We start from the raw sequence: 108,544 nt of genomic DNA on the forward strand, positions 1-108,544 counted from the left end.
AGGCAACGCACTTCGATGTACTGGATGCCACGGGCCACCAGCGCCTGGATGGGGCGCTCGCCGGTGTAGGTCACGCGCTTGGGGCGAATGTTGGAGTAGTACTCGTTTTCGATCTGCAGGATGTTGGTGTTGAGCTGAACCCACTCACCGTCCTTATGGGTGCCGACTTCGACGTAGGGCGCGTAGGGCGTTGCCACCGCTTCGCGCAGGCTGTCGGTGTAGCTGGCCAGGTCGTTGTAGCACGGCGTGAGGCCGGCCTGGGCGTTGCTCTGGTAACCCAGGTCGCTCATGCGCAAGCTGGTGGCGTACGGCAGGTACAGCGTGTCGGCGTCCAGCACCTCCAACTGGTGCGAGCGACCGCGCAGGAACCCTGCGTCCAAGGCCGGCGAGGCACCGAACAGGTACATCAGCAGCCAGCTGTAGCGACGGAAATTACGGATCAATGCAATGTAGGCCGTGGACTGGTAGTCGCGGTCGGTGCCGACGAAACCTTCAGTCTCCTTGAGCAATGGCCACAACTGCTCCGGCAGGGAAAAGTTGTAGTGAATGCCGGCGATGCACTGCATGGTCTTGCCGTAACGCAGGGCCAGGCCCTTGCGGTAAACGTATTTGAGCTGGCCGATATTGGAGGTGCCGTAGTAGGCAATCGGAATATCTTCCTCGGCCGGCAACGGGCACGGCATCGACGGGCTCCACAGGTACTCGTTGCCGAGTTTGCTGTAGGCAAAGCGATGGATCTTGTCCAGGCTGCTCAGGGTATCGGCCGGGTTGGGCAGGGCTGGGGTGATGAACTCCAGCAGCGATTCCGAGTAGTCGGTGGTGATCAATTCGTTGGTCAACGCGGCGCCCAGGGCTTCGGGGTGCGGCGTTTGTGCCAGGCGACCCTCACCCGTGACGCGTAGGCATTCGCGCTCGATGCCGTGCAAGCATTGCTCTAGCAGGGAGAGGTGTTCGCGCTTGCCGAGCAGGGCCAGGCGGCGGTTGAGAAGTTCGCTCAAGTTGGATTCCTTCACGCGTCAGTCGCCCCAATATGGGGGTGGGCAGGACGGTCTACAAGGGTGAAGTTAAAACTGGCGTTATCGCCTGGTTTTGAGTCAATTTGACCCGCTTTGAAAAAGCCTACTTCACTCCATGAATTGGGCTATAGCGCAGCAAGAAAATTCCGACGCTGTTGTCGCAGCGCCGAAATTAACTCAAATCGAGGGCGGGGAGCTATAGGACAGCGAATGTGCCTTGTGCTTTTGCGACCAGTTTGTCGTCCTGATACACCTCTGCTTCAACCACCAACGTGCGCCGACCTGCGTGGATAACACGGCTGGTGCACAGCACGTCGCCGTCGGACACGGCACGGATATAGTTGATTTTGCACTCGATGGTCGCGCTCTGCTGGTCGAAGCCATGGGAGCTGGAACAGGCCAGCCCCATGGTGATGTCCACCAGGCTGAAAATCGCCCCGCCGTGGAGCTTGCCTGCACGGTTGCGCAGCTGCGGCTCCAGGGTCAGGGCCACCTCGGCAACGCCCTCGTCCAGGCGTTGCAGGCGACAGCCGATCAGCTCGCTGAACGCGCTCTGGGTCAAACCGGCCGGGATTTCCATCAGCGTTTCTTCAACTGTTTGGCATTGGCGAACAGCGACGCCATGGCGTTGTTGCTAGGCGCTGCGGTGGCGGTTTCTTTGCGCGGTGCGTTGTTCTGCGACTGGCGTGGCGCCGAACCTGGGCGGGCGCCACGGGCTCCGTCGATTTTCTCGCCGGGGGTGTCGCTCATGCGCATCGACAAGCCAACGCGTTTGCGTGGAATGTCGACTTCCATGACCTTGACCTTGACCACATCACCGGCTTTCACCGCTTCGCGAGGGTCTTTGATGAACTTCTCCGAAAGCGCGGAGATATGCACCAAACCGTCCTGATGCACGCCGATGTCCACAAACGCGCCGAAGTTGGTCACGTTGGTGACCACGCCTTCGAGGATCATGCCCAGTTGCAGGTCCTTGAGGTCTTCGACGCCGTCCTGGAACTCGGCGGTCTTGAACTCGGGACGCGGGTCACGGCCAGGTTTTTCCAGCTCTTGCAGGATGTCGGTGATGGTCGGCACGCCGAAGGTTTCGTCGGTGTACTTTTTTGGGTCCAGGCGCTTGAGGAACGCGGCGTCGCCGATCAGCGAGCGAATGTCGCGGTCGGTCTCGGCAGCAATGCGCTGTACCAGCGGGTAGGCTTCCGGGTGAACCGCCGAAGCGTCCAGCGGGTTGTCGCCGTTCATTACGCGTAGGAAGCCGGCGGCCTGTTCAAAGGTTTTTTCGCCCAGGCGTGCGACTTTTTTCAGCGCAGCGCGGGTTTTGAACGCGCCGTTTTCGTCGCGGTGGGTGACGATGTTCTGCGCCAGCGTGGAGTTGAGGCCGGAAATACGGGCCAGCAGCGCGACCGAAGCAGTGTTCACATCCACGCCGACCTTGTTCACGCAGTCTTCCACCACCGCATCCAGACCGCGTGCCAGTTTCAGCTGCGACACGTCGTGCTGGTACTGGCCCACACCGATGGATTTAGGGTCGATCTTCACCAGCTCGGCCAGCGGGTCTTGCAGGCGGCGAGCAATGGAGACGGCGCCACGGATCGATACGTCGAGGTCCGGGAATTCCTTGGAGGCCAGTTCCGACGCCGAGTACACCGACGCGCCGGCCTCGGAGACCATGACTTTGGTCATTTTCATGGCTGGGTATTTTTTGATCAGCTCGGCGGCCAGCTTGTCGGTTTCACGGCTGGCGGTGCCGTTGCCGATGGCGATCAGGTCCACGGCGTGCTTGGCGCACAGCGCGGCCAGGATGGCGAGGGTCTGGTCCCACTTGTTGTGCGGCACGTGCGGATACACGGTGGCGTGGTCCAGCAGCTTGCCTGTGGCGTCGACCACGGCCACTTTGCAGCCGGTGCGCAGGCCCGGGTCGAGGCCCAGGGTCGCACGCGGGCCGGCCGGCGCGGCCAGCAGCAGGTCGTGCAGGTTGTGGGCGAAAACATTGATCGCTTCGGTTTCGGCGCCGTCGCGCAGCTCGCCGAGCAGGTCGGTTTCCAGGTGGGTGTAAAGCTTGACCTTCCAGGTCCAGCGCACGACTTCACCGAGCCACTTGTCCGCCGGACGGCTCTGATTCTGGATGCCGAATTGTTGACCGATCATGCCTTCGCACGGGTGCATGGTGCCCGGCAGCTCGTCGCCGACCTTCAGCGCGGAGCTGAGAATACCTTCGTTGCGGCCGCGGAAAATGGCCAGTGCGCGGTGCGACGGCATGCTCTTGAGCGGTTCGTCGTGCTCGAAATAGTCGCGGAACTTGGCGCCTTCCTCCTCTTTGCCGGCGATGACGCGGGCGCTGAGGGTGGCTTCCTGTTTCAGGTAGTTACGCAGTTTTTCCAGCAAGTTGGCGTCTTCGGCAAAACGCTCCATGAGGATGTATTTGGCGCCTTCGAGGGCCGCCTTGACGTCGGCGACGCCTTTTTCGGCGTTGATGAAGCGCGCGGCTTCGGTTTCCGGGGTCAGCGACGGGTCGTTGAACAGGCCGTCCGCCAGGTCACCCAGGCCGGCTTCCAGGGCGATCTGGCCCTTGGTGCGGCGCTTCTGTTTGTACGGCAGGTAAAGGTCTTCGAGGCGGGTCTTGGTGTCGGCGAGTTTGATGTCGCGTTCCAGTTGCGGGGTCAGCTTGCCTTGTTCCTCGATGCTGGCGAGGATGCTGATGCGCCGTTCGTCGAGTTCTCGCAGGTAGCGCAAGCGCTCTTCCAGGTGCCGCAGCTGGATGTCGTCGAGGCTGCCGGTCACTTCTTTACGGTAACGGGCGATGAAGGGCACCGTGGAGCCTTCATCCAGTAGAGCGACGGCCGCTTCGACCTGTTGTGGGCGTACGCCGAGTTCCTCGGCGATGCGGCTGTTGATGCTGTCCATAAAACCACCTGAAATTCTGAAAGCAGCTCGCAGGCCCGGAAAACAAGGCGTTGCAAGGCTGGTTGAGCGGCCCGACTGGCGCCGCTACCTGGGTCAAAAGGCAGCCTGTTGACCCTCGAAATCGGAAAATTGCTGCCCGTCGCGGTAAAAAATAGCGAGGCAGCAAGCAGTAAAGTCTGACATTGCTCAGCGCAAAGGCGGCGCATTATAACCAGCGTTCTGCAGCTGGGGGGATTGCGCCAAAGGTTGCAGGGCGCGCGTTCGCTGGCGGTAGAGGAAAAATCTGCTAACAATGCACACGGTGCGTATAACGGCAGCTACGCCATAATGCGCGCCGAGATAAGAGGAGCATCTAATGAGCAGCACTGCACAAACTGCTGAAGGCGAAAAAATTCTCATCGTTGATGACGATCCGGGGCTGAGCAGCCTGCTGGAGCGTTTTTTCAACTCCAAGGGCTACCGTGCCCGCGCGGTGCCGAACACCGAGCAGATGGACCGCCTGTTGGGGCGCGAAGTGTTCAATCTGGTCGTACTCGACCTGATGCTGCCCGGCGAAGACGGCCTCACCGCCTGCAAACGCCTGCGCGGTGCGAACAACCAGATTCCCATCATCATGCTTACCGCCAAGGGCGATGAGCTGAGCCGCATCAAGGGCCTTGAGCTGGGCGCTGATGATTACCTGGCCAAGCCGTTCAACCCGGACGAGCTGATGGCCCGGGTCAAAGCCGTGTTGCGCCGTCAGGCAGCCCCGGTCCCCGGCGCGCCAGGCAGCGAAGACGAAAGCGTCACCTTTGGCGACTATGAACTGTCGCTGGCCACCCGTGAGCTCAAGCGTGGCGAAGAAGTGCACATGCTGACCACCGGTGAGTTCGCCGTGCTAAAGGCCCTGGTGATGAACGCTCGCCAGCCGCTGACGCGCGACAAACTGATGAACCTGGCCCGTGGCCGGGAGTGGGATGCTTTGGAGCGCTCCATCGACGTGCAGATTTCCCGTCTGCGCCGCATGATCGAGCCGGACCCGTCCAAGCCACGCTATATCCAGACGGTGTGGGGTGTGGGTTATGTGTTCGTGCCGGATGGCACCGCAACCAAGTGACCGATGATTTGCAGGCGCGGGCATCCGGCGTTTGACTCCATGAGAGTCAACGGGATGCCCGGCGTCTGCAATTCTGCGAGCGCCGCTCGTTTCTGCAAGGTGTCCAGCCGTTTCCTATGAAAACCCCGTTGTGGTTCCCGCAAAGTTTCTTTTCCCGCACCCTTTGGCTGGTGCTGATCGTCGTTCTGTTTTCCAAGGCACTGACGCTGGTTTATCTGTTGATGAACGAAGACGTGCTGGTGGATCGGCAGTACAGCCACGGCGTCGCACTGACGCTTCGTGCCTATTGGGCCGTCGATCCCGAAAACCGTGAAAAGGTGGCCAAGGCATCGACGCTGATTAGAGTCGACGGCGCCGGTGTACCTGAAGGCGAGCAGCATTGGCCCTACAGCGAGATTTATCAGCGCCAGATGCAGGCTGAGCTGGGGGACGACACCGAGGTGCGATTGCGCATGCATGTTTCGCCTGCGCTGTGGGTGAGGGCGCCGAGCCTGGGCGACGCGTGGATCAAAGTGCCGCTTTACCCGCACCCGTTGCGGGGACAGAAGATCTGGAACGTGCTGGGCTGGTTCCTGGCGATTGGCCTGCTTTCAACGGCATCCGCCTGGATTTTCGTGCGCCAGCTCAACCAGCCACTCAAACGCCTGGTCTTTGCCGCGCGCCAACTGGGGCAGGGGCGCAGTGTGCGCCTGCCGGTCAGCGATACGCCCAGTGAGATGACCGAAGTGTACGGCGCCTTCAACCAGATGGCGGAAGACGTTGAACAGGCCGGCCGCGAACGCGAGCTGATGCTGGCGGGCGTGTCCCACGACCTGCGTACACCGTTGACACGGTTGCGGTTGTCCCTGGAGTTGATGGGCAACCATAACGACCTCACGGATGACATGGTGCGTGACATCGAAGACATGGACGCGATTCTCGATCAGTTCCTGGCGTTTATCCGTGATGGCCGCGACGAAGTGGTCGAGGAAGTCGACCTGACGGACCTGGTGCGCGAGGTGGTGGCGCCCTACAACCAGAACGGCGAACAGGTGCGCATGCGCCTGGAGCCGATTCAGCCGTTTGCCTTGCGGCGGGTGTCGATGAAACGCCTGCTCAACAACCTCATCGGCAACGCCTTGCACCATGCCGGTTCCGATGTGGAAGTGGCGGCGTATGTGTCCGGCGACAGTACTGCGCCTTATGTGGTGTTGAGTGTGATGGACCGCGGTACGGGGATCGACCCGGCGGAACTGGAAGGCATCTTCAACCCGTTCACCCGTGGTGACCGTGCCCGGGGTGGCAAGGGCACGGGCTTGGGATTGGCGATTGTGCGGCGGATTGCTTCAATGCACGGCGGCAATGTTGAACTGCGCAACCGGCCGGACGGTGGCCTGGAAGCACGGGTGCGCTTGCCGTTGGGGCTGATGCTGCCCAGGGACGCTGTCTAACAAACAACAAAGATCAAAAATGTGGGAGCGGGCTTGCCCGCGAATGCGGTGGACCAGTCAATAGATACATCGACTGACACCCCGCCTTCGCGAGCAAGCCCGCTCCCACATTGGTGTTGCAGGGTGGCAACGCTTGCCGCGTATCAGCCCTTGCCCTTTGTGCGCGTCATATTTGGCCCACCATTCTTTTCCAGATGCTGGATGATGATTCCCGCCACATCCTTGCCGGTGGTGGTTTCAATCCCTTCCAAGCCCGGCGATGAATTCACTTCCATCACCAGTGGCCCGTGGTTGGAGCGCAGGATATCCACACCCGCTACCGCCAGCCCCATCACTTTGGCCGCCCGCAGCGCGGTCATGCGTTCTTCCGGTGTGATCTTGATCAGGCTGGCGCTGCCGCCACGGTGCAGGTTGGAGCGGAATTCCCCCGGCTTGGCCTGGCGTTTCATTGCCGCAATTACCTTGTCACCCACCACGAAGCAGCGGATGTCCGCACCGCCGGCTTCCTTGATGTATTCCTGCACCATGATGTTCTGCTTGAGGCCCATGAATGCCTCGATCACCGATTCGGCAGCAGTCGCGGTTTCGCACAGCACCACGCCGATGCCTTGGGTGCCTTCCAGCACCTTGATCACCAGCGGCGCGCCGTTGACCATGTCGATCAGGTCGGGAATGTCATCGGGGGAGTGGGCAAAGCCGGTCACCGGCAGGCCGATACCGCGCCGCGAGAGCAATTGCAATGAGCGCAGTTTGTCGCGCGAGCGGGCAATGGCTACCGATTCATTGAGGGGGAATACGCCCATCATTTCAAACTGGCGCAACACCGCGCAGCCATAAAACGTCACCGAGGCACCGATGCGCGGGATCACCGCATCAAAGCCTTCCAGCGGTTTGCCCCGGTAATGGATCTGCGGCTTGTGGCTGGCAATGTTCATATAGGCACGCAACGTGTCGATCACCACCATTTCGTGGCCACGTTCGGTGCCGGCCTCAACCAGGCGGCGGGTGGAATACAGACGCGGGTTTCGCGACAGCACAGCAATCTTCATGCAGCACCTGGGGCAGAAATAGTAGAGACCGGGAACACCGGCTTGTCTTGAACGTACTTGACGCCTGGACTGACCACCAAGTGGCCGTCAATCAGCGCCTTGGAACCCAGCAACAGGCGGTAACGCATGGCCTTGCGACAGGCGAGAGTGAACTCCACTCGCCACACCCGATCACCCAGCGCGAGCGTGGTGCTGATCACATAGCGCACCTGCGCATGGCCGTTAGAGCTCTTGATAGTTTTCATTGTCACCACCGGCGCCTCGCAGCGGCGGTGACGCAGTTGCACCACGCTGCCCAGGTGCGCGGTAAAGCGCACCCACTTCTCACCGTCGCGCTCAAATGGCTCGATATCGGTGGCGTGCAGGCTCGAGGTACTGGCACCGGTGTCGATCTTTGCGCGCAGGCCAGCCACTCCCAAGTCGGGAAGTGCCACCCACTCACGCAGACCCACAACGGTCAAATGGTCAAATGTCTTCAATATGGGTAACCGATCAGTTCGCCCAGGCCTGTGGTGAAACCTTGGCCAGGGCTTTGAATGCAGGCCTGGCGAACCAGTAACCCTGCATCAGAAATATTCCGCAGTCGGACAGGAAGTCGCGCTCGCCGGCACTTTCGATACCTTCGGCAATGACAGTAACGCCCAACTGCTCACAGATTGTGACAATCCCCTGGACGATTACCTGACGGACACGATCCTTGTCGACATCGCGAATCAGCGCCATGTCGAGTTTGATCAGGTCAGGTTGGAAATCGGCCAGCAGGTTCAGCCCCGAATAGCCCGCACCGAAATCGTCGATGGCGGTCTTGAAGCCGAATTCGCGGTATTCACGCAGAATATTGGTCAAATGGCGATAGTTATCTACGTGCTCGCTTTCCAGCGTTTCAAAAATCAGCTGGTTCAGCGGAAAGTTGTGCGCGCGGGCCGCCTCCAGGGTGCTGCGAATACACAACTCGGGCCGGTACACGGCATTGGGCATGAAATTGATCGAAAGATGGGTTTGCATACCCAAGGCAGCGGCCCCGGCAATCGCTTGGGTACGACACCGCTGGTCAAAGCGGTAACGGTTGCTTGCGTTGACCTGGCCCAGCACCGACAGCGCGCCTTCGCCTTGCGGGCCTCGCACCAACGCTTCGTGGGCGAAGATCGAATGGTCTCGAAGATCTACGATAGGCTGATAGGCGAACGCGAAATCGAAACCCAGGAGTTCGCTTTGCTGGCAACCCACGCAACGCTGGTTTGGCGAGGTGAGTGAAATGGGGAAGTCGGTCACGGCGTATCCTCGCAAAAACAGGGTGGTGCCTGGCGTATCTTAGGTGAGCGTTGGGGTTTATGCGTCGAAGGGCTTCAACGGTAAAGTTGCGACATTTTTCAGAGCGAGGAATTCAAGTGGCTCAAAAGCAGGAAGAGGAAGAAAAAGTCCGTTTGGACAAGTGGCTGTGGGCAGCGCGCTTCTTTAAAACCCGTGCCCTGGCCAAAGCCGCTATCGAAAGCGGCAAAGTGCACCATCGCGGCGAACGCTGCAAGCCGGGCAAGGAGCCGCGCGTCGGTGATGAGCTGCAGATTCGGGCAGGGTTTGATGAGAAGACCGTCGTGGTGCAAGCCTTGTCTGTTGTGCGCCGCGGCGCGCCCGAAGCGCAGGCGTTGTACACCGAAACCGAGGCCAGTATCGCCAAACGCGAAAATGCGGCCGCCATGCGCAAGGCCGGGGCTACCGGTATGACGACCGATGGCAAGCCGAGCAAGAAGCAGCGTCGCGATTTGTTCAAGTTTCGCGGCAGTGGTAATGATGATTGACAGCGCACATCTCCAGGTCAATGGAGATCAAATGTGGGAGCTGGCTTGCCTGCGATAGCGTCAGACCAGCCAGCCTTTCAGTCACTGACCCACCGCTATCGCAGGCAAGCCAGCTCTCACATGCATCTACTTCGTCAGGCGGCAGTGCGTATGACGCTCAATCGCCCGATCACCGGCAGCTTACCGAGCAAACCGAAGATTGGCGCCGTCAGTCGCAGCAACCCATTCGACACCTTCGCCGCAAACGGCGTGTAATACCCCCATCCCAAGGCCAACAGGGCCAGCAATACCCCGCCGATATAATCGTCTTGCCCCCAGTGCGCGCCGGCTACCAGCCGCGGCATCATGAACAACAGGGCCAAGCCCCAGATCACCAGCACCTGGCCGATGCGCTTGGCAAACACCGTCATGAACATGCCCCAGATCAGCAATACCGACGCGTGATCGCCGGGGAAGCTCTGGCTCGAACGGTCCTTCAACTCCCAGGCTTTTTCCAGACCAGGGAAGTAGTCACTCATATGAATCGCCCCGCTGATCACCATCGACGGGCTGCTGTGCTGCCAGCCCATCTGCGCCGCGAGTTTGGAAAACAGCATGCGGATGAACAGCAACAGCAGCAGAATCCCGAAAAAGCCGAAAAATGCCTGGCGCACTTCAATCGCCTTGAACACCCAATCTCCGCGAATCAGCAGCGTCAGCAAAATCACGCCGACCACCGCGTCAAATGGCCGCAGACTGGCCACGGCCCACACATGCAGCCAGGTCGAATGACTCGCCAGCGGGTCATTGAGCAGGTGAAACAGCCATTCGTCGAAAATCACACACAGCATCTGGCCCGTGGGCCACAGCCAAAAACACAGCAGTCCGATAGCGAGTAGATTGCACAGAGCCCATCGCCGGAGGTTCCACTTGGCTTGGAACAAACCCGGATTGTTCATAAACTGTTCCTCTTCGCTCTATTTAGCTCTCCGTTTCCAGGAGAAAGCCGCACCAAGATGGTGCTAAAGCGTTTAATTTTATAAACCTTGTAATCATTTTGTCATCAATTCAGATACCCAGACCTATGACTGATCTACCGGATACCGACTTCACCCAACGCTTCATCTTCGACGAGAACGACGCCCGCGGCGAACTGGTCTCGCTGGAGCGCAGCTATGCCGAAGTCCTCGCCAAGCATCCCTATCCGGAGCCGGTTGCGCAGTTGCTCGGTGAGCTGATGGCGGCGGCATCGCTGCTGGTGGGCACCATGAAGTTCGACGGTTTGCTGATTTTGCAGGCGCGTTCCGAAGGCCCGGTGCCGATGCTGATGATCGAGTGCTCCAGCGAGCGCGAAATTCGCGGCCTGGCCCGTTACGACGCCGACCTGATCGCGCCGGACGCCACGCTGTCTGACCTGATGGCCAACGGCGTACTGGCAATCACCGTCGACCCGACGGAAGGCCAGCGCTACCAGGGCATCGTCGATCTCGACGGCGAAACCCTGTCGGACTGCTTCACCAACTATTTCGTGATGTCTCAGCAGGTGGGTACCAAGTTCTGGCTGAATGCCGACGGCAAGCGCGCCCGTGGCCTGCTGCTGCAACAACTGCCGGCCGACCGCATCAAGGACGATGACGAGCGCACCGACAGCTGGCGCAAGCTGACCGCCCTGGCTGGCACTCTGACCGCTGAAGAGCTGCTGGGCCTGGACAACGAAACCATTCTGCATCGCCTGTACCACGAAGAGGCCGTGCGCCTGTTCGACCAACAGGGCCTGCGCTTCCGTTGCAGCTGCTCGCGCGAGCGTTCGGCGAATGCCCTGGTCAGCCTGGGCCTGGAAGATGCGCAGAATCTGGTGGTGGAACACGGTGGCAATATCGAGATCGACTGCCAGTTCTGCAATCAGCGTTACCTGTTCGATGCCGCCGATGTAGCCCAATTATTCGCCGGCGCAGGCATCGACACCCCTTCCGACACCCGCCACTAAAACGTTTAAGCACAGGTAAATCACCTGACAAATGCCGGATTAGCGCAGTTCTGACGGGAGGGCCCTACTCTTTTTGGGCTTTTCTGGCATAATCCGGCCCACTTTTTTCGCGGTAGTAGTGCGCAACTTTCTACTACAAAACGTTTGGAGCACTCGGCCATAGGCCGACGGGGAACCTCATGACGCAAGCCAATAACGCCGTATACACCGATCTGAGTGTTGACGATCTGGTCAAAGAAGCCCTGCAGCGCGGTGAAGGCGTGCTTGCCGATACCGGCGCGCTGGTCGTAGAAACCGGTCACCGTACCGGCCGTTCTCCGGTCGACCGCTTCATCGTTGAAGAGCCCACCACCCAGGACGCCATTGCCTGGGGCCCGATCAACCGCAAGTTCCCAGCCGACAAGTTCGATGCGCTGTGGGCTCGCGTCGAGGCGTTCAACAACGCGCAAGAGCATTTCGTTTCCCACGTTCACGTAGGGGCTGCAGAAGACCACTACCTGCCCGTGAAAATGACCACCCAGACTGCCTGGCAGAACCTGTTCGGTCGTTGCCTGTTCATCAACCCGGCTCAGTACAACCCGGCCGGCCGTGATGAGTGGCAAGTGCTTAACGTGGCCAATTTCGAATGTGTGCCAGAGCGTGACGGTACTAACTCCGACGGTTGCGTGATCCTCAACTTCGCCCAGAAAAAAGTCCTGATCGCCGGCATGCGTTACGCCGGTGAAATGAAAAAAGCCATGTTCTCGGTGCAGAACTTCCTGCTGCCGGCTGCTGACGTGCTGCCTATGCACTGCGCCGCCAACATCGGCGAAGAAGGCGACGTGACCCTGTTCTTCGGTCTGTCGGGCACCGGTAAAACCACCCTGTCCGCCGACGAAAGCCGTTACCTGATCGGTGACGACGAACACGGCTGGGGCGAAGGCGTGGTGTTCAACATCGAAGGCGGCTGCTATGCCAAGTGCATCGACCTCTCCGAGAAGAACGAGCCGGTTATCTGGAAAGCCATCAAGCACGGCACCGTGCTCGAAAACGTGGTGATCGACGATGCCAAGCACGCCGACTACACCAACGTCAGCCTGACCCAGAACAGCCGTGCCGCCTACCCGCTGGAGCACGTTGCCAAGCGTTCCGAGAAGAACCTGGGCGGTGAGCCAAACGCGGTGATCTTCCTGACCTGCGACCTGACCGGCGTACTGCCGCCCGTGTCCATCCTCAGCGAAGAACAAGCGGCTTACCACTTCCTGTCCGGCTACACCGCGCTGGTGGGCTCGACCGAAATGGGTTCGGGCAGCGGCATCAAGTCGACCTTCTCCACCTGCTTCGGCGCGCCGTTCTTCCCGCGCCCGGCCGGCGAGTACGCAGAGCTGCTGATCAAGCGCGTGCGCGGCTTCGGCTCCAAGGTCTACCTGGTCAACACCGGCTGGACCGGCGGCGGCTACGGCGTCGGCAAACGCTTCAACATCCCGACCACTCGCGGCGTGATCGCAGCGATCCAGAGCGGCGCGTTGATCGGCGCTGAGACCGAACACCTGGACACCATCAACCTCGACGTGCCATTGGCCGTACCGGGCGTTGAGACTGGCCTGTTGAACCCACGTAACACCTGGGCTGACAAGGCTGCCTACGACGAAGCGGCGAAAGCGCTGGCGGGTCTGTTCATCGAGAACTTCAAGAAGTTTGAAGTGAGCGATGCGATCAAGGCGGCCGGGCCTAAGTTGTAAGGTTCAAGCTGTTAAAAGCCGCCCCTAGTGGGCGGCTTTTTTATGCGCGAAAGGTTAGTCGGCGATGTGCAAAACCACTGCGCCGGCCAGCACTAATGCAACGCCCAACACTTGCACCGCCGACAACCGTTCCTTGAAAAACACAAATCCCAGCACCGCCGCAATCCCACCCGACAATGTACTGATCACCGTCACAACCGAAACCGACCCCGCCATCGCCCCCCACGAAAATGCCGAGAAACCCCCGAGGTTCATCAAGCTCGCACCGGTCAATGTCGCGCAGTTTTTCAGCGGTGGAATCTTCAGGCCATCTTTGATCTTCAGCACCATCACCACCAACACGCACAGGCCTACCAGGTAACCCAGCCACAACATGGTGATCGGTCCCAGTGCCGGCAGCGTGTAGCGACCTTGCAGCCAGAAGCTGCTGCCGTACAGCAAGGCGGCGAGCATGGCGTAGGCAATGGACAGGCGTGGGTGGTTGTGCGTGACGCCGTTGTCCTTGTGGATGCTGGACAGGATCACGCCCACCACGCACACGCCGATGCAGCCCAGTTGGACCAGGCTGATGTGTTCGCCGCTGGCCCAGGACAGCAGCGTCGTGACCACGCCGTACGACGTCACCAGCGGCGCGACGATGGCCGCTTTGCCCAAGGCGAAAGCCTTGGACAGCGCGAGGGCGCCCGAGACGGTGAGCAGCGCGGCCGCGATGCCCAGGAGCCAGACGCTCAACGGGGCATTCAGGGATTTGAACAGGTAGGCCGGGAAGATGACCAGCAGCAAGGTCATGATCAGGAAACCGAGGGCTTGGCCGAAGTACACCGCGCGTTTAACGCCGACAGCCCGGGCATTGAGACCCACAAGAAAGTCCGTGCCACCCCAGAGCAGGGCGGCCAGCAGGCCCATTAATACGTCCATGTACGGTCCTTGGTATGTAGGCAATTCGCCAGGTTAGCGCATCGCCAATGTGGGAGCGGGCTTGCTCGCGAATGCGGTGGATCAGTGAGAAATACTCTGCCTGACACACCGCCTTCGCGAGCAAGCCCGCTCCCACATGTGAGCCTCAGTGTTGTTCAGATCAACTGAGGTTTTCCAGAGTCTGGGTGTCCCAGCTATGGGTCTTGATGGCCAGGTAGAGCATGCCAATGGTCAGCGGCACTTTATCGCCTCGGCCTTTGGCGCGGCGTTTGAGGAACACATCGAACACCGGCGGTTGGAAGTAACGATAAGCGTCGTAGTCGCCCAGGTCGACGGCAAAGTCCTGCTCCAGCGCTTCCATGAATTGCTTGGCCTCGGCGCGGTCGCAGCCAAGGTCGAAGTTGAGCGAGGTTTCAAGGCGAAGGGTCTTGTGCTTCGGCAGGCCGATTTCTTCGTGCAGCAATTGCAGGAGCTGCTGCATGACGGGGTCTTCGGGGAAGTTGGGGGCCAGGTTCATGGTGGGGGCACGCAGAAGTGGGTGAGGGGGATGGTTGCGTTGTCGGCGGAATTTGTTTCGGGTGATGAAGAGTAGCAACCCTAACAAGAATATGAAGACCGGTAGGAATGGCATTCTAAGGATCACCGCTATGTAGGGTAGCAGGAGCGTCAAAGTGAGACCTGTGGTGAGACAGGTGATGGCGAAGCGCTTTCTAAGCTTGGGGTCGGTGATCTGGTAATGCACCACCATATAGATAAGGAGAAAAATCGCGGATTGAAGGTAAAGGTCCATGTGATCAAGACTCGTCTGAGTAGACATGCATTGAGAGTGTTGACCGCTGAGGCCCGATTCCTCCTCTCACATTTGCGTCCAATCCGATGATGATGTCACCTGCGTGATACCTGCGAAGCTTGCCGGAAATCGTATCGCCAACTAAGCCAGCCGTTACCGTTGATATAGCTATCCCCGGGGCTTTAATCGCACCGGAAATTATTTGTTTGATGAACACGTTTTGATCGTTTAACCGGTCGGCCTGGCTCCGTCTCAGCGGCTGGGAAATCGCGACTGCTATCTCGCAGGGTAAATCTCGGGCCAACATTTTCTCATACAAGCTGCGTATCTGATCGCGCACTTGTCGCGCAGCTGTTTTTGCTTCAAGCAGGCACAGGTTAGCCAAGGCATGCCGACTTTCAGGCACAACAGTGAAGCGAATCACTATGAAGGTGACGCCATAGTGGCCGATGTGTTGAGTCCTTTCGATGTTCACGGGTTTTCGCCTGGACAGTTGAGAAGGCGCTAGTTTCGGTCATGGGAAGGGGCGTTATGTAGAGGGGTTAGCAGGTGTTTTAAGTAGTTTGGGAATAGGGCTACGCGGTGTTTGCCTGTTTCTCACAGAGGTTTCCGGCATTTACGGTTTGACAGTGATTTTTTCAGCGACATCTATCAAATGTGGAAGCTGGGCTTGGCCGCTATGGGGGTGTTTCAGGCGCTGAGATATAGCCTGATTTACCGCTATCGCCGCGGTGCCACGATTCGACAAGCCAGCTCCTACAGGGTTTAGCTCAGTGGCTGGCTTGGGTGTGGTTGCTCATCGACCGTCGGTTGCAGTTGCACATGTTGCAATGCTTCCAGCAGATCACAGCCATCCTGCACCAGCAGGTAAAGAGCATTGATGATGTGGGAGATGTCTTTGAGGTCGGCGTGTTCGTAGGTAAGGCAGGTGAAGGTTTCCAGTAAGTCGGTGGCAGCGCGGATGCGCTGGTGTGCGGCGGACTGGATGTCTTCGGCGGTGGCTTCAGTGTCGATGACGAGAGGGTGGGTGTTGGTGAAATTGGTGCGCAGAAGGCGATAGCGATTTTCGGACGGATTTATAGCGTTCATTTATTTGAATCTCTGTGTAGTTAGAGGACCGCCATCATCGTGACCAAGCGATGGGTGGCGGACTGTGTCCAGGTTGGTCAACCGGCAGAGATTCACCCGGCACGCCCGAAGGCGTCCCAAACACAGCCGCCATGAAGCGTGTGGGCACAGGAGTGCCTACGACATCTGAAGGTGCGTATGTGAACTCTGTATCGGGTGACCAAACCCGATCGCTGATTGTGCAGCGAGGGGCGAACTATAGGTGGGTGGGGTGGGATGGTGCAATACAGGCAAGAGGCTGTTTAGCGAGGTACGCTGATACACCGCTCAAAAATCGCCTCAAGCCCCCGATAATCACACGCCACCGCATCAATGTTCGCCGGTATCCACGCCGCTTGTTTCACCAGCCACCAATTCACTGAAAAACCGGCATTCACAATGATCTGTTCGAACAAAATCCGCTGCGCGCGGCCATTGCCTTCACGAAAGGGGTGGATGACGTTGAGGTCGCCATAAGCCTCGGCAATCAGCGGCACCAGTTCAGCCTGGGTCGCGCCTACATACCAATTGCCTTGTTCCATATGCCGAATGATTTTCGCCGCTTCCGGCGGAATGCGTTCCGGCGTGCAGAACAGGGTATCGCCTTTCTGGATGTTGACGCTGCGCAGCTCCCCGGCCCAGTCGTAGATATCGCCGAACAGGGTGCGGTGGATGTGTTGCAGTCGTTCGAGGCCGTAAGGCGGAGGATAGAGTGGGAGGCTGCCTACAGCAATTTCGGATAGTTCGCGCTCGGCTTGATGCAGGAGTATTTCATCGCGCAAATCGAGGCGGTTGCGCAGGACACCGCTATCGGGGTAGCAGTACGGATCCTGGCCCACCCCGTATTTGTCGAGCATCAGTGCGGAGTTTTGCGGTACTTGGCGAGGACGGCTTCGCGGGTCGGCAGGGGTTTGTCGACATCGGCCGGTTGGGTGTCGAACCCTTCCAGGCGCAGGCTTGCCAAGTAATTGGAACGACGGATCTTGTGGTAATGATCCTGTTTTTGCTCAAACGTCGGTTCGCTCATTGCAGCGTACTCCTGGGTCGCAAGGGTTGATTGTAGCGCAATGCGTCAAAGGGTAGGCGGGATAAAACCACATCAAACTGGATCGTCCCTACGCGCAGCACGAGGAGCGAGCTGTTGGGTAAAACCTCGCACTTCGGCCCAAGGCCATCCTCCAGGCTGTGTATCATCCTGTCTCTTTTTTCCTTGTGACCTTTCTCGATTCGCTGAGCGCGCTGGTCTATGTTTTGGGCTCGTTTCAGCGGTCAATGGAGTGACAGCTTATGCACAACACCCTCCAACAGGTCTTTGGTTATCCACAGTTTCGTTCGGGCCAGGAAGAGGCGGTCAGCGCCGTACTGGCCGGTCGTTCGGCCGCTGCTATTTTCCCCACCGGCTCGGGCAAGTCGTTGTGTTATCAGCTGTCGGCGGTGCTGTTGCCGCACCTGACGCTGGTGGTGTCGCCGTTGTTGGCGTTGATGCAGGACCAGCTGGGTTTCCTGCAACGCCATGGCATTTGCGCCGGCAGTATTGATTCGGCGCAGAGCCGCGAGGACGCCAATGATGTGATGTCCCGCGCGCGTTCGGGCGAGCTGAAAATTCTGATGATCTCCGTGGAGCGCTTGAAGAACGAGCGCTTCCGTAACTTTCTGCAAAGCGTGCAGATTTCGTTGCTGGTGGTGGACGAAGCGCACTGTATTTCCGAGTGGGGCCACAACTTCCGTCCGGACTATTTGAAGCTGCCGGACTACCAGCGTCAGTTCAATATCCCACAAGCGCTGCTGCTGACGGCTACAGCCACGCCCAAGGTGATTGCCGACATGCAGGCGAAGTTCGCCATTGCGCCGGACGATGTCATCACCACAGGCTTCTACCGGCCCAATCTCAACCTGCTGGTGGAGCCGGTGAGCGGGCATGACAAACGTCGGCGCTTGGTCGAATGGATGAGCGAGCGAGCCAATCAGCCAAGTATCGTCTACGTCACCTTGCAGAAAACCGCTGAGCAGATCGCCGAACATCTGAACCGCAACGGCATTCAGGCCGAGGCTTATCACGCCGGTTTGCCCCACGATAAACGCGAGGGTATCCAGCAGCGTTTCATGGGTGGGCGCTCCAATTGCATCGTCGCTACCATCGCATTCGGCATGGGCATCGATAAAAGTGACATCCGCAATGTGGTGCACTTCGACCTGCCTAAATCCATTGAGAACTACAGCCAGGAAATCGGCCGTGCAGGGCGGGACGGGCAGCCGTCCGATTGCCTGGTGCTGGCCAACCGCGACAGCCTCAATGTGCTGGAAAACTTTGTGTACGGCGACACGCCGGAGCAGGCGGGCATTCTCCGTGTGCTGGAGGAGTTGCAGGCGGCGCGCGGCGAGGGGCAGTGGGAGTTTTTGTTGAGGTCGCTGTCGGACCACAGCAACATCCGCGAGCTGCCACTGAAAACGCTGCTGGTGCAGTTGGAGCTCAAGGGCGTGATTGCGCCGCGTTATGCTTTTTACGCCGAGTACCGCTTCAAATACCTGATCGAACCCGAGGCCTTGCTGGCGCGTTTCTCCGGCGAGCGACAGCAGTTTGTCGCGGCGATCATTGCGGTATGCAGTCGCGCCAGAACCTGGGCGACCGTGGATTTCGACGCGCTGTACCAGCAGCACAATGCCGAGCGCAGCCGGGTGGTGAAAGCGCTGGATTACTTCCAGGAGCAGGGTCTGATCGAACTGGAAAGCAAGCAGATGACGGAGGTTTACAGCTTGCTGCACACCGAGTTCGATCCACAGGCGTTGAGCGAAGAGTTATACACAGGCTTCAAGCAGCACGAGGTGAAGGAGGTGGCGCGGATCCATGCCATGCTCGATCTGTTTGCCACCGAAGAATGCCTGGGCCAGCGTTTGGCCCACTACTTTGGCGATGAAAATGCGCCGCTGCGCTGCGGGCATTGCTCGGTATGTCATGGCCACGTGGCGCATTTGCCGCCGCCGCCGAGTTTGCCAGCGCTCGTGGATAAAAACTTCATGGCGCTGTGCGGTGATTTTATCCACAGGCATCATGAGCACACCGGGCAACTGCCGGGCGCGGAGCGATTGACACGATTCCTCGGTGGTATCAGCGTGCCGCTGTTTACCAAGTTGAAGGCGCGGGGTATTCCGGGATTCGCTGCGCTGGAGGCGTATCCCTACGCCGAGGTGCGTGAATGGGCCCAAGCCCATCTGAACGACCTGTAAATCCACTCATGAGAGCTGCACATGTCTGATTCGATGCCGCAACGCGCTGACTACCGTCACTTCCAACCGATCATCACGCGTTGGCACGATAACGATGTGTATGGTCACGTGAACAATGTCACCTACTACAGCTTCTTCGACACGGCGGTGAATACTTACCTGATTGAAGAGGGGGGGTTGGATATTCACGACGGTGAAGTGGTGGGGTTTGTGGTGAGTTCGGCGTGCGATTACTTTGCGTCGATCGCGTTTCCCGATCGCATAGAGATTGGCCTGCGCGTGGGCAAGTTGGGTAACAGCTCGGTGCAGTATGAGTTGGCGGTGTTCAAGTCAGGCGAGGAGGATGCCTGTGCGGCGGGGCGCTTTGTGCACGTCTTTGTGGACCGGGCGTCGAACCAGCCGGTGACGATTCCGGGGCGATTGCGCGAGGCGTTGCAGCGACTGGTGGTGTGACGCAGCCATTGTGACCAATGAGGCTCAAATGTGGCAGCTGGCTTGCCTGCGATAGCGGTGGTTCAGGTTTAGTTGCGCTTCCTGACCCAACGCTATCGCGGGCAAGCCCGGCTCACACAGGGAGTTTCCGTGTGCCTTGGACCGTTGGCTTAACGGTGACGGTAGTGATGCTTGTTCTTGCGATGCCCGTACGCATGGCCGCGGCCACGATGGTCATCACGGTCATAACGACGGTTATCCCGCCCGCGATAGCGACGGTCGTCGTCATCGCTCTTGTTGCCCATGTAGTTGCCCAGCGCGCCACCCGCACCGCCGCCTGCGGCTGCACCGATCAGGCTGCCGGTGTTGCCGCCCATGCTGCGGCCCACCACGTTGCCGCCTGCCGCGCCGAGTGCGCCGCCAATGGCTGCTTCACCACGGCTGCGCTTGTCAGCGCCGACTGCACTGCCGCCCGCGCCGCCCAGCGCTGCGCCGATGGCCGAACCGGTGTTACCGCCGACCTGCTGGCCAACAACCGAACCTAGAACCCCGCCCAATGCGCCGCCCACACCGGCTTCGGTGGTGCCACCGGCCATGGCTGCGCCACTGACCAGGCCAAGGGACAACAAGAGAATCGAGGAAAACTTCATAGAGAGACCTCAAGAGGATGACGGCGCGATCCTGAGGTTGTATCGGGATGCTGACAATCGAAAACCGACCAGTGGTACAGGTTGTATACAATTCTCTAAGTTGCTGTTTTGTATGGGGAACTTAAGTTGTTTTTGCGAGTCTTTAACTACTTCGGAACGGCCGCTTTTATGCAAAAGCGGCCTTTTTTGTGCCTTGGGTTTTTAGTAGCCATGGCGAGCGGCTTGTTGTGGTGAGCGGGCTTGCCCCGCGTTGGGCTGCGAAGCGGCCCCTGATAATGTCACCGCATTCTTTCAGTCAGAACGCAGTGCCTGGATCAGGGGCTGCTACGCAGCCCAACGCGGGGCAAGCCCGCTCGCCACAATCGGTCCCGGTGTCGCAACAAGCCTGCTCGCCACAACGGGTCTCGGTCAGGCCGAGCGTGCCATGATCAAGCCGGTCGCACTCGCTGCTTCCAGACGGATCGCCACAAACTTTGACGTCGGCGTATGGCTGCCATCGCCGGTGCTCTCCAGCGGCACCAGCGGGTTCACTTCCGGGTAGTAAGCGGCTGCCTGCCCTGCGGGAATATCAAACGCCAGCAACGTAAAGCCCTTCACTCGGCGTTCACGGCCATCTTCCCACAGCGAAACGATGTCGGCTTTCTGCCCGGGCTTGAAGCCCAGGCGGATGATGTCGGCTTCATTGACGAACAACACGTCACGCTGACCTTTCACGCCACGGTAGCGGTCGTCCAGGCCGTAAATGGTGGTGTTGTACTGATCGTGAGAGCGCATCGACTGCATGATCAGGTCCGGCACCCGGCCCGTGGCGTGGGTGCGTTCGTGGATCAAGTCTTTGGGCAGCACGTTGGGGCGGAAATTGGCGCGGCCCGAGGGCGTATTCCAGCGGCGTGCGCCGGCGGAGTTGCCCAGGTAGAAACCGCCCGGGTGTTTGATGCGCTCGTTGAAGTCCTTGAAGCCTGGGATGGTGTCGGCGATCAGGTCGCGGATGCGCCCGTAGTCGGCGACCAGCCAGTTCCAGTCCACCGGTTTGCTGCCCAGGGTTGCGGCAGCAATGCCGGCAAGAATCGCAGGCTCGGATTTCATCAGCTTCGACAGTGGCTGCAGTTGGCCATTGGAGCCGTGAACCATGCTGAACGAGTCTTCCACCGTGACCGCTTGCGGGCCGTCGGCCTGGATATCGATGTCGGTACGGCCCAGGCACGGCAGGATCAGCGCGTCTTTACCGTGCATCAAATGGCTGCGGTTGAGCTTGGTGCTGATCTGCACGGTCAGGTCGCAGCTGCGCAGCGCTTCAAAGGTGCGCGGGCTATCGGGCGTGGCTTGGGCGAAGTTACCGCCCAGGCCGATAAACACTTTGGAGCGGCCTTCGAGCATCGCGTGGATGGCTTCCACGACGTTATGGCCATTGTGGCGCGGCACCTGGAACTGGAAGCGCCGTTCCAGGGAATCGAGGAATGCCACGGGTGGGCGTTCGTTGATGCCCATGGTGCGGTCGCCCTGCACGTTGCTGTGGCCGCGCACCGGGCACAGGCCGGCGCCTGGGCGGCCAATGTTGCCGCGCAGCAGCATCAGGTTGGCGATTTCCTGGATGGTCGGCACCGAGTGGCGATGCTGGGTGATGCCCATCGCCCAGCACATGATCACGTTCTTGCCTTTGGCGTACATGCGCGCCGCTTGCTCGATCTCCACCAGGGTCAGGCCGGACTGCTCGACGATCTCATCCCACGAGGTGTCATCGATCTGGCCGAGGTATTCCAGCACGTTGGTGGTGTGCTCGTTGAGGAAGTCGTGATCGAACACGGCTTCTTTGCCTTCGGCCTGGGCCTGGCGTTCCCACAGCAGCAGGAACTTGGCCATGCCGCGCAGGATGGCCATGTCGCCGCCCAGTGCCGGGCGGAAGTAGGCGGTGTTGGTCGGCTTGTCGCCGTTGGTGAGCATTTCCAGCGGGTGTTGCGGGTGCTGGAAGCGTTCCAGGCCGCGCTCTTTCAGCGGGTTGATGCACACCACCTGAGCGCCGCGTTTAACTGCCTCACGCAACGGTTCGAGCATGCGCGGGTGGTTGGTGCCGGGGTTCTGGCCCCATACGAAAATCGCATCGGCGTGCTCGAAATCGTCAAAGGTCACCGTGCCTTTGCCCACGCCCACGCTTTGCGCCAGGGCCACGCCGCTGGCTTCGTGGCACATGTTCGAGCAGTCCGGGAAGTTGTTGGTGCCATAGGCGCGCACAAACAGCTGATACAGGTACGCCGCTTCGTTGCTGGCGCGGCCCGAGGTGTAGAACTCGGCCATGTCCGGGCTCGGCAGTGCGTTGAGGTGCTTGCCGACCAAGTCGAACGCCGCTTCCCAGCTGATGGGTGTGTAGCGGTCAGTTTCGGCGTCATAGCGCATCGGCTCGGTCAGGCGGCCCTGGTATTCCAGCCAATAGTCGCTTTGCTCCAGCAGTGCGGTGACGCTGTGCTTGGCAAAAAATGCGGCATCCACGCGGCGTTTGGTGGCTTCCCAGTTGACCGCCTTGGCGCCGTTTTCGCAGAACTTGACCATGCCGCTTTCCGGCGAGTCGCCCCAGGCGCAGCCCGGGCAGTCGAAGCCGCCGTTCTGGTTGGTCTTGAGCATCATGCGCAGGTTTTTCAGCGCGTTGTCGCTGGTCAACCAGGCCTGCGCCACGCTGATCAGCGCGCCCCAGCCGCCAGCCGGGCCTTTGTAGGGCTTGTAGCGCGGAGTCGGGGTTTGGTCGGCTTGGTGGTGCTGGCTCATGACTGGTTCTCCATCGCAGGGCTGTAGACCCGCGGCGCACTTTTCTGCGGCAGGTGGATGAGATTGAGGTTGTGTCGGCGGGCCCATTGCAAGGCCAGGCCGGTAGGCGACGACAGGCTGACCAAGGTCTGGATGCCCGCACGCAGAACTTTCTGAATTAATTCGAGGCTGCAGCGACTGGTGACAATCGCCAGGCCGCCGTCGGTCGGAATCTTTTGGCGGATCAAGGCGCCGATCAGCTTATCCAAGGCGTTATGCCGGCCGATGTCTTCGCGGCCCATCAGCAATTCGCCCTGATTATTCATAAATACCGCCGCATGTACTGCGCCGCTGTACTGGCCCAACGGCTGGAACGCGCTGATGCGCTGGCGCAGGCCGTCGAGCCATTCGGCGGGTGGCAAGGGCGCGCCGGGCAGCACTTGAAGGTCTGGCAGGGCTTGCTCCACCGCCTCGACACCGCACAAACCGCAGCCACTGGTGCCTGCCAATTGGCGGCGCTGCTGTTTGAGGTTCCAGAAGGCACGACTGGAAATTTGCACCTGAGCGTACTGGGCGGAGCCCGAACCGCTGAGTTTCAAGTCATATATGTCGCTAACGTCGGCGATAATGCCGCTGCCGATGCTAAAGCCGACGATGAAATCTTCCAGGTCCGTTGGCGTCACCAACATGACCGCCTGACTGATGTCGTTATAGGCAATCGCCAACGCCACTTCTTCCGCCAACGCTGTGCTGGCGACTTCTGTGTGTTCGAGGTTGCAAAACTGGTAGCTCTGGCTGGAGGCGGGCGCGGGCGTTTCGAGGGCGGGGGCCGCGCAGACTGGGCGCTTGGCGTTCATGTGGCAGTACCACCGGCGGATTGATCAGTGTTTAGACTAGGCGCGACAAAGGGTCGCGTCTAATCGCCAGTACTGATCTATCGATAGATGGCGTCGATCAAGGCTCTTGCTGCGATTTTTGAAACAGCGCGAAACAGGCTTCCGCCAACGCCGAACGCGGTGCGCTGCGACGCATGATCAGCCCCAGGCGAGCCAATGTGTGAGCGTCTTCAATGGGTTGCAGGCGCAGGTGCTCAGTCAGTGCATCCAGGCCGCCGTCCAGTGGCATCACCGCGCAACACAGGCCGCCGTGCACGGCTTGTAACAATTGATGCACGGCATCGGTTTGCAGCAGCGGTTGCGGGTGGAGCCCGCGGCTGTGGAAGTTGTGGTCGATGGACTGACGGAAATGCATGCCGCTGGTGAGCATGCCCAGCGGCAGTTCGATCAGCGCTTCCCAGCTCAACGGCTTGTCGCCGAAGCTGAAAAAACGTTGGTCGTAGAGCAAGCCCATGCGGGTTTCGCCCAAGGCCAGCGAGTCGAAGCGCTCGTTATCCAGGCGCTCCAGGTAGGACACGCCGAGGTCCAGACGGTTGCTCGCCAGCTGTTCGAGGATTTGCTCGGAGCTCAATGCCGACAGTTCAAAGCGCAGGCTCGGATGCTCTTTGTGCAGTTGCTGCATCAAGGCCAAGGGATCGAAGCTCGACAACGGCACCACACCCAGGCGCAAGGTGCCGACCAAATTGCCGCGACAGGCCGCCGCTTCGGCCTGCAAGCCGTCATAGGCCGCCAGCACCGTACGCGCCCACGCCAGCACGCGTTCGCCCGGCGCGGTAAAGCCTTCAAAGCGCTGGCCGCGATTGACCAGCGGCAAGTCCAGCTCTTCTTCCAGGTTACGCAAGCGCATCGACAGGGTCGGCTGGGTGATATGGCAGCGCGCGGCCGCCTGGCCGAAGTGGCGCGTCTCGTCGAGGGCGATGAGGAATTTAAGCTGTTTGATGTCCATCTTCGCTCCGGGCTTATTCCAATGGCGGGGGATTCTAGCGCGTTTGGGTCTTTGGTCGGCCTGGAACCCAAGACAGCAGGACTGGTCTAGTCTTGGGCATCTGGAACTTAAAAACCCAAGGAGAGCGCACCATGAGTATTTTTAGCTTTGTTAAGGAAGCAGGCGAGAAGCTTATTGACCTGTTGACGCCGGGTAACGCCAACGCAAGTGATGAGTTGAAAAAGCACATCAGCGATGTCGGGCTCGGAAACCCGAATATCACCGCAACCGTTGATGGCGACAAGGTCACCGTGAAGGGTGAAGTTGCCACTCAGGAAGAGAAAGAAAAAATCATCCTGGCTGCAGGCAACATCGCAGGTGTTGGCAGTGTAGAAGACCAGATCACCGTGACCGGCCCGGCTGTGACAGCTGCCCGTTTCGTCGTCGTGAAAAAGGGCGACACGCTGAGCGCGATTTCCCTGGCGGTGTACGGCAACGCCAACCAGTACAACAAGATCTTTGAGGCCAACAAGCCATTGCTCAAAGATGTGAACAAAATTTACCCAGGGCAGACACTGCGCATTCCTGAGTAATACGCAGGCCCAACGGTGGGAGCGGGTATGTGTGGGAGCTGGCTTGCCTGCGATAGCATCACCTCGGTGTCATTGATAAACCGAGGTGCCGATATCGCGGGCAAGCCCGGCGCCCACACAAGCCCTCTCCCACTTTTGATTAGAGCCCGGCGATCAGATCCCGGTAATCCCCCACCGCCGCAAACTCTGCCGTGTCCTTTGGCCCCTTCTTGCTGTCCGGTTCTTTCACTGCCAGCAGATGCCCCACGCCAAAATCGCGCGCGCTGCGCAGGATCGGCAAGGTGTCATCGATAAACAGGCTGCGGGCCGGGTCGAAGTGGATGTCGGCGCGCAGGGCTGCCCAGAATTGTGGGTCTTCCTTGGGGAAACCATAGTCATGGGAGCTGATCAACCGCTCGAAATACGGCGCCAGTTCAATGCGTTCCAACTTCAAAGACAGCGAATCACGATGCGCGTTGGTGATCAGAATCACGCGCTTGCCGGCCTGTTTGATCGCCGCCAGAAAGGTATCCGCGTCCGGGCGCAGGGCAATCAGGTGGGCCGTTTCCAGCTTGAGTTCGCGCACCGGAATATTCAGCTCCGTGCTCCAGAAATCCAGGCAATACCATTGCAACTGTCCCGCGTTACGCTCGAACAGTGGCTGCAATTCCATATCGGCCATGGCGCGGCTCACGCCGTGCAGCTCGGCGTAGCGCTGGGGCAGGTGCTCCATCCAGAAATGGTTGTCGAAATGCAGATCGAGCAAGGTGCCGTCCATGTCCAGCAGGACGGTGTCGATGGCGTGCCAGGGCAAAGAGGGCATGGGGCGTTCTCATGTAAGTAAAGATATCCGACACAGACAATCGGAAAAGCCACGGTATAGTAACCCGATCACGCCAAGGAGCCGCTTATGCGCCAGAAACCCACCGTCCTCGCCCGCGAAATAGTCGCCAGTAGCCGTTTGTTCCGCGTGGAGGAAGTGCAATTGCGCTTTTCCAATGGCGTTGAACGGACCTACGAGCGCCTGGTAGGCCGCGGTGCCGGCTACGGCGCGGTGATGATCGTGGCGATGATTGACGACGATCATGCGTTGCTGGTGGAAGAGTACTGCGGCGGCACCGATGAATATGAGGTGTCGTTGCCCAAGGGGCTGATCGAACCCGGCGAAGACGTACTGGCGGCGGCCAACCGTGAACTCAAGGAAGAGGCCGGTTATGGCGCGCGTCAGTTGGAACACATCACCGAGCTGTCGTTGTCGCCCGGCTACATGAGCCAGAAAATCCAGGTCGTGTTGGCCACCGATCTGTACGAAGAGCGCCTGGAGGGCGATGAGCCTGAGCCGATGCGGGTTGATCGGGTTAACCTGCGCGAGCTGTCGCAGCTTGCGCAAAATGAGCAGTTCAGCGAGGGGCGCGCCTTGGCGGCACTGTATCTGGTACGAGACCTGTTGACCCAGCGTGGAGCGTTTATCGCATGAGCGAACTGTTTTTAGGCCACCCGTTTATTGCCCCTGTGATTGAGCTGGCCCGTCAGGCCGGTGAAGTGATCCTGCCGTATTGGCGCGCCGACGTGGCGGTCACCTCCAAGTCGGATGACTCGCCGGTGACGGCAGCGGACCTGGCCGCTCACCATCTGATTCTCGCCGGCCTTACCGCGCTCGACCCGAGCATTCCGGTGCTGTCCGAAGAAGACGCGGATATCGACCAGAGTGTGCGTGCGGGCTGGCAGCGCTGGTGGCTGGTTGACCCGCTGGATGGCACCAAGGAATTTATCTCTGGCAGCGAAGAGTTCACCGTCAATATCGCCCTGATCGAACAAGGCCGCGTGGTGTTTGGCGTGGTATCGATGCCCACCAGTGGCCGTTGCTACTTCGGTGGCGCGGGGCTGGGGGCGTGGCGTTCTGATGTGAACGAAGCACCCAAGCAGATACAGGTACGCCAGACGCCGGCAGCGGGTGAAGCCTTCACCGTAGTGGCCAGCCGTCGCCACAGCAGCCCTGAGCAGGAGCGCCTGCTGCACGGTTTGAGCGAAGGCCTGGGAGCGTTGAAGCTGGCGAATATCGGCAGCTCGCTGAAATTCTGCCTGTTGGCCGAAGGCAGTGCCGATTGCTACCCACGTTTGGCGCCGACGTCGCAGTGGGACACCGCAGCGGCCCAGGGCGTGTTGGAAGGCGCGGGCGGCGAGGTGTTGGAGTTGAGTGGTGAGCCGTTCAGCTATCCGGCGCGTGAATCGTTGTTGAACCCGTTCTTTTTGGCGCTGCCGGCCAAGGCCGCATGGCGGGAACGCCTGCTGACCCTGGCGAGATCTTGAGCCCGGCGTAGATTCAATGTGGGAGCTGGCTTGCCTGCGATTTCAATAGATCAGCCACCAACGCTGTGACTGTCAGACCGCTATCGCAGCGTATCTACATAACTTCCGATAACCGCAAAATAGGTAGCAGGCGACCTTCCGTGGCGAGCGGGCTTGCCCCGCGTTGGGCTGCGAAGCGGCCCCAATAAGAACACCGCGCTCTGCTGATAGACCGCAGTTTCAGGTTTTAGGGCTGCTTCGCAACCCAACGCGGGGCAAGCCCGCTCGCCACGGAGGGTGGTGTCGCCATTCGAGATTGTGTAGATACCGTGGTAATCCAGCTCCCATATTTTTTGGGGTGTGGCGGTTAACGGTGCAAGACGTACTGGCCAGTAAACGCCACCGCGCGCTCCTCACTCCCCTCATTCACAATCCACGTCTCCAGCGTCAGCCGCGCGCGACCATAACGGTTATACGTCGCCACAAAACGCTTCCACACCTTCTCCTCCGGCGCCCGGCACACCACCGTCGCATCCCGTGTGACGGGCAGCGGGTAGCTGATCTGCCCTTCCTGAATCACGATGTGCCCGTCTTCCACGCCTTCTTCACGCAATTGCAGGTGCAGCCAGCCCCAGCCCGCCAGCACGGCGCCGCAATACAGGCTGCCGCCAAACATGGTGCTCTTGTGGTTGATATTGGCTTGCAAGGGCAGGTGCAGCTGCAATTGGCCGTGTTGCCAGTCGAGCACCTTGAGGCCCATTTCTCGGGTAAGCGGGATGTCGTGGTGCAGGATGGATTCCAGGTAACGGCTGTCGCGGCTCATGGCGGCCTCTTGGCGAGTGGGCGGGGTCATTCGTCGTCGGCGCTGTGGCTGGCGCTGTCGGCGAAGTTCAGGCCGTGCTTGCGCAGTTTGTCGTGCAGGGTTTTGCGCGGTATGCCTAAGGCTTCGGCGAGGCTGCGCATCGAACTGTGAGGGCGGGTCAGTTCAGCGGCGATCAGGCTTTTTTCGAACTGCTCGACTTGTTCGCTCAGACCGCCCGGCGTGGAGGTCAGGACGCCAGCGGCAGGGTTGTCCGCCGTGGCGTCCAGTGCCAGCTCGAGCCCCAGGGCAAAGCGTTCTGCCGCATTTTGCAGTTCGCGCACATTGCCGGGCCAGCTATGGCGCAGCAGCAGCGCGCGCTGGCCCGGTTGCAGCTCGTTAAGCGGCAGGCCGTGACGGCTGCTGGCCTCGTCGGCAAAGTGTTGAAACAGCATCAAGGCATCCTCGCCGCGCTCGCGCAACGGTGGAATGCGCAGCGGTGCGACATTGAGGCGGTAATACAAATCGGCGCGAAAGCGACCCTGATCGGCAGCCTGACGCAGGTCTTCCTTGGTGGCAGCGATGATGCGGATATCCAGCGGGATCAGTTGATTGCCGCCCAGGCGTTCCACCACGCGCTCCTGCAACAGGCGCAACAGCTTGACCTGCACGTCCAGGCTCATGCTTTCGATTTCATCGAGAAACAGCGTGCCGCCGTTGGCGAATTCGAATTTGCCGATACGGCGTTTCTGCGCGCCGGTAAATGCCCCCGGCTCATGGCCGAACAGCTCGCTCTCGACCACCGATTCCGCCAGGGCGCCGGCGTTGATCGCCACAAATGGTCCGCTGCGTCGGCTGGACAGGTCGTGCAGCGCGCGCGCCACCACCTCTTTGCCGGCGCCGGTTTCGCCGAGGATCAGCACGTCGGCGCGGGTCGCGGCCAGGGCGCCGATCTGCTCGCGCAGGCGCAGCATTTGCGGCGAATGCCCCACCAGGCGCGTGCTCAATTGCTGGCGGTCACTGAGGGCCAGGCGCAGGCTACGGTTGTCCAGCACCAGGCGGCGCAGGGCCAGGGCGCGGCGCACGCTGTCGAGCAGGGCATCGCTGGCGAAGGGTTTTTCAAGAAAGTCATAGGCGCCGGCCCGCATGGCTTGCACCGCCAGCGGCACGTCGCCGTGGCCGGTGATCAACAGCACTGGCAGTTCCGGGTCTTGGCCGTGCAGTTCGGCGAGCAACTCCAGGCCGTCCATGCCGGGCATGCGGATGTCGCTGACCACCACGCCCGGCCAGTCCCGCGACAGGCGCGCAGTGAGGCCGGTGGCTTCGCCCAGGGTCAGGACGTTCAGCCCGGCCAGGTCCAGGGTCTGGCACAGGGCCTGACGCAGGTGTGGATCGTCGTCGATCAACACCACCTGAATCTGGTTATCAATACTCATACACTGCGGTCCTCGGACGGTTGCAGACTGACGCCCGGCGAGCCGGCACGCAATTTCAAGGTTAACAGCGCGCCGCCTTCCTTGTGGTTGGCAAACAGCAATTCGCCACCAAAGGCACGCATCAACGTGTCACAAATTGCCAGCCCCAACCCAAGGCCCTGGGTGCGCGTCTTGGTTGTGTAGAACGGCTCGCTGGCGCGGCCCAGGGCTTCCATGCAAAAGCCTGGACCGTTGTCGCGAATGTACAGGTTGACGCCCTGTTCGGTGGTTTGGGCACTCAACCAGAGTTTGCGCGGCGGGCCTTTTTCGGTAAGGGCGTCGAGGGCGTTAGCCAGCAAGTTGCCGAGTACCTGGCGCAGACGGGTTTCGCCGGCTTGTACCCACAGGGTTGCTTCTGGCAAATCACGGATCAGCTCGACTTCCATCGAGCGTCGCCGCTTGGCCAGCAACGCCAATGCATCGTCCAGCGCCGGTTGCAGGGCCACGCTTTCCGGTGCGTGGCGGTCGCGGCGGGCGAACGCGCGCAGATGCGCGATGATCGAGGCCATGCGCCCGGTCAGTTCGCTGATCAGTTTGAGATTGCCGCGAGCGTCATTGGTGCGCTCGTGGTCGAGCAGGATCTCGGCGTTTTCTGCATAGCTGCGAATCGCCGCGAGCGGCTGATTGAGTTCGTGGCTGATGCTCGCCGACATGGTCCCCAACGCTGACAGTTTGCCGGCTTGCACCAGGTCGTCCTGGGCGCGAACCAGCTCCTGCTGGGCGTGTTCGCGCTCAAGCACTTCCTGTTTCAGGCGCCGGTTGAGGCCTTCAAGGTCGCTGGTGCGCTCGATCACGCGGGCTTCCAGTTCGCGGCGCGCCTTGGCTTCAAACGCGATGCGTTCCAGATAATGGCGACGGCGCTGCATCATCAAGCCCAGCAGCAGCATCAGTACCAGCAACGTGGCGCCGCCGACCGCTACCACCGTGCGCACCGGGCGATTGATCAGCGAGCGCGGCGCCAGAATTTCCACCGTCCAGCCGGTTTCGGCAATGGCCGAGGATTGGCGCAGCCACGCCGTCGTACTCAAGGCCAGCGGCTGTGGGTCGCGCGTTGGGTAGGGCTGGATCGCGATGATGGCTTGGCGCTCTTCGGCAGTCAGCGGCCGTGTCGCACGGAATCGCCATTGCGGGCGCGACGTAAGGATCACCACGCCGTTGTGGTCCGTCACCAGCAGTTGTTCCGGGGTTTTGCCCCACAGGCTTTCGGTATGGTCCAGGTCGACCTTGACCACCAGCACGCCGATGATCTTGTCGCCATCGCGCACGGCGGCGGCGAAGAAGTAGCCGCGTTTGGCCGACGTGGTGCCCAGGCCGAAAAACCGGCCCAGACGCCCGGCCATGGCTTCGCTGAAATAGGGGCGAAACGAGAAATTGCGCCCGACAAAGCTGTCCTGCTTGTCCCAGTTGGAGGCGGCGAGCGTTTTGCCGGTGGTGTCCATCAGGTACATCACTTCCACCCCGGCCTGGGCGGCGACGTTCTTGAGCAGCAGGTTGGCGTTGACCAGGTTGGTGCTGACATCGGGCGCATCCAGCGCGGTGCGCAGGGCCGGCAAGTCACCCAGAATCTGGGGTAGCACTTCATAGCGGTGCAGGGTGCCGAGCAGGTTGGCGACGTAGAGGTCGAGGGTCTGGCGGTTTTGACTGGCCAGTTCGCTGCCGTAATAACGCTCGGCCAGGTGTTCCAGCGGCCACAGCAGCGGTGCCAGGCACAACGCCAACAGGGCGAGGCTGCGCCAGCGGGGTCTTCGCGGAAGGGGTGGAGTCATGGGAATCATGCGCCTGTGGGGACAGGCGCATTATGCCTAGCTGTGGTGCGTGATGCTGTTGTTATGCGATCAGGTCTTTTGGCTCGGTGTTACCCAGGCGCTCACCTTGATAGCTGCCGTCCTGGACGCGGCGGCACCAGTCGAGGTTGTCGAGGTACCACTGCACCGTTTTGCGCAGGCCGGTTTCGAAGGTTTCTTCGGGCACCCAACCCAGTTCGTGCTCGATCTTGCTGGCATCGATCGCGTAGCGCTGATCGTGGCCCGGGCGATCCTTGACGAAAGTGATCAGGTCGGTGAATTTTTCCACGCCCGCCGGGCGATTGGGTGCCAGTTCTTCGAGCAGGCCACAAATGCCGCGTACCACGTCGATATTCTTCTGCTCGTTGTGGCCGCCGATGTTGTAGGTCTCGCCGACGACACCTTCGGTAACCACTTTGAACAGCGCGCGAGCGTGATCTTCGACGAACAGCCAGTCGCGCACTTGCAAGCCATCACCGTAGACCGGCAGTGGCTTGCCGGCGAGGGCGTTGAGGATGACCAGCGGGATCAGCTTTTCGGGGAAGTGGAACGGCCCGTAGTTGTTCGAGCAGTTGGTCAGCAGCACCGGCAGGCCGTAAGTGCGCTGCCACGCGCGGACCAGGTGGTCGGACGCCGCCTTGCTGGCCGAGTACGGCGAGCTGGGCGCGTAAGGCGTGGTTTCAGTGAACAGGTCGTCCACGCCGTGCAGGTCGCCATAAACCTCATCGGTGGAGATATGGTGAAAGCGAAACGCGCTCTTGGCCGGCTCTTCCAGCGTTTGCCAGTAAGCGCGAGTGGCTTCCAGCAGGCTGTAGGTGCCGACAATGTTGGTCTGGATAAAATCCGACGGGCCATCAATGGAGCGGTCGACATGCGACTCGGCCGCCAGGTGCATGATTGCCTGAGGCTCAAAGCGCGCAATCACGGCGCTGACCGCGGCCTGGTCGATGATATCGGCCTGCACGAACTCATAGCGGCTATTGGACGCAATGCTGGTCAGCGATTCCAGGTTGCCAGCGTAGGTGAGTTTGTCCAGGTTGAGCACTTCGTGCTCGGTGTTTTGAATCAGGTGACGAACCAGGGCGGAACCGATAAAACCGGCACCGCCGGTGATGAGAATACGCATGTCGAGGGCCTTTTCCTTAGACGAAGACTTGGCGAAGTTGGCATAGCTTGAGTTGTGAATCGGGACGGCGCAAGCCCGGTATGCGTGAGGGGTTGATTAACAGCCCCGAACAATGGCGATATAGGCGCCTGAAAAAGCAGAGGTCACCACAATGTTGCTCGCCACATTGATCCATCGTGCCAGTTTGCCTTGCCCACAAATAAGCGCCGATCAAGCCGCGCAATTGCTCGAGCAACATTACGGTTTGACGGGCGCGTTGCAGTCGCTGGGCAGCCAACAAGACCTCAATTACCGAGTGGACAGCGAGCGTGGCCGCTTTGTTCTGAAGATCTGCCGGGGCGACTACGCCGCCGTTGAACTGCAGGCCCAGCACGCCGCCCTCAATGACCTGCAAGCGCACGTGCGCGTGCCCAAGGTGAACCGCGCACTGACCGGGGAAGACCTGCTGACCGTCACCGTGGGCGGGCAAACCGCGCACCTGCGGTTGCTTGACTATATTGACGGCCAGCCCCTGACGCAGCTGCCGCACCTGGGCCGTGACGTAATCGCAGGCTTCGGTGAGTTGTGTGGACAGGTCAGCCGCGCACTTGAGCATTTCGAGCATCCGGGCCTGGACCGCACGTTGCAATGGGACCCGCGCCACGCCCATGCACTGATCACGCACCTGCTGACCAACCTGGATAACCTGCCGCACCGCGACGCCATCGAGCGCGCGGCCAACCACGTACACGCGCGCCTTCAGCCTTTGGTCGATCACCTGCCGTGGCAAGCCGTACATCTGGACATCACCGATGACAACGTCGTCTGGCAGCGCGACGCCCAGCAGCATTGGCAGGTCCAGGGCGTAATTGATTTCGGCGACCTGGTGCACACCTGGCGCATTGCCGACCTGTCGGTGACCTGCGCGGCGCTGTTGCACCATGCCGATGGAGACCCGTTTGCCATCCTGCCGGCGATCCAGGCCTGCCACGCGGTGACGCCATTGCAGCGCGAGGAATTACAGGCGTTATGGCCGCTGATCGTGGCGCGCGCGGCGGTGCTGGTGCTCAGCAGCGAACAGCAGCAACGCCTTGATCCTGACAACACTTACCTGCTGAAAAATGCCGAGCACGAGTGGGAAATTTTTCATGTGGCGACCTCGGTGCCGTATGCGCTGATGGAGGCGGCGATCCTGAGCTGTGTCGCAGAAGCGTTGCCGCCGATGGCCGCCCAAGACTTCGCACCGTTGCTGCCGGGCCTTGTGGGACGTGAGTTTGCGCTGATCGACCTGGGTGTACTCAGCCCGCATTTTGAGGCCGGCAATTGGGAGTTGCCCGGCATAGACCGCCGGTTGCTGGATGAAGCGGCGACCGTGCATGGGCTGGCGGCCAGCCGGTATGGGCAATACCGGTTGTCGCGAACGCGCGCCGACAGTGCCGTCGAGCCGCAGACTTTCCCGCTTCACGTGGAATTGCATCTGCCTCACGGCACCGTATTGGAAGCGCCCTTTGGCGGTACGTTGCGCCCAGGCGACGACGGTCTGCTGTGCTTGCATGACGCTCAACTGAGCCTGCGTGTCGGCGGCGTGAAAACCGCGTTGAAAGCGGGCTCGGTGCTGGTGAAGGGGCAACTGCTCGGTGAGGTGCACGCCCCGCTCACCGTACAGTTATGCCGTGCCGAGCTCGAGCCGCCGTTGTTCTGCACGCCGTCCAGGGCGCCGGCGTGGCAAGCCCTCTGCCCGTCGCCGGCCACGTTGCTGGGGCTGGCCTGTGATGCCGAGCCTGAACTGGACCCCGACGCTCTGCTGGCGCGTCGGGACGCCAGTTTCGCTCGCTCGCAGAAGCACTATTACGTCGACCCGCCGCGCATCGAGCGCGGCTGGCGCAACCACCTGATCGACATGCAGGGCCGTTCGTACCTGGACATGCTCAACAACGTCGCCGTGCTGGGCCATGGCCACCCGCGCATGGCGGCGGTGGCGGCGCGGCAATGGTCGCTGCTCAACACCAATTCGCGCTTTCACTATGCGGCGATTGCCGAGTTTTCCGAGCGTTTGCTGGCATTGGCGCCAGAGGGCATGGACCGAGTGTTTCTGGTCAACAGCGGCACCGAGGCCAATGACCTGGCGATTCGCCTGGCCTGGGCCTACAGCGGCGGGCGCGACATGCTCAGCGTGCTGGAGGCGTACCACGGCTGGTCGGTGGCGGCGGATGCGGTGTCGACCTCGATTGCCGACAACCCGCAGGCGTTGAGCAGCCGCCCGGACTGGGTGCACCCGGTGACCGCGCCGAACACCTATCGCGGCGAGTTCCGTGGGCAGGACAGTACGCCGGATTACGTGCGAAGCGTGGAACACAACCTGGCGAAAATCGCCGCGAGTAAACGCCAGTTGGCAGGGTTCATATGCGAGCCGGTCTACGGCAATGCGGGGGGCATTTCCCTGCCGCCGGGTTATTTGCAGCAGGTGTACGCGCGGGTACGCGCCCAGGGCGGCGTGTGCATCGCCGATGAGGTGCAGGTGGGTTATGGGCGCATGGGCCATTTTTTCTGGGGTTTTGAAGAGCAGGGCGTGGTGCCGGACATCATCACCATGGCCAAGGGCATGGGGAATGGCCAACCATTGGGCGCGGTGATCACCCGGCGCGAAATTGCCGAGGCGCTGGAGGCCGAAGGGTATTTCTTCTCGTCGTCGGGGGGCAGCCCGGTCAGCTGTCAGATCGGCATGGCCGTACTGGACGTGATGCAGGAAGAAAAGCTGTGGGAAAACGCCCAGGTGGTGGGTGGGCATTTCAAGGCACGCTTGGAGCAGTTGATCGACCTTCACCCGCTGGTCGGCGCTGTTCATGGCTCCGGCTTCTATCTGGGGCTGGAGTTGGTGCGTGACCGCCTTACCCTGGAACCGGCCACCGACGAAACGGCGTTGCTGTGTGACCGGTTACGGGAGCTGGGGATTTTCATGCAGCCTACGGGTGACTACCTCAATATCCTCAAGATCAAGCCGCCGATGGTCACGTCCAAACGCAGCGTGGACTTCTTCGTCGACATGCTGTCGAAGGTGCTGGATGAACAATTGTAATAGTCGATTGTTATCGGTTATCTGTTGTATTGCTTTCTGTTTATCGTCTTTTTTCCCTTTTAAAGCCGATTTTTATCCGTTATAAAGTCGGTCTTCACCCCATTCGGAGCCCTGAACGCCATGACCACCCTGCACAGCACACCTCGCGCCGATGGCTTCTACATGCCCGCCGAATGGGCTCCACAGACTCAAACCTGGATGATCTGGCCTGAGCGCCCGGACAACTGGCGCCTGGGTGGTAAGCCCGCGCAGGCTGCGCACGTGGCGGTGGCCAAGGCCATCGCGCGCTTTGAGCCGGTGACGGTGGGTGTGTCGGCCGGGCAATACGAAAACGCGCGCGCACGGTTGGACGTGCCGAATATTCGCGTGGTGGAAATGTCCAGCGATGACGCTTGGGTGCGCGACACCGGCCCGACCTTCGTGATCAACAACAGCGGCGAAGTGCGCGGCGTGAACTGGGATTTCAATGCTTGGGGCGGTTTCGACGGCGGCCTCTATGCGCCGTGGAACCGTGACTCGCAGGTGGGCGGCAAGATTCTCGAGATCGAACGTGCGCCGCGCTACCGCACCGAAGGCTTCGTGCTGGAAGGTGGCTCGATCCATGTGGACGGCAAAGGCACGTTGATCACCACCGAAGAATGCCTGTTGAACCGCAATCGCAACCCGCACCTGGATCGCGCGGCCATCGAAGCGGTGCTCAGCGCCAATCTGGCTGTGGATAAGATCATCTGGTTGCCGGACGGTCTGTTCAATGACGAAACCGATGGCCATGTGGATAACTTCTGCTGCTATGTGCGCCCGGGCGAAGTGCTGCTGGCGTGGACCGACGACCCGCAAGACCCGAACTACGCGCGCTGCCACGCTGCCATGGATGTGCTGCAAAGCAGCACTGACGCCCAAGGGCGCGCATTCATAGTGCATAAAATGCCGATCCCGGGGCCGCTGTATGCCACTGAAGAAGAGTGCGCGGGCGTCGACCCGGTGGACGGTAGCCAGGAACGTAACCCGAGCGTGCGGTTGGCCGGTTCCTACGTGAACTTCCTGATCGTCAACGGCGGCATCATCGCGCCAAGCTTCGACGACCCGTTGGACAGTCAGGCCAAGCAGATTCTGCAGAACCTGTTCCCGCAGCACGAAGTGGTGATGGTGCCGGGGCGCGAACTGTTACTGGGTGGCGGCAATATTCATTGCCTGACCCAACAACAGCCGGCGCCGCACAAAAACTGAGTGCAGTTGTAACAGCGTCTGAGCAACAGCGCGGCGCTACCCGTTCATAGCGCTGATAGCAAGCCCGCGGCCCTGCACGGCCGCGGGCTTTTTTGTATCCGAATGCCTATAAATACGGGACATTGGCATAGCTCTTGTATCGGTGTGGTCACAGTGACTCGAGGCGATGACTGCGCAGTTCTGTCACAAACCTTGAGTAAGTTAGCCGCTCACGCAGTAGGAGAGAGCGCTGAAATGAATGCCGATATCAACCTGATCTACACGCGTCCGTTCCACCCCACGCGGGTCAACGGTGATGCGATCCATGCGTTGGCGCTCTGGTTGAAGGCAAACAGCTCGCGGCGGGTCAGGCACGCTGACTTGCGCCGTGTGATGAGTGAACGTTACCCGGCGGGGCTGTTCAGTGAGGATGAAGTGCGCGCGTTGTGTGAATTGTTGAAAAACTGAAGGGCACTGAGATCAGCGATTGCAGCGGGCTTGCCTGCGATGGCATCGCAGCCAAGCCCGCTCGTACATGAGGGTGTCAGGTTTTAGAAACTGTAGGTGCCCGTTACAACCAGGCTACGTGGCTCGCCCGGCTGGATCTGCGCCGTACTGGTGGCCGAAGCGTAATAGTGTTTGTCGGCAATATTGTTCAGCGCCGCGCGTAGGTCCCATTGCTTCTGGCGGAACCCGGCCAATGCGTCCCACCGCCCATAACCTGGCAGCGCCACGGTGTTGAGGTTGTCGGCGTAACGGTCACCTACCAGGGTCAGACCGGTTTCGGCATACCAGCCCATCTCGGGTTTCCAGGTGATAAACAGGCTGGCATTGCGCTTGGCCACATCGCTGATGCGCTTGCCTTCAAAGCCATTGTTGTCCTTCTCGACTTTGGCATCCTGCAGGCCGATGCCACCACGCACATACCAATTGCCGACGAGCTTGCCGGCGGCTGTCAGTTCCACGCCGCGCGAGCGTTGCATGCCGGTGAGCAGGGTGATGGTACGGTCGAGCGGGTCGCTGGTGCGGCGGTTATAAAGCTCAAGCTCGTACACGGCGAGGGTGGTGCTCAGGCGGTCGTCGAGCCAATCGCTCTTCACGCCGATTTCCTTCTGTTTGGTCAGTTCGGGGCTCAGGTCGTTGACGCTGCCAGCGGCATTGGGCGTGATACCGATCAGGCCACCGCCCGCGGGGGAGAAGGTTTTGCTCCACGAGGCATAAAACGAGTGATGTTCCAGCGGCGTCCATACCAGGCCGACGCGCGGGCTGGTGCTGCGGCTATCGACAGCTTGCCGGGTGTTGAGCACCTTGCTGGTGGTGTCCACTTCGAAATGGTCATACCGCAGGCCAGCCAGCAGTTGCCATTGATCGTTGAGGCGCAGTTGGTCCTGCACGTACACGGCGCGACTTTCGACTTCCGTGTGGTTGTAACTTGAAAGACTCATCGGCCCGTTGTGGCTCAGGTGGCGGTTGGGCTGGTTTAGATCCAGGCTCGGCACGGCTTGGCCGCCACGGTTGACGGCGGTGGCGGTATACAGCTTCGGGTCGCGGCGCTGGCTGCCCAGCTCCAGGCCGGTGAGCAGGCGGTGCTCCAGGCCGAAGGTATCGAAAGCGCCTTCCAGCTCGAGGTTGTTGAAAACGTTGCGGGTGGTCAAATCCTGCTGCCAGCGCTGGCGCGTGACCCTGTTGGTTTTCGGGTCGTAGCCGGTCTGGTAGGTGTTGTCGAAATCGCTGTCGAGCTTGAACACGCCCAAGGTGTGGCGCAGTTGCCAGTTGGCGTTGAGTTCATAGGCGAGCCTGGAGCGCAGGGACTGAGACTTGTCGTCGATGTAATCGCGGCTATCAAAATAGGTGGCGCTACGGCTCACGTCTGCCGGGCGCCCGTTGACCCCGGGAATACCGCGGTCCGGCGTGCGGTTGTAGCGGCTGTATTCGTATTGCACCAACCAATTGAGGTTGGGCGTCAGTTGCCAGCTCATCGACGGCGCAAACAATTGGCGATTGCCACTGACGCCGTCGCGGAAACTGTTGTTGTCCTGGTTGCCCATGTTCAGGCGCAGGCTGATGTCGTCTGTGGGGTCGGTGCTGAGGTCGGCATACAGGCTGCGCAAATCATCGCTGCCGCCCTGGGCTTCGATGCTGGAGGTGTGACCCGCGGTGGGCAATTTGCTCACGCGGTTGACGATCCCGCCCTGACCGCCGCGCCCGTACAGCACGGCTGCCGGGCCTTTGAGCACCTCAATGCGTTCGATGTTATGCAGGTCGCGCACGTACTGGCTGTCGTCGCGAATGCCGTCCAGGTAGAAGTCGTTGCTTGCGTCGAAACCACGAATGCGCAGGCTGTCAAAGCGCGTGTCGGCGCCGCTGCTCACGTTGGGAATGCCGCTTAACGCCTGGCCCAGATCGTTGGTGCCGTAGGCGCGCAGGGTTTCGGTTTTTACCGAATCGATGGCCTGCGGCACATAACGCACAGACATGGCAGTGCGGGTGGCGGTGTGGGTCTCTTTGACGCGTGGGTCGTCTTCGTCAACTTCGGTGCTGATCGAGGTTTCCGGCAAAATCGTTGCGGCGCAGGCAAAACCAGCAGACAGCAGAGCAGAAAGCCCAAGGGTGATGGGCGTCAGGCGAGAGACAGGCATGAAGGAATCTATCCAAAAAGTTCGGGAAGGAATGTGCGCGTTAATGGTAATGCTTTGCATTTGCGCGCGTTATGCATTCCCAAAAATGTAGGCTCTGGAAAGTGTTACTCGATGTGTTTTTTTTGCGGTTCTGAGTGATTTTCTGTCTTTCATGCAGGCGCTGTAGGCCGTTGCTTAGAATTATTTCGCCTAAATACAGACGATTCACGAAATTGACACATAGTTCAACGCGCGCATAGGATTGCGCCCAACGCCTGTGGCTAACCGCCATGACTTATCCAATAAAAAAAGGCCCGCGGCAGTTCAGTCGTCCGCGGGCTTTGTTTTTTCCGGAAAAAGTCGACACCAGAAAAGCGACACGGAGCCTGGTGTCACAGCGCGTACTCAACCAGTAATAAGGAATATAAGAAATGTTGAAGCAACGGATGGGTCTGATCGCTCTGGGGATTTTGAGCGCTACTCAGGCAATGGCAAACGACCAGGAGCAATCCAAGGGTTTTGTTGACGACAGCCACCTGAACATCGCAGCACGTAACGCCTACATCAGCCGTGACTACAAAAACGGCAAGCAAGACAAAGCCGAATGGGGCCAGGGCTTCATCGGTAAGTTCGAATCCGGCTTCACCCAAGGCACCGTCGGTGTGGGTGTGGACGTGATCGGCCAATACGCCATTCGCCTGGATGGTGGCCGAGGCCGCGCTGGTGCGGGCGGTATCGACTTCTTTAAAGAAGGCGCAGCCACCACGCGCGCGGATGGCACCACTCGCAACGGCGCACCGGCCGACGATTTGGCCAAGGGCGGCGCAGCCGTCAAATTCCGGGTTTCCAACACTGTGCTGAAGTACGGTGATCAGTTCCCGGCAGTCCCTGTTCTGCAGTACGACAACTCCCGCCTGTTGTCGGAAACCTACACGGGTACCTCGATCGTTTCCAAAGAGATCGCCGGCCTGCAACTGGACGCTGGTCACTTCACCAAGGAAGCGCGCAAGAGCGCCGAAGGCACCGACAGCGGTCGCCTGAAAAGCATTGATTACATCGGTGGTAGCTACAAATTCACCGAAAGCCTGTCGGCCGCGCTGTACGCCTCCGACATGCAAGACGTGCTGAAGAAGCAATACGTCAACGTCAACTACGTACTGGCCCTGCCAGAGAAGCAATCGTTGACCTTTGACTTCAACGGCTACAAAACCAAGCTGGACAAGAGCTTCGCCCTGGAAAACCAAGGTGACGCCGACGCTCGCGACAACAAAATCTGGAGCCTGGGCGCGACCTGGGCGGTTGGCCCGCACAGCTTCACCGTTGCTCACCAGCGCAGCACCGGCGACACCGGTTATCTGTACGGCGGCTACCGCAACGCTGGCGGCATCGGCGATGGCGGCAACACCATCTTGCTGGCCAACTCCTACTGGTCCGACTTCAACGGTAAGGACGAGCGCTCCTGGCAAGCAGGCTACGGCCTGGACTTCAGCGCCTTCGGCGTGCCTGGCCTGACCTACAACATTGCTTACGTGCGCGGCACCAACATTGACGACGGTTCCAACCGCGGCAGTGGCACCGAGCGTGAGATCTTCAACCAGTTCAAATACGTCGTTCAAAGCGGCCCAGCCAAAGACCTGAGCCTGCGCGCTCGTGCGTCCTGGTTGCGCGTCTCCAGCAACGCCAGCAACTACAACGTAGGCGGTAACGAAATCCGTCTGTTCGCCGACTACCCGATCAACGTTTTCTAATTGATTTGGTGTCGCGCCTGATTTCAGGCGATAAAAAACCCCGACTGGTTCGGGGTTTTTTTATGCCTGCACTTCAGTCTGGGCGGCTGTGCAAAATTTTGCGGGCGAGGGAGGCATTCAGGTAGTTGAGCATCATCGCCAACCCTTCGTAGGGCTCGATTTTCTGGTTATCGATGCACAGTTGCGCCATCTGCAACAGCACTTGGCGTTTCTTCTTGTTAACCCTTGCTCCGGGTACGCCGAACGCGGTTTTACGTCGCTCGGGTAATGGCGCTTCGGGCGTCAGTTCTACCGTGACCCACACGCCTTGGGCAAATTGCAGACTGACATCGGCGATGTGTTCGATGGGCAAGGGGTGCGTCAGGTTGGCGAACACAAAATGCTCCGGCGTCAGACGCAGCGCGGTTTGCGGTGCGCGCTTGAAGCGGCGGATGCCCATCCATAAAAAGATCAGCGCGATGCTGCCGATCGCCGTGCCGGCGCCCACGGCCGATAGCGGGGTGCCTTTCAATTTTTCCGGGGAAAGCCAGGGCCGACTCATGATGGCCAACCCCAGCAACACAAACGGCACTGCCAACACCGCCATCAGCGTGCCGCGCCACCGGCCGCCTTCATGCAGCGAGCATTCGCCTGTGGTGGACGTGACCATGCTTTCCAACAGCTCGGTTTGCTCAGTGTTTTCGGCCTCTGCCAGCGCATTCAGATCGCGGGAAAGTTGTACTCGCACGCTAAGCGGCGCGCTGAAACACGCATCGATCTGCGCATTCGCAGCGTCTACATCCAGTGCACGCGTGGCGCGGTGCACGGCGTCTTCCACGTGCACTTGTAAGGCTTGCAAGCGTTCGCCATTTGAGGGATGAGAGTCGGTCGGGTGCGGTTGGTGAATGTCCAGCGCTTCGGGCGGCAGCTGCAAGGGTGTGTCGCGCAATGCGGTCAGCACCGCGCTGGGCAAGTCATCCTCTGTGGCCGTGTCACAGAGCGTCAGCAAAGCCTGCTCGATGTGGGCATGCAGTACCGAGATTCGCAACAACGCCGAGGCCGCCGCCGCATTGCCCGCCAATCGCGCGCCGGCAGCGTCCGCCAGTAACTCGCGTTCTCGGCTCCAGTGATTCACTGCGTGATCGAACCGCTGCATGAAAAACAGGCCGAACATGAACGAAGGGCGCATGAGCCAACCCTGGATCAGGTCGCTGGCCTGCATGGTTTCCAGCAGTGCCCGCAGGCTGCGGTCGACGCCGTCGTAGATCGGCAGAAAATGCAGGCTGTACTCGGTGTCTTCGCCCACAAAGTGCGCCAGCTCGTGGCCGATCACCGCGCCGATTTCTTCGCGGCTCAGCAGGCCCAGGTGCAGCAACGGCACATGCAGGGTGCGCCCGCTCAATCGCGTTTCGGCGGGCATTACATTGGCTTCGCTGGAGGTCACGTAAAAGCCCTGGGCCAGGCTCACCACAATATGGTCCGGCGCCAATGCACCCAGTTGGCCGGCCAGTTCGCGTACGTGGCGCCATAACCCGGGTGCCTGCTGCGGTGTAACGACCTGCCCGAACATCTGCAGCGGTTCGGGCTTGAACATCCCCAGCATGTTGCGCAGTTGTTTAAGCAGCGACCAGATTGAATACACACTGAAGGCGGCCAACACACCCAGTGTTGCCATCAACTTGACTTCGCCGCTGCCCAGGCGCCCCACATGCCACATCGCCAGGCCTTCATAAATCAGCACCAACGCCAACGTCGCGGCCATTGCCACCACATGGCTCACCAGCCCGTAGGGCAACAGCTGGCTGCCCAGGGAGAACACCTGCAGCAATTTCTCCCGCGACTGCTGCGCGCGTTGCCCTGCCCACTGGGTGCCGGCCAGCGCGGCCAGGCCGATGCACGCCGCGAGCAACCCCAGGCCGATCACCCACGGTGCCAGTTCGCGCAGGGTGCGGTTTACGCGATGAGCAGTCGGCAGCTCGGCTTCAACGTTATCCAGGCGTGAGAGCGCCAGTTGCACGCTGATTTTCTCTTTGCCCAGGTCGACCAGCGCCGCTGGATTTCGCGCCGCCAGCGCCTGCAACTGCTGTTTGGCAGCGTTCACCTTGGCGCTGTAAACGATGATGTCCGTGGTCGCGTCGGCGGCACGCTGGCGCTCCCAGCCACCGAGGGCGGCGAGCAATAGGGGAAAGATGACGAGCAGGCAGATCAGTTTCAGGGCGTTCATGGAAGTCCGTTCACAACGCAGAGGTGTCGGTTATACCGAAAAAAGCGTCAGGCGAGATACATGAAGGTATTACCTCATGCATCTGTTACACCGCATCACTAATGAAGTGCTCCAGCCCACCTTTATCCCTATCAGGCGCACGCCTAAATTAGCCCCACTTGCCCGCCCATCACCTCGACGGCCGGCTACTGGAGCCACTGCCATGCCCTTTGTCAGCCTGCGCATCACCCGCGATAGCGCCCCGGCCACCACATCACACCCTATTGCCCAGCATGGCAGGGCGACTCCAACACCTTCACCGCCTATACCATCACCAAGGGGTGACGCCTGGGGAGGTTAATGCGGGCGGATTTGTTGCAGTTATTGGTGAGACTCCCCTATCGAGTGAGAGCCACCACGTTCGGTGGTTTAACGACTGCGTGGCGCTTTTCGCGCCTGTCTCAAAATCGGGCTCTCAGGCTCTGTCGCTGAGTTCGCGGCCGAGCGTCAGTCGTGTCGAGACCGCCAGGCAACACTCCGCGAGGTTCATCACGGCATGAAACTGCTCTACGCCATTGTTGCAGCGCTTTCCTGGTGTCGGGACTTTCGATGCACATAGTTCAGTGCAGGCTTCTCGATAAACAGCCACGACAAGGTGGCCAGCACGATCACAACTGCCGCAGTTGCCAGCATTGAAGCGTAGAAGCTCAGTGCCGTCGTATTGATCATGAGTTGCTGCACGGGGAAGGCGTAGAGATACATCCCATACGAAATATCGAATCGAGATTTAATGATTCGATCTTTGCACAACGTTCCAAGTGACAGCACCAGAAGACTTACCCCGATACTTGCAAACACCATAACCAACGGTGTGTTCAGGGAGACCAGAATAAGTGCTGCCGACAGAATGCCGATCAATAGTTTCGCTTTCGAGCTGCTGAACGCAGCTCGAAAGAAATACAGCGAAGACCCTATGAAAAATGCAATCCCGACGGTTGAGTACACCAGTAGCTTCGGCGCCATCGGGTGTGCTGACGTGCTGCATAGGTAGGTGGTTATGCAAAAGGCAAGTGCGATGATCAGCGGCACGGCTGCCCTGCGCAGTACCAGCAGCGTCAACGCGAGCAGCACGTAGCAGCCAAACTCAATTTTCAGCGACCACAAGCTTCCGTTGAACGAATCTTTAAATATGAAGGTGCTGGTAATGTCGCCTATGTCCGCGCGGCCAAACGCCGACACTTTCAAAAAGTCTGTCAACGACTCCAGGCTGAATGCATAGCCCAAACCGTCTTTGCTGAATGCAGGCCCGCAGAGGTAAACCATCACAAATGCACAGGCGATCAAGGCAGGAAAAATTCGCGCGATTCGCTTCTCCATGTAGTGGTAGAAGCTGCGAGTATTTAGAAAGCTTTGAGTGATGAGGAAGCCGGATATGGCGAAGAATGCCAATACGGCAATCGCCCCCAACGAGTTGTAGCCCTGCAACATGGGTTCTTGCTGGCCGGAAAGTACGTAGTGGTGGCTTACAAGAACTGCCAGCGCCGCTAGGTGCCTGATCAGGTCGAATGAATTGTCGCGATTAATCACGCACCGCTCCGTTGGTAATTGAATGATGAAATGTGTGCATGACGGGCCGCTCAAGTGCAGCGCTTTCCTTGCCGTGGCGCATTCTCCATCAATCATTCGGTAGGGCAAAGTCGTTTTTCAGCCGGACCAAAAGCTATTGATAGGGGTGAGGCCTCAGCCAAGGGCGAGGGCACGAATGAGCGCAGAGACGAACGACATCACAGTCGATGTGGCCAGCTGTGTGTGTAGCGAGCGCGCTGATGCTTACGCCAGAAACAACAAAGCCCTCACATTGCTGTGAGGGCTTCGTCTTATATGGTGCCGGCACCAGGAGTCGAACCCGGGACCTACTGATTACAAGTCAGTTGGCTTAGCACCATAAATTAATGGTTTTGAGCACTTTAATGTACGCGAGACATAAGCTTACAAGGCGCTAGTGTAAGGACAGTTCCGGCTAATGTACGTGGAGATTGAGCGGGATGAAGGGAGGCCGTACACTGACGATCCCTGTGGATAAGTGTCGTTAGAATGAGAGTTTGGCTTCACCTGATGCGCTGAAGTGTTATCAAAATTTCGAAAGGATTATAAATGCAAGGGAAATCTGAAGCAGATGTGCTGAATTTTGTGGGCCAGACGTTCGGTGAGGAATGGTTGAAGCGCCTCAAAAATATCGGCCGCGGTGGCGATAATAATAAGAAAGGCGCGGACTTTGAGAACTTTTACGCTGCTAGCAAGATCTGCATGATCGGCGGTTCCCACGGCTCAATAGCTAACGACTTCTATATTTCGTGCCAGGAAGCAGCGTTCGTTGACGATGTCTGCGTCCGCCACCTTCCTGACCTGGTGAAGATAAATTTTCAAGCCAAAAACTCGTCTGGCGCCGCAGCCGACTGGGATGCTGATATGCAGGAAAGGTTTGAGATGCAGCAGAAGATGGATATAGGAGTGCATCAGGCTGCGTCTGCTTTTCAAATTCTTCTTGTCAGTGACAGCCAGAAAGCGGCCGCCAACGATGCGAAAATCCCAGCGGAGATGAAGGCATATTCGAAATCTGAGCATTTCCCGCATCTGAAAGAGTCCAACAGCCTTATCAAAGAGCATCCGCCTTTGAGGGCCGCGCTCCGAACGCTTTGTAACTCAAACAATCTATCTACTCTTGACACGGCTTTTCGCGTAGTGTTAGGTGAATGGTGTGCTGATAACGTGTCTGGACGTAACGTAGGCGAGGTGCTTCTCAGCGCCAAGCGTTCGCTGAAGCCTAATTTTTTGCCTGGCGTGGTGGATATGGCAGAGGCTAAACCAGTACCAGATTGGCTACGGGGATTGCTTGAGGCTTTCCAGCTACCCCCAGCTACTGTAGAATGTGGCGCCTTCCAAATTGCGCGTAATGGCTTTGTTGCTATAGTGGAATTTGACGTACCGGAGCCACCGTCTGAAATTTTGGCCGAGCTGAGGTCCAGAGGTGACGTTTTCGAATTTCTGATGTCACTTGAAGCAGCACAACTCGTAAAACAGAAGCCCATAGGGGATAGCAGATGAGCATTGTGAGAAGGGAATACAGTGCCTTAGCCGAGGAAGGCGGGGCTGCTCGCAGCGCGCTGGCTGCGCTACTCGATGCTCGAGGAAACCCTGCACAGTATGCAAAAACTATGTACGAGCTGGGCTCTATCCTTGGCGAGCGAGTGGCAGGAGCTATCCCTAAGTCTGATTCTTGCTTGCTGGCTTCTACAGCAGAAGATGCTGATTATTTAACCCGTGGTATCTACGAGTCGTTGAAACTCGATCATGCCACGAAAGCTGCCGTGTTCTGGAACCATCACTACAGCGTTCCAGGTGGAAGCATAGCGCCGGTAGTTCACAAGTTTTTGGAGCCTGGATATGAGTCCTCCAATACGTTGGTGATTGCTAAAGCTGTGATATCAGGCAGCTGCGTTGTGCGAACTAATATTTTGGAACTGATCGAACAGGTAAATGTAGACAAAATCTACATTGTTTCTCCCGTCATGCATGCTAAATCTGAGCAGTCTTTGAGGAAGGAATTCTCGGAGGACGTTGCTAGCAAGTTCGTCTTTATCTACCTGGCTATCGACAGCGAGAAGACGTCTGACGGGGAGGTGGTTCCTGGTATTGGTGGCGAGATCTACGGACTCTTAGGGTTGCAAGATCAGCCTGCCAGAATGAGCTTTATGCCTAAGCTCGTTAAGCAGCTCGCCTCCTTCTGAATATCTAAGCCCTGATTGCCAGGGCTTTTTTCATTCTGCCGAAGGATTAACTACCGGTAGGCTGAGATCGTAGACGTCCATCATAGCCTCATCCTTGTGTCCTGAAGCCTGCTGCTTGTCCGCCCGAGTGCCCACCGTGTCAGTGATGCCCTTGCGCTTGAAGTCGTGCATCCCGAAGCGCTGCTCTTCAGTTAGTACGCCTTTTTCGATCGCCTGCACGATCAGCCGTTGGAAGGCTGTATCAAGACCCGACTTAGACAGCTGTCTGCCGGAGGCGGCGATGATCAGGAAGCGCTGGTCGGCGCGGATCGGCAACGGAACACGCTTTCTTTCCCACGTCTCCGACCTGACGGCCTTGGCCGCATCCCAGGCAGCGCGCAGCCGAGGCGTCCAGCGTACGATATTGTCCCGACTTCCTTTGCGGCGGTTGGTGAGCACGCCTTCGGGGAGCTCGTTCTCGTCGGTGAGGGTGATTGTCTCGATACCGCGCAGGCGGCAGAGGTAGCCTATCTCCATCACATACCAGAGGTAAGGCGAACATGCCCCGGCCTGGCCGCTCTTAAGCTGGCCTTGCTGCTGCGCGAACCTGATTAGGTTGACCATGACCGTGTCGTCAGGCAGCCGGCGCTGCTTGCGCTCTTTCGGCGACTCGATGCCCTTGGCCGGGTTTTCCTTCACGAATCCACGGTTGCGGCCCCACTGCATCACACGGCGCAGGTAGCGCAGGGCGTGTGCGGCCTTCGATGGTTTGCCTTCCTGGGCGATCTTGTCGATTACCCGCTGGATCAGCGCAGGGGTGAACTTGAGCACCGCCAGCTCGCCCAGCGGCTTGCCGAGCTTTGTTGGGAACGCCAGTAGCACATCGCGGGAATAGACGTAGTCGTCGTGGGTTTTCTCGCTGAGAGCCATGTACTGAACGCTTTTGTGGAACTCGTCGCAGAGATACTGCAGGCTGTCTCGGTCCACGCCGTTGCGCTCCTCGATCAGCCGGTGAAGCTCCGAAAGCGTCACGTTACCCGCGCATATATTCTGCCGCTGGCGACGACCGGCCTCGTTGAAGTACAGTATGTACCAGCACCCCGTCCCGCGGTGGTCAAAATACACCGAGCGTGGCAGGGCGGCCTGGTCAATATGGCCAGGAATGTTCGGGTTGTGCTGGCGCTTCCTTCCTCGCTTCATACAATGTCCGCGTCATACTTTTCTTGATCGATTGGCTTGAGACCGCCCGCCTGGTTGACCAGGTCGACTGTGGTCCAAGGCCCCTTTTTACCGAGGAATATCCGTATTCCTTCCCCGCGCAACGCCTTCTCCACGTCAGCACGCCGCCTATAGCCGGTGATCCGCTGCAACTCCTCAAACTCTATAACTCTAGCGGCGCTCATGTCTGCCCGCCTTCGTGTCTCGACACGTCTTCGGTATCCGTGGATGGTGGCGCGACCTTCAGGTACAGGCCGCCGCGCTCGATGCAAAACGCTTCCTCCAGACGCACGACCGCCTTCAGCCTGGGCTGGCAAGTCCCCGCTTCATATCGGCAAATCATGGTCGCAGTCGTCCCAACATTTTCAGCAAGGTCTCGCTGGGTGGTGCCGGCCCGCGCCCGAAGTAGTGCCAACTTTTCGCCGTCGAAAATCGGTTTGCTGCTCATGGTCAACTCCTGTTCACCGGCGGCAGGGCTGGTTTCGACTCAATAAAGCTGCTGGCGCTGTTCTCGCCGCCAATGTGGCGGAAATACTCGATCTCTACCTTGGCGCTTTCGATCAGCACGCGACTAATGTTGGAGACGGACTGGGCTCGCGATACTTCCTTGGCCAGGTTCTCGTCAGTGGCTTCGCGTACCGCTTCAAGCTGTGCAAAGAGGTGGTCGCGCAGGTCGCTCAGTTTGTTTTTCATGACTTTCTCCGCTTAATCTCTTTTTTGATTTCGTTCTGCAGGTGCAGGATGTCGACCACCTCTTCAGGGAGGTGTCGATAGTTCGGGCAGCATCGAACTACGTGTTCGCTGAAAGTTCGCAAACACAAATTCTTCAGGTCGGCGTTTTTTAGGTTTCCATCCTTGGCCACCACCATCATTCCTTCAGGTACTGGCCCGTTTGCTTGCTCCCATACATGGATGTGCAGAGCCACCCAAACATCAGGGCTTGCGACTTTTAAGAGGGTCCTGTCTCCACTGTTTCGAGTTGACCCGATTGGCTTTTCCCAAAGCTCCTTTCCGAAGCGCTCCACGCCGATCTTCATGCTCGCTTGACCGACCTCCCGCAAATACTTCTGGCTTTTGCTCACGCCAAGAGCGTGCGCTCGAGTGATGATCGAGCTGTAAGTCCGGCCAGGCAGTTGCTGCCCAAGGGTTGCTGGCGAGCTATCGGCGTAGAGTCTGCGGAGCGTGGCGTCTTCCGCGTCAGTCCAGCGCACGCGCTTCCTCCCGCCACGGTTCTTACGCACGACCATGAACCTGCTGAAAGTGGTCAGCCAGCACCCGGCGCGCGTCGATCCCGCACGATGCCGACATTGCGTAGATCTGGCCGAAGGTGGTCTCCCGGCGCTGCAGGGCGTTGAACAGCTCGATCAGGCGTTGGCCTTTGGTTCCGTTACGGCGGCTCATAGCTGGAGCCCCTTTTTCTGCGGGAGCTTGGCGGCGGGCAATTGCCCGCTTTGGCACATGGAAGTTGCCATAGAAGCCCGTGCCGCCTGGGTTTCGTCGGAAGCGGTACTTGCGGGCGTCTGTAGGAGCGAACTGTCCGGCAAGCAGCTGATGCCGGTATTGTTCAATATCCAGCAGGTGACGCCGCGCACGCTGTCGTGCTGGACGTCGATCAATTGCTCGCCGGCGGTGGCCTGGCTAACGATCAGCAGCAGGATCACGGCGATGATGGTTTTCATTAGCTCTCCTCCCAGTCCCAGCTCAGTTTCGGATTAACCGGCGGGTAGCATTGCAGCGTGGCCAGATTGATCAGCGTGAAGTGGCCACCCATCCAGGCGCCGGTGTCGATGTGGTAGACGTTGCCAAGGATTGCCGGTTGGCGCACGGGGGTATGCCCGACGATAACCGCGCGCACCCCGCTGATACCTTCGCAGTTCTCGTCCGTGATACGGCTGCGCGACCACTGGCAAACAGCATCGACTTTCAGCAGGCCGGGCATTTCGCTGTTGAGCGAATCGCGCAGCATCGACCAAACAGGGAAAGGGCAATCGGCGTGCACGATCCCGACCAAACCTTCAGCGGTCTCAACCTCAATCGCCACCGGTAGGTCAGCCAGCAAGGCGGCATAGCAGCCACGCTCAACAGATGGCAGGCCCAGCATCCAGGCACCACCGTTCGCAACGTGCAGGTTGCCTGCGCGACCATCAGGGTCGAAGTGATAGGCGTCATACACCATCGCTTCATGGTTGCCCTGGACGGCGAAGAACCACGGCTTACTAAGCCATGTATCCACATCGGCAGATTCAGGGCCACGGTCGACCAGATCGCCCACGCTGAACAGGCGATCAGCGGCAGGGTTGAAGCCAACGGCATCCAGCGCGGCCTGAAGTTTGGTGAAGTGTCCATGCACATCGCCCACGGCGAAGTCTCGACCGGTGGTGTTACGTTCGAACCGCCTGAACTTGCTCATGGGCGAGACTCCCCGGCGATCATCGCCAGTTGGGCCAGCAGGTCATCGGTGCGGCCATAGAAACGGCCGGTGTCCTCGTTGATGAACTGGCCTAGCACCTCGGCAACCGCAGGGCTGGCGGTCAAGCCTTGCAGGTCGACCTGGGCGGCGATCTTCTCCACGGTCCGCGCATCACTCACAGGATCATGCACAAAGGCATCGGCTTTGATCTGCAGCACCTTCACCGGACGGATGCCCTTGCACTGGCTAACCCAGTTGCTGTCCGGACAGCTCCAAGGAAGCATGTGCATGCACCAGGCCGTGGACGACCCTTCCTTCTGTGTACTGGACCAGTAGGTGTGCGTGCACGCGAATGCATTCGGTGCGTCTTTTAAAGGCCCGAAGCTATCGCGCCCCCAGTCCTCAAGCTGGAGCAGGTTGGAGCGCAACACATTCAGCTCCTCAATAGATGGGATGTGCCAGCCCCAGGAGCCGCGCACGTTCATCCCCAGCACCTTGCGGGCGATAGCGCTGCCTTCTTCGGCCATGGCCTTGGTGTTGACCATACCGTCGTACCGGCTTTGGGTGCCGCGGATTCGAGGCTTGGGGCCTTCCTGGTCCCACCAGTGAGCGGTGGTTTCGTACTCGCGGCCGGCGTCGATGAGTGCAAACTCGGCGCCATCGAAGTAGATCCGTCCGGCGTAGAAGCCGCCCGCGAATGGTTGGCCGATAGCGGGCAGGGCAGAGGGGGATATTTGGCGGCGCTTCATGGCTGTGCATCCGCGCCGACGGCAAATGCTCTCATTACGCGATCGAGCTCGTTGTCGAGGTCGTCTCTCACCAGCAAGTTGCCGTAGATATCTCGCACCTTGATCGGTAGCGCCAGATTGAATGCGACGTCGCGCAAGAACTCATAACGACGGGCATTCGCTGCGAGCTTTACGCGCTCATCGATGTGTAACGACTCGGAGACCGCAACAAAACCCTCGGCTGCTGAACTTTCCTTCGCGCTATCTGCAAGACCGAGCATCGCGAAGATGCCGTACATCCCCGCAGAAAGCGCAATCATCAAAAACGCAAACACAGCGTTTTCACCACATGAAGGGCTGACGATGTCAGGCGCGGTCTCAGTGAGCACTGCGCTTATAACGGCGGCAACAGTTGCTCCAATGATGATGTTTCGGAGCAACCTCCAGATGTTGAGTTTTTTACGTTCCATGTCCAGCTCCTGCAGTTGATTGAGGATTTAGGTTTGAGTTGAGAACCGGCAAAGCTGGCCTTTTTCAGGCCGAACGAATCCCTGCCGCGCTTTTGGCTTTCAAAAAAAATGTTTGATTAACGTCTAGGTTGTTGCCGAATCAGGCCAGGAACACGCCATCGTGTTCAGTGCCGGATTGCTTCGGATCTGGAGGGCAAGATCGAATCAAGCCACGCCGATAGGCCTCCATCACCAGTCCACGAATGCTGCGCACGCCCAACTTGAACTTCGCGTCGTCCAAACGCTTTGAGACGGTCCCTGGAGTGATTCCCATCAGCCGTGCGATCTCTTTAGCGGTCAAGTCTGCTGCCGCGTAAAGAGTGGCTTCCAGCTCTCGGGGAGCAAGGCCTTGGCCCAGTGTTCCTTCCCATTTGCCGGCGGTGATGGTGATCATGATGGTTACTCCATACGGGGTCTCGATGGGATTAACATTACTTGCGGTTTTATTTTGTGTCAACACCAGCGGTTTTATTTATTTGCGCGGTGTTCCCCGGTCCACGCACCTGCGGTGTTTTTTTAGGCGAAAAAAAAGCCGCTCAATGCGGCTTGGGTTTTGCGAAGACAACTACCTGGCGAACATTCCCCACCAGAATACGTGTCCTATGAGCGATATTTGATGATCCTGAATGTCCTGATAGGTGTAGTCCTCGTCGGGATACTCGTCGCGGTTGAAGCTGCGGAATCGCAAGCCGGTGGGTAGCCTGTAGAGCTGCTTCACGCGCAGCTGACCATTGTGGTTAATTGCATACAGATCGCCATCGACCACGTCACCGAGGGATGTCTTGCCTGTATTTACCCCGACTGTTGCTCCGTCCCGAAGCACCGGAAACATGCTGTTTCCACGCACAGTTACACAGCGTGCGTTGGAAAACTGCACGTTGTTATTGCGTAAATCACGTTTTGCGAATCGCAGAAGTGAGGAGTCATTATCCTCAATGGAGTATCGACCAGACCCAGCGTCCAGCTCTACTTCCCTGAGAAATGGGACATAAACCTCATCATCACTAAGGGGGGTGGCATCGTCCCAAACCTTGATAGGGCTTAGCGATACACCCTCATCAGTATTCTCTGGCGTTGCATCGGTCGATACGTTGATTTTCGCCAAGCGCTCGATGGTGCCAGCGATTCTCGGGCTAAAAGAAGATACCGGCTCTTTCAACAGGCTGGAGAACCGGGCAGCGCTCATTACATTCAAAGCGTTCAAGCCATTTAAGTACATGCTGATCGCCGTTTGGGACATACCAAACGCCTCTGCGACCTTCTCCTGGCTCAGGCCAAGCTCTTTCTTCTTCGCGTTATAGATCCGCTTGAGTGCGTTGCACTCCGCGAGTTCGGTGTCTGTGAGCAGTCTTTTCTTCATCCCGCAAGCCTATAACCTTCGGTGTTGAAAAACAAAAAACCTGCGGTGTTTACAATAAAAACACCGCAGGTTATCTTTCGCGGCATGTGCCAATTTTAGGTGAGCCCATGACGCCCATCCTCCTCAGTGACTTTGTGTCTGATCGCGGTCAGGACGAAGCAGCAAGAATCTTAGGTTCCAGTCAGACCACGATCAGCAAGGCTCTCAAGTCCGGTCGTTTAATTTTGGTTTCTGAGCGCGCTCCTGGTGTTTTTTCTGCCCTGGAGTTCAAAGGGTTCCCATCCGGTGGGAGCCGGGAAAAGGCTCGCCTCGACCTTGAAGACATTGTGGGTCAAGTCAGTGCTGTTGGGCAGACTGCTATCGCTGCTGTGAATTCATCCAGTACCCAGCATCGTGTTGCTTAGTGACGGCTGCTCCCTCCGATATCCCTCCGGAGGCGACTCCGAAGATGGCAGGTTTTCGCATGCGAAAACTTCACTTCCGCGCATGCGCGGGCGCCATATGCGCCAAAGTAAATGGCGTATCAGGCAGATTTCATATTTTCGATGAACAACTTAGCAGTTGCGGGGCAGTCGCCCAGCACTACTTAGATATGAGTTCCACTTTAGGAGGACGCGATATGCGCGCCCAGGCATCTATTCCCGCCGCCCGACCAGGGTAGGCAGCGAACCTCTCAGGGGAGGGGGCGCATATTTTTGTGTCGTGTAACGAGGGGTTGGACCTGAAGGACACGCACAAAAAAGCCCGCTGTTGGAGGCGGGCTTCTTTACCAGCGCTTGGTTGGACAAGCGTTTTGATACTTCTTCGTCTGTTGGAGGACGAGTTCATGCACCCGGAAAATAGCACTGCCCAACAAACTGCGCAAGAGACCCTGACAACTGAAGCCGGTTTTTGCGAAACCCCTATCGATAACAAGGGGGAGTACATGCTCCAGGTCGTTCCCGGTATCGGCTCCCGTGACGCAATTCAGCAGGCGCGCACCCTTGCTTCTGGCCTCGGCCAGATCTGCCAGCACATGCATGACAGCCTGAATTACGGCGAGATGGTCTATTGCGATGGGATGGCCACATTGAAGTTTGTGGCCGATAGCGTCAGCGCACTCCTTTGGTCTGTTCAGCGCGGTCTTCCCTCGGAAATTGAGAGTTCAGGGGGTGGCCAATGAAGCCTCCAATGTGGAATCAGTTATTGGTCGACGTTGAGCGCGAGTTTCCAGCTTGCTCAGCAAGGGGCGCGAAACTCACGCCTGATCAGGTTGAGCGGCTTCAAGCTGTGGAAAACGCCAACGACAACTTCCAGATCAGCACCCTGCACGGTGTTGCGGCTATCGGCGAGCTCATCGCGAACGCAGCGAGCCGCAACGAATTGAGCGAAGAAGTCGCGACGAGCGCCGGTTGGCTGATCAATTCGCTCGCCTTGCTCTCGATGTCCATGGCCGAGGCCGGCGCTGCGGCTGCTTACAAATTGCAAAACATCCCTCACCAGGGAGCTGCCAAATGAAAGCGCCATTACCAACCATGCAAGAGGCGGCTCAAGAGGCCGAGTTCCAGCTGTGCGCGGCCAAAGATGTGCTCGAATGGCAGCACGCATTGATCAAGGCTATCCACCTAGACCATCTGCACGACGGCGGAAAAGGAATTGGCGTTTTGTTTGAGGTGGCGAAGTACTTCAACGATACCGGCTTTGGCGGAGTTTATAGCGCTATCGACCAATTCAAGGAGCTTGGCGAATCCGCGCCACAAAACACGCAATCCGAAAACGTGGCGCGGGAAAGTGGGGGTGATCAATGAGTTTGATCCCCTTCGACTTTCGAGGTACTGCGATCCGTGTCATCACCGATGACAACGGGGAGCCTTGGTTTGTCGCCAAGGATGTCGCCGATCTGCTGGAGTATGTCGACACCGACAAGGCTATCCGCACTCACTGTAAAGCGGCGCAGACCTGCCCCGTCGAAATGGCGGGTCAGGTTCGCCATGTGAAAGTGATCCCAGAACGTGACCTTTACCGACTTGTCATGCGCTCGAAGATGCCAGCCGCTGAGGCATTCGAGGAATGGGTGGTAGGTGAAGTACTACCCAGCGTTCGAAAGACGGGAAGTTATCAGCGCCCTCTGTCGCTTGCCGAGCAGTTGCTGGCAAACGCCCAGGTGCTGGTGGACATGGAGCGCCGCCAGGATCGCACCGATCAAGCTGTCGCCGGCATTGAAACCCGAGTGGCCAGTGTCGAGCAGGTCCGATACCTCGACTCCAGGCCGGCCGGCTTCGAATCGATGACCACAATCCGCGAGCGTATCAACCTGCGCCACGGGATGCCGCCCTGGGTGATCAACGCAGTGATGCGCGATATCCCCGGCGCGCCACTGCCGTTTGCCATGGTGCGCAGCAAGCACGCTGACGAGGGCGCCCAGCCTTACCCGATCTGGCCCACCGCCGATATCACCCGTCGCTTCGATCGGTTCGTCGTCGAATGCACCTTCGTCACCGCCGAGCGCGCCACGCACCCCGATATTCAGCAAGGCCGCTTCAAGCTGCGCCAGAGGAATTCCGCATGAAAAAGTACACCCAGAAAGAACTCAAGGCGCAGATCGTCGACCTGTCGATCGCTCACCACCAGGCCAACCTGGTTGTTGCTAAACGTAGAAAGGAGCTGAACGAAGAGTACTGGCGTTACTTCCGCGCACACGGGCAGCCAGAGCCGAATTACCGCGGCATCCGCTTTGATGACCCCCGCTACGAGGGGGTTATCGCGCACACCAACGACGCGTGTGAGGCTCTCCGGAAGGCGAAGCGTGATCGCTACACCGCCAAGTGCCGGGTTGATAAGGCCGTGTTTCAGTTGATGCTGTTGACCAACGCTTCTTTTGCGGTACCAGCTTCGCCGGCGGCGCCGCGCAAGATCAAGGCGCCCGTGAAGCGTTTTTCCGCTGGCGGGGAGACGTTGCAATGACTCGTAAGGAAGAGCGGAAATTCCGCAATACCGCGGCCTTGTTGTTTTTGGCCGGGTTCACCAGCGCTGAAATTATTCAACTGATCAGGGAGGGGAAGCTATGACCACTACCCACCCTCTTGCCCCCACCCAGGACGCTCATACAGCGCCGGTAGTCGTCGGTCCCTGGCCGAGCTATGCCTCGTTCGCCGATCTGCCCAAGCGCGAGCGCTGGAAGATGTACGGCGGCGCCAAGGCCCACCGCGAGATGCTGGAGCAGGCGGGCATCGTAATGAGTGAGAGCTATGACGATTTTGTGCGCCGTGTGACGCGGGAGTTGAACGTATGAGCATCATTCGCGCCCCTCGGCCCGAGATAAATTTCTATCTGCTCAACAAGTCGATCAGCGAGGACCAGCGTTTGAGCTGGGCTGCCAGAGGACTGCTGGTGTTCCTGCTGGGCAAGCCTGACCACTGGGAGGTGTCCACGCACCACCTGATCGGCCAGACCAAGGATTGCCTGGGCAAGGCGTCAGGCCGTGACGCAGTGCGAGGCCTAATCCGCGAGCTGGAGCAGGCTGGATACCTGCGAATCGTGCTTGAACGAGCAGATGGTGGAGAGTTCGGTGGACGCTCCTACACCGTGTCGGAATCACCGGCGACGGATTATCCGGGCCCGGTGGAACCGTCGCCGGTAAATCCCCCCCTAGTAAGTATTGAAGGTAAGCAAGGATTGAATAAAGCAGCAAGGATTGAAAAACCTATGGCTGACAAGGACATGGCCGAAGCCTTCGAAGTGTTCTGGAAGCTGTACCCGAACAAGAGATCGAAGAAGGACGCACGCAAGGCCTGGGACAAGCTCAAGCCTGACGCTGATCTACGCCTCACACTGATGACCGCTCTTGGCAATCACCGCCTTTCTCGCGACTGGACCAAGGATGACGGCCAGTACGTGCCTATGGCGTCGACCTGGCTCAACGGCGAGCGCTGGACGGACGTTCTTAAGCCAGCAACAGCCGCCGCAGGCCAGGCGTTCAACAACCTGCCCAACCACACCCCGGATATGTACCAAGGAGGCGGCAATGGCCCAGCGTTCTAATTTCCGTCGCCAACCTGATATGCGCACGTTCGAGGGTGGCTGTCCGCAGCACCCTGAAGTGGAAACCCGAAGTGAAGTGGAGCAGTTCGATGGATCAATGCAAACCCGGCCATGCAAGCAGTGCCAGTACCACGGGTTGCGGGTGTCCGAGGCGGGCAGTGAGGCACATACGCAAGCGCTGGCCAACCTCGCCGCCGAGCGCCTGAACAGCGCGCTGGTTGGCTCTGGAATCACACCACGGTTTGCCGGATGCACGTTTGAGACCTACCGCGCCAAAACGCCAGAGATGGCGACGGCTCTGGAAAAGTGCCGGGCCTACGCCGATGACTTCGCCGAGCAGCACTACCCGGCCGGCCGCAACCTGCTGATGACCGGCAATATCGGCACCGGCAAGACGCACCTGGCCTGCAGCATCGTTCGGAGGGTCATCGAGATGAAGGCCATTGCGGTGATCACCACCGCCGCCGAGATAATCCGGGTATTCAAGCGCTCTATGGCGCGCGACTCTGGTTACACCGAAGGCGACGTGATCGACGAACTGTCGGGTTTCGACCTGCTGGTGATCGATGAGGTAGGCGCCCAGGCCGGCACCGCGTATGAGCTTGGGGTACTGCATGAGGTGATCGACAAGCGATACCAGCTCTTAAAACCCACGGTGCTGGTATCGAATCTACCGGCAAAACCTACCACCGACGTGGACGGCAAACCCCTGCCGAGCCTGGAGCATTACATCGGCGCCCGCGCATTGGATCGACTCCGCGAAAACGGCGCGTTGCTAGCCGGGTTCACCTGGGCATCAGCAAGGGGGCGCGCATGAACTTCTATCGCGAGTTGTACAGCGACGAAGCCGAACATGCGCTACTCGGCGCCCTGATGCTGGATGGCGAACTGTTCGACTCGATCACGGCCAGCGTTACCACAGCTGACTTCCACGATCCGGAAAATGCGGCGCTGTTCCAAGTGATGCTCGACCTGCACGCCACCGGCGCCCCGGTAGACCCTGTCACCCTTCATGACTTCAAGCCGGTGTTGCCGAGTGGCGGTACAACCATCGCTTATGCTGCGGAACTGGCGAAGAACACGCCCAGCACCGCCAACTGGAAGGCGTACGCCCGAACAGTTACCGAGCGGGCAGTACTCCGGCGCTTAGTGGATGCCGCCGACGCCGTGCGCGAGTCGGCCAGCGAGAACCGGCCGGTGGCAGAGATCATTGCCAGCGCCCAGCAAGCCATGGCCGACCTTCGCGACCTCGACACCGGCGAGCCCGATTACAAGCGCATGGATGAAGTGGTAACCAGAAATATCGACATCATTGACTCGAAATACAACGGAAACCTTGCGTCTGGGCTGTCCACCGGACTTACAAAACTGGACGAGATGATCCGAGGTCTGCGCAAGAAGACGGTAACCATCGTCGCCGGTCTGCCGGGCAGCGGTAAAACCACGCTCGGTTTGCAAATTGCCCAGCACATCGCATGTGGGGGGCTTGGCGTCGGCATGGTGTTCTCGCTTGAAATGCCCGAGGAAGAACTGGCAAACAGGGCCTTGGCGTCATTGGGTGCCGTCGACCTGCGGGTACTGGACAGTGGGAAGCTTGAGGACGACGACTGGCCGCGCCTGACCTCAGCCGTCAACAAGATCAACGGCAAGCCGCTGTATGTCAGTGATAAGTCTGGGCTTACCGTGGCGCGCATCCGCAGCATCTGCCGACAGGTTCAGCGGAAGCACGGCCTAGACGTGGTGGTCATTGATTACATCGGCTTGATTGGTTCCGACGGCAAGGCGTTCAACCGCACCTCCGAACTCGGAAAGATATCGACCGGCATTGTGAACATCGCCAAGGAGTTAGACGTGCCGGTGATTCTGCTCGCCCAACTCAACCGCGACTCAACAAAACGGCCTGGCAAGAAGCCGATCGCCTCCGACCTGCGCGACTCCGGACAGATCGAGGCTGACGCCCACTGTATCATCCTGGTTCACCGAGATATGGACGACGAGCAGGGCCAGAACGGCGCGACCGAGCTGATCATGCCCAAGTGCAGGCACGCGCCCGTTGGTTCATGCGTAGTTCAACAGCAGGGCAGATTCGCCCGGTTCGTCGACTTTGCGGGCCGTGAGCCCACCCAGGAAGAGGTGGAGATCAATCGCCCCTTCTCTGAGCAGTACAGGGGGAGGAAGAAATGATGATCGCCAACGGAGTGTTAGACCACATCGCAGAAAGCGCTAATGCCGAGGAGACAGGCGTTAGATTCCAATTTTCGCGAATTCAGCTACAGCCCACGGCTTGCGAGGCCCGCGCCCCGCATCCACAAATTGTGATTATGGAGGTTTATAAAAGCCTCGGGAGTGCCGCAAATGAGTAACGTAACGGCGGCATTGCCGCGCAAAAGTCTGCTGGATCATGAGCGCAAGTTCTTGAAGATTGCCGGGGAAGGCCTTGCCCAAGAGAAGGTTGGCGGTGCTGCGGCATTGGCCTGCCTTCTGGATATGGTCGCCAGCTGGCACGCCACCAGGGTAAACATCGAGTTCTGCGAGTACTGCAAGCGCTGGGTGGCCGAGGGCAACGCCAAGAGCAAGTCAGCAGACAAGCTGTTGCGCAACATCCTCGGCCTGGATGACAACCCACCACCGCGCCGCATTCGGAGGGCAGCATGAGCATTTACAAGGACGCAGGACACTGCATCAGCCGAGTGATGTCAATCGAGATCCACGACGGCACTTCCAAGCCGGCATGGCAGAATCGATTCAAGGCCTCCGCCGATGATGAGTTGCTGACCAGTCGGATTGATGACGGGTTATCGCCGGAGGAGCGCACCACCCAGGATGCGATGACGCGGGCAATGCTCAAGCGCACCTTGGCAGACGCACAGTGGCACGCGCTGGCCGGCAAGTACTCGGTGAACGAGGGGGAGGTCCAGGAGGCCGCCCGCTACCTGATCCCCCGAGTGGTCAGCCCGGCGCACCATCTGTTTAAGACCAAGTGCGTTATGGCATGGATGGTGCCGGAGCGCCGCCGGGGGCTGCCGGCCAGTTTCTACGAGATCCACACTTGGGACGCGGACGGAACGCCTGACCGTACGCTACGTCGATGGAGGGCAACGACCATGCGCTGGCTCGATGATCAAGTGAACGCAGCGCACATCGTCGTTGAGTCATTGCTCGAGGAGAATGGCCTGCTGCTGCAAAGCGCAGCTTGACAGTGACCGAGTGACCGTTTAGATTCGTAACCTGCGGTTCGGTGCGTGCATAGGTAAGCGCCCCGAACAGAAAGCCCGGCCAATGTGTCGGGTTTTTTGTTTGTGGCGTATTGCTATTAGTTATGCCGTCAAATTATTGTTCCCGTGTGTGAACGATAATTTGACGAGGGATTTCGATGCTAGCTGACATTTCAGATGGAGTTGTTCTATTTAAGCAATTTGCATCTACCGGCTTTTGGGCCTTTCTGTTTATCGGAGGTCTTCTCTGTGCGAAGAAGTACTTTGATTTGGACGGTAACTGGCCTTATTTCACAGCAGGTGTAATCTTTTTGATCCTGCTCGTAGTGCCCAATGGCTGGCGTGCAGTTTTTGGCACTGATCCGCGAGATTTCGCAAATTTAATGGAAGCGCGCCGGATGTTGCCCTCAGTGTCTTTGTTCAAGGCAGACTTCTGGGGAGTATTGATTGGCTCGGTATTAGGCTTCTTGGCTTCGCTGTTCGTGCCATCAAGCAGATGGTGAGTTGATTTGGTAAAAGCCCCGGTATTCGGGGTTTTTTTATGCCCAAAATTTGTTGCGAGAGCCACAGCCAGGGTGGACCTTCGGGCAGGGCCTAGACGCGGTATGGCCGGAAGTCACGCGTTACGAAAGAACACTAGCAGCCAATGCACCTATGACCTCCAGTTGATGCTTGGTGGTATTGGCGGGCAGCGTGGGAAGACACGCATCTTTTGCAGATGAGTGCGCAGGCTGAGGCGCTAACGATGCGTGACGATGCCAGGTCGTGGCACGCAAAGCACGGCGGGTTCGGTGACCTGATCACCGAGGTTCAACCCATCTGGCAGATTGGGGACCACGTCGAAAGCCGGGGATCAGTGCCGGCCATCTGCGCCTATTCAGAGCATTAGCATTCGCTGACGCTTGTTCGACCCCGTGCAAATCATGCATAGGCGCCGTCTACATCGGAGGTTGATCTACGGGGTTCGGTCCCCCGGGGTCGGGAAACGGTTAACAGTCCGTCCTGGCCCGTAATGGTGACGATCAACCCCCGATGCAGATGCACAAAGCCCGGCCGACAGCATTGACGGCGCAGGGGGAACAGTCAGCGTGGGGACTGGAGGGAAGCGCCACGACAGTGATCTGACAGGGTCACCATCTGTATCAACCCACATTGAGCCAGGGTGCGCAGTTTTGCGCAGTTGGTGCGCACCTGCGCAGTTTGCGCAAAAGCAGACGCTGCGCGGGTTGTGTGTAGTTTGCAGGGGATTGGAATTGCGCATATTGCGCAGCTGATGCCCGATTGTTTTATGCAGGTTATCGCCCAGGCAGCTGGGCTAAGTCGGTAGAGGCGTCGTCTAATCCCGTGCGGACAATGGGCGGCTACGCGATGAGAGGGCAGGGTACGTGACCCGGCGATCTGCCCCACCAGAGCTGGAGAGTTGCGCCAGCCACCTGCACCCATTCAAGAGCCCCGCCATCGTGCGGGGTTTTGCGTTCCTGGAAGGCGGCGCCAAGTGGTAGGCAAGCCGGTTTGAACCCGGTGCTGCTGGAAACGGTAGGGGTTCGACTCCTCCGCCTTCCGCCAATCAACGAGTTTTATGTGGGTGAATGCTCAAGGATGAGCAAAGGCCGGATCAGCAGCATGGATCGCGTCCGGTTGCCCGCGCCTATTACGACGTGGAGATCCACAATGCAGAGCCATGACTATGTGCCGGGCCTGTCTGGCCTGCGGCTGGATGAGGCGACCGGCGCCATGGAGCTGAATTCGGGAGGCACGGGCCAGTTGAACGTCCCGCGCCTGATCACAGTGGAAGTGGGGGACTGGGCCGAGAGCGAACTGCCAACCAATGCGATCGAGCGTTACCGATTCATTGGTGACCAGGTTATGGCTATTCCCGCCGAGTACCGCGACGGTGCGGAGTTCTCGACCACGGACGAGTCATACGACCGCGATTGCACCGACATTCGCACCAGGCTGATTTACAAACGGCCAGAGACGGCCGCTGAGATGGCAGAGCGCTTGGCCGCACGCCCGTCAGCCAGCACGCTGGTGGTGTCCGCTGAACGAGTAGAGATCCGCGCCGGCGGCCACGTCATGATCGTGATGGCTGCTGAGCCGCCATTCGTGCTGCACGCTGATACATGCCACATCAATGGCCGGATGATCGCCGACCGCTAACCAGATAGGTGAACCCATGCCTTTTGTAGTGATCCCTCAGCCTTTTCCCAATTCGCCGCTGCAGACGCAGTTCGCGACCGAGGATGAGGCGAACGCCCGTGCTGAACAAATGGTCCAGCAGGCGCCCAAGCAGCCCGTGTACGTCGCGGAGCTGAAAACGATGTACCAAGGCTCAGTGACCGTCACCACCGCGGCGGCAGTTGCTCAGCCACTGAATCCCGAACAGGGGTGATTGCACCGCCACGCCGTGAGGCGTTGCAGCGACGTGCCGTATCGTCGAGATGACGACACACAAGCACAAACCGCCAGGGTTCGCCCTGGCACCTATTCAGGCTGCCTCGACAGACACCGACAGGCGTTTACCGAGCGCGGCCAGGGCGTTTTCCACCTGTTCCATCTTCGATGTGTGCAGGAAGTCGACCAGGCGATCCCCCTGGGCCTGGTGAACGCCCAGCAACCGGCATAAGTCGGCCTTGCGCATATCTCGATCCATCATCGAGTTCCACAGGGCGATCTTTGCCACGGTCACCGCTGGTAAGTGGATGACGTGTTCGCCGGCCTGGGGTGCAGATGCCGCTGGAATCGCTCGGCGCTCGTCGACGTAGATGGATAGCGCACTCTCAATCGCGTCCTGCGCTTCACGGATCGCGTGTTCTTTGTCGTCGCCGTAGCTGTTCAGCTCTGGCAGGTCACGGCAGAACACGGCTAGGCCGGGAGCGCTGTCGTCCTGCTCAAAGCGGATTGCGTAGTTGTACATGGTCACTCCTTTGGAGGTGATCGCTCAGCGTGCAGATGTGGTGAAGGGGCTCATCAGAGCCCCAGTTGTTTAATGATCGCCTTGCGGGTCGGTTCGGGCATTTCCTTGCTTCCGTGATCCGCGAAGGTGGTCCTGTTGCCGTTTGGGGCGATTACTTTGAAGTGGCTTCCCTTGCCAGCTTCGAAGGTCACCCCTTGGGCCTTCAACCATCGTCTGAACTCGCTGAACTTCATCACCTCGCCTCGTTGTTGGGGTGAGTTCATTCTACAACATTTTTGTTGTAACACAACACTTATGTTGTATTTTTCATTTGGAGAGACGGATGGACCCAAACGACCTCGGCCCAGGGACGCTCGCGTGGCTGAGTGGCACGGGCACCGTAGTGCTTGGTGGCTTGCTCTGGCTGAGGAAGTTCCTCTCCAAAGACGCGACCGACCGGGCAATGGATAACGCCGACATCGGCACCGTGCGCCGGCTGAATGAGCTGCTCGACACCGAGCGCGCCCGGGCCAACGCCGCCGAGGCCAGAGCAGACCAGTTCGCGAAAGAGCGCAACGAGCTCGCCGCAGCAGTAGGGCGCATGGAAGGCAAAATCGAGGCGCTCACCAGCCAAGTCGGCCAACTTACCGAGCGCGTCACGCTGCAGAGCGAAGAGATCCACCGCCTGCGCACGAAGCTGGGAGATGACAACTAATGGACAGATGCGCAATGGAGTTCATCGCCCGTCACTGGTGGCGTCGGGTTGAAGGTTGGCTGATTGCCCTCGTGCTGGTAGCCGGAGGCGCGACCCTGGGCTGGCAAGCCGGCGTGTGGTCATCCACTGCCGAACACACCAAGCAACTCACCGAGGTGCGCGAGGCCTACGTGGCGGCCCTCGGCAAGCGTGACCTCCGGCTGACCAACCTTGCCGAGAAGACCCAAGACGCAGCAGTGAAGGTGCAAGAGGCATCCCACACCGCCGTTCAGGCAGCTGACACGGCCAGCAAAGCAGCCGACAAAGCAGGTGAGGCGCTGACGCGGGCACAGACTGAGGAGCGACCATGATCGAGCTGACTGACCACAACGGGTACAGCCACTACTTTGCCCCCAGCGCCATCGCTCATGTGCAAGAGACCTCAACCAGCACGCAATACCGGGGCATCCACGCAATTGTCCGCACCTTTGACGGTCGCGAGACAGAGGTGCGGGAATCTGCCCAATCCATCGTCAGCAAGATCAGGCAGCCAAGCTGAAATCCGCGCCACGTTTTCGTATGCGCCAAATCGTGGCGCGGATATTTATTCAAATGGCGGTACTGATTCCCAGTGGATGACGATCTCCGAATAACCGTTCTTCAAGAGAGCCGCACGCTTTTCTTCTGTAGTGGTGAGGCCTCTGTCCGACGTTGGAAGTTTGTCTTCCTCGAAGAAGTAGATGACATCTTCGTTCTCGGCAAAGTGAGCAGGAGCCTCGCTCTTGTGCGATGTGCCATTCAGCTTGTAGTTGATGTCCGCCAACAGCGCACGACCATTTTCCAAGTCATCGAGAACAGCTATAGCGGTGGGCTCGTAATCCCACCGTAGATGACGAATGGGGCCGGTTTCATCGTGGATTTGGTAGAGAGGCCCTAAGCCCTTGTACCAGTCGGGGCGCGATTCTTCGATTCTGTATTTCGACACGCTGCGTGCTCCTTGCTTTGAATGATCCTCATGAATACCGGCACCGAGCCAGCATTACAACCCCGGAGCGTTACTGACTATGACGACCATTGCCTACAAAGACGGCGTAATCGCCTATGACGGCCGCCAGGTCCGTAACGATCGAATCGTCTCCGACAGCGCATCGAAGTGCCTGGTTGTGGATGGCGTCAGCTTCTTTCTGTCGGGAGCCGTACGTGACGAGAAGGCTTTGATCGCCGCCTACTTCGGCACCCCGTCGAAGGTGCCCGTGGAGTGCTCAGGTTATGCCGTTGAAAGCGGCAAGTTGATGATGATCGGTCACGACGACACGACCGGGATCTGGAAACAGGATCTCGATCCAGAGAACCCGGACGCCATGGGCAGTGGCGCGCCATACGCCTTGGCTGCCATGGATATGGGGGCAAGCGCGGAGGAGGCGGTGCGTGCCGCGATGAAGCGGGATATCTACACGGGCGGCATGGTCCGCACCGTCACCATTGCTCCAGTGGAGCCGAGGGCTACGCCATGACCACGATCACAACGCCTCGCGGCGTACGCAACAACAACCCCGGTAACATCGACTACAACCCGCGCAATGCTTGGCAAGGGCAGCTTGGTCTGGAAGTCGGCGTGCCATCCCCACGGTTTGCACGCTTTGACACACCAGAGAACGGCATCCGCGCCCTGGGCAGGCTGCTGATCAACTACCGCGGCAAAGACGGTATGCCTGGCGTGGGCGGCCCAGGCATCGACACCGTGCGAGAAACCATCACCAGGTGGGCACCAGGCAATGAGAACAACACCGAGGCCTATATTGCGGCCGTGGCTCGACGTCTGGGCGTGAGTGCCAATGACGTGATCGACGTCCGGAAGCCGGCAACGCTAGGCGTAATGGTGTCCAGCATCATCGCCCATGAATGCGCAGGGTTCGCTTATCCAGAGGCCGTTTTAGCGGAAGGACTCCGCCGAGCGTTGTCATGATCCGCTATCTGATCGCAGCCCTGATCGGCTGCCTGATCATCATTTACGGCGGCTATCAGCGCATCCAATCTCAGTCTGAGGACTTGGCCACCGCCCAATCCCTGGTCACGACCCTGAACAAAGCAGCCGATTCTCGCCGGAATACTCAGCGACTGCTGGCCCAGCTCGACACCGACCACACAAAGGAGTTGGAGAATGCCCAAGCCGATAATCAGCGTCTTCGCACTGCTGTTGGTACTGGCGCTCGCCGGTTGTCAGTCGAAGCCACCTGTCCCGCAGTGGGAGCCACCACCGCCACCTCCGGCCTGGGTCATGAAAAAGCGCGAGCCGAACTTGACCCAGCGGCTGGAGAAAGAATTGTCGCCATCGCCAACGACGGTGACGAAGGACTGATAGCGCTGCGCGCTGCCCAGGACTACATCAACACCTTCTGCCAGGCACCAAGGCAGTAAGCACAGCACACCCCGATACTCACGCTAAGGAAGCGCTCATGGCTGCTAAATGTGATTGGGCAGCCGTCGAGAGGGATTATCGGACGGGCTGCTATACGAACCGCGAGCTGGGCCGGCGGCACAATGTGTCGGAAAGCTCAATCCGCAACCGTGCCGACAAGTATGAGTGGCAGAAAGATCTGTCTGAGATGATCCGTCAGCGCGTCAGGGAGAAGACCGGGCGCGCCGCCGCTGCTGCTGTGGCAGAGGCAACCAACGACGCCGAGATCGTCGAGCAGGCCGCCGAGGCCGGTGCCCAGCTGGTACGTGGCCACCAGGTGGTGATTGCCAGAACGCGCGATATCACTCAGCAGTATGTCGAGCGCATTCATGAGCAGGTCGCCGCCGGCAAGATCACTGTCATGACCCAGAAGGGTGAGCCGGTCGAGATCGATATCCCGCTGGACTACGTCGGCAAGAGCATCGGTCACGCGACGCAGTCCCTGGAGCGGCTGATCAAGCTCGAACGCCAGGCCCACGGTCTGGATACCGACAAAGAACGGGAAAGCACAGGCAAATCCCTTGAGGATCTGCTGGCTGAGGCAGCTGGTGATGAGGAATGAAACCGACCGCCAGCGCCTGGTGCGTGAGGGTGACGAGTTAATCGCCCTACACCTCGCCAAGCAGCTCAAGGGAAAGGCTTTACTACTGAAAGCCCTGAGCAACAAGTGGTACAGGCTCAACGCCCTGTACAAAATCAAGGACAAAAACGGCAAGGTTCAGCGCTTCAAGCCCAACCAGCAGCAGCGCGAGCGATTCCTCGACGAGCATAACCGCGACATCATCCTCAAGGCCCGGCAGTTGGGCTTCACCACCTTCGAGATGATCGACGCGCTCGACGATTGCCTGTTCACCAGGAACTACAGCGCCGGCTGCATCTGCCACACGCTGCCGGATGCCAAGGAGATCTACCGCAACAAGATCAGGTTTGCCTACGAAAAGCTGTCAGGCGACCCGGCCTGGTCGGCGATCTTCAAGCTGATCGGCATGCGCCTGCCAGTACCGCGCAGCGACAAGGACCAGGGCTACATCTTTGACAACGGCTCAAGCATTCAGGTGTCGACCTCGTTCCGGGGCGGCACGCTCCAGCGCCTGCATGTGTCGGAGTTCGGCAAGATATGTAAGCTGAGCCCGGACAAGGCGCAGGAAATCGTCACCGGTGCGTTTGAGGCCGTGGGCCTGGGCAACCGGGTCACCATTGAAAGCACCGCCGAGGGCCGTGAAGGCTACTTCTTCACCTACTGCGAGTTGGCCAGGGCCATTAAAGACGCCGGCCGCACGCCGACGGTGATGGATTGGCAGTTCCACTTCTTCCCCTGGTTCAAAGACCCCACGTATCGCCTGGAGGCATTCGACCAAGTGGTGGTGCCACAGTGGTTGCAAGAGTACTTCGCCGAGCTGGCAGCCAAACACGGAATCCGCCTCGACCGCGCCCAGCAAGCCTGGTACGCCAAAAAAGCCGAAGCACTCCACGACGACATGAAACGCGAATACCCGGCCACGCCGGACGAGGCGTTCGATCAGGGAATCAAAGGCGCTTACTACCTCACGCAGATGCGATTCCTGCGGCAACAGGGCCGGATCACCAAGGCGGTGACCCGAAACCCTACGTTGCCGGTTTTCACTGCCTGGGACTTGGGCATGGGGGACGCTATGTCCATCGTGCTGTTCCAGGTGGTGGGCCGTCAGGTGCACATCATCGATTACATCGAGCATTCCGGTGAGGGCATGGAGTACTACGGCGATCTGCTCAAAAAGCTGGGTTATTCCTACGGTGCACACTACGCCCCGCACGACATCGTTGTGCGCGAGATCGGTACAGGAAAGTCCCGGATCGACGTGGCAAAGCAATACGGGATTACGTTTCAGATCGTCCCGCGCGTCTCCCGCAACAGCGAGGGCGTGCAGGCGGTGCGTAACTTCCTGCCGCTGTGCTGGTTCGCCGAGGACGAGCAAGACACCCGCGCGTCGACTGGCGATGCCGATACAGGCAAGCCAAGGACCGCAGGCGTATCAAGGCTGATCGACTGCATCGACAACTACCGGAAAGAGTGGGATCTGAGGTTGGGCGTGTACAAGGATCAGCCGCGTCACGACTGGGCGAGCCACGGGGCCAAGGCATTCGAAACCCTGGCACGCTGCGGAGTCTTCGAGGCAACGGCAGGGGCAATCCCCGCAGCGCCAACAACATCAAACACGGATCGAGCCCGACGCAACTGGAGCGCGCACACATGACCACTATGTTTATTGAATGGAAGCAGGTCGCCGACGTCATAGCCCGCCTGGTTGCCCCGCTCACCGTCCAGAGCTTTCAGCTACGTCGAGACATTGGCTTGGTCCAAGTCGACGCGGTAGAGATCAAGGAGCCAGATGGGGGGCACCCTGCAGTTCGGGTGCAGTTCGAGATGGCTCACGACCTGGGCGTGACACTCAACGTCAAGTTGGCCGAGTTTGCGGTCGACCCCGTGAACTACATGCAGGATCTGCTGGCCAACCTGCGGAAACTGGAGCACGGCGCGAAACTGCGCCGCTCCGGCCGGCAGGCTGAAATCAACAACGTTCATGAGGCAATGATCCATGGCTGAATTAGGTTTGCTGCAATTCAGGAGCGCCGCAGACCTGCATGCTGATGACGTCGCCGCTGAGGAACAGGCGCTGCAGAACCGGCGCGCTCTACAGGTGCAGTCGTCTTTGGCGGCGCACATCCGTCGGTGCTTCGATTCTGCCAAAAATGCCAAGCGTGAAATCGATGATCGGCTGCTGGACTGCGCGCGTCGCCAGAAAGGAAAGCATGAGGAGACGAAGCTCCAGGCAATCCGGGAGGCTGGCGGCAGCGAGATTTACCCCAAGCTGACCACCACCAAGTGTCGCGCCGGCGCTTCATGGATTCGTGACATCCTGATTCCTGTCAACGGTCACCCATGGGGGCTAGATCCAACGCCGGTGGCGGATATCCCGCCCGAGTTTCTTGCTGCATTTCAGCAGAAGCTCGCCCAGCAGATGATGCAGGCCCAGCAGGGGGAGCAGGGGCAAGATGCGCCGCCAAAGACAATGCCTGACCCTGCGGAGCTGGAAGCGAAGCTGCGCGAGCTCATCCAGGAGAAGGCCAAGGAGGCGAGCGAGGCGCATGAAACGCTTATCGCCGACCAGTTGGCAGAGGGTGGTTGGGAAACCGCGCTCGAGGAGTTCATCGACGACTTCACCATCTACCCGGCGGCATTTGTTAAGGGGCCATTGCTTCAACGTGTGCCGCAGATTGCCTGGGGCCAAAACTGGCAGATGATCGAAACGGAGGAGATTCAACCCCTGTTTCACCGGGTTTCGCCCTTCGACATCTATCCGTCGCCAGATTCGACGAACACCGATGACGGTGCATTCATCATTGAGCGCGAACGCTATACACGGTCGCGTCTCAACGCGCTCACCGGTGTTCCTGGCTACAGCGACAACGCGGTTCGCGCCGTGCTTGCCGAGCATGGCCAAGGCGGCCTGCGTGAGTGGCTCGCAACTGATTCGCAGCGCGCGCGGCTTGAGGACAAGGCCGGCGACTGGATGATCAATAACGGCGAAACCATCGAAGGGTTGCACTATTGGGGAGGCGCCCAAGGGCTGATGCTCCTGCAATGGGGCATTGATCCATCCCAGGTGCCGGACGTGCTTGATGAGTACCAGGTTGATGCGATCCTGATCGGCAATCACGTTATCCGGTGCGTGTTCAACCGCAACCCTTTGGGCGGCCGGCCATATCACAAAGCGTCGTTCCAGATCGTGCCTGGCTCGTTCTGGGGTATGTCGATTCCTGAGTTGATGAGTGACGTGCAGGACTTCTGCGGCTCAACAGCCCGCGCGCAGGCCAACAACATGGCATTTGCCAGCGGCCCGCAGGTGGAAGTTGATGAAGACCGCTTGCAGCCGGGTGAAAACCCAAACGAGATGTATCCGCTGAAACGCTGGCGGGTGAAAAGCGGCCAGACGGCAGGACTGCAGGGAGGGGCGACGTCACCGGTGATTCGCTTTTACCAGCCGGTCAGCATGGCTGGTGAGCTTCAAGCGGTCTATGACTCATGGGAGAAGCGCGCGGACGACGCGACGAATATCCCGCGATACATCTACGGCGCCGAAAAAGTCGGTGGCGCAGGCAACACAGCCAGCGGTCTGTCGATGCTGATGGAGTCGGCCAACAAGGGTATCAAGGACGCGATCCGCCACATCGACCGTGGAGTGGTTCGCCGTGTCATCGAAGCGCTGTGGTTGTTCAACATGCGGTACTCCGATAACAACGCCATCAAGGGCGACTGCAAAGTCGTGGCCCGGGGCGCAAACGCGATGCTACAGCGCGAGCAAACGCTGAACGCGCGCACTCAGTTCCTGAGCTTCACCAACAACCCGACCGACATGCAGATCCTCGGCCTTGAAGGTAGGGCCGCAATCTTGCGCAAGGTCGCCGAAAGCTTGGATATGCCAGGGCTGATCCCGACGAAAGCCGAGATGAAGGCCCGGGAGGAGCAGCAGCAGGCGCAGCAGGCCCAACAGCAGCAACAGCAAGCCGCTGCGGTGGGGCAGCAGGTCGAAGCGGAAACCGAGAAAACCGCTGCCCAAACAGCTGAACTGACCGCGAAGGCCGAGAAAACCCGTGCTGAGGCCCAGCGCCTCGCTATGGGCAACGGTGCCGTGGTCGCCCAACTTCAACATGCAGGTGGCGGAGCCAATGAAACCCAGCAACCAGCAGTGGCAAGCCCTGGTCAACCTGACCAACAGCCCGGAATGGAAGCACCTCAAGGAGATACTGAGCAGCCATTTGATGGAGGCGCAGCAGAGCCTGGAGGGGGTGAACAACCTGGAGGGTTTATTCAGGGCCCAGGGCAGGGCGAGCCTGGCCAGGGAGCTGATCAAGACGTTTGAAGAATCCCGCGAGATGCTTGAGCGAATCCAGGCAAGCACCTCGCGACCTATCCAGTAGCTACAGAAAAAGCCGCCCAACTTGAGGCGGTTTTTTTGTGGCCACTCTCCGGTCATTCGGCCAAGTGCCCGGAACCAGTAGCACACCAGAAGCCCGGACCTGCCGGCTCTACCCAAGGAGAATACGATCAATGAGCACGCTACCCCGCAACGTACAGGCGCAAATCGATGAAGCAACGGCTATTCAGGAAGCGCTGAATAAGCCTGCCGAGAACCCCGCACCAGATGCGGCTCCGGCAGCAGATCCAAATGCGCCGGTGATCTCAGACCACCAAGCACCCGCCAAAACGGACCCGGCCCCCGCCGCCCGTAACGATGGTGCTGATTACTGGGAGCAACGCTTCAAGGTCATGCAAGGGAAATACAACGCTGAAGTACCCGCGTTGCAACAGGAAGTGTCCCGACTGACCGCAGAACTGGCGAAAGCGCAGCAGCCCGCAGGCAATGCGGTACAGCGTGCAGTGTCGGATCTGACCCCCGAGGAAATTGAGAGCTACGGGCCGGACCTCATAGCACTTATCCAGCGAGTGGCTGGTGGCCAGGCTTCTGGCGCCAATCCTGCAGAGCTGGAATCGATTAAAACCGAACTCGAAGGGCTGAAGCATAAAAACCAGCAAAGCGAGCAGGAAAAAGCCGAGCAAGCGCAGGAAGAGTTCTTCCGGCAACTGATTCAGCGCATTCCTGACGCTGTTGAGATCAACGGATTGCCCGCGTTCCATGAATGGCTCAGCCACATGGACACGTTCACCGGCAAAGAGCGGCAGCAGCTTTTGATCGAGGCCCAGACAGCCAACGACGCATACCGCGTCGCCGCGCTGTTCCAGGCCTTCAAAGACGCGCAGCCCGCACCGGCAGCACCGAACCCAGATCGCACCATCCCACCGGAAAACGTTCAGCCACGCTCCACTCGCACCGATCCTACGCCGCCGGCGGAGGGTAAGTGGTGGAGCAATGCTGAAATCAACGAGTTCTACAAGGATGTGGCGCTGGGCAAGCGGTACACGAAAGCCGAGGCGACTGCGATTGAACAGGACATCTCAGACGCGGTAGCAAACGGTCGCATTTCGCGATAGCACGCGCTCTGTAACGCCGCGAGGCGTCAGGAAATAGGAGCTACAACATGGCAGGTCCAGCACGCGCCCCAGGGCATCCAAACTACAGCTCCACCAGTGCATCGGGTTTCATCCCGGCGCTCTGGTCCGGTAAGTTGGTTCAGAAGCTGTATGCCGCAACCGTATTCGGTGAGATCGCAAACACCGACTATGAGGGCGAAATCAAGAATCAAGGCGACACCATCAACATCCGCACCGTACCTTCGATTGTCATCAAGGACTACGTGATCGGCGGCGGCGTTACTTACGAAAAGCCGGTAAGTGACAAGGTGCAGCTGCAGATTGACCAGGGCAAGTACTTCGCGTTCGAGGTGAACGACGTCGATGCTTACCAGGCCGATATCAAACTCATGGATGAGTTCAGCACCGACGGCGGTGAGCAGATGAAGGTGGCTATCGACACCCAGCTGCTGAACCGCCACTACGCCGACGCTGCCGCGGCCAACCGCGGCGACAACGCCGGCGCCAAGTCTGGCGGCATCAACCTCGGCAAAGCTGGCGCGCCTGTGCAGATCACCAAGGACAACATCCTGGATGTGTTGGTGGACTGCGGCACCGTTCTCGACGAGCAAAACGTTCCCGAGCAAGGCCGCTGGGTGGTTCTGCCTGCCTGGATGAACGGCATGCTGAAAAAGTCCGACTTGCGTGACGCCAGCATCATGGGCGATGCCACTTCGGTCTTCCGCAACGGCAAGGTCGGCATGCTCGATCGTTTCACCGTGTTCATCAGCAACAACACCACAGCAGTGGATGATGTCGCGGCCACCAAGAAGGCCAGCAACGTGATGTTCGGTCACAAGAAAGGCCTCACCTTTGCCAGCCAGATGACCCAAATGGAAACCCTGCCTAACCCGAACGACTTCGGCAAGCTCGTTCGTGGTTTGAACGTGTTCGGTTCCGGCGTCATCGACCCGAAAGCGATCGGCAACCTGTACTGCAGCCGCTGATCACCCTCATCTCCACACCATAAGCGGCCGCCTGGCCGCTTTTTGCTTTTCTCGGAGAAAACCATGATTCGCGAATTGATTGAAAAGGCAAAAACAGCCGGCAAAGACGGCTTGCTTGAAATGCTCAAAGACCTGGGCTTGAAGGCTGACCAACGCAAAAGCGAGGACACACTTCGCTCCGAATTGCTCGCAGGGCTCGAGAAGGCCCTGGCTGATGAAGCTGACGACGAAAGCGCGCCGAACCCTGATCTGGCGCCTGGCAATGCCGGCACTGCTGGGCTCGCTGATCCCAAGACCACCGGCGATCCTGACGTCGACACTGACTCCGCTGCGCGCGGGGTATCGGGCGATGGTGCTGATCAAGCGTCGGAGGGCGACCAACCAGCCGGCGACGACGCAGCTGCCCAAAGTACCGCTGTTGAAACTGTGCAGGTCGCTGCCGACCCTGGCCCCGGGCGTCACATCGGGCCGGTCACCTTGAATGGCGAAGATGGCCAGCTGTACATCCCGCAGGCGCTCGTCGATGAGATGAGCATCCCTGGTATCAACATGAAGTTGGTAGCGGGCGACCCGCCAACAGCCACTGCTTTGGCCGAGGCCCAGGCGCCTGATCTCGACGACGTCGACGATGAGGAGCGTTCGGTGCCGGTCACCGGCAATCGTCTGCTGCGCAACACCAGGACCGGCTGCGAGTTCGTATGGACTACCGAGCTGGCGAAACTCTCCTACATGCAAGAGGTGTAAAACGTGGCCGTGACGACTGTAGGCAACATCCTGACCCGCGCCAAAAAGATCCTGCAGGAAGTCACTTCCAACGGCACCCGGTGGGCAAACACCGAGCTGCTGGATTGGCTGAATGAAGGGTATGCGGCAATTTGCAACATCAAGCCCAATGCCAGTTCTGTCACGGCCGAAATTACTTGCGCCCCGGGCACCAGGCAATCCATCCCCGAGGGCGGCCTGCGCCTGCTGGAGGTGGTGCGCAACATCACCCCCGCGGGCGGTGGGCTGAGTGTGATTCTCACGACCCGAGGCGCTATCGACTCAACCAGGCGCCGGTGGCACGCCGAGCAGCAGGTCGAGGAAATTGAGCAGTACATCTTCGACGAGGCGGCACCGCGCCAGTTTTATGTCTACCCGCCGGCAATGGCCACCAGCAAACTGGAGATCATCTACTCGTCGGTGCCAGACCCGCACGTCCAGGCGATGGCCACCGACTCCGCTGCTGAAAAGATCCGCCTGGATGACTCGTTTGCGCCGGTGCTGGTGGATTACATCCTCTCCAGGGCCTACGCGAAAGACGCCGAACACGCGGCCAACCTCAACCGCGCAACGATGCACTTCCAGATGTTCCAGGCTGCCCTAGGCATGAAAGTGCAGACAGATCGCATGCTTGGGCCTCTGCCGGTCGCCGCCACGTCCCAACAACAGGTACCGCAGCAATGAACGTGAGCCAGCTGGTCGACCAGATCCTGCCAAACGTGCCGGGGGTGGTAATCGCCTCTATCCGTGACGGTGTGGCTTGGGCGCTGCGCGAGCTGTGCACAGAGGTGCCGGCTTGGAAAGTCAGAATCCAGCTGTCCGATGGTGAGCAGCAGATCACCGCCGGGCCTGGCCTGGAGCCAATCCGCATCCAGGCGCTGTATCAGGATGGCCGGCCTGCCTATTGCCAGGTGTTCCAGCCTTCGCCGGACACGGTTATTGTCACCGGTGGCCCTTCGGGACTGACCGCTGATGTGGTCGTGCGGCCCACGTTTGGCTCCACTGTGGCGGTGCCCCCGGACTGGCTGCTGGACCGTTACTGTGAGGCGTTGATGCTCGGCGCCCAGTACTGGCTGCGCAAGATGCCCGAGAAACCCTGGTCCGACATGCAGCGCGCCCTGATGGATCAGGCAGCGTTCTATGCCCTCTGCACAAATGCCCGATCTGAGGCGCTCGCCGGCCACCAGTCCGGCAGCATAAGGATGAAAACACCGAGGTTTCCATGACATCGATTGCGATCACGTCTTTCAAGGGTGAGCTGCCGGCACTGACTCCGCGTCTTTTGCAGCCGACCAACGCCCAGGCGGCCCGCAACGTAAACCTGCGCAAGGGGTCGCTGCGGGCTGAAAACGCGCCGCTGCCCGTGCTTGGGATTGGCGGCGTGATCAATCCGTCATCTATCTACCGGTACCCATTCGGTAACAACGGCGCCGGGTTCTGGTTTGCCTGGGGCGATGGTCAGCAGGTCAATGCAGCAAAAAGCCCGCTGGCGAAGGATGCTTGGTCGCGGGTGTACTGGACCGGCGACTCGTTTCCCAAGATGGCCCCCATCGGTATCGCCACTCAGGGCGCTGGGCCATACCCATCCGGGTTTTATCGGCTGGGCATCCCTGCTCCGGTCAGCGCGCCATTGGTGACAGAGCCAGCCGGCGGTGAAGCACCGCCCACCACCACCGTGGGCGCGACGTATGTGGTGACCTATGTCTCAGCCTATGGCGAAGAGGGGCCGCCCAGCCCTGCGTCGAACATCATCAACCGCTGGGACGGCGCGGGCGACCAGTTGCCTGGGAAAGTCAACGTTCAACTGCCGCCGTCGCCCAACGGTCCGTACAACATCGTCACCAAGCGGCTCTACCGGTCGGAAAGCGGCGGTGAATTTCTGTATTTGGCTGACTTCCCTGTGGCCCAGGGCAGTTGGGTGGACGACGTGAACAGTGATGAGCTGGGTATTGCCTGCCCGTCGCTCACCTGGGATATGCCAGATCCGGCGATGGTCGGCCTGGTCGAGATGCCAAACGGCATATTTGCCGGGTTCTTCGACAACACGCTGTGCTTTTGCGAGCCGTATCACCCGCACGCCTGGCCGGTTGATTACCAAATTTCCTTTCCTGACAAAATAGTCGGGATCGGCGTCACCACTGCCGGGTTGGTGGTTGCCACCACCGGACGTCCGCGACTGGTCACCGGCACAACGCCTGCGGCGATGAGCGCTGCTGACCCGGATGCAGACCGTGTGTGCGTGTCCAGGGGGTCGGTGGTCGATATGGGCGAGTACGTCGTCTATGCGTCGACCGAGGGGCTGGTGGCGGTGTCTGGCGGTGAGCCTCAACTGATCACCGACGGTGTGCTGACACCGGAGCAATGGCAAGCGCTAAATCCCACATCGATTCATGCGTGTCGATACGAAGGGCGGTACCTGGCGTTTTACGATGGCGGGTGCTTTGCCCTGGCCCCGGGCGAGGGTATTGAGTTCATTGACGCCCAGGCGGCCAACTCCTACTACGACATTGCGGCCTCCACGCTGTATCTGATCCAGGGCAGCACGATTGCCAAGTGGCGAGGCGGGCCGCCGATGACCTACCGATGGCGCTCGAAGGTATTCGAGTTTCCACCTGGTGCGGCGAATTTCAGCTGCGGAAAGGTGGTGGCGGCGGCGTTTCCGGTCCAGTTTCGGGTGTTCGCCGATGGCATCACTGCGCTCGACGCCGAAATTGGCAGTAACCAGATGTTCAGGCTGCCGCCGGGTTTCGCGGATGCGCGCGAATGGCAGTTGGAAGCGTCCGGCTCGACCGAAGTTTTCTCCATCCAAATTGCGAACACACCCTCTGAGTTGACCTAATGACGACAAAACGCTCAAGCCTTCCTGCACCCAGCAGCAAGGTTTCGGCGGAGTTGCGCCCGTTTTTCAGTGCTCTGACTGAGATCATTGAGACGGGCGAGGGGAATCGCGGGAATGGCCTCGACAAGAAGCTGACCTACCGGGATTTGCTGGAAAGCGGTGCGTTCACGCTCCGGCCAGGCTGGAAGCCAGGTGGTAACGGCGGATTGGTTCCAAGCCCTGGCGTGCCGGACCGGGCAATACCGCCTGCCCCTGTGGGGTTCCAAGGTGCTGGTGTGTTCGGCATGAACACCCTGACCTGGGATAACCCTTACAAGCTCTATCGAAACCACTCGCTGACCAACATTTACCGCAGTGAAACTGATAACTTCGGTCAGGCGACGCAGATCAGTCGCGCCACGGGCATGATGTACAGCGACCCAATTCGAGGCGATGCGGTAGACCCCAACGATCCCAAGAAAGGGAAAGTGTATTTCTACTGGATCACCTGGGTTTCCACCTCGGGCATTGAGGGACCTCCTAACAGCCCGGCCGGCACCGCCATCGAGGCGCAGCTCGATATCGAGTATCTGCTCAAGCTGATCACCAGCCAGACCAGTCAGAGCGAGCTTGCGAAAGCGCTGGCGAAAGCCATCGATTTGGAAGGGCTGAATCAGACGATAGCAATGCTGGATGCGGCAGCGCAGTCGGCGAGGCTTCTGACGTCCGCTGAGCGATTCCTGCGCGATGACGACAACGTCCAGATCCGCCGGCAAATCACCGATATCCGGGTGCAGACTGGCGAAGACGTGAAGGCGGCTATCACGCAGTTGCAGGAAGTCATTACCTCCGATCAGCAGGCAATCGCCCATCAAATCGACCTGATGCAGGTCAGCGTCGGTAAGGCCCAGGCCGATATCGTCGGCGAGCGCTCGGCACGTATCACCCTGCAGGACGCCGCAACCCAGGCACTGAACGGCATGTCATCCCGCCTTGAGACAGCTGAGGCGGTGCTGACCGGTTACAGTGAGACCTTTGCAAGTGCTTTGGAAACCCAGGTCCGCAACATGATGAGCCTGGTCGCGCGGATGGATAACACCGATGCGATATACGTTCAGGATCAGCAGGCCATCGTCAACGAGTTCGAGGCGACCACCCGGGCTATCACCACATTACAAAGCAACTTGAACGACCAGTCAGCAGCTATCGAGCAAACCCTCAGCACGCACTCCTCGGCGCTTGAGGGGCTGTCTGCTCAATACACGCTCCGGCTCGACGTAAACGGGCTTATCAGTGGCTTCGGCGCTTATAACAATGGTCAGGTGGCTGACTTTTCCATCTTGGCCAACCGCTTCTGGCTCGCCACACCAGGTGCTCACGGCCCGAACTACGTGAACCCATTTATGGTGGATAACGAGCGGGTCTACATCAACACACTGCTGGTGAAAGAGGCATCCATCCAGCAAGCGCAGATCGGCCCGATTAGCATTGGCAAGCTGACTGCCAATGACGGATTCACGCCGATTACCACGATTGGCGGCCAGCTGCGCGCCGATGCCATCGACGTGGCGAGCATCACTATCGGTTTCGGCCAGATTTACGGGCAGTTGGTGAGCTCGCAGATAGGTGCCGGCGGGCTGCCACGGTTCGTGATCGACCCGCAGGCTGGGATATTCATGAACGGGCTCGTGGGTGGGACGCGCATGGTCATGACGGACCAATACCAACACTGGTACGACGCCGCCGGCGGCCTGCGCATTGAAATCGGGGAGATGATGGTATGACGTCGATCATTCGATGCCGTGATGCGAACCAGCAGGTCACGTTCGATAGCACGGTTCGAACAATCCGAAAAATGGAGTCGATCCGAACTCAGAGCAACGCCGGTGGCAGCTTGGATTTGACGCAGTATGCGGGTTTCAAGCTGGATATCAGCCTGATGCCTGCTGAAAACGTGGGGTTCTCTCCTGTACCACTTGTGGTGATCAGTGCGGACGGCAACACGCTGACATGGTCCGCAGCGCCCGTGTCCTGCTTTCTGATACTTGGGATTTCTTCATGAGCATCGGATTCAGGATCAAAAACGACTGGGGTAACCTCGCCGTCGATGAGAACAATCCGATCTTCATCGCCGTCGGCGAGAGCGCTGGGCACGTCGATAACGCCGGCTGGACTGACATCCGCCTCTACAAGGATAGGGATGGCATCCCGCCGGTGGCGATCTTCCTGGAATACACGTTTTACGGCGTATCAACCAGTCCGACGCCGCCGCTGGTGTTCGCCAGGCCACGCAACGTTGCCTCGCAGGTTAACACCGTCATTGGCTACGTTGCCGCTAAGGGCGCGCCAGGCGCATGGACCGGTATGGTGGTGGTGTTCACCATCACGAACCTCCCAGGCAACCCGCAGAACACCGCGCAGCTGTATCCGCTTATGCGGGCCTATATGTGCGAGTTCCTGGTGGTGTTTTCCGGCGGGTATATCAGCGGCGAAACCCACGGCGTGCGAGTTTGGGCGCCAGGGTCGTCAACGGTGGTGTTCGACTCCGGAAACAATGCAGTCAGCTACAAGCGATCCAATGGCGTCTGGAACTACAGTCACCGCGACCAGGTGCTCAACGACCAATACCTCGAGGCTTGGAACGGTTCGGATACTTTCGGCGCGCGGAACGAGTGGATGCTGATCAGCTCTATCGGAACGGGCTACTACATGCGCTACAACGGTGAGGTAGCTGGTAGCAGGCTGATTATTCCAGGCCTGATTGGCGAGCCCGTGCAGCGGCTCATCCTCACTGGCCGTTCTGGCACGCTGATTCATATGCCATTCCTCTTCATCGAAACCAGAAGGCCGGTCGAGCAGGGCGTTGTCCTGCCGACCGGCCCCGGCCCTGCGTAAACTCTTCAGGAAAAATCATGGCTACGACTCATATCTACCGCGCTGGCACGGTCAGTATCGCTGCGGGCGCAGTAATTGCGACCGGCGCCGGTACAGCGTGGCTATCCAACGCCGCCAGGGGCGACGTGCTCCTGATCCCGAGCGGCCAATGCTTCGAACTGGTGACGGTCGAGTCTGACAACCGTCTGACACTCGACGCGGGCCCGGCGGTGGCCGTCAATGGTGCGCCGTATGTCCTGCTCCGATTTGCTACCGCTCAGAACGTGCGCGACCTCCTCGAGAAGGTCGAGGAGTTCCTGAAGGATCGGCAGGTGAGCCTCGCGGAGTTCGCAGACTGGGCCACGGGTTCAGCCAACGGCGGGCCGAACAAAAACGGCAATTATCCGCTTACTGACCGGTATGGCACGGTCACCATGGCCGCATGCCCGGCCAGGCTCGCAGTTATCGCGGGTTCCGGCGGCGGCGTTGGTGGCGGGGCCGGAACGGTCAAGAGGCTCAATGACGTTGTACCGGATGAGAACGGTAAACTTACAGTTACCCCCGGCGATATCGGGGCGGCGACAGCGGACCAGGGCAATTTGGCTGATGGTGCCGTGCAGAAGGCGCTGGCTCGCCTCTACAAGCCCTTGCTCACCGATGTGCTGGTGCTCGGTGATAGCCGCGCGTTTCAGTGCACCAAGGGCAACGTAGGCTTTGCCGACTGGGCTGTCTCTGAAACGGGCGGCCTTGCCGCGTTTCCGCTGGCCCTGAACAAAGGGCTCGACGGCAACACCACTTCGCAAATGCTGGCACGGCTGCAAACCGATGTAATCGCAAACAGCAATGCCTTTGATGTGATGGTGCATTTTGGTACCGGTAACGACCGGATCAAAGGCATGACGCTGGAACAGACGATTCGAAATCTGGAGTACATGTACTCGGCGTTGATCAAGCGGGGCAAGATAGTCATTGCCATTGCTGAAACGCCAGTAATTGGCGCTAACGTTGGGCTCCCTGCGCAGCAGACTGCGAACCATTTTGCAGTCCACAACTGGTATTTGAACGTTGCACCCAGCCTGGGCGTGGTGGTTGTGAACCCTTGGGACGAAATGGTTGACCCAGCATCCGGTTCGAATTTTTGGCCTTTGGGCGGACTTACAGGTGATGGTCTCCATCCCACTGCGGCAGGCGCGCGAATCATTGGCCGCAAGGTCGCTGAGGCATTGAAACGCCTATTCACTTTTCCGGCAGTGCTCCCAACCGCGAACGTTGCTTACGACGCGGCGCTGGTTCCCGGCGGCAGCTTGATTCCTAACTCGCTTCTAACCGGTACCAACGGTGTGCTGGGTGGCGGCAGCAATGCCACCGGACAGTTGGCTTCATCCTGCACGTTGCTGGGGTCGGACCTCAACGGCCTGGCCGTGGCCGCTTCAAAGGAGGCGGCAGATTTTGGATTCAAACAGGTTCTGCGGATTACCGGTATGCCGAGCGGCACCACACCGACGCTGACTTTAGAACAGTCGGTGGACGTCTCGAAACTCGCAGTGGGTCAACGCCTGCGTGCGGTGGCTGGTTGGGAGTTCATCAGCGTGAATACCAGCGTGCTGCAGGTGGCCCTCCAAACCGTGGCTGTGGGAGCGAGTGGCACCACCGTTGCCCAGATCGGGCAGAACCAGGAGCTAAATCACGCAATGCCAATCGGGACCATTGCCGGCACGCTTGTCACGCAGACGCTTACCCTGTCGGAAGTGCCCTCCAGCCTCAAGCTTCGGCTGTCCATCATTTTCAAATCCGGCACCGGCCAGGACGCAACGATCAAATTGCGTCAGGCGGATCTGACACGACTTTTCGCGTGAGGGCTTATCAATGATCGAAACACAAGAGCAATTGCTCGCCCGGGTACTCAAGGGCAACCCTGATGCAATCTCATTTTGCGAGACGCTGTTCTCTATCTCGCAGACCCTGGATGACATCGTGGACGGTGATAAACCGCTGACCCCCAACGACGTCTACCAGGCGTTCTGGCTCGCGCTGATTGAGCTGCCCATCAATCCGTTCTACCGTCACTTCGAACACTTCGTTCGCCCGCTGATGGCAGGGGCACTCCAAGACTGGCGCGACAGCGTCACCCTGGAGAGAGAAGGGGACCACCACGGTCGTAGCTTGGCCTTTGTCTTGCGGGATCAGCTCACCGGTCTGGTGGTGCAATGCGCCTACCTCATCGGCGGGAGCGCCTGGATGGCCGAGGTTTCCGCCGGCATACGTCGGTTTTTCCACGACGAGACCTTTTCCGCCTACAACCAGGAATTGATCAAGGGAGGTGCACAATGAGTGGCGGTGGTGGAAAAACCGATAATTCGATACAGGACACGCCAGAACAGAAGTATGCCGCTCAAGTGGCTGCGGAAAAGTGGAACTACGCCCAGGAAAGGCTGGCGCCGGTTGAAAACGCGTACATGAGGCGCGTGGATGACATGGATTCGGCCGGCAGCATGGCCTACGTCCGCGGCAAGGCGAACGCGGGAACTCAACAAGCACTGGCGTCGGGCCTGAAGCAGGTCGACCAAGGCATGGCCCAGCAGTACGGCCTGAATCCAAACAGCGGCCGCTCCGTCGGTGCACAGGCCGATCTGGCCGCAAGCGTGGGTGCGGCGGGCGGCGATACCATGGCCCGTGCACAGTTCGAACAGAAAGGGCAGAAAATCGCCGGGCTCAGCAGTGTGGCAGCCATCGGCCAAGGGCAATCGTCCCAGGCACAGGCGGGCCTCAACACCGTCGCCAACCAAGCTGCTCAAGACGCCCAGTCCGCAGCGTTTACGAATTTCAATCGCAAGTCTGCAAACCTGCAACTTGCAGGTGCCGCTATGGGAGCTGTTGCTGGCGGGGCAGCCTATGGGCTTAACAACATGGCCCCAGCCAAAACAAATGTGGCCAACTCAACCGTCCTCAATCCTAAAGGGCTGAGCGGGAATATTTACGACAGCGCCAACGGCGCCGCCAATTTTGGGGGGTATGCCTAATGCCTTACTACGTCGATCCGAATGCAGCGTTCGCTGGAAAACAAGGTGCTTCCACGGTGCTGGGCCAACTGAGTCGCTCCCAGTGGGACGATTGGAAAGCTCGTTTTCAGCCCTACGTCGACAAGCTGGCCAACATCGCCACCAGCGAATCTTTCGCAGGCGAGCAGGCTGCAACCGCCACTGATTCGGTAAATAAAAGCTTTGATAGCGCGGCCCAGGGTTTGCAAATGCAACAGCAGGGAATGGGCTTGATGCTGTCACCCGCACAGCAGGCCGCCCAGGACCGGAAGATGCAACTTGGCCGGGCATCTGCAACTGTGGATGCGAGCAACAACGCCCGCGTTTCGGCGCGCGACCTGCAAGAGCAAATTATGGCCGGGGGGATGGGCCTCAGCGGATTGAAACCGGGGAGTTAAATTATGGGATATGGACTGATTGGGCTTAAGCAGGAAATGCAGGGAGAAGCTATGCAAGGCCTCTCGCAGGTGTCTCAACAGCAACAGCAAGCCAAGATTGCCGAGGACCAAATGAATCAGCAGGCCAAGGCCAATACTCAATCCAGCCAGGTAGGCATGGCTACAACAGGCGCCATGGTGGGCTCAGCTTTTGGCCCTGTTGGTACGGCAATCGGAGCGGGGATTGGCTACATCGCTGGGTCGTTTATGTAGATGGCTGCGCTACACTCAAATTTTTATTTCTTTGAGAATCGCTCATGGAACTTGCGCTTTGGGTTATCGCCATCTTGCTTCTGCTCATTTACTTGCTGCTCCGTCAGGCGGTGCAGCTGCTGAGGAAAGATCTACCTAAGCTGATCAGGGTTGCCTCAGACTTGAATGTAGAGCGATTAGATCAGGTTACGGAGCGGGTAGAGGATGTGCGCGGAAGCATCGATTCACTCGCTTTAAACCGCTCGCATGAACTGGAGCGGTGAACATAAACAACCTTTTTCATTGGACTACAGCAGTCATCCTGCCGAGTGATGTCCGGGAAATACTATTGTCGGGAGACAACAATGGCAGGCGGATTAGATACCCGTGGCGGAATGGATGGCTTCACCCAGGGCTTTGGCCTGGTAAGCAATCTCCTCGCGCAGAAGGACCAGCGAGCACTCCAGCAGGCTCAACTCGCTCAACAGGCAGAGGACCGGCAATACGGTCGCGAGATCCAGCAGCAGGAGATGGGCCTGCGCAAAGACGACTTGGCGTATCGCCGGGAAACTGATCAGCGAAACTACACTGACACTCAGGCCCAACGTCAATACCTCCACCAGCGCGATGCCGATAACGCTGCGCGCCAGGATCGCCAATTCCAGGCAACCTACGGCCTTCAGGTGGCCGGTCAACGGCAGGCGGCGGCGAGGATGCAGCGCGAGGATCAGCGCTTTAACCTTCAGCAACAGCAGCTGACCCGCCAGATCGGCCGGCAGGACAAAGCTGAGATGCAACAGCAGGATGCGCTCACAGCGAAATCGGCTTATGCCAAAATCGCCGCCGGCGGTGACCTGGATGACAACGACCTCGAAGTCTTCAAGCGCAACCCATGGATGGACCCCCGGCACGTCCTTTCTCTCGCGATGCAAGGCGACGTGGCCACCGCCGGCAAAGTATTCACCGGAGAGCTCAACTCCAATGCCCCGGAAGCCTTGGATGCTGTAAATCGGGTGTTCGGTCCTGACATCCAGAAGGGGGGCGGCGGCAAAAAACGCATTGTCCAGGTGATTCCCGGCCAGACCGAGGGCACGGTGGTCTTTGAGCTGGAAGTCACCGGTGATGACGGGAAGAAATACACCGCGCCCATGACCAAGAATCGTGGCACAGCGAACGATGCTGACGACGAAGTGCTCGAGGTGCCCATTGAGAAGTTGGTTGACCGTGTGTCCGGCTACAAACTGCTGAGCGGCGTATTCAACACGCCTGAAAACAGGCAGGCCGCGCTGCGGTATGGTCAGCAAATGGGGCTGGCCCCGAAAGATCAACTGAGCAAGCCGCTTGCGGCGCCGGTTCAAAAAGCCGAGGACAAGGATCTGGAGGCGATCGCCGCCGCATCAACCATGAACGATCAGTTGTCGAAAATCGGTGAGCAGATCACATCCGGGAAGCTTAACCTCGGCCCGGTCAATAACAAACTCGCAGCGGCGCGCAACGCGATGGGCATGAGTACCGAGGAGTCGAGGAACTACGGCTCGCTCAACTCGACACTCGAGCAATTACGTAACGCCAGTCTGCGACTCAATGCTGGTGTGCAGACGGACGGTGACGCCCAGCGGGCCTGGAATGAGCTCATCACCAACATCAACGATCCGGCGCTGGTGCAGCAGCGTCTGACTGAAATCCGTGCCCTGAACGAAAAGGCAATGGAGCTCAAGACCAACATGATCCAGCAGCGCCGGCATAACGCACGTGCTGAGCCACTGGATATCGGCACCGTCATTCCGCAGGTCGACCAACAGCGCGGCCTCAGTATGCCTTCGGCTGGATCACCGACTCGTCAGCCAGCAACAACCTCGAAGGCATCACCTGCTGAACTCCCGCACGGTGCCAAATTCCTCGGCTTCGAATAAGGAGCAAATCATGCCAATCGCAAAGTTTGAGATGCCGGACGGCCGTATTGCTCGTTTCGAGATGCCCGATGGAGCCACCCCGGAGCAGGCTCAAGAAGTGTTCTCCCAGATGGCCAAGATGAGCGCGCCCGCCGCGGACGCACCAAAGAAGCCAGCAGCACCAGAGGTCGGCGCTTTTCGGGCGGGCTTGCGAGGCCTGAATGACGGCCTGACCTTCGGGTTTGCTGACGAAATTTCCGGCGGCCTTGCAGCAACGCTGGAGCCATTGATCGGTACCGGCAACCCAGGCAAGACCTGGCGGGAGCGATATGACCAGAACGTCGCGGGCGAGCGCAACCTTGATGCGGCCTCACGCGACCAGCATCCGGTTGCAAATATCGGCGGCGGATTAGTCGGTGGTGTTGTTCCAATGCTTGCCAGCGGCGGTACCACTGCCTTGCCTGGCCTGGCGGCTCGCGCCTCGGCAGCGGCAGCTCCCACGACCGCGCAAGTTATTGGTCGGTCGGCAGCCACCGGTTCGGCTTACGGCGGGTTGTATGGCCTGGGATCAGGCCAGGGGGATCTCGCTGACCGCATTCCTAGCGCAGTGGAAGGGGCGGCACTCGGGGGTGTTGTAGGCGGTGCTTTACCTGTGGCAGCAGTAGCCGCCGGCGCCGTCAAGCGTGCGCTGACTTCATCAGAGAACTCGGCAAACCGTCAACTTCAGTTCGCGCTTGAGCGAGACGGCATTAGCCTTGAAGAGTGGCAGCGTCGGGTTCAGGCCATGCGTGAAGGAAACCCGGCCGCTCTGCCCGTCGACGCTGGGGGCGAGAACGTAGCAGGCCTTCTGGAGCGTGTAGCGAACACGCCAGGTGCTGGGCGCACCAAGATCATTCCAGCGCTGAACGAACGCCAGGCAGCTCAACCTGATCGCGTAGCTGAGCAACTGTACAGACTGACCGGCGCAGGTCGTGGCCGTGACAAACCGGTGGCTATGTCCGATTCCAAAGAGATGACTATTTGGCAGCCGCCTGCACCGGGCTCGCGTGAGGGCGATGCGATGTCGAAGGTCGCCGACGATATGGCCGCCGGCGGCACACCAGAACAGCGCCGGAGTGCCTACCGCGCCCTTGAAGACACGATGAAAGAGCGCGCCAAAGCGGCCGCGCCCTTATACGAGCAGGCTTACAAAGAGCCGGTGCCCTGGACCAAGGAGCTTGAGGAGTTAATGGCCCGCCCGGCTATGCAGACGGCATTCCGTGATGCTAAGACGCGCGCTGGAAACCAAGGCCGCCCGTTCTACGGAAAGTTTGTGGAATTGGCCGACGATGGAACGTTCACCGTCAAGGATGTGCCCAGCACCGGCGACCTGGACATCATGAAGAAAAACCTCGATGACCAGATTGGCGCGTTCATGCGGTCGGGGGAGAAGGGCCGGGCAGGCGACATCATCAACATCAAAAACAAGCTGCTCGGCATCATGGATGAGCACAGCCCCACCTATTCCAAAGCGCGAAAAGTCTGGTCTGACGACTCCAGCTATATGGGCGCAACTGAGAAAGGGCGCGATCTGATTTTCAATCAAAAAATGAGCCCAGAGGAGTTCGCTGACACTTTCCGTAGAATGTCGCCTGCCGACCGAGAAGGCTTCGCGACTGGTGCGGTTTCGTCTGTGATCGGCAAAATGGGCAGCAAAACCAGCACTTATTCGGACGTCGTCCGAGATCTCAATTCACGGAACATGCGCGAGAAGATCGGTGCAATGTTACCGAATAAGGCTGCGCGGGACAGCTGGAACACTTTGCTCGATCAGGAAGTGGCGTCGACCGCTCTCCGTCAACGAGCAACGGGTAATAGCGCTACCGCCCGGCGAATGGCCGAAGTTGATGATGAGAGCGGGGCGGTGGAAAGGGCGGGCGGAGCGCTTGCTGATCTTATGGGTGGGCGCTTCTTGGCATTGACCGGTAAGACTATCGCGGCTGGCTACAAAGGCACCCGTGATCGACTGCACGCTCGTTCGGATGACGCTGTGGCGGACCGGTTGCTCAAGCCCGAAATTGCGGCGAAGGCTCAAGACGTTCAGCCGATGCCCGCGATTGAGGCCCCCTCGCAGGTAGCTGCACCAGGTGCTGTAGTTTCGGCCCTGGGCGGCGATGAGTCGAAACAACAACCAACCCCGCCCGAGGCGGCGCGCGCGTCAGTCGCTGCTGGTATTCAAGGGGCTGATCGCACATCCCCAGCACTTGTAGCAGGGCAAATCACTGCGGGCAACATTGATTTGAACGCCAGGCCCACGGTCATGAACGCTGACGGCTCGATCAGCACTGTTCGATCAATGTCGATCGGCATCGATGGCAAGGAAGTGCTCATTCCCACAGTCAGCGATGACGGCAGGATCATGTCGGACGACGAGGCGATCCAGACTTATCAGCGCACCGGCAAGCACCTTGGTATGTTCAAGAACCCCGAGAGCGCTAATGCGTACGCTGAAAAGCTGCACGAGGACCAGGCGGAGCAATATGGCGACAAGGATGGCGCCAAGCCCGGTGACGTTCTGCCGGAGGCTGGTGACGATCAAGCCGCCTTGCCCCCTGCCAAAGCGCTGGACCTCGCTGCCCGAAGTGCCGCTACCTCTCCGGATAACGATCTGCCTGAACCGAGTACTGCCCAGAAGGAAGCGGGCAACTATCGCAAGGGGCATATCAAGCTGCAGGGGCTGAACATCGCCATCGAGAACCCACGCGGTTCTGAGCGGAAAGGCGTCGATGCGAACGGCAAGGAGTGGTCGCATTCCATGTCCGACCATTACGGCTACATCAAGCGCACCACCGGTGCTGATGGCGACCAGGTTGACGTGTACGTCGGTCCTGAGCCCTTCAGTCAGCGTGTGTTCGTCGTGGACCAGAAAGACCAAGGCTCAGGCAAGTTTGATGAGCACAAAATCATGCTGGGTTACACCAGCCAGGCGGCGGCGATCAAAGCCTACAAGTCAAACTTCGACAAGGACTGGAACGTGGGCGACGTCACCGAGATGAAAATGCCGGAGTTCAAGGCCTGGCTCAAGGCTGGCGACACCGCCAAGCCGCTGGCAGCCGCGGCTTCGAAGCCAACCGTGAAGTCCATCAATGCCAAAATGGCAGCGGTGCGCCTCGGCGGAACGAGTGCAGAGCGCAAACAGCAGGAGTTGGCCAAGCTGACCCAGGAACGGGAACAACTTGCCAGTTGATTTAAGTGGCCTGCTTGTAAAGGGGCCGCATCCCAATCAATCCGGCCGTGAGGCCCCACCCAGTAGGTATTGCAGATGCCTGGACAATCTCCAGACCCGACACTTTTCGCTGATCCGGACCGTTTGAAACCCGGTGAGCGAGAGCCGATCCGCACACTAAATCCGCTGCCGTTGAGCGGCCAGGCGCTTTGTTCATGCAATTGCGGTTGGTTCGGCCCCGCCGGGCAGCGACAGGACGGCGCGTGCCCAGCGTGCGGCTCAACCGCGGCTAAAGCACCCAGCAAGGCGGCTACCCATGTTTACGAGACCATGGCCAAGCTGCTGAACGACAACAGTGAAAGGCTCAAGGGGGCTCAAATCGACTGCATTTCGTTGCGCGCGATGGTGGACCAGTCAGTCCAGAATTGCCGGACGCTTCAGGATGTCCAAACCCCGCTTACCGCAAAGGCGGCTGCATTTGACGCCTCAATGAAGATGATCGGCCTGCCGCCTGATACGGCGCCTGATGTTTACCCAGGATTCATTCAGTCCATTCTGCACGACCAGCTTCGCTACACCATGCACCGCGACGTGCTTCGCCTCGATCAGGCCGCTTGGGATGCCGTGCAGGACTTCCCGCAACATAAAATGTCAGCCTTGGACTACGACCAGGCTGTCGACCGTCAGATCTCGCGCTGGCGCCAGATTCAACACCAGGCGCAATTGCAGAAAGAAGCGGCTGAGCGAGACTTGGAGAACATGGAAAGCCCACCAGGTGAGACCGCCATAAATTGTGATATAAGTTAGCGGACCTCTAAGTCATGAGAGCTGTTTGATATGGGCCGCCAAAGAAAAGAATACACCGCTGATCCATTCAAGACGGGGCCTTTTAAGCTTAGTAAAAAGCGAGATGATTGGGCGACGTATCTTAAGCAGCTGGCAACTGTGTTCGAGTCAATGAGTACTTTGCCGAATTTTGAAGAAGATAATTCTGTTTTCGTGTTCTCGGACTATGGCGGAGATCATAGTGGGGCGAACTTCAATACATATTCCTTTTTGATTGTGTCAGCCGATAAAATCGGAGTTTTCCAACATCATATGGCCGAGTTGAGGGAAAGGTATAAGCTCGGCTCGAAAGAGATATCTTATAAAAGCCTTGGGCACGGGCCCACCAAGAGATCATTAAAAGAATACTTGGAAGTCGCTGATGGATGCATCCATGGAATGATTCTGACGGTATGTATCGAGAAGTCCATAGTCAGCATGTTCGGTCCCGATAAGAAGTCAGCCAAGGAAAACCTTCAGCAGCTAAGTGATCAAATAGGTGCAGGTAAATGGCACGAATTTAAGCTCGAAAGAATGTATCGGATTTTTGGAATACTCGTCCTGCTTCTGGATTTGACAACGACAAGCGATCAAAAAGTTTTGTGGCAGAGTGACACTGACCAAATAAATGAGGAGGGGCGCGCAGCCAACTTTGGCGATACTCAGCGTCACCTATATAGCTTTTTGAGAGAGTTTACCGATAAGGATTACCCGCTTTTAGGGTTTGCTAAAACATTTAAAGAGGGTAGTCATTTTACTGATCTTTTGAGCTTGACAGATCTCGCGGCTGGAATGGTCCAAGACATGCTGTCCGATAAGTATTTTGGTAAGGAGCTACTAGTTAACGAAGAGCGAGCTGAAATTTGCAGGTGGCTAGGTCGACAAAGTAAGTTTCTCGAAAAGAAATTTATTGCAGTAGTGAAAAGAGATGATTTGATCTATTTCGAGCCCGTTTATATAGAACAGATAGGTTAAATGGGGGTGATCAGTGAACTGCCTTTATTTCTCACATTGCCTACGCCTTTATCAACTCTGAACCATTCGAATACCTCGGCCGGCTCGCCCTGGTGTAGCACCATCTCCTCGGCGCGCTCTTTGGGCGTGTCCGGATTTAGCCATTCGCGGGCCAGGTCGGGCGTCAGCACTACGGGGCGCCGATCGTGTATGTCCACCATGCCGCCGGCGCTGTCGGCTGTGATGATCACGAATCCGTCATGCTCGCCCGGGCCTTCGTCACTGTCGGGCAGTTGGCCAATGGCTGCACACAGCACGGGCGCGCCATCCCGCCGGCGTATCAGGTAGGGCTGCTTCTTCGTCCCGCCTTCGTCCACCCACTCAAACCAGTTATCGATGGGCGTGATTGCCCGGTGCGGCCAGATTGCGCGGAAGAACGGACCGTGGGCCACCTTCTCGACGCGGGCATTGATAGGCGCGGCGCGGTCCTTGGCCCAGTGTGGCCGCCATCCCCAGCGCACCATGTCCGCGTGCAGCAGATCACCCTGCAGGTGAAGCAGGGCGACTTGGGTTGTCGGGGCGATGTTGTAGCGCTCGAGCGGCAATTCACCGACGGAGCTCGCCAAGGAATTGGGCATGCTCAGCGCTGCAACAAAGTCGTGGATTCCGCTGTACTGGGAAATTCGTCCGCACATAGTCGTCTCCGCTCGTCGGCCCCGATGAACAGTCGGGGCCAGGCCAATCTCTACACTGTAGACACTGGCCCCGGGTATTCGTCATGACAATCAACATCGATCAGATCAACGCAATGGAGGCATGGTTTTCCCTGCGCAACGATCCGGGCCTCATCTCAGCCACACCAGAAGAGCGATACGAGAGGCGCCTCGCGCTTGCAGACGACATGAAAGAACGCGGCGTAATCGACAGCGGCGAGTGGCGGGAACTGACCGAAGAGGCCGTCGCCGCGTACGCAGATGAATTGGGCTAACGCGCCCGCTTGTCAGATATCTCTTACACCAAATTGACCGCCAGCCAGCTGCGCTATTAACTGTACATTCGTACAGTGTATGTAAAAGGCTGCGTCATGAGCTTCTCAATTTTAGGTCCTATCGTCGAGGGCGGCACGAAGCTGCCCTTTTGCTCTTTTCGGGTACCCGCGGGCTTTCCGTCGCCTGCGGCCGATCACATCGAGCAGCACATCTCATTGGATGAGGTCTTAAATATCAGGGCGCCGCACGTCTATCTGATCGCTATCACTGGCGAGAGTATGCAGGGCGCGGGAATCTTTGAGGGTGACCTGGCGGTCGTGGACCGGTCTATTGAGCCAGCCCACGGGCACGTAGTCGTGGCGCTGCTGAACAATGAACCCCTCTGCAAACGCCTGTGTAAGCGCGGAAAAGAGGTGATCCTTCTGTCGGAGAACCCAAAATACCCGGCGCGGTACATTTGTGAGGGCGACGAGTTGTCGATCTGGGGCGTGATCACCAGCACCGTGCGCAGCCATGTCTGAGTCGGCACCTATCTTTGCGCTGATCGACTGCAACAGCTTTTATGCAAGCTGCGAGCGTGTATTCCGCCCCGACTTGGCGAAAGTGCCCATAGTGGTGCTCAGCAACAACGACGGCTGTGTCATCGCCCGAAGCTACGATGCCAAGCCTTTCATCAAGATGGGCGAGCCGTATTTCCAGATCAAGCATAAGCTCAGGCAGCACGGCATTATCCCGTTTTCCTCGAATTACGCCCTATATGGGGACATGAGTGAGCGAGTCATGACGGTGATCGAGAGCCTGGTGCCCGCCGTCGAGATCTACAGCATTGATGAGGCCTTCGCCGACCTGACGGGTATTGACGGCCTGGATGTCCTCGGGCGCAAGATCCGCGCACGGGTCTTTCAGTGCACCGGAATCCCTGTCGGCGTCGGAATCGCCCACACAAAGACCCTGGCCAAGCTGGCCAACCATACAGCGAAGCGCCTGCAGGCCCAGACCGGCGGAGTGGTGAATATCACCGACCCGGTAAAGCGTGACTGGGTATTGCGCAACACCGACGTTTCGGAGGTGTGGGGTGTAGGCCGGAGGATGAAACTTCACCTGGACACGATGGGCATCAAGACAGCGATGGACCTGGCCAAGGCCGACCCCTGGACGCTCCGCAAAAAATTCAGCGTGGTGATCGAGAAGACCGCCCGCGAACTGGCCGGCACCTCATGCATGGGGCTGGACGAGCCCGACCCACCCAAGCAGGAAATCTGCTGTAGCCGGATGTTCGGAATGCGCCTTACCGAGCTCCCGCCGATCAAGGAGGCGGTCGCCACCTACATGATGCGCGCCTCTGAAAAACTGCGAGCTCAAAACTCGCTGTGCAAGAAGGTCCGCGTCTGCATCCGCACCGGGATGTTCAATCCGGACGAGGCGAAGTATGCCAACGGCGTTGTGGTCGATATGCCGTATCCCACTGATGACGTGCGCCTTCTGACTAAGGCGGCGGTGGACGCCGTCGATAGGATCTTCCGCTCGGGGTTCAAATACAGCAAAGCCGAAGTAATGCTGCTCAACCTGTGCCAGCCAGGCGAATACACCGACGATCTTTTTGCAATTTCGCAGCCGGCCGAGTCGACCCGGGTTATGACGGTCCTCGACCAAATCAACGACCGATGGGGGCGTGGAACGCTCCGCGCTGCCAGCGTACCGGCAAACCCGGACTGGGGCATGCGTCGGGAGATGATGAGCCAGAGCTATACCACGCGGCTTGATCAGCTATGGACGGTCAGCTGTAAATAAGCACCACCACCACTAACCACTATTGCAAAGGATTGCAAATGACAAACCCAATCGTTCCATGGATGGGAGGCAAGCGCCGGCTATCGAAACGCCTATTGGCGCTGTTCCCTGATCACGAGTGCTACGTCGAAGTGTTCGCCGGCGGCGCGGCGCTGTATTTCAAGCGGGAGGAGCCGGCAAAAGTTGAGGTTCTTAACGACCTCAATGGCGACCTGGTGAATCTCTACCGAGTCGTTCAGCACCATCTCGAGGAGTTCGTTCGTCAGTTCAAGTGGGCACTCAGCTCCCGGCAGATCTTCGAGTGGCAAAAGATGACGGCGGCCGAGACGCTGACGGATATCCAGAAAGCTGCCAGGTTTTTCTACCTCCAACACCACGCGTTCGGCGCTAAGGCCACGGGACAGACATTCGGCACTGCGACAACCGGCCGACCCATCAACCTGCTGCGGATAGAGGAAAACCTATCGCTGGCCTGGCAGCGGCTATCGGGAACCTACGTGGAGAACCTGCCGTGGTTGAAGTGTGCCGAGAAGTACGATCGACCCCACACCTTTCACTATATGGACCCTCCCTACTGGAAAACCGAGGGGTACGGCACTGAGTTCGGCTTTGACCAGTACGAGGGTATGGCCGAGTTCACGCGCTTGCGAAGGCAAGGTGATGGTGAGCATCAACGATCACCCAGATGTCCGCCGGGTGTTTGAGGGGTTTCGCATGAAGGTGATGGATATTCGTTACAGCACTACCAATCCGAGTCAGGGCAAAGCTGCGGTGACTGGCGAGCTGGCAATTATGAATGGGTAGATATGTCAGCTTTGGCTGAACGCCGCCGTTCGCGACCAAGGACAAATCGCGCCGCGGGTTTGTCAGGTGAATGTCAGGGCGCCTATTCTCAGATAGCTATATCTCCATCGTTGCCCAGTGCTCGATGGTCTTACTATCTATCTTTTTTACGAGTCGATTGTAGATTTCAGTTCTGATTCCACCTTTCGCACCCATAACCCTTGAATTCGAAGCATACGACTGGAGCGCTATTTTCATGAATCCGTTGGAGCTCATGGACTTGAGATGCATGAGAGTTTTGTGATCAGCAAAAACCTCAGCACCTACAAGGTCCATCGTGCGTCGAGCCGTGTTGAAGTTTTTTTGTTTGTTGAAGTCCAGTGCATGCATAAGCTCGTGATGAAGAGAGTTGTATCTCCAGAGCCAAACCAGATCTTCTCTCGTACCTTCGGGCAAGCAATTTTCGTTGATGAATACGGCGCTACGACCTCTGCCGTCTAAAAGGAAATTAATAGTGATTCCACCAGCCCCTTCAATTCCGTAGTTTTTTAGGTCAGCAGAGTCATCGTTGAAGTAAAGCTTTTCGTCATACCTAACCTCGCAAAGGTCTAGAAGGTCGATGCGCTCACTCATCTGACGAGGAGGAACTAAATACACGTCCGACGTAAGGCCTTCGAATCGCCTGGCGAGCTTGTTGTACGCATCCTCGAAGACTTCGACACCGAGCATTTCCACATCCTTGCACATGAGCGCCTCATTTGACTGGATAAGTCTGTCTAATACTACCTATGCCTACGCCAGTATCATTGGCTGTAAAGCTGTTCAAAAGACACCAGAGTTTTAGACATCAAAACTCTACAGGGCACGGTTTGGATGGCCTGCACACCACTCCAACCCGTACTGTTGCGGCATGGGCTTGATTAGTATCTAGGGCTTGGTGAAAGTCTAGGCTTCAAGTCCAGCGATAAATACTCGCCTTTTCTACGTAGCAACCTAGCTAGATCTTCCAGCCAATCTGCGATGGCTTCGGCGGCAGCTGGCCGGTCTTCTGGCACCCAGGACATCAGGTGTTCTTCAAGCAGCTCCTGAAGGTCTAGGTCTTCGCCTGCTTGATGTATGAGGTTGAGCAGAGGGGAGTGGTCCGGAAGACCTGACTCAATGGCAGCATCCACAATGTCCATCGTATTGATTGAGATGAAGGGGCGCGCGCCTTCTTCTGCTTCGATCGGGTCAGGAATTTCAAACGTAACTTTGATCTTTCCGGAGAGCATGGTCGTCCTCTTCCTATCCCTGACCGAATGTCGGGGACTGGCTGTGGATAATTGCTGAAGGCTGGGTAGCCTAAATGCGGGCTACCACTGAATTGTACGTCTATTTGTACGTTTGGCAGAAACAACAAGGCCCCGCATCGCTGCGAGGCCTTGTTTTGTATGGTGCCGGCACCAGGAGTCGAACCCGGGACCTACTGATTACAAGGAAGGTGCTTCAAACATACAAATCAATGACTTACGTGATTTCTTCTTACGTCCAGACGCGCCAAGGCCCGCGTAGATAGCGGGCCCTGTTTCGCTTGTTACGTCCGGTTTGCTCAGTCTGCAGAAGGGGAGACGGTCGGTATGCTGTGGTCATAAACGTCCATCATCTTCGGGTCTCGGTGGCCGCTGGCCTCCTGTTTATCCGCCCGAGTGCCAACGGTGTCGGTGATGCCACGACGTTTCAGATCGTGAAGGGCGAACCGTTGCTCTGGTGTGATGATCTCGTCGACGAGAGCCAGGGTGATGAAGCGCTGCCATGCGGTGTCCAGGCTGGACTTTCGAAGGGGACCACCGTGACTGGCCACGATGATGTTCCGCCGTGACGGCAGGATCGGTATGGCTGTTCTGCGTTTGGCCCATACCTTGGCTCGATAGGCCTTGGCGTTATCCCACGCTTTGCGCAGTCGAGGCGTCCAGCGAACAATGTTGTCCCGACTACCCTTGCGACGATTGGTCAGAACCCCGCTCTCTAGCTCGTTCTCGTCGGTCAAGGTAACGACTTCGATACCTCGTAGCCTGCAGAGATAGGCCAGCTCCATGACGTAGCCGAGATATTCCGGGCAGCCGCCTTTTTCGCCGCGTATCAGCAGGCCTCGGGCAATTGCTCGATCGATGAGTGTGTCCATGACTTGATGGTTCGGTAGGCGGCGTTGCTTTCGTTCGACTGGGGCTTCAATGCCCAGGGCTGGGTTCACTTCCAGGTAGCCGCGGTTGCGCCCCCACTGCAGCACGCGACGCAGATAGCGAAGGGCATGCGCGGCTTTGGACGGTGTGCCTTCGTCCGCTAGCCGATCGACGATTCGTTGCACCAGGGCAGAACTAAACTTCCGCACCGCCAGATCACCAAGTGGCTTACCCAGCCTGGTGGGCAAGGTCAGCAGAACATCGCGCGAATAGCAGTAATCGCTATGGGTTTTGGGGCTGAGCTTCTTGTAACGATCGCTTTCGTGGAATTGTGCGCAAACGTAGCGAAGCGTTCCACGGTCTACATTGGACGCCTCGTCCATGATCTGGTGCAGATCCGCCAAGGAAACATCGGCCGGCGCAATGTTGCGCCGGCGCTGTTTTCCCGTTTCGTCATAGTGCAGCGTGTACCAGACCTGACCTTTTCGGTGGTCAAAGTAAACGGCCGCTGGGAGAGCGGCCTGGTCAATGTGTGCGGGAATATGCGGGTTGTGCTTCCGCTTCCGTGCCTTTTTCATAGGATATCGGCGTCGTATCGCTCTGCAGCGGCAGGCTTCATGCCTGCGGCCTGGTTGATAAGGTCAAGCGTTGTCCAGGGCCCTGTGCGGCCACGGAACAGGCGAACGCCCTGGTCAATTAGGGTTCTCTCGACGTCGGAGCGGCGCTGGTAGCCTGTGATGCGTTGCAGGTCCTCAAATATCAAGACATTGCTCGACATGGTATTCCTCTGCGGTGCTGCGCCCCAGCCAGTGTAGTACCTGCGCTGGGGCATCGTTGTTAGAACGTGCAGGACGTTCTACTGGTGTCTTGCTGCGTGTGGGAGTGGCGGGAGTTCTTTTACCGACTCGATAAAGCCAGTGCTTTGCGCGTCACCATCCATCGCCTTTATGAACATGACTTCCACTTTCGCGGAGTCAACCAGAACCTTTCCTACCTCCGCGATAGCTTTTGCCCGCTCGATGTCCATGGGTTTGTCCGGGTCCTGCAGAGCTTCCAATGTCGCAAAGAGGTGGTTTCTCAGATCAGTCATTTTATTGTTCATGCGCGGCCTCGATCGCTCGTTTCAACTTGCCTAGCTGGCGGATTGTCGTTTTCAGTTCGGGCGGGTAGCGGTGAATGGTATTTCGCCGCATCAGTTCCCCTCGGGTGATCAGCTCGAGGTTTTCCACTTGGCAGTTTGTGTGGTCGCCATTTTTGAATACCAACAAAGAGCCTTGAGGGATTGGGCCGTGCACGGCTTCCCAATTGCGTCGATGCGTCCATTCCCATGCGTTTGGTTCGGCCACTTTGATTTTCAGGTAGCCATCAGTGGCCATGACTTCGGTGCCAACGGGCACATGGTTGTGCGGCATCTGGCCGCTATTGAACTGGGTTTCTACGGATCTGCCGCCGGCATAAAATGGCTTTCCTTTGTTCCATGCGCCATGCCCTTTCTGAAAGCGTGTAGCCACGCCCGGGTTGTTTGTGAGCCCGAGCCGTCCTGAATGTTCGCTGGCAAGGAACTCAGCGCTGCGCTTCAACCCAAGTTCTTTGGCCTTGCCATATATCGCCGCCTTCGGACGCCCTAGAAGTGCCACAAGCTCTGACATTGGGGTGTCTGGATACATTGCCGTGAGGCGTGTTGTCTCAGCTGTGGTCCAGAAGCGTCTGCGGTTGCCGGCGGTTCGTCGCGGCGCTTCAGCAGAGCGATTCAAAGCCCTTTCAAGTGCCTGTTGCGCGATCGGATTCATGCGAAAACTCCCGATATGTTTGGTTTTGCGAGCAGATCAGCTACCAGTGCTGCTTCACCTTTTGTTAGATCGCCCAGTAGTTGGGCCATGCTGGTAACGGACTCCAGCCGTATCCGAGCATCGGCCGTCTTCCGCACCTGGTAATCGAAAAGCGCGGTACCGACGATGCGGATGGCCATAAGGTGCCGTGCCGCTTGCACGCCATCGGCGGGCGCTGTGGTAGCCTTATCGTCGCTGCTGCTGTGGGGTTGTGCTTGCATGGTGTTGCCCTCAGTGGTGGTTGGTGCCGGGGAGCTGTAACTCCTCGGTACCGCCTTAATTACCGGCTTGGCCGGCTGCGGTTGGTTGCACTTGTCTAACCAGGTGAATCACCAGGTTCTCCAGCTCGATCACCTCGTCCATGGCTGACTGCCATTCCAATACCGTCTGGATCTGCTGCCTTGTGCACTGCAGAACCAGAAGCTCTTTCTCCGTGGCGCCACGGACTTCCAGAATCTCGACCAGGCCAGCAGCGCTGTATGCCTCGGCGTACACCATTTGGTTTGCTCCCACGATCCACTCCTGCAGTTCCTTCAAGTGCTTGAGCTGTTTCGTGGCACCGTCCCGACCTTCGCCGGTGATAATTTGAATCTGCATCGCTGTTGTTCCTGGTGCTGATCAGTCGCTACGAAACATCCAGCAGCGCACGGTTTTGGCCTTATCGAAGGCGTCCTTGGCCCGCGCCGAGCAAACGGTGCGGTTGGTCTCGATGAACTTGGGGCTCTTGCTGGTCTTGAGGTGGCGTTTGAGTTCGGTCAAGTCCGGGACTTTCTGCCTTTTGTTCGCTGCCATTTCCGCGAACTCGTTCAGGTTGACGGCGATCAGCCCGTCAGTGCGGGAGTGGTTAAGGTCGCCATCGGGGCCGTTGAGGTAGTCGAACAGCTCCCAAAACTCCACAACGACGGAGTGGTCAGCGTTGATGGCCAGCTGGCGATCCTTGGCCATGTTCTGGATTTCGGCATGGGCTGCGTTCACCTGGTGCTTTTTCAGCGGGACCACGTGTACAAGGGCGTCGATCAGGGCGTGCAATTGGGCGTGATTCTTTGCGATTCGCACCGTGCGGATTTCGGGCAGTGCGAGCAGCTGCTGTTCGTACTTCGGACCCTTTTCGCGGACGGTCTCCATGACCGCGCTTTCCATCATGGTGGACTTCACCAGGAAGCCGCTAACGCGGTCGACCGGCATACGCTCCAGCTTTTCCACCAACAGTTTGGTCTGAGGTGTCTGGCCTTCTTTCGTCATCGCAATGTGTACGAGCCGCTGCAGGATGGGTTCTGACGCGTTGACAGCGTGGTTCTGGCCGATGACCACTGCCGCGCGGAATGGCGGTTCGCGGGTGTCGTTGCCGTTGTTCTTCACACCGGTGGAGCGGACGCTACGCCCGTTGTAAGCAGTTTTCAGCTCGTCCCAGTCGTACTGTTTGGTCTGGCTGCCATCGGTCTTTTCCCGCTCGGATTCAATCAGTACCACAGGCAGGTTGGCGACCTGGGCAAAGTTGCGGGCTCGCGCTACCGGTGTCCCTTTGGTTGGGTCGAAGCCCTCGTAATCACTCCGGCCGCACAGCTTCCAGAGGAATTCGATCAAGGTAGATTTGCCGGCACCTGGTTCGCCTATGATCTCCATGAACGGATAGCTTTTCTGGTGTTGCCGGATTTGTTCGGCAAACAGGGAGCCGAACCAGAAAGCAAGCGCAACCAGGCCCTTGGCGCCGAAACACTCCCATATGATTTCAAGCCATTCGGTTTCAAATTTCTGCAGGTCAGTGTTTAGGTTGAGGATCACCGACTGGCTCAAGGTCTTAATGCTGAGCCGGTCCATATCGAAAAAGTCTTCTTCGTTGAGCTTGAACACCTTTCCATCACGCACTGCCACATCGCCGTAAACGTACGCGCCGTGTTCACGGGTATAGCCGGTGAAGTCGATGGTTTGCACTGTTTTAAGCGCGTCGGTTTGTTCTTCGATAAATGCGTCGAGCTGTTGTGTGGTGCCGGTGAACATCCCGCCCGGGGCGATGCCTAGCAGCCTTTTTTTGAACTCTGCAGATGACGCGATCTGAGAACTCGTGAACGTGTTCTTGATCGGCGCCGCGTCGTGCGCAAAGGTGATGCGGAAGTAATACCAGGACTCGTCGGTGAGCTTGTTTTCCTGGTAGTAAAGAGCCTTGGGATTGCATGTGGCAATACGCTGCAGCGCGCCGCACTGCTGCATGGCCTTGGCTCGCATCTGCTTATTGTTAAGTTGTTGGTCGTCGTGGTGGTCGCTGTCCTCAAGTTCCTGGATTGCCTTGTTGTACTTCTCCAGATCGAGCTTGAACCAGTACAGACGGTTGCCGAACTCCAAGTGGAATTCGCTACGGCGCTTCCAATCGAACATCACCAGGGCTTTCTCCGTGGCATTGTCGGCAATCAGCAGCGCGCCGTGATGACGGGCAATGGTGATGTCCTTATCGAACTGAGCATCGCGCTTATCGCCTTCGTCCAGGAACTGCCAGCGCTGGTGCAGATCGTTCCAGTCGACTTTGCGGTTATCCCGCTGGGGGATCTGTGCGGCCTCGCAAGTAAAGCCCAGCTCGCGGGCCATACGAACCCACCGCTTTGTGTAGGCGTGTGCGCCAGGTTCGTTATCAAGGGCCCATACCAGCCGCGGCAGATTGCCCGGGCGAGCCGCCACGAGCGCCTGCAGGGAGTCGGCCGGGAAGGCGTTTGAAGACATTGCCGATACAGCTGCGATGTTGTGGTGGACCAGGGCGATGGCATCGAAAATGCCTTCCACAATCCAGATCTCTTTCGCCTCCAGCAAGTCAACGCAAGGTGGGCACCACCAGGTCCCCCGATAGCTTTCACCGGGTGCGAACCGGGCTTTCATTTTTCCGAAGCGGGCTGGTTTGTCGATCAGGCGTTCCCAGTAGCCGCCTTTCTCCAGGGCGAACCGAACCGTGGCGCTGCCGGCGTTGTGCTGCGCTGAGTAGTGGGAGTCCTGGGTGAACCAGCCTGCAATTAATTCGATGTTGAACCCGCGACCAAACTCCAGATAGGCGCGGGCTGTAGCCGTAGGCGCGTTATCCGTCGCCGGCGCACGCTTGCTCCAATCTTCAAAAAGATCGTTGTAGATTTCTTTGACGTGCAGGGTGTGGCCGCACTTCTCAGATCGGCCGCAGATCACCAGCCAGGGTTTGTCATGACGCGAATACAGCTCCCGCTTGTGGCACTTAGGGCACTCACCACCGCGCATGTAATCGGTGTCTCTGCGATGCCTCAGTCCGTAGTCGGATTCCAGGCGCTGCAGCACGTCGTGACGCAGATCGTCTCTCATGGTTTTTTCACTGTTTTGAGGCTTTGGGTCAGGGCGCCGGATAGAGCGCCGATCAGGTGTTTTCGAGCGGCCATCACTGGATCGTTGGTGAGGATCGATCCGTGGCGAAGGCCTTCGGGGATAGAGCGGTATTGGTCTGCGTACCAAAGGTCATTGAGGCTGAGACGGTACTGTTCACGCAGGTTGGCCAAGAGCGCTTGAGCTTGATCCGGCGGCAGCTTTGCGTTGATGTTCAGGGCGTTTTCCATTGTCAAACCTCAATTTCGGGCGCAGCTCACCCAAACCCACTGGGTGTGGGGCAGGCGATTGGTTGGGTGGGTGTTACGAGTTTGCGGAGCGCAAACGCACGTTGTCCGGGGTGTTCAGGACACGTTCATAAATCAGGCTGACCGGAACAGACCAGCAATGACCCTTCACGGGATCTTTGATCACCACGACGGTGTCGGTGCTGTAGTCCAGGAGAAGTCGCTGGCGGGAAGCGATTTCCGTCAGCTCGATGTGGGCAAGGGACACCAGTTTGGTCGCGACCGATTCGGTAACGTTAAAACTGATGACCAGGTGATCGATCGTTCGATTGACCAGCGCGGACAGGTCGGCAAGGTGTTCGGCCTGGTGCCGCTCAAGGAACGCCAGTGCGGCGCTTTGCATGCATTCTTGGTAGTCCTGGGTGTTGGTCTGAGCGGTCATTGAGCTTTCCCCGATTTGGCGCGATAAAGATCGATAGCGGCATACACTTCGGCTGTGCGTGCAGCCATGTGCAGGGTATGAGCATTGACGATTAGCTCTGCTTCATTCTCGGTGATCACACCGTCCTCAAGCGCTTGGGCAATGATCTGGTCGACCGTGCCCTGCTTTGCGGAACTCTGCATAGCCCGTGAATACATCTCTACGTTGTCCAGGCTGTCCGGGTGGATCACCGGCACAAACATGCCGCCGTACATCGCGGCAACGTAGTTGGCCAAGTGCTGCGTGCCGGTCACTTGTTCCAGTTGGAAGATCTGCGCATCCGTCAGAGGACGGCAGTTGTTGTTCTCGTAGGCGTGGTTGTCGAACTTCTTTAGCTGCAGGCCGATACGAGCGGCGGCGCATTCGCGACCCCCTTCGTAAGCGCAAATAATTGCACTTACGACTTCGCGGCGTGTTTTTAGAACCTGATTTTTCATCTTCTGCTGTTCCCTCAGAGACCTGGCCATTACTGTGCAATCACGCCGTCTTTGATGCCGAGTAACACGGCGGCACGATGTGCCTCCCCACGGCGACACTGGCTTTGGCCACTCAGAACCGCATACACGGTGCTGGGATTCAGTTCATGTTGAACGGCAAAGTCTTTCGCTGACTGGCCCCGTTTTTCTAATGCTTCCCGCGCTTGCATGCGGGCTTGCTCGGTGATGCTTGAGTTCGGCATAGTGCAGATCCGTGCAGTTTCATGTGGTGTGAGATGCACAATGATGCACTTAGGTGCACTTGTAAATAGTAGGGATGAAAAAAAGTGCATCTTTCTGAAGAGATCGGTTCTCGGCTGCAAGAAGAACGGAAGCGGTGCGGCATGACGCAGAACCAGCTCGCGGAAGCTTTGGGCATAGCAAAACGAACACAGGCGAACTATGAGGCGGGTTCCAGCGATGCTACGGCTTCCTACCTGAGCAAAGTCGCCACGCAGTTTGAGTTTGATGTGCCCTTCATCCTCACTGGGCGGCGTACCACGTTGGCGCTTGATTCGCTGGATGAACTGGAAGACGGCATTATTCAGCAGTACCGCAGCATCCCGGCAGATGATCAAAGGGCGATACGACGCTTTGTCAAGGCCATGGCGGATGACGTTGTTAAAGGCGGAAATTGAACAAACGGCTTCTGTCAGCATATTTGCCCGCCCCCATATCATTGCGACAGCAATGGAATTTATGGAGTGGTAAGCATGTTGGATCGCACAAACGCGGATGTCGTTTACATTGAAACAGCGGCATCTGCGCGGTATGAACTTTCGCATGTCGAACGTCGACTGATTGGCATCTATCGCCAATTGAGCCAGCGAGACCAGGAGCAACTGCGCCGGCTTACTGAGACGCTGATTAGAAATCCGGATCAGTCCGACGACGATTGACCCGATGGCTGCCGGCATTCTGATGTCGGCGGTTTGCATCACGCGACGGCCTGCGATCCAAGCTTCTCGAAAAGCTCCCTCTGTTGAGCCCTAGGCATGTCACGGAGACGATCAATCAGCAGCCTGTCGAACGTTTGTGCGGACGGGCTGAGCGTGTGAGAAAACGTCAGGTTTGCAACCCAACTGTGTCCACACTTGGCATCCAGGCACTGGCAGTAGAGTTTCGCAAAGTCGGCTGAAAGCACCTCACGTGAAGCTATCCGTCCTTTGTGCCCGCATTTACAAATGACTCGCATAATCCCTCCCCAGGGCGCAGCAAATTGCCACTATGTTCTCACTAGATGAATAATATTTCATCTTTCTGAGCGCTTTACGTAGTGACATCTTTTGCGATATCAGGTTGTTTCCAGTCAATGCGCCTGTCTTGGCGTAGGGTGTTGTTCAACTGGTCGAACAGCTGACAAATCGGCCTGATCTCGTTGTTGGTGTACACGCGGTCGATCTTCTCGATGTCTCCAAACCCACCGCTGTTTTCTGGAATGATCCCGGCCAGTGCAGGGTTCATCCGCCATGCTGCAATCACGTCATTGCGTGTGATGTTCTTCACCTTCTCCAGCTCGTCCTTGGCCTGGAAGTCCCCCACGGGGATGATCTGGATCGCGTTTTCCTTTCCGTTGGGGATGTTCACGAACATCGAGCGGAAGTTGCCCACGCCCTTGCTCGCGCTGATCTGCGCGCGCAGGTTCTCTTCGTCTTCCTCGGTCAAGTCCGGGTCGTTGGTGTAGAAGATGTATCCCGCGTGTGCGCCGTTGCTGTAGTAGCGCCGGCGGAACAGGGTCGCGGCCTCGTTGAGCAACAGCGCCTGCAAACCGCCCAGGTAGTCAGGCACGCCGTAGATGTTCTGTTCCACGTCGTAGTCCAGGACGTGTTCAATTTCGTCCTGGTCAAAATCCATGAACTTGCTATCGGGCAGCAGCATCCGAAACCCGCCGTCGACCTTCACCCGCATGTTGATGGCCGGCAGGTGCTGCATCTCCAGCACTTCACCGAAGGCGTTGGTATCGCGGTAGAAGTACGCCTCCCCGAACACCATGTAGTCCAGGCTGGCCCGCCCCATGGTCTGCGTGCTGCAGCCCTCGGACGGGATGAATTCACGCAACAGCAGGTTGCGCTTGAACTTGGGAATGGCGCCGTGGTGCGCGTTGGCGCGTAGCAGCTTGGCCAGGCCTGCCCGCGACACTGGCGGCTTGTAAATCTCGCCGTCGTCGCTGAGAAACACCCCCAGGTACTCGCCGATGTTGCCGGACAGCACCTGTTCGGGCTCCCCGAAGATGAACGCCCGCATGGGCTGCGGCAGTCGCGCCTGTTGGCTGGTTTGGGGCTTTTTGTGTCGTGGCTTGGGCATTGTTTCCGCTCGTGACGTAGCGGCTACGGCGCCGCTTGTTGGTGTTGAGGGGTTCATTGAACAGGGCGTGCATGATCGACCAGGCGATATCGGCGTGGCCGGTGGCGTCGGTGCGCGAAGCGCTGTAGGTAACTTGGCCGCTGGTGGTGGTGCCGCGCTTGATGGTCAGGAAAGCTTGGGCGATGTCGGTCCAGCCGGCGTCCCATTCGATGCGGCTTCCCTGAATCGTGTCCTGGGCCTTGAGTACCAGGGTGTTTTTGGTTTCAAGGCTGTAATGGATCGCGGTCGCACGCGGGTAGAAGTCGCGCACCAGGTCGAATACGCCGTAGCCGATACCGGTCGTATCGATGCCAATGTGCTGCACGTTGAAACGCTCGGTAAGTTTCTTGACCTGTTCGGCCTGGTACTTGAACGACTGCCCACGCCAACTGTGTTTTTCCAGGATGCGGAATTTCGCCCCGGGTTCCAGTGGCGGGGCGACCACCACGCAGGTGGCGTCGTCGCGGGTGCGGCTTGGATCGTAACCAAGCCAAACCGGGCTGTTGCCGAACGGCCGATCCAGTTCCGGTTTGTAGTCTTCCCATAGCGACAGGTCCGAGTAACAACGCTCCAGGTCCTTGAGGCCGAACGCGCTTTGGCTGCTGTCAATGAATTTGCACATGAACAGTTGCTGGAATTTGTCCTCTTCGTACTCCAGCTGCAGCTGCTCCAGGTTGAACAAATCACAGCCGCCGGCGAGCGCATCTAGGACGGTAATGATTTTGCGCCAGTGCCCATCCGGGCAAAGCGCGCCAGATGCGATCTGTTCGTCACTGGGCCATGGTTTTTTGGCGTCTTTGTGCTTGCCGTTGCGGAATTTCTCACCCGTCCAGAACGGGTAAGCTTGGTGCGACACTGCGCTGGGCGTCGAAAAGTAGGTTTTACGCCATTTGAAGTGGGTGCCCATGGCGCTGGCGGTGTTGTTCAGCTTCTCGAAGTCGCGGATCCAGAAGTATTCGTCGACGTAGACATGGCCGTGGTAGCCCTGTGCGGTGGCCCCGTTGGTACTGAGAAAGCGCAGCTCTGCCCAGGGCTTGCCTTCTTTACTGAGCACTATCGGGTTACCGGTGAGCTCAAGGCCGAACCACGCCTGGGCAAAGGCGATGATGTAGCTGCGGAAAATCTCGGACTGGGCACGGCTGGCGGATAGAAAGACCTGGTTGTCGCCTGTAAGCACCGCGTCCATGAACGCTTCGCCGGCGAAGTAGTAGGTCAATCCCACCTGGCGACTTTTCAGCACGTTGCGGATCCGCATGGTGAGCGGATTCTGTTTGGCCGCGAATAACTCCTTCTGATAGTCGTACATCTTGCTGATGAACTTATCGAGGAAGTCGACTTCGGTCAGCTCGCTAATGTCGTTCTTGGCTTTCTTCTCGCGTTTCTTCCCGCCGCTATCGCCACGTGCCGAGCGTTCGCCACGCGGCCGCTGGCGGCCTTCCTGTGGCTCGTCGGAAGTTTCCCCGATCGGTGCTGGCAACGGTTTGGCCGCTTGCTTTAACAGACGTTCGCGCACGGTGGTCAGCCGGTCCAGCTCGTTGAGTTCGTCCTTTGTAAGACTGCCGGCTTTGTCTAGTAGCAGGGTGATTCGCCGGCCCACGGCCGTCAGCGGCTCTTCATCCGACAGGATGTCTTCCCAACCGCCCTGGCGTATCCAGTAGTAGACGATGCGGATGTTGGGCAGGTTGAGCTGCGCCTGAATTTCCTTGGCCTTACAGCGGCGCAGAAATAGGCGTTTGGCAGCTTCTTTAACTTCGGTCGAGTAGTACATGGACCGCAGTCTATGCGGCGAAAACGCGAGAAACGCGGGGTTAAATTCCGTGATCCACCTATATCGCGAATATAGGAGAAACGCGCATTTGAACCGTTTGTTTGGGGGCCGACGGCTCCCTATCGTGGCGGCTCATTCAGTGATTGAGCGCAGTTAAACCCATGCCCCGTTCCCTTGTTTCGTTCTGGAAACGTGTCGCCACCAGCGGGCCTACCGTTGATGGGCGCGAGATCCTTCCCCAGGAGCTGCGCGATATTGCTGAGACCTACAAGCCGTCTTTTTACACGGCTGTGATCTGGTGCGATCACGAACGTTTGCCGGGCTCCCACGGCACCGTTTACGCCGTACGCCTCGTGGAAGAAGCCGACGACCTAGAGCCGGGCGAAATAGCGTTGGAAGCCCAATTGAAACCCAACGACCGCCTGCTTTACCTGAATGATCAGGGCCAGAAGTTGTTCAGCAGCATTGAAATTACTCCGGACTTCCGTGGCAGCGGCAAAGCCTACCTGACCGGTTTGGGCGTGACCGACCAGCCCGCCAGCGTGGGCACCCAGGAACTCTACTTCTCCCACAGGAACAACCGCGCCTCCTATTACGCCGCTTCGGTCGAACTTGGCCGCCTGCAGGACGACAACTCAAGCACTGCCGAAACCGGACTGCTCAACGCCATGACGGGCTTCTTCAAGCGATTGGCCGCTGAATTGTTGCCCACTGAAACCACTCCACCCCAAACAGAGAGCAAACCCCCAATGGATGAAGCAACAGCAACGGCTTTGACGGCCCTGGTGGCGCAACTGCTGGTTGTCGCTGCCGGCCTTCAAGCCGTCATTGAGCCTGCCGCCGAAGAGGCGCCAGCACCAGATTCGGACCTGATCGACGATGTGAGCGCAGCAGTGGACGAGATCGTCGCCACTGCCGAGGAAGAGCGTGAATTCCGCCGTAAGGGCAAGAGCAATCAAGCCGTACTGGCGAAACTGGATGCGCTGCAGAAGCAGTTCAGCGCGCTGCAGAACACGCCCACTGGTCGCCAGTTGCCGCGTAATTCCGGCCCGGTAACCACCGCCAAAAAGCGGGTGCTCTGACATGGCTTATTCACTGAGCGCCTACGGCGCCAAGATGTACGCCGAACTGCAACTGGCCATCGCCGAAAGTTACGGCGTTGAGTTGGCCAGCAAGCACTTTAGCGTAGATCCGACCATTGCCCAGGAACTGAACGACGCCATCACGGCTAAGTCGGACTTCCTGGAGCGAATCAACGTCATTCCGGTCAGCGAGATCAAGGGCCAGAAAGTCTTCATCGGCGTGTCTGGTCCGGTGACCGGCCGTACCAATACCAAGACCACGGATCGCGAAGCCAAAGATGCGTCGTCGTTGGATCAGGACACCTACGAGCTGTCTTCCACCGAGTCCGATGTGGGCTTGCCCTACGCCAAGATCGACGCCTGGGCCAAGTTCCCGGACTTCCATCAGCGTTACTCGGCTGCAGTGCAGAAGCAGATCGCACTGGACCGCATCATGGTGGGTTTCCACGGCACCCATGCTGCCCAGCAGACCGATATCACCAAGTA

The 108,544-nt window shown here is 58.7% G+C and carries 122 protein-coding genes, 1 tRNA gene and 3 pseudogenes (2 of these 126 only partly in view); 68 read left to right on the top strand and 58 right to left on the bottom strand.

All coding sequences use genetic code 11. The features are described from left to right. The 3 genes from gshA to AB5I78_RS01255 form a co-directional block, all read right to left on the bottom strand. On the bottom strand, positions 1-998 hold the 5' portion of the coding sequence (gshA, locus tag AB5I78_RS01245; protein WP_145159796.1) for a glutamate--cysteine ligase. 586 nt of this gene lie to the left of the window's left edge; the window shows 998 of its 1,584 coding nt (coding positions 1-998); it begins with the start codon at positions 996-998; its stop codon lies off the left edge, out of view. Between the two features lie 214 nt (positions 999-1,212). Beyond that, the gene (locus AB5I78_RS01250) at positions 1,213-1,596 is read right to left on the bottom strand and encodes a PaaI family thioesterase (protein ID WP_145159798.1); all 384 of its coding nucleotides are present in this window, start codon (positions 1,594-1,596) and stop codon (positions 1,213-1,215) included. Further along, positions 1,596-3,920 (bottom strand): Tex family protein, encoded by a 2,325-nt coding sequence (locus AB5I78_RS01255; protein WP_369301781.1) that lies wholly within the window; start codon positions 3,918-3,920, stop codon positions 1,596-1,598. Before AB5I78_RS01255 ends, AB5I78_RS01250 begins: the two co-directional genes overlap by 1 nt. A gap of 355 nt (positions 3,921-4,275) precedes the next feature. Between AB5I78_RS01255 and ompR the strand changes: the two genes are divergently transcribed. After that, positions 4,276-5,016, top strand: a complete 741-nt coding sequence (gene ompR, locus AB5I78_RS01260; RefSeq protein WP_053255745.1) for a two-component system response regulator OmpR — start codon at positions 4,276-4,278, stop codon at positions 5,014-5,016. A gap of 116 nt (positions 5,017-5,132) precedes the next feature. Beyond that, on the top strand, positions 5,133-6,446 hold the full coding sequence (locus AB5I78_RS01265) for an ATP-binding protein (RefSeq protein ID WP_145159800.1): 1,314 nt from the start codon (positions 5,133-5,135) through the stop codon (positions 6,444-6,446). A 143-nt stretch (positions 6,447-6,589) separates the two neighbouring features. On the opposite strand, the gene rimK is transcribed toward AB5I78_RS01265, so the two are convergent. From rimK to AB5I78_RS01280, 3 genes are read right to left on the bottom strand one after another with little or no spacing between them, the layout of a single operon-like run. Next, entirely contained in the window at positions 6,590-7,495 is a 906-nt protein-coding gene (gene rimK / locus AB5I78_RS01270; protein WP_025855543.1) for a 30S ribosomal protein S6--L-glutamate ligase, read from the bottom strand. Next, the gene (locus AB5I78_RS01275) at positions 7,492-7,956 is read right to left on the bottom strand and encodes an ATP-dependent zinc protease (protein ID WP_370004704.1); all 465 of its coding nucleotides are present in this window, start codon (positions 7,954-7,956) and stop codon (positions 7,492-7,494) included. Before AB5I78_RS01275 ends, rimK begins: the two co-directional genes overlap by 4 nt. Positions 7,957-7,987: 31 nt before the next feature. Continuing rightward, positions 7,988-8,767, bottom strand: a complete 780-nt coding sequence (locus AB5I78_RS01280) for an EAL domain-containing protein (protein WP_369301780.1) — start codon at positions 8,765-8,767, stop codon at positions 7,988-7,990. Positions 8,768-8,883: 116 nt separating this feature from the next. On the opposite strand from AB5I78_RS01280, the gene AB5I78_RS01285 reads away from it, so the two are divergent. After that, positions 8,884-9,291 carry an RNA-binding S4 domain-containing protein gene (locus tag AB5I78_RS01285; RefSeq protein WP_053255749.1) on the top strand — a complete coding sequence of 136 codons (408 nt, stop codon included), beginning with the start codon at positions 8,884-8,886 and terminating at the stop codon, positions 9,289-9,291. A gap of 134 nt (positions 9,292-9,425) precedes the next feature. Here AB5I78_RS01285 and AB5I78_RS01290 read toward each other — a convergent pair whose 3' ends face one another. Beyond that, positions 9,426-10,229, bottom strand: a complete 804-nt coding sequence (locus AB5I78_RS01290; protein ID WP_369301779.1) for a phosphatase PAP2 family protein — start codon at positions 10,227-10,229, stop codon at positions 9,426-9,428. 125 nt (positions 10,230-10,354) lie between these two features. Here AB5I78_RS01290 and hslO point away from each other — a divergent pair, with 125 nt between their 5' ends. Both hslO and AB5I78_RS01300 read left to right on the top strand, forming a co-directional pair. Then, positions 10,355-11,257: an Hsp33 family molecular chaperone HslO gene (hslO, locus tag AB5I78_RS01295; RefSeq protein WP_145159804.1), complete on the top strand. Its 903-nt coding sequence runs from the start codon at positions 10,355-10,357 to the stop codon at positions 11,255-11,257. Positions 11,258-11,436: 179 nt separating this feature from the next. After that, the gene (locus AB5I78_RS01300) at positions 11,437-12,978 is read left to right on the top strand and encodes a phosphoenolpyruvate carboxykinase (RefSeq protein ID WP_145159806.1); all 1,542 of its coding nucleotides are present in this window, start codon (positions 11,437-11,439) and stop codon (positions 12,976-12,978) included. Between the two features lie 54 nt (positions 12,979-13,032). Here AB5I78_RS01300 and AB5I78_RS01305 read toward each other — a convergent pair whose 3' ends face one another. The 6 genes from AB5I78_RS01305 to AB5I78_RS01330 all read right to left on the bottom strand — a co-directional run bounded on the left by AB5I78_RS01305 (position 13,033) and on the right by AB5I78_RS01330 (position 16,820). Continuing rightward, entirely contained in the window at positions 13,033-13,896 is an 864-nt protein-coding gene (locus AB5I78_RS01305) for a DMT family transporter (protein WP_369301778.1), read from the bottom strand. Positions 13,897-14,056: 160 nt separating this feature from the next. Beyond that, positions 14,057-14,413 carry a DUF1493 family protein gene (locus AB5I78_RS01310; protein ID WP_145159808.1) on the bottom strand — a complete coding sequence of 119 codons (357 nt, stop codon included), beginning with the start codon at positions 14,411-14,413 and terminating at the stop codon, positions 14,057-14,059. Between the two features lie 277 nt (positions 14,414-14,690). Continuing rightward, positions 14,691-15,161: a hypothetical protein gene (locus tag AB5I78_RS01315; RefSeq protein WP_369301777.1), complete on the bottom strand. Its 471-nt coding sequence runs from the start codon at positions 15,159-15,161 to the stop codon at positions 14,691-14,693. A gap of 290 nt (positions 15,162-15,451) precedes the next feature. Next, positions 15,452-15,775: a hypothetical protein gene (locus AB5I78_RS01320; RefSeq protein WP_369301776.1), complete on the bottom strand. Its 324-nt coding sequence runs from the start codon at positions 15,773-15,775 to the stop codon at positions 15,452-15,454. A 281-nt stretch (positions 15,776-16,056) separates the two neighbouring features. Next, positions 16,057-16,650 carry a putative adenosine monophosphate-protein transferase Fic gene (locus AB5I78_RS01325; RefSeq protein WP_145159814.1) on the bottom strand — a complete coding sequence of 198 codons (594 nt, stop codon included), beginning with the start codon at positions 16,648-16,650 and terminating at the stop codon, positions 16,057-16,059. Then, positions 16,650-16,820, bottom strand: a complete 171-nt coding sequence (locus AB5I78_RS01330; RefSeq protein WP_096236773.1) for a YhfG family protein — start codon at positions 16,818-16,820, stop codon at positions 16,650-16,652. Before AB5I78_RS01330 ends, AB5I78_RS01325 begins: the two co-directional genes overlap by 1 nt. Positions 16,821-17,080: 260 nt before the next feature. On the opposite strand from AB5I78_RS01330, the gene AB5I78_RS01335 reads away from it, so the two are divergent. Both AB5I78_RS01335 and AB5I78_RS01340 read left to right on the top strand, forming a co-directional pair. Next, positions 17,081-19,018 carry an ATP-dependent DNA helicase RecQ gene (locus AB5I78_RS01335; RefSeq protein ID WP_369301775.1) on the top strand — a complete coding sequence of 646 codons (1,938 nt, stop codon included), beginning with the start codon at positions 17,081-17,083 and terminating at the stop codon, positions 19,016-19,018. Positions 19,019-19,039: 21 nt separating this feature from the next. After that, positions 19,040-19,471, top strand: coding sequence for a thioesterase family protein (locus AB5I78_RS01340; RefSeq protein ID WP_145159818.1), 432 nt, complete (start codon positions 19,040-19,042; stop codon positions 19,469-19,471). A 149-nt stretch (positions 19,472-19,620) separates the two neighbouring features. Here AB5I78_RS01340 and AB5I78_RS01345 read toward each other — a convergent pair whose 3' ends face one another. The 4 genes from AB5I78_RS01345 to AB5I78_RS01360 form a co-directional block, all read right to left on the bottom strand. Next, positions 19,621-20,100: a YMGG-like glycine zipper-containing protein gene (locus tag AB5I78_RS01345; RefSeq protein WP_145159820.1), complete on the bottom strand. Its 480-nt coding sequence runs from the start codon at positions 20,098-20,100 to the stop codon at positions 19,621-19,623. A gap of 408 nt (positions 20,101-20,508) precedes the next feature. After that, positions 20,509-22,857 carry an FdhF/YdeP family oxidoreductase gene (locus tag AB5I78_RS01350; protein ID WP_124416183.1) on the bottom strand — a complete coding sequence of 783 codons (2,349 nt, stop codon included), beginning with the start codon at positions 22,855-22,857 and terminating at the stop codon, positions 20,509-20,511. Next, positions 22,854-23,693, bottom strand: a complete 840-nt coding sequence (fdhD, locus tag AB5I78_RS01355; protein WP_119738173.1) for a formate dehydrogenase accessory sulfurtransferase FdhD — start codon at positions 23,691-23,693, stop codon at positions 22,854-22,856. The genes AB5I78_RS01350 and fdhD overlap by 4 nt, the downstream gene beginning before the upstream one ends. A 97-nt stretch (positions 23,694-23,790) precedes the next feature. Beyond that, positions 23,791-24,678 (bottom strand): LysR family transcriptional regulator, encoded by an 888-nt coding sequence (locus AB5I78_RS01360; RefSeq protein ID WP_145159824.1) that lies wholly within the window; start codon positions 24,676-24,678, stop codon positions 23,791-23,793. Between the two features lie 131 nt (positions 24,679-24,809). Here AB5I78_RS01360 and lysM point away from each other — a divergent pair, with 131 nt between their 5' ends. Beyond that, positions 24,810-25,250: a peptidoglycan-binding protein LysM gene (gene lysM / locus AB5I78_RS01365; RefSeq protein ID WP_242198684.1), complete on the top strand. Its 441-nt coding sequence runs from the start codon at positions 24,810-24,812 to the stop codon at positions 25,248-25,250. A gap of 139 nt (positions 25,251-25,389) precedes the next feature. On the opposite strand, the gene yrfG is transcribed toward lysM, so the two are convergent. Next, positions 25,390-26,052, bottom strand: coding sequence for a GMP/IMP nucleotidase (gene yrfG, locus AB5I78_RS01370; protein WP_369301774.1), 663 nt, complete (start codon positions 26,050-26,052; stop codon positions 25,390-25,392). Positions 26,053-26,139: 87 nt separating this feature from the next. Here yrfG and nudE point away from each other — a divergent pair, with 87 nt between their 5' ends. Together nudE and cysQ are read left to right on the top strand one after the other, a co-directional pair. Then, positions 26,140-26,706 carry an ADP compounds hydrolase NudE gene (gene nudE, locus AB5I78_RS01375; protein ID WP_106577427.1) on the top strand — a complete coding sequence of 189 codons (567 nt, stop codon included), beginning with the start codon at positions 26,140-26,142 and terminating at the stop codon, positions 26,704-26,706. Then, positions 26,703-27,539, top strand: a complete 837-nt coding sequence (cysQ, locus tag AB5I78_RS01380) for a 3'(2'),5'-bisphosphate nucleotidase CysQ (protein WP_145159830.1) — start codon at positions 26,703-26,705, stop codon at positions 27,537-27,539. The genes nudE and cysQ overlap by 4 nt, the downstream gene beginning before the upstream one ends. A 346-nt stretch (positions 27,540-27,885) precedes the next feature. Here cysQ and AB5I78_RS01385 read toward each other — a convergent pair whose 3' ends face one another. The 4 genes from AB5I78_RS01385 to rfbB form a co-directional block, all read right to left on the bottom strand. Next, positions 27,886-28,341, bottom strand: coding sequence for a thioesterase domain-containing protein (locus AB5I78_RS01385; protein WP_242198694.1), 456 nt, complete (start codon positions 28,339-28,341; stop codon positions 27,886-27,888). A gap of 26 nt (positions 28,342-28,367) precedes the next feature. Beyond that, positions 28,368-29,753 (bottom strand): sigma-54-dependent transcriptional regulator, encoded by a 1,386-nt coding sequence (locus AB5I78_RS01390; RefSeq protein WP_369301773.1) that lies wholly within the window; start codon positions 29,751-29,753, stop codon positions 28,368-28,370. Continuing rightward, a complete protein-coding gene (locus AB5I78_RS01395) occupies positions 29,750-31,558 on the bottom strand; it encodes an ATP-binding protein (protein WP_262208090.1) in 1,809 nt (602 codons plus the stop codon). The genes AB5I78_RS01390 and AB5I78_RS01395 overlap by 4 nt, the downstream gene beginning before the upstream one ends. Positions 31,559-31,619: 61 nt before the next feature. Continuing rightward, positions 31,620-32,702 carry a dTDP-glucose 4,6-dehydratase gene (rfbB, locus tag AB5I78_RS01400; protein ID WP_145159837.1) on the bottom strand — a complete coding sequence of 361 codons (1,083 nt, stop codon included), beginning with the start codon at positions 32,700-32,702 and terminating at the stop codon, positions 31,620-31,622. Positions 32,703-32,853: 151 nt separating this feature from the next. Here rfbB and AB5I78_RS01405 point away from each other — a divergent pair, with 151 nt between their 5' ends. The 3 genes from AB5I78_RS01405 to AB5I78_RS01415 all read left to right on the top strand — a co-directional run bounded on the left by AB5I78_RS01405 (position 32,854) and on the right by AB5I78_RS01415 (position 37,431). Next, complete coding sequence (locus tag AB5I78_RS01405; RefSeq protein ID WP_369301772.1) at positions 32,854-35,757, top strand: aminotransferase; 2,904 nt, start codon at positions 32,854-32,856, stop codon at positions 35,755-35,757. A gap of 120 nt (positions 35,758-35,877) precedes the next feature. Then, positions 35,878-36,984, top strand: a complete 1,107-nt coding sequence (gene aguA / locus AB5I78_RS01410) for an agmatine deiminase (RefSeq protein ID WP_369301771.1) — start codon at positions 35,878-35,880, stop codon at positions 36,982-36,984. A 234-nt stretch (positions 36,985-37,218) separates the two neighbouring features. Further along, complete coding sequence (locus AB5I78_RS01415) at positions 37,219-37,431, top strand: hypothetical protein (RefSeq protein WP_145159843.1); 213 nt, start codon at positions 37,219-37,221, stop codon at positions 37,429-37,431. Between the two features lie 83 nt (positions 37,432-37,514). Here AB5I78_RS01415 and AB5I78_RS01420 read toward each other — a convergent pair whose 3' ends face one another. Beyond that, positions 37,515-39,602 carry a TonB-dependent receptor gene (locus tag AB5I78_RS01420; RefSeq protein WP_369301770.1) on the bottom strand — a complete coding sequence of 696 codons (2,088 nt, stop codon included), beginning with the start codon at positions 39,600-39,602 and terminating at the stop codon, positions 37,515-37,517. 410 nt (positions 39,603-40,012) lie between these two features. On the opposite strand from AB5I78_RS01420, the gene AB5I78_RS01425 reads away from it, so the two are divergent. Next, complete coding sequence (locus AB5I78_RS01425; RefSeq protein ID WP_106577437.1) at positions 40,013-41,329, top strand: OprD family porin; 1,317 nt, start codon at positions 40,013-40,015, stop codon at positions 41,327-41,329. Positions 41,330-41,402: 73 nt separating this feature from the next. Here AB5I78_RS01425 and AB5I78_RS01430 read toward each other — a convergent pair whose 3' ends face one another. After that, entirely contained in the window at positions 41,403-43,532 is a 2,130-nt protein-coding gene (locus AB5I78_RS01430) for a M48 family metallopeptidase (RefSeq protein WP_369301769.1), read from the bottom strand. 546 nt (positions 43,533-44,078) lie between these two features. Then, a complete protein-coding gene (locus AB5I78_RS01435) occupies positions 44,079-45,098 on the bottom strand; it encodes an acyltransferase family protein (protein ID WP_369301768.1) in 1,020 nt (339 codons plus the stop codon). Between the two features lie 567 nt (positions 45,099-45,665). Here AB5I78_RS01435 and AB5I78_RS01440 point away from each other — a divergent pair. Together AB5I78_RS01440 and AB5I78_RS01445 are read left to right on the top strand one after the other, a co-directional pair. After that, on the top strand, positions 45,666-46,616 hold the full coding sequence (locus AB5I78_RS01440) for a hypothetical protein (RefSeq protein WP_369301767.1): 951 nt from the start codon (positions 45,666-45,668) through the stop codon (positions 46,614-46,616). Continuing rightward, positions 46,613-47,299: a hypothetical protein gene (locus tag AB5I78_RS01445; RefSeq protein WP_369301766.1), complete on the top strand. Its 687-nt coding sequence runs from the start codon at positions 46,613-46,615 to the stop codon at positions 47,297-47,299. The genes AB5I78_RS01440 and AB5I78_RS01445 overlap by 4 nt, the downstream gene beginning before the upstream one ends. A 30-nt stretch (positions 47,300-47,329) precedes the next feature. Here AB5I78_RS01445 and xerC (AB5I78_RS01450) read toward each other — a convergent pair whose 3' ends face one another. The 12 genes and pseudogenes from xerC (AB5I78_RS01450) to AB5I78_RS01505 form a co-directional block, all read right to left on the bottom strand. After that, entirely contained in the window at positions 47,330-48,478 is a 1,149-nt protein-coding gene (gene xerC / locus AB5I78_RS01450) for a tyrosine recombinase XerC (RefSeq protein WP_369301765.1), read from the bottom strand. Further along, positions 48,475-48,681 carry a DUF4224 domain-containing protein gene (locus AB5I78_RS01455; protein ID WP_369301764.1) on the bottom strand — a complete coding sequence of 69 codons (207 nt, stop codon included), beginning with the start codon at positions 48,679-48,681 and terminating at the stop codon, positions 48,475-48,477. Before AB5I78_RS01455 ends, xerC (AB5I78_RS01450) begins: the two co-directional genes overlap by 4 nt. Continuing rightward, entirely contained in the window at positions 48,678-48,944 is a 267-nt protein-coding gene (locus AB5I78_RS01460) for a multiprotein-bridging factor 1 family protein (protein ID WP_369301763.1), read from the bottom strand. Before AB5I78_RS01460 ends, AB5I78_RS01455 begins: the two co-directional genes overlap by 4 nt. 2 nt (positions 48,945-48,946) lie before the next feature. Further along, on the bottom strand, positions 48,947-49,189 hold the full coding sequence (locus AB5I78_RS01465) for a hypothetical protein (RefSeq protein WP_369301762.1): 243 nt from the start codon (positions 49,187-49,189) through the stop codon (positions 48,947-48,949). Next, on the bottom strand, positions 49,186-49,737 hold the full coding sequence (locus AB5I78_RS01470; protein WP_369301761.1) for an HNH endonuclease signature motif containing protein: 552 nt from the start codon (positions 49,735-49,737) through the stop codon (positions 49,186-49,188). The genes AB5I78_RS01465 and AB5I78_RS01470 overlap by 4 nt, the downstream gene beginning before the upstream one ends. Continuing rightward, the gene (locus tag AB5I78_RS01475; RefSeq protein ID WP_369301760.1) at positions 49,730-49,897 is read right to left on the bottom strand and encodes a hypothetical protein; all 168 of its coding nucleotides are present in this window, start codon (positions 49,895-49,897) and stop codon (positions 49,730-49,732) included. The genes AB5I78_RS01470 and AB5I78_RS01475 overlap by 8 nt, the downstream gene beginning before the upstream one ends. After that, on the bottom strand, positions 49,894-50,175 hold the full coding sequence (locus tag AB5I78_RS01480) for a hypothetical protein (RefSeq protein ID WP_369301759.1): 282 nt from the start codon (positions 50,173-50,175) through the stop codon (positions 49,894-49,896). Before AB5I78_RS01480 ends, AB5I78_RS01475 begins: the two co-directional genes overlap by 4 nt. Further along, the gene (locus AB5I78_RS01485; RefSeq protein ID WP_369301758.1) at positions 50,175-50,906 is read right to left on the bottom strand and encodes a metallophosphoesterase; all 732 of its coding nucleotides are present in this window, start codon (positions 50,904-50,906) and stop codon (positions 50,175-50,177) included. Before AB5I78_RS01485 ends, AB5I78_RS01480 begins: the two co-directional genes overlap by 1 nt. Then, on the bottom strand, positions 50,903-51,655 hold the full coding sequence (locus AB5I78_RS01490) for a hypothetical protein (RefSeq protein ID WP_369301757.1): 753 nt from the start codon (positions 51,653-51,655) through the stop codon (positions 50,903-50,905). The genes AB5I78_RS01485 and AB5I78_RS01490 overlap by 4 nt, the downstream gene beginning before the upstream one ends. Further along, positions 51,652-52,104 carry a hypothetical protein gene (locus AB5I78_RS01495; protein WP_369301756.1) on the bottom strand — a complete coding sequence of 151 codons (453 nt, stop codon included), beginning with the start codon at positions 52,102-52,104 and terminating at the stop codon, positions 51,652-51,654. Before AB5I78_RS01495 ends, AB5I78_RS01490 begins: the two co-directional genes overlap by 4 nt. Positions 52,105-52,306: 202 nt before the next feature. Then, positions 52,307-52,537: pseudogene (locus AB5I78_RS01500) on the bottom strand (response regulator transcription factor); the annotation flags it as partial. Between the two features lie 171 nt (positions 52,538-52,708). Beyond that, the gene (locus AB5I78_RS01505; RefSeq protein WP_369301755.1) at positions 52,709-53,503 is read right to left on the bottom strand and encodes a S24 family peptidase; all 795 of its coding nucleotides are present in this window, start codon (positions 53,501-53,503) and stop codon (positions 52,709-52,711) included. Between the two features lie 107 nt (positions 53,504-53,610). Between AB5I78_RS01505 and AB5I78_RS01510 the strand changes: the two genes are divergently transcribed. The 15 genes and pseudogenes from AB5I78_RS01510 (at position 53,611) to AB5I78_RS01580 (ending at position 63,130) form a co-directional block, all read left to right on the top strand. Beyond that, on the top strand, positions 53,611-53,907 hold the full coding sequence (locus AB5I78_RS01510) for a Cro/CI family transcriptional regulator (protein WP_369301754.1): 297 nt from the start codon (positions 53,611-53,613) through the stop codon (positions 53,905-53,907). A 422-nt stretch (positions 53,908-54,329) separates the two neighbouring features. Next, positions 54,330-54,665, top strand: coding sequence for a hypothetical protein (locus AB5I78_RS01515; RefSeq protein ID WP_369301753.1), 336 nt, complete (start codon positions 54,330-54,332; stop codon positions 54,663-54,665). A gap of 8 nt (positions 54,666-54,673) precedes the next feature. Beyond that, complete coding sequence (locus AB5I78_RS01520; RefSeq protein ID WP_369301752.1) at positions 54,674-55,000, top strand: hypothetical protein; 327 nt, start codon at positions 54,674-54,676, stop codon at positions 54,998-55,000. Positions 55,001-55,286: 286 nt separating this feature from the next. After that, a pseudogene (locus AB5I78_RS01525) lies at positions 55,287-56,051 on the top strand (Bro-N domain-containing protein); the annotation flags it as partial. Continuing rightward, positions 56,048-56,446: a hypothetical protein gene (locus AB5I78_RS01530; protein WP_369301751.1), complete on the top strand. Its 399-nt coding sequence runs from the start codon at positions 56,048-56,050 to the stop codon at positions 56,444-56,446. The pseudogene AB5I78_RS01525 and the gene AB5I78_RS01530, both read left to right, overlap by 4 nt. Before the next feature lie 100 nt (positions 56,447-56,546). Next, positions 56,547-56,774: a hypothetical protein gene (locus AB5I78_RS01535; protein WP_369301750.1), complete on the top strand. Its 228-nt coding sequence runs from the start codon at positions 56,547-56,549 to the stop codon at positions 56,772-56,774. Further along, positions 56,771-57,523 (top strand): hypothetical protein, encoded by a 753-nt coding sequence (locus AB5I78_RS01540; protein ID WP_369301749.1) that lies wholly within the window; start codon positions 56,771-56,773, stop codon positions 57,521-57,523. Before AB5I78_RS01535 ends, AB5I78_RS01540 begins: the two co-directional genes overlap by 4 nt. Next, positions 57,507-58,340: an ATP-binding protein gene (locus AB5I78_RS01545; protein ID WP_369301748.1), complete on the top strand. Its 834-nt coding sequence runs from the start codon at positions 57,507-57,509 to the stop codon at positions 58,338-58,340. The genes AB5I78_RS01540 and AB5I78_RS01545 overlap by 17 nt, the downstream gene beginning before the upstream one ends. After that, positions 58,337-59,707 (top strand): replicative DNA helicase, encoded by a 1,371-nt coding sequence (locus AB5I78_RS01550; RefSeq protein WP_369301747.1) that lies wholly within the window; start codon positions 58,337-58,339, stop codon positions 59,705-59,707. Before AB5I78_RS01545 ends, AB5I78_RS01550 begins: the two co-directional genes overlap by 4 nt. A gap of 171 nt (positions 59,708-59,878) precedes the next feature. Continuing rightward, complete coding sequence (locus AB5I78_RS01555; RefSeq protein ID WP_369301746.1) at positions 59,879-60,178, top strand: hypothetical protein; 300 nt, start codon at positions 59,879-59,881, stop codon at positions 60,176-60,178. Then, entirely contained in the window at positions 60,175-60,720 is a 546-nt protein-coding gene (locus AB5I78_RS01560) for a hypothetical protein (RefSeq protein WP_177021553.1), read from the top strand. The genes AB5I78_RS01555 and AB5I78_RS01560 overlap by 4 nt, the downstream gene beginning before the upstream one ends. A 176-nt stretch (positions 60,721-60,896) precedes the next feature. Then, positions 60,897-61,241: a hypothetical protein gene (locus AB5I78_RS01565; protein ID WP_369301745.1), complete on the top strand. Its 345-nt coding sequence runs from the start codon at positions 60,897-60,899 to the stop codon at positions 61,239-61,241. A 977-nt stretch (positions 61,242-62,218) separates the two neighbouring features. Further along, positions 62,219-62,304: transfer RNA gene (locus AB5I78_RS01570), tRNA-Ser, on the top strand. A gap of 105 nt (positions 62,305-62,409) precedes the next feature. Then, the gene (locus AB5I78_RS01575; protein WP_369301744.1) at positions 62,410-62,898 is read left to right on the top strand and encodes a hypothetical protein; all 489 of its coding nucleotides are present in this window, start codon (positions 62,410-62,412) and stop codon (positions 62,896-62,898) included. A gap of 16 nt (positions 62,899-62,914) precedes the next feature. After that, a complete protein-coding gene (locus AB5I78_RS01580) occupies positions 62,915-63,130 on the top strand; it encodes a hypothetical protein (protein WP_078826855.1) in 216 nt (71 codons plus the stop codon). Positions 63,131-63,226: 96 nt separating this feature from the next. Here the strand turns inward: AB5I78_RS01580 and AB5I78_RS01585 are convergent, their stop codons facing one another. Both AB5I78_RS01585 and AB5I78_RS01590 read right to left on the bottom strand, forming a co-directional pair. Further along, positions 63,227-63,655: a type II toxin-antitoxin system HicB family antitoxin gene (locus AB5I78_RS01585; RefSeq protein ID WP_078826854.1), complete on the bottom strand. Its 429-nt coding sequence runs from the start codon at positions 63,653-63,655 to the stop codon at positions 63,227-63,229. A gap of 53 nt (positions 63,656-63,708) precedes the next feature. Further along, entirely contained in the window at positions 63,709-63,888 is a 180-nt protein-coding gene (locus AB5I78_RS01590; protein WP_054919606.1) for a type II toxin-antitoxin system HicA family toxin, read from the bottom strand. 89 nt (positions 63,889-63,977) lie between these two features. Between AB5I78_RS01590 and AB5I78_RS01595 the strand changes: the two genes are divergently transcribed. The 3 genes from AB5I78_RS01595 to AB5I78_RS01605 are packed head-to-tail and all read left to right on the top strand — an operon-like array spanning position 63,978 to position 64,887. Further along, positions 63,978-64,349, top strand: a complete 372-nt coding sequence (locus AB5I78_RS01595) for a hypothetical protein (protein ID WP_054919604.1) — start codon at positions 63,978-63,980, stop codon at positions 64,347-64,349. Then, entirely contained in the window at positions 64,349-64,699 is a 351-nt protein-coding gene (locus tag AB5I78_RS01600) for a hypothetical protein (protein ID WP_106118260.1), read from the top strand. The genes AB5I78_RS01595 and AB5I78_RS01600 overlap by 1 nt, the downstream gene beginning before the upstream one ends. Beyond that, positions 64,696-64,887 (top strand): hypothetical protein, encoded by a 192-nt coding sequence (locus tag AB5I78_RS01605; RefSeq protein WP_054919598.1) that lies wholly within the window; start codon positions 64,696-64,698, stop codon positions 64,885-64,887. Before AB5I78_RS01600 ends, AB5I78_RS01605 begins: the two co-directional genes overlap by 4 nt. A gap of 45 nt (positions 64,888-64,932) precedes the next feature. On the opposite strand, the gene AB5I78_RS01610 is transcribed toward AB5I78_RS01605, so the two are convergent. After that, on the bottom strand, positions 64,933-65,313 hold the full coding sequence (locus AB5I78_RS01610) for a hypothetical protein (protein ID WP_106118259.1): 381 nt from the start codon (positions 65,311-65,313) through the stop codon (positions 64,933-64,935). Between the two features lie 79 nt (positions 65,314-65,392). On the opposite strand from AB5I78_RS01610, the gene AB5I78_RS01615 reads away from it, so the two are divergent. The 22 genes from AB5I78_RS01615 to AB5I78_RS01720 all read left to right on the top strand — a co-directional run bounded on the left by AB5I78_RS01615 (position 65,393) and on the right by AB5I78_RS01720 (position 84,208). After that, entirely contained in the window at positions 65,393-65,842 is a 450-nt protein-coding gene (locus AB5I78_RS01615; protein ID WP_369301743.1) for a proteasome subunit beta, read from the top strand. 5 nt (positions 65,843-65,847) lie between these two features. Then, positions 65,848-66,294, top strand: a complete 447-nt coding sequence (locus tag AB5I78_RS01620; RefSeq protein WP_106118298.1) for a structural protein P5 — start codon at positions 65,848-65,850, stop codon at positions 66,292-66,294. Beyond that, positions 66,291-66,746, top strand: a complete 456-nt coding sequence (locus tag AB5I78_RS01625; RefSeq protein WP_369301742.1) for a lysis protein — start codon at positions 66,291-66,293, stop codon at positions 66,744-66,746. The genes AB5I78_RS01620 and AB5I78_RS01625 overlap by 4 nt, the downstream gene beginning before the upstream one ends. A gap of 38 nt (positions 66,747-66,784) precedes the next feature. Further along, on the top strand, positions 66,785-67,348 hold the full coding sequence (locus AB5I78_RS01630) for a hypothetical protein (protein WP_369301741.1): 564 nt from the start codon (positions 66,785-66,787) through the stop codon (positions 67,346-67,348). Continuing rightward, on the top strand, positions 67,338-69,020 hold the full coding sequence (locus tag AB5I78_RS01635; protein ID WP_369301740.1) for a terminase: 1,683 nt from the start codon (positions 67,338-67,340) through the stop codon (positions 69,018-69,020). Before AB5I78_RS01630 ends, AB5I78_RS01635 begins: the two co-directional genes overlap by 11 nt. After that, positions 69,017-69,370, top strand: coding sequence for a hypothetical protein (locus AB5I78_RS01640; protein ID WP_369301739.1), 354 nt, complete (start codon positions 69,017-69,019; stop codon positions 69,368-69,370). The genes AB5I78_RS01635 and AB5I78_RS01640 overlap by 4 nt, the downstream gene beginning before the upstream one ends. Beyond that, positions 69,363-71,687: a hypothetical protein gene (locus AB5I78_RS01645; RefSeq protein WP_369301738.1), complete on the top strand. Its 2,325-nt coding sequence runs from the start codon at positions 69,363-69,365 to the stop codon at positions 71,685-71,687. Before AB5I78_RS01640 ends, AB5I78_RS01645 begins: the two co-directional genes overlap by 8 nt. Positions 71,688-71,875: 188 nt before the next feature. Continuing rightward, on the top strand, positions 71,876-72,817 hold the full coding sequence (locus AB5I78_RS01650) for a hypothetical protein (protein WP_369301737.1): 942 nt from the start codon (positions 71,876-71,878) through the stop codon (positions 72,815-72,817). Between the two features lie 47 nt (positions 72,818-72,864). After that, positions 72,865-73,803, top strand: coding sequence for a hypothetical protein (locus AB5I78_RS01655; RefSeq protein ID WP_369301736.1), 939 nt, complete (start codon positions 72,865-72,867; stop codon positions 73,801-73,803). A 63-nt stretch (positions 73,804-73,866) separates the two neighbouring features. Next, positions 73,867-74,547, top strand: a complete 681-nt coding sequence (locus AB5I78_RS01660; protein ID WP_369301735.1) for a hypothetical protein — start codon at positions 73,867-73,869, stop codon at positions 74,545-74,547. 3 nt (positions 74,548-74,550) lie between these two features. After that, positions 74,551-75,249 carry a DUF6682 family protein gene (locus AB5I78_RS01665; protein WP_369301734.1) on the top strand — a complete coding sequence of 233 codons (699 nt, stop codon included), beginning with the start codon at positions 74,551-74,553 and terminating at the stop codon, positions 75,247-75,249. Then, complete coding sequence (locus tag AB5I78_RS01670; protein ID WP_198791382.1) at positions 75,246-75,791, top strand: hypothetical protein; 546 nt, start codon at positions 75,246-75,248, stop codon at positions 75,789-75,791. Before AB5I78_RS01665 ends, AB5I78_RS01670 begins: the two co-directional genes overlap by 4 nt. Next, positions 75,788-77,404 carry a hypothetical protein gene (locus tag AB5I78_RS01675; RefSeq protein ID WP_369301733.1) on the top strand — a complete coding sequence of 539 codons (1,617 nt, stop codon included), beginning with the start codon at positions 75,788-75,790 and terminating at the stop codon, positions 77,402-77,404. The genes AB5I78_RS01670 and AB5I78_RS01675 overlap by 4 nt, the downstream gene beginning before the upstream one ends. Beyond that, positions 77,404-79,167 carry a DUF1983 domain-containing protein gene (locus tag AB5I78_RS01680; RefSeq protein ID WP_369301732.1) on the top strand — a complete coding sequence of 588 codons (1,764 nt, stop codon included), beginning with the start codon at positions 77,404-77,406 and terminating at the stop codon, positions 79,165-79,167. The genes AB5I78_RS01675 and AB5I78_RS01680 overlap by 1 nt, the downstream gene beginning before the upstream one ends. Next, the gene (locus AB5I78_RS01685) at positions 79,164-79,445 is read left to right on the top strand and encodes a hypothetical protein (protein WP_177069184.1); all 282 of its coding nucleotides are present in this window, start codon (positions 79,164-79,166) and stop codon (positions 79,443-79,445) included. Before AB5I78_RS01680 ends, AB5I78_RS01685 begins: the two co-directional genes overlap by 4 nt. After that, positions 79,442-80,278, top strand: a complete 837-nt coding sequence (locus AB5I78_RS01690) for a hypothetical protein (RefSeq protein ID WP_369301731.1) — start codon at positions 79,442-79,444, stop codon at positions 80,276-80,278. The genes AB5I78_RS01685 and AB5I78_RS01690 overlap by 4 nt, the downstream gene beginning before the upstream one ends. A gap of 17 nt (positions 80,279-80,295) precedes the next feature. Next, entirely contained in the window at positions 80,296-82,113 is a 1,818-nt protein-coding gene (locus AB5I78_RS01695) for an SGNH/GDSL hydrolase family protein (protein WP_369301730.1), read from the top strand. 10 nt (positions 82,114-82,123) lie between these two features. Next, positions 82,124-82,588: a hypothetical protein gene (locus AB5I78_RS01700; RefSeq protein WP_179606598.1), complete on the top strand. Its 465-nt coding sequence runs from the start codon at positions 82,124-82,126 to the stop codon at positions 82,586-82,588. Next, positions 82,585-83,277 (top strand): hypothetical protein, encoded by a 693-nt coding sequence (locus AB5I78_RS01705; protein WP_369301729.1) that lies wholly within the window; start codon positions 82,585-82,587, stop codon positions 83,275-83,277. Before AB5I78_RS01700 ends, AB5I78_RS01705 begins: the two co-directional genes overlap by 4 nt. Further along, positions 83,277-83,693 (top strand): hypothetical protein, encoded by a 417-nt coding sequence (locus AB5I78_RS01710; protein ID WP_369301728.1) that lies wholly within the window; start codon positions 83,277-83,279, stop codon positions 83,691-83,693. Before AB5I78_RS01705 ends, AB5I78_RS01710 begins: the two co-directional genes overlap by 1 nt. Before the next feature lie 3 nt (positions 83,694-83,696). Further along, positions 83,697-83,945, top strand: coding sequence for a bacteriocin (locus AB5I78_RS01715; protein WP_177069178.1), 249 nt, complete (start codon positions 83,697-83,699; stop codon positions 83,943-83,945). Positions 83,946-83,989: 44 nt separating this feature from the next. Beyond that, the gene (locus AB5I78_RS01720) at positions 83,990-84,208 is read left to right on the top strand and encodes a hypothetical protein (RefSeq protein ID WP_177069177.1); all 219 of its coding nucleotides are present in this window, start codon (positions 83,990-83,992) and stop codon (positions 84,206-84,208) included. 93 nt (positions 84,209-84,301) lie between these two features. Here AB5I78_RS01720 and AB5I78_RS01725 read toward each other — a convergent pair whose 3' ends face one another. Then, positions 84,302-84,673, bottom strand: coding sequence for a hypothetical protein (locus tag AB5I78_RS01725; protein WP_177069176.1), 372 nt, complete (start codon positions 84,671-84,673; stop codon positions 84,302-84,304). Between AB5I78_RS01725 and AB5I78_RS01730 the strand changes: the two genes are divergently transcribed. From AB5I78_RS01730 to AB5I78_RS01745, 4 genes are all read left to right on the top strand, one after another. After that, positions 84,638-85,837, top strand: coding sequence for a hypothetical protein (locus tag AB5I78_RS01730; protein WP_369301727.1), 1,200 nt, complete (start codon positions 84,638-84,640; stop codon positions 85,835-85,837). The two genes, AB5I78_RS01725 and AB5I78_RS01730, sit on opposite strands and share 36 nt — an antisense overlap. 10 nt (positions 85,838-85,847) lie before the next feature. Continuing rightward, positions 85,848-89,042 (top strand): hypothetical protein, encoded by a 3,195-nt coding sequence (locus tag AB5I78_RS01735; RefSeq protein ID WP_369301726.1) that lies wholly within the window; start codon positions 85,848-85,850, stop codon positions 89,040-89,042. A 309-nt stretch (positions 89,043-89,351) separates the two neighbouring features. After that, positions 89,352-89,828 carry a hypothetical protein gene (locus AB5I78_RS01740; protein ID WP_369301725.1) on the top strand — a complete coding sequence of 159 codons (477 nt, stop codon included), beginning with the start codon at positions 89,352-89,354 and terminating at the stop codon, positions 89,826-89,828. 30 nt (positions 89,829-89,858) lie between these two features. Then, positions 89,859-90,821 carry a hypothetical protein gene (locus AB5I78_RS01745; RefSeq protein ID WP_369301724.1) on the top strand — a complete coding sequence of 321 codons (963 nt, stop codon included), beginning with the start codon at positions 89,859-89,861 and terminating at the stop codon, positions 90,819-90,821. On the opposite strand, the gene AB5I78_RS01750 is transcribed toward AB5I78_RS01745, so the two are convergent. Next, entirely contained in the window at positions 90,818-91,495 is a 678-nt protein-coding gene (locus AB5I78_RS01750; RefSeq protein WP_369301723.1) for an SOS response-associated peptidase family protein, read from the bottom strand. The genes AB5I78_RS01745 and AB5I78_RS01750 overlap by 4 nt on opposite strands. Positions 91,496-91,578: 83 nt before the next feature. Here AB5I78_RS01750 and AB5I78_RS01755 point away from each other — a divergent pair, with 83 nt between their 5' ends. From AB5I78_RS01755 to AB5I78_RS01770, 4 genes and pseudogenes are all read left to right on the top strand, one after another. Next, entirely contained in the window at positions 91,579-91,788 is a 210-nt protein-coding gene (locus AB5I78_RS01755) for a hypothetical protein (protein ID WP_369301722.1), read from the top strand. A gap of 96 nt (positions 91,789-91,884) precedes the next feature. Further along, positions 91,885-92,310, top strand: a complete 426-nt coding sequence (locus AB5I78_RS01760; RefSeq protein ID WP_369301721.1) for a LexA family protein — start codon at positions 91,885-91,887, stop codon at positions 92,308-92,310. After that, positions 92,303-93,580 carry a translesion error-prone DNA polymerase V subunit UmuC gene (gene umuC / locus AB5I78_RS01765; RefSeq protein WP_369301720.1) on the top strand — a complete coding sequence of 426 codons (1,278 nt, stop codon included), beginning with the start codon at positions 92,303-92,305 and terminating at the stop codon, positions 93,578-93,580. The genes AB5I78_RS01760 and umuC overlap by 8 nt, the downstream gene beginning before the upstream one ends. A 38-nt stretch (positions 93,581-93,618) precedes the next feature. Then, a pseudogene (locus AB5I78_RS01770) lies at positions 93,619-94,384 on the top strand (DNA adenine methylase). Between the two features lie 96 nt (positions 94,385-94,480). Here AB5I78_RS01770 and AB5I78_RS01775 read toward each other — a convergent pair. The 13 genes from AB5I78_RS01775 to AB5I78_RS01835 all read right to left on the bottom strand — a co-directional run bounded on the left by AB5I78_RS01775 (position 94,481) and on the right by AB5I78_RS01835 (position 103,068). Beyond that, complete coding sequence (locus tag AB5I78_RS01775) at positions 94,481-95,092, bottom strand: hypothetical protein (protein ID WP_369301719.1); 612 nt, start codon at positions 95,090-95,092, stop codon at positions 94,481-94,483. Between the two features lie 191 nt (positions 95,093-95,283). After that, entirely contained in the window at positions 95,284-95,634 is a 351-nt protein-coding gene (locus AB5I78_RS01780) for a hypothetical protein (RefSeq protein WP_369301718.1), read from the bottom strand. Positions 95,635-95,951: 317 nt separating this feature from the next. Continuing rightward, entirely contained in the window at positions 95,952-97,100 is a 1,149-nt protein-coding gene (gene xerC / locus AB5I78_RS01785) for a tyrosine recombinase XerC (RefSeq protein WP_369301717.1), read from the bottom strand. Next, positions 97,097-97,300, bottom strand: coding sequence for a hypothetical protein (locus AB5I78_RS01790; protein WP_367242386.1), 204 nt, complete (start codon positions 97,298-97,300; stop codon positions 97,097-97,099). The genes xerC (AB5I78_RS01785) and AB5I78_RS01790 overlap by 4 nt, the downstream gene beginning before the upstream one ends. Before the next feature lie 78 nt (positions 97,301-97,378). After that, positions 97,379-97,624 carry a hypothetical protein gene (locus AB5I78_RS01795; RefSeq protein ID WP_369301716.1) on the bottom strand — a complete coding sequence of 82 codons (246 nt, stop codon included), beginning with the start codon at positions 97,622-97,624 and terminating at the stop codon, positions 97,379-97,381. Beyond that, positions 97,614-98,312, bottom strand: a complete 699-nt coding sequence (locus tag AB5I78_RS01800; RefSeq protein ID WP_369301715.1) for an HNH endonuclease signature motif containing protein — start codon at positions 98,310-98,312, stop codon at positions 97,614-97,616. Before AB5I78_RS01800 ends, AB5I78_RS01795 begins: the two co-directional genes overlap by 11 nt. Then, positions 98,309-98,572: a hypothetical protein gene (locus tag AB5I78_RS01805; protein WP_369301714.1), complete on the bottom strand. Its 264-nt coding sequence runs from the start codon at positions 98,570-98,572 to the stop codon at positions 98,309-98,311. Before AB5I78_RS01805 ends, AB5I78_RS01800 begins: the two co-directional genes overlap by 4 nt. Before the next feature lie 55 nt (positions 98,573-98,627). Then, positions 98,628-98,948: a hypothetical protein gene (locus tag AB5I78_RS01810; protein ID WP_369301713.1), complete on the bottom strand. Its 321-nt coding sequence runs from the start codon at positions 98,946-98,948 to the stop codon at positions 98,628-98,630. Between the two features lie 21 nt (positions 98,949-98,969). Next, positions 98,970-101,663 carry a toprim domain-containing protein gene (locus AB5I78_RS01815; RefSeq protein WP_369301712.1) on the bottom strand — a complete coding sequence of 898 codons (2,694 nt, stop codon included), beginning with the start codon at positions 101,661-101,663 and terminating at the stop codon, positions 98,970-98,972. Next, positions 101,660-101,911 (bottom strand): hypothetical protein, encoded by a 252-nt coding sequence (locus tag AB5I78_RS01820; protein ID WP_369301711.1) that lies wholly within the window; start codon positions 101,909-101,911, stop codon positions 101,660-101,662. The genes AB5I78_RS01815 and AB5I78_RS01820 overlap by 4 nt, the downstream gene beginning before the upstream one ends. A gap of 73 nt (positions 101,912-101,984) precedes the next feature. Then, entirely contained in the window at positions 101,985-102,350 is a 366-nt protein-coding gene (locus AB5I78_RS01825; protein WP_369301710.1) for a hypothetical protein, read from the bottom strand. Continuing rightward, on the bottom strand, positions 102,347-102,826 hold the full coding sequence (locus AB5I78_RS01830; RefSeq protein WP_369301709.1) for a YmfL family putative regulatory protein: 480 nt from the start codon (positions 102,824-102,826) through the stop codon (positions 102,347-102,349). The genes AB5I78_RS01825 and AB5I78_RS01830 overlap by 4 nt, the downstream gene beginning before the upstream one ends. 29 nt (positions 102,827-102,855) lie before the next feature. Then, positions 102,856-103,068, bottom strand: a complete 213-nt coding sequence (locus tag AB5I78_RS01835) for a DNA-binding protein (RefSeq protein ID WP_063033556.1) — start codon at positions 103,066-103,068, stop codon at positions 102,856-102,858. Positions 103,069-103,209: 141 nt separating this feature from the next. On the opposite strand from AB5I78_RS01835, the gene AB5I78_RS01840 reads away from it, so the two are divergent. Together AB5I78_RS01840 and AB5I78_RS01845 are read left to right on the top strand one after the other, a co-directional pair. Continuing rightward, positions 103,210-103,503: a helix-turn-helix domain-containing protein gene (locus AB5I78_RS01840; RefSeq protein WP_369301854.1), complete on the top strand. Its 294-nt coding sequence runs from the start codon at positions 103,210-103,212 to the stop codon at positions 103,501-103,503. 75 nt (positions 103,504-103,578) lie between these two features. Further along, positions 103,579-103,764, top strand: a complete 186-nt coding sequence (locus AB5I78_RS01845) for a hypothetical protein (protein WP_369301708.1) — start codon at positions 103,579-103,581, stop codon at positions 103,762-103,764. A gap of 38 nt (positions 103,765-103,802) precedes the next feature. Here the strand turns inward: AB5I78_RS01845 and AB5I78_RS01850 are convergent, their stop codons facing one another. The 3 genes from AB5I78_RS01850 to AB5I78_RS01860 form a co-directional block, all read right to left on the bottom strand. Continuing rightward, positions 103,803-104,060, bottom strand: coding sequence for an ogr/Delta-like zinc finger family protein (locus AB5I78_RS01850; protein ID WP_369301707.1), 258 nt, complete (start codon positions 104,058-104,060; stop codon positions 103,803-103,805). 74 nt (positions 104,061-104,134) lie between these two features. Then, positions 104,135-105,004 (bottom strand): phage portal protein, encoded by an 870-nt coding sequence (locus AB5I78_RS01855; RefSeq protein ID WP_369301853.1) that lies wholly within the window; start codon positions 105,002-105,004, stop codon positions 104,135-104,137. Further along, the gene (locus AB5I78_RS01860) at positions 104,916-106,976 is read right to left on the bottom strand and encodes a terminase large subunit domain-containing protein (protein WP_369301706.1); all 2,061 of its coding nucleotides are present in this window, start codon (positions 106,974-106,976) and stop codon (positions 104,916-104,918) included. The genes AB5I78_RS01855 and AB5I78_RS01860 overlap by 89 nt, the downstream gene beginning before the upstream one ends. A 161-nt stretch (positions 106,977-107,137) precedes the next feature. Here AB5I78_RS01860 and AB5I78_RS01865 point away from each other — a divergent pair, with 161 nt between their 5' ends. Continuing rightward, on the top strand, positions 107,138-108,058 hold the full coding sequence (locus AB5I78_RS01865; RefSeq protein WP_369301852.1) for a GPO family capsid scaffolding protein: 921 nt from the start codon (positions 107,138-107,140) through the stop codon (positions 108,056-108,058). Between the two features lies 1 nt (position 108,059). After that, positions 108,060-108,544, top strand: the start of a protein-coding gene (locus tag AB5I78_RS01870) for a phage major capsid protein, P2 family (RefSeq protein ID WP_369301705.1). It continues 535 nt past the right edge of the window; only the first 485 of its 1,020 coding nucleotides appear in the window; its start codon is at positions 108,060-108,062; the stop codon falls past the right edge of the window.

The organism is Pseudomonas sp. N2-3-1-14, assembly GCF_041228395.1.
Classification (GTDB): domain Bacteria; phylum Pseudomonadota; class Gammaproteobacteria; order Pseudomonadales; family Pseudomonadaceae; genus Aquipseudomonas.

Excerpts from the sequence above, each read along its gene's own strand:
- AB5I78_RS01250 (WP_145159798.1), bottom strand. The coding sequence starts at position 1,596 with ATGGAAATCCCGGCCGGTTTGACCCAGAGCGCGTTCAGCGAGCTGATC.
- AB5I78_RS01255 (WP_369301781.1), bottom strand. The coding sequence starts at position 3,920 with ATGGACAGCATCAACAGCCGCATCGCCGAGGAACTCGGCGTACGCCCA.
- ompR (WP_053255745.1), top strand. The coding sequence starts at position 4,276 with ATGAGCAGCACTGCACAAACTGCTGAAGGCGAAAAAATTCTCATCGTT.
- AB5I78_RS01265 (WP_145159800.1), top strand. The coding sequence starts at position 5,133 with ATGAAAACCCCGTTGTGGTTCCCGCAAAGTTTCTTTTCCCGCACCCTT.
- rimK (WP_025855543.1), bottom strand. The coding sequence starts at position 7,495 with ATGAAGATTGCTGTGCTGTCGCGAAACCCGCGTCTGTATTCCACCCGC.
- AB5I78_RS01290 (WP_369301779.1), bottom strand. The coding sequence starts at position 10,229 with ATGAACAATCCGGGTTTGTTCCAAGCCAAGTGGAACCTCCGGCGATGG.
- hslO (WP_145159804.1), top strand. The coding sequence starts at position 10,355 with ATGACTGATCTACCGGATACCGACTTCACCCAACGCTTCATCTTCGAC.
- AB5I78_RS01300 (WP_145159806.1), top strand. The coding sequence starts at position 11,437 with ATGACGCAAGCCAATAACGCCGTATACACCGATCTGAGTGTTGACGAT.
- AB5I78_RS01305 (WP_369301778.1), bottom strand. The coding sequence starts at position 13,896 with ATGGACGTATTAATGGGCCTGCTGGCCGCCCTGCTCTGGGGTGGCACG.
- AB5I78_RS01310 (WP_145159808.1), bottom strand. The coding sequence starts at position 14,413 with ATGAACCTGGCCCCCAACTTCCCCGAAGACCCCGTCATGCAGCAGCTC.
- AB5I78_RS01320 (WP_369301776.1), bottom strand. The coding sequence starts at position 15,775 with ATGAACGCTATAAATCCGTCCGAAAATCGCTATCGCCTTCTGCGCACC.
- AB5I78_RS01325 (WP_145159814.1), bottom strand. The coding sequence starts at position 16,650 with ATGCTCGACAAATACGGGGTGGGCCAGGATCCGTACTGCTACCCCGAT.
- AB5I78_RS01330 (WP_096236773.1), bottom strand. The coding sequence starts at position 16,820 with ATGAGCGAACCGACGTTTGAGCAAAAACAGGATCATTACCACAAGATC.
- AB5I78_RS01335 (WP_369301775.1), top strand. The coding sequence starts at position 17,081 with ATGCACAACACCCTCCAACAGGTCTTTGGTTATCCACAGTTTCGTTCG.
- AB5I78_RS01340 (WP_145159818.1), top strand. The coding sequence starts at position 19,040 with ATGTCTGATTCGATGCCGCAACGCGCTGACTACCGTCACTTCCAACCG.
- AB5I78_RS01345 (WP_145159820.1), bottom strand. The coding sequence starts at position 20,100 with ATGAAGTTTTCCTCGATTCTCTTGTTGTCCCTTGGCCTGGTCAGTGGC.
- AB5I78_RS01350 (WP_124416183.1), bottom strand. The coding sequence starts at position 22,857 with ATGAGCCAGCACCACCAAGCCGACCAAACCCCGACTCCGCGCTACAAG.
- fdhD (WP_119738173.1), bottom strand. The coding sequence starts at position 23,693 with ATGAACGCCAAGCGCCCAGTCTGCGCGGCCCCCGCCCTCGAAACGCCC.
- AB5I78_RS01360 (WP_145159824.1), bottom strand. The coding sequence starts at position 24,678 with ATGGACATCAAACAGCTTAAATTCCTCATCGCCCTCGACGAGACGCGC.
- lysM (WP_242198684.1), top strand. The coding sequence starts at position 24,810 with ATGAGTATTTTTAGCTTTGTTAAGGAAGCAGGCGAGAAGCTTATTGAC.
- yrfG (WP_369301774.1), bottom strand. The coding sequence starts at position 26,052 with ATGCCCTCTTTGCCCTGGCACGCCATCGACACCGTCCTGCTGGACATG.
- nudE (WP_106577427.1), top strand. The coding sequence starts at position 26,140 with ATGCGCCAGAAACCCACCGTCCTCGCCCGCGAAATAGTCGCCAGTAGC.
- cysQ (WP_145159830.1), top strand. The coding sequence starts at position 26,703 with ATGAGCGAACTGTTTTTAGGCCACCCGTTTATTGCCCCTGTGATTGAG.
- AB5I78_RS01385 (WP_242198694.1), bottom strand. The coding sequence starts at position 28,341 with ATGAGCCGCGACAGCCGTTACCTGGAATCCATCCTGCACCACGACATC.
- AB5I78_RS01390 (WP_369301773.1), bottom strand. The coding sequence starts at position 29,753 with ATGAGTATTGATAACCAGATTCAGGTGGTGTTGATCGACGACGATCCA.
- AB5I78_RS01395 (WP_262208090.1), bottom strand. The coding sequence starts at position 31,558 with ATGACTCCACCCCTTCCGCGAAGACCCCGCTGGCGCAGCCTCGCCCTG.
- rfbB (WP_145159837.1), bottom strand. The coding sequence starts at position 32,702 with ATGCGTATTCTCATCACCGGCGGTGCCGGTTTTATCGGTTCCGCCCTG.
- AB5I78_RS01405 (WP_369301772.1), top strand. The coding sequence starts at position 32,854 with ATGTTGCTCGCCACATTGATCCATCGTGCCAGTTTGCCTTGCCCACAA.
- aguA (WP_369301771.1), top strand. The coding sequence starts at position 35,878 with ATGACCACCCTGCACAGCACACCTCGCGCCGATGGCTTCTACATGCCC.
- AB5I78_RS01415 (WP_145159843.1), top strand. The coding sequence starts at position 37,219 with ATGAATGCCGATATCAACCTGATCTACACGCGTCCGTTCCACCCCACG.
- AB5I78_RS01420 (WP_369301770.1), bottom strand. The coding sequence starts at position 39,602 with ATGCCTGTCTCTCGCCTGACGCCCATCACCCTTGGGCTTTCTGCTCTG.
- AB5I78_RS01425 (WP_106577437.1), top strand. The coding sequence starts at position 40,013 with ATGTTGAAGCAACGGATGGGTCTGATCGCTCTGGGGATTTTGAGCGCT.
- AB5I78_RS01430 (WP_369301769.1), bottom strand. The coding sequence starts at position 43,532 with ATGAACGCCCTGAAACTGATCTGCCTGCTCGTCATCTTTCCCCTATTG.
- AB5I78_RS01440 (WP_369301767.1), top strand. The coding sequence starts at position 45,666 with ATGCAAGGGAAATCTGAAGCAGATGTGCTGAATTTTGTGGGCCAGACG.
- AB5I78_RS01445 (WP_369301766.1), top strand. The coding sequence starts at position 46,613 with ATGAGCATTGTGAGAAGGGAATACAGTGCCTTAGCCGAGGAAGGCGGG.
- xerC (WP_369301765.1), bottom strand. The coding sequence starts at position 48,478 with ATGAAGCGAGGAAGGAAGCGCCAGCACAACCCGAACATTCCTGGCCAT.
- AB5I78_RS01455 (WP_369301764.1), bottom strand. The coding sequence starts at position 48,681 with ATGAGCGCCGCTAGAGTTATAGAGTTTGAGGAGTTGCAGCGGATCACC.
- AB5I78_RS01460 (WP_369301763.1), bottom strand. The coding sequence starts at position 48,944 with ATGAGCAGCAAACCGATTTTCGACGGCGAAAAGTTGGCACTACTTCGG.
- AB5I78_RS01465 (WP_369301762.1), bottom strand. The coding sequence starts at position 49,189 with ATGAAAAACAAACTGAGCGACCTGCGCGACCACCTCTTTGCACAGCTT.
- AB5I78_RS01475 (WP_369301760.1), bottom strand. The coding sequence starts at position 49,897 with ATGAGCCGCCGTAACGGAACCAAAGGCCAACGCCTGATCGAGCTGTTC.
- AB5I78_RS01480 (WP_369301759.1), bottom strand. The coding sequence starts at position 50,175 with ATGAAAACCATCATCGCCGTGATCCTGCTGCTGATCGTTAGCCAGGCC.
- AB5I78_RS01485 (WP_369301758.1), bottom strand. The coding sequence starts at position 50,906 with ATGAGCAAGTTCAGGCGGTTCGAACGTAACACCACCGGTCGAGACTTC.
- AB5I78_RS01490 (WP_369301757.1), bottom strand. The coding sequence starts at position 51,655 with ATGAAGCGCCGCCAAATATCCCCCTCTGCCCTGCCCGCTATCGGCCAA.
- AB5I78_RS01495 (WP_369301756.1), bottom strand. The coding sequence starts at position 52,104 with ATGGAACGTAAAAAACTCAACATCTGGAGGTTGCTCCGAAACATCATC.
- AB5I78_RS01505 (WP_369301755.1), bottom strand. The coding sequence starts at position 53,503 with ATGAAGAAAAGACTGCTCACAGACACCGAACTCGCGGAGTGCAACGCA.
- AB5I78_RS01510 (WP_369301754.1), top strand. The coding sequence starts at position 53,611 with ATGACGCCCATCCTCCTCAGTGACTTTGTGTCTGATCGCGGTCAGGAC.
- AB5I78_RS01515 (WP_369301753.1), top strand. The coding sequence starts at position 54,330 with ATGCACCCGGAAAATAGCACTGCCCAACAAACTGCGCAAGAGACCCTG.
- AB5I78_RS01520 (WP_369301752.1), top strand. The coding sequence starts at position 54,674 with ATGTGGAATCAGTTATTGGTCGACGTTGAGCGCGAGTTTCCAGCTTGC.
- AB5I78_RS01530 (WP_369301751.1), top strand. The coding sequence starts at position 56,048 with ATGAAAAAGTACACCCAGAAAGAACTCAAGGCGCAGATCGTCGACCTG.
- AB5I78_RS01535 (WP_369301750.1), top strand. The coding sequence starts at position 56,547 with ATGACCACTACCCACCCTCTTGCCCCCACCCAGGACGCTCATACAGCG.
- AB5I78_RS01540 (WP_369301749.1), top strand. The coding sequence starts at position 56,771 with ATGAGCATCATTCGCGCCCCTCGGCCCGAGATAAATTTCTATCTGCTC.
- AB5I78_RS01545 (WP_369301748.1), top strand. The coding sequence starts at position 57,507 with ATGGCCCAGCGTTCTAATTTCCGTCGCCAACCTGATATGCGCACGTTC.
- AB5I78_RS01550 (WP_369301747.1), top strand. The coding sequence starts at position 58,337 with ATGAACTTCTATCGCGAGTTGTACAGCGACGAAGCCGAACATGCGCTA.
- AB5I78_RS01555 (WP_369301746.1), top strand. The coding sequence starts at position 59,879 with ATGAGTAACGTAACGGCGGCATTGCCGCGCAAAAGTCTGCTGGATCAT.
- AB5I78_RS01560 (WP_177021553.1), top strand. The coding sequence starts at position 60,175 with ATGAGCATTTACAAGGACGCAGGACACTGCATCAGCCGAGTGATGTCA.
- AB5I78_RS01565 (WP_369301745.1), top strand. The coding sequence starts at position 60,897 with ATGCTAGCTGACATTTCAGATGGAGTTGTTCTATTTAAGCAATTTGCA.
- AB5I78_RS01575 (WP_369301744.1), top strand. The coding sequence starts at position 62,410 with ATGCAGAGCCATGACTATGTGCCGGGCCTGTCTGGCCTGCGGCTGGAT.
- AB5I78_RS01580 (WP_078826855.1), top strand. The coding sequence starts at position 62,915 with ATGCCTTTTGTAGTGATCCCTCAGCCTTTTCCCAATTCGCCGCTGCAG.
- AB5I78_RS01585 (WP_078826854.1), bottom strand. The coding sequence starts at position 63,655 with ATGTACAACTACGCAATCCGCTTTGAGCAGGACGACAGCGCTCCCGGC.
- AB5I78_RS01590 (WP_054919606.1), bottom strand. The coding sequence starts at position 63,888 with ATGAAGTTCAGCGAGTTCAGACGATGGTTGAAGGCCCAAGGGGTGACC.
- AB5I78_RS01595 (WP_054919604.1), top strand. The coding sequence starts at position 63,978 with ATGGACCCAAACGACCTCGGCCCAGGGACGCTCGCGTGGCTGAGTGGC.
- AB5I78_RS01600 (WP_106118260.1), top strand. The coding sequence starts at position 64,349 with ATGGACAGATGCGCAATGGAGTTCATCGCCCGTCACTGGTGGCGTCGG.
- AB5I78_RS01605 (WP_054919598.1), top strand. The coding sequence starts at position 64,696 with ATGATCGAGCTGACTGACCACAACGGGTACAGCCACTACTTTGCCCCC.
- AB5I78_RS01615 (WP_369301743.1), top strand. The coding sequence starts at position 65,393 with ATGACGACCATTGCCTACAAAGACGGCGTAATCGCCTATGACGGCCGC.
- AB5I78_RS01625 (WP_369301742.1), top strand. The coding sequence starts at position 66,291 with ATGATCCGCTATCTGATCGCAGCCCTGATCGGCTGCCTGATCATCATT.
- AB5I78_RS01630 (WP_369301741.1), top strand. The coding sequence starts at position 66,785 with ATGGCTGCTAAATGTGATTGGGCAGCCGTCGAGAGGGATTATCGGACG.
- AB5I78_RS01635 (WP_369301740.1), top strand. The coding sequence starts at position 67,338 with ATGAGGAATGAAACCGACCGCCAGCGCCTGGTGCGTGAGGGTGACGAG.
- AB5I78_RS01640 (WP_369301739.1), top strand. The coding sequence starts at position 69,017 with ATGACCACTATGTTTATTGAATGGAAGCAGGTCGCCGACGTCATAGCC.
- AB5I78_RS01645 (WP_369301738.1), top strand. The coding sequence starts at position 69,363 with ATGGCTGAATTAGGTTTGCTGCAATTCAGGAGCGCCGCAGACCTGCAT.
- AB5I78_RS01650 (WP_369301737.1), top strand. The coding sequence starts at position 71,876 with ATGAGCACGCTACCCCGCAACGTACAGGCGCAAATCGATGAAGCAACG.
- AB5I78_RS01655 (WP_369301736.1), top strand. The coding sequence starts at position 72,865 with ATGGCAGGTCCAGCACGCGCCCCAGGGCATCCAAACTACAGCTCCACC.
- AB5I78_RS01660 (WP_369301735.1), top strand. The coding sequence starts at position 73,867 with ATGATTCGCGAATTGATTGAAAAGGCAAAAACAGCCGGCAAAGACGGC.
- AB5I78_RS01670 (WP_198791382.1), top strand. The coding sequence starts at position 75,246 with ATGAACGTGAGCCAGCTGGTCGACCAGATCCTGCCAAACGTGCCGGGG.
- AB5I78_RS01675 (WP_369301733.1), top strand. The coding sequence starts at position 75,788 with ATGACATCGATTGCGATCACGTCTTTCAAGGGTGAGCTGCCGGCACTG.
- AB5I78_RS01680 (WP_369301732.1), top strand. The coding sequence starts at position 77,404 with ATGACGACAAAACGCTCAAGCCTTCCTGCACCCAGCAGCAAGGTTTCG.
- AB5I78_RS01685 (WP_177069184.1), top strand. The coding sequence starts at position 79,164 with ATGACGTCGATCATTCGATGCCGTGATGCGAACCAGCAGGTCACGTTC.
- AB5I78_RS01690 (WP_369301731.1), top strand. The coding sequence starts at position 79,442 with ATGAGCATCGGATTCAGGATCAAAAACGACTGGGGTAACCTCGCCGTC.
- AB5I78_RS01695 (WP_369301730.1), top strand. The coding sequence starts at position 80,296 with ATGGCTACGACTCATATCTACCGCGCTGGCACGGTCAGTATCGCTGCG.
- AB5I78_RS01700 (WP_179606598.1), top strand. The coding sequence starts at position 82,124 with ATGATCGAAACACAAGAGCAATTGCTCGCCCGGGTACTCAAGGGCAAC.
- AB5I78_RS01705 (WP_369301729.1), top strand. The coding sequence starts at position 82,585 with ATGAGTGGCGGTGGTGGAAAAACCGATAATTCGATACAGGACACGCCA.
- AB5I78_RS01710 (WP_369301728.1), top strand. The coding sequence starts at position 83,277 with ATGCCTTACTACGTCGATCCGAATGCAGCGTTCGCTGGAAAACAAGGT.
- AB5I78_RS01715 (WP_177069178.1), top strand. The coding sequence starts at position 83,697 with ATGGGATATGGACTGATTGGGCTTAAGCAGGAAATGCAGGGAGAAGCT.
- AB5I78_RS01720 (WP_177069177.1), top strand. The coding sequence starts at position 83,990 with ATGGAACTTGCGCTTTGGGTTATCGCCATCTTGCTTCTGCTCATTTAC.
- AB5I78_RS01730 (WP_369301727.1), top strand. The coding sequence starts at position 84,638 with ATGCAGCGCGAGGATCAGCGCTTTAACCTTCAGCAACAGCAGCTGACC.
- AB5I78_RS01735 (WP_369301726.1), top strand. The coding sequence starts at position 85,848 with ATGCCAATCGCAAAGTTTGAGATGCCGGACGGCCGTATTGCTCGTTTC.
- AB5I78_RS01740 (WP_369301725.1), top strand. The coding sequence starts at position 89,352 with ATGGCCAAGCTGCTGAACGACAACAGTGAAAGGCTCAAGGGGGCTCAA.
- AB5I78_RS01745 (WP_369301724.1), top strand. The coding sequence starts at position 89,859 with ATGGGCCGCCAAAGAAAAGAATACACCGCTGATCCATTCAAGACGGGG.
- AB5I78_RS01750 (WP_369301723.1), bottom strand. The coding sequence starts at position 91,495 with ATGTGCGGACGAATTTCCCAGTACAGCGGAATCCACGACTTTGTTGCA.
- AB5I78_RS01755 (WP_369301722.1), top strand. The coding sequence starts at position 91,579 with ATGACAATCAACATCGATCAGATCAACGCAATGGAGGCATGGTTTTCC.
- AB5I78_RS01760 (WP_369301721.1), top strand. The coding sequence starts at position 91,885 with ATGAGCTTCTCAATTTTAGGTCCTATCGTCGAGGGCGGCACGAAGCTG.
- umuC (WP_369301720.1), top strand. The coding sequence starts at position 92,303 with ATGTCTGAGTCGGCACCTATCTTTGCGCTGATCGACTGCAACAGCTTT.
- AB5I78_RS01775 (WP_369301719.1), bottom strand. The coding sequence starts at position 95,092 with ATGCTCGGTGTCGAAGTCTTCGAGGATGCGTACAACAAGCTCGCCAGG.
- AB5I78_RS01780 (WP_369301718.1), bottom strand. The coding sequence starts at position 95,634 with ATGCTCTCCGGAAAGATCAAAGTTACGTTTGAAATTCCTGACCCGATC.
- xerC (WP_369301717.1), bottom strand. The coding sequence starts at position 97,100 with ATGAAAAAGGCACGGAAGCGGAAGCACAACCCGCATATTCCCGCACAC.
- AB5I78_RS01790 (WP_367242386.1), bottom strand. The coding sequence starts at position 97,300 with ATGTCGAGCAATGTCTTGATATTTGAGGACCTGCAACGCATCACAGGC.
- AB5I78_RS01795 (WP_369301716.1), bottom strand. The coding sequence starts at position 97,624 with ATGAACAATAAAATGACTGATCTGAGAAACCACCTCTTTGCGACATTG.
- AB5I78_RS01800 (WP_369301715.1), bottom strand. The coding sequence starts at position 98,312 with ATGAATCCGATCGCGCAACAGGCACTTGAAAGGGCTTTGAATCGCTCT.
- AB5I78_RS01805 (WP_369301714.1), bottom strand. The coding sequence starts at position 98,572 with ATGCAAGCACAACCCCACAGCAGCAGCGACGATAAGGCTACCACAGCG.
- AB5I78_RS01810 (WP_369301713.1), bottom strand. The coding sequence starts at position 98,948 with ATGCAGATTCAAATTATCACCGGCGAAGGTCGGGACGGTGCCACGAAA.
- AB5I78_RS01815 (WP_369301712.1), bottom strand. The coding sequence starts at position 101,663 with ATGAGAGACGATCTGCGTCACGACGTGCTGCAGCGCCTGGAATCCGAC.
- AB5I78_RS01820 (WP_369301711.1), bottom strand. The coding sequence starts at position 101,911 with ATGGAAAACGCCCTGAACATCAACGCAAAGCTGCCGCCGGATCAAGCT.
- AB5I78_RS01825 (WP_369301710.1), bottom strand. The coding sequence starts at position 102,350 with ATGACCGCTCAGACCAACACCCAGGACTACCAAGAATGCATGCAAAGC.
- AB5I78_RS01830 (WP_369301709.1), bottom strand. The coding sequence starts at position 102,826 with ATGAAAAATCAGGTTCTAAAAACACGCCGCGAAGTCGTAAGTGCAATT.
- AB5I78_RS01835 (WP_063033556.1), bottom strand. The coding sequence starts at position 103,068 with ATGCCGAACTCAAGCATCACCGAGCAAGCCCGCATGCAAGCGCGGGAA.
- AB5I78_RS01840 (WP_369301854.1), top strand. The coding sequence starts at position 103,210 with ATGACGCAGAACCAGCTCGCGGAAGCTTTGGGCATAGCAAAACGAACA.
- AB5I78_RS01845 (WP_369301708.1), top strand. The coding sequence starts at position 103,579 with ATGTTGGATCGCACAAACGCGGATGTCGTTTACATTGAAACAGCGGCA.
- AB5I78_RS01850 (WP_369301707.1), bottom strand. The coding sequence starts at position 104,060 with ATGCGAGTCATTTGTAAATGCGGGCACAAAGGACGGATAGCTTCACGT.
- AB5I78_RS01860 (WP_369301706.1), bottom strand. The coding sequence starts at position 106,976 with ATGTACTACTCGACCGAAGTTAAAGAAGCTGCCAAACGCCTATTTCTG.
- AB5I78_RS01865 (WP_369301852.1), top strand. The coding sequence starts at position 107,138 with ATGCCCCGTTCCCTTGTTTCGTTCTGGAAACGTGTCGCCACCAGCGGG.